100 protein-coding genes, 1 other RNA gene and 1 pseudogene (1 of these 102 running past the window's edge) are annotated in these 115,343 nt (G+C 64.4%); 49 read left to right on the top strand and 53 right to left on the bottom strand.

The genetic code is table 11. The annotated features are described in order from the left end of the window. The 6 genes from U5782_RS04530 to proC form a co-directional block, all read left to right on the top strand. Positions 1-1,219 carry the 3' portion of an FAD-binding oxidoreductase gene (locus U5782_RS04530; protein WP_322042635.1) on the top strand. It extends 206 nt beyond the left edge of the window, so the window shows 1,219 of its 1,425 coding nt (coding positions 207-1,425); its start codon lies beyond the left edge, outside the window; its stop codon occupies positions 1,217-1,219. A 45-nt stretch (positions 1,220-1,264) separates the two neighbouring features. Then, a complete protein-coding gene (locus U5782_RS04525; protein WP_322042634.1) occupies positions 1,265-2,782 on the top strand; it encodes an FAD-linked oxidase C-terminal domain-containing protein in 1,518 nt (505 codons plus the stop codon). Between the two features lie 215 nt (positions 2,783-2,997). Then, positions 2,998-4,086 carry a glycolate oxidase subunit GlcE gene (glcE, locus tag U5782_RS04520; RefSeq protein WP_322043067.1) on the top strand — a complete coding sequence of 363 codons (1,089 nt, stop codon included), beginning with the start codon at positions 2,998-3,000 and terminating at the stop codon, positions 4,084-4,086. Positions 4,087-4,104: 18 nt separating this feature from the next. Then, on the top strand, positions 4,105-5,334 hold the full coding sequence (glcF, locus tag U5782_RS04515) for a glycolate oxidase subunit GlcF (protein WP_322042633.1): 1,230 nt from the start codon (positions 4,105-4,107) through the stop codon (positions 5,332-5,334). 229 nt (positions 5,335-5,563) lie between these two features. Then, entirely contained in the window at positions 5,564-6,262 is a 699-nt protein-coding gene (locus U5782_RS04510; RefSeq protein ID WP_322043066.1) for a YggS family pyridoxal phosphate-dependent enzyme, read from the top strand. Positions 6,263-6,284: 22 nt separating this feature from the next. After that, a complete protein-coding gene (gene proC / locus U5782_RS04505) occupies positions 6,285-7,100 on the top strand; it encodes a pyrroline-5-carboxylate reductase (RefSeq protein ID WP_322042632.1) in 816 nt (271 codons plus the stop codon). A gap of 89 nt (positions 7,101-7,189) precedes the next feature. Here the strand turns inward: proC and ubiA are convergent, their stop codons facing one another. The 6 genes from ubiA to recG all read right to left on the bottom strand — a co-directional run bounded on the left by ubiA (position 7,190) and on the right by recG (position 14,402). Next, the gene (gene ubiA / locus U5782_RS04500) at positions 7,190-8,053 is read right to left on the bottom strand and encodes a 4-hydroxybenzoate octaprenyltransferase (protein WP_322042631.1); all 864 of its coding nucleotides are present in this window, start codon (positions 8,051-8,053) and stop codon (positions 7,190-7,192) included. Positions 8,054-8,197: 144 nt separating this feature from the next. Then, positions 8,198-8,686: a Dps family protein gene (locus U5782_RS04495; RefSeq protein ID WP_322042630.1), complete on the bottom strand. Its 489-nt coding sequence runs from the start codon at positions 8,684-8,686 to the stop codon at positions 8,198-8,200. Between the two features lie 172 nt (positions 8,687-8,858). After that, a complete protein-coding gene (locus tag U5782_RS04490; protein WP_322042629.1) occupies positions 8,859-9,035 on the bottom strand; it encodes a hypothetical protein in 177 nt (58 codons plus the stop codon). A 140-nt stretch (positions 9,036-9,175) separates the two neighbouring features. After that, the gene (locus U5782_RS04485; protein WP_322042628.1) at positions 9,176-10,624 is read right to left on the bottom strand and encodes a catalase; all 1,449 of its coding nucleotides are present in this window, start codon (positions 10,622-10,624) and stop codon (positions 9,176-9,178) included. Between the two features lie 376 nt (positions 10,625-11,000). Then, complete coding sequence (locus tag U5782_RS04480) at positions 11,001-11,960, bottom strand: hydrogen peroxide-inducible genes activator (protein ID WP_322042627.1); 960 nt, start codon at positions 11,958-11,960, stop codon at positions 11,001-11,003. A 183-nt stretch (positions 11,961-12,143) separates the two neighbouring features. After that, complete coding sequence (gene recG / locus U5782_RS04475) at positions 12,144-14,402, bottom strand: ATP-dependent DNA helicase RecG (RefSeq protein ID WP_415914249.1); 2,259 nt, start codon at positions 14,400-14,402, stop codon at positions 12,144-12,146. A 264-nt stretch (positions 14,403-14,666) separates the two neighbouring features. On the opposite strand from recG, the gene queA reads away from it, so the two are divergent. The 5 genes from queA to secF all read left to right on the top strand — a co-directional run bounded on the left by queA (position 14,667) and on the right by secF (position 20,833). Further along, positions 14,667-15,728 (top strand): tRNA preQ1(34) S-adenosylmethionine ribosyltransferase-isomerase QueA, encoded by a 1,062-nt coding sequence (gene queA / locus U5782_RS04470; RefSeq protein ID WP_322042625.1) that lies wholly within the window; start codon positions 14,667-14,669, stop codon positions 15,726-15,728. Between the two features lie 99 nt (positions 15,729-15,827). Further along, positions 15,828-17,027, top strand: a complete 1,200-nt coding sequence (gene tgt, locus U5782_RS04465; RefSeq protein ID WP_322042624.1) for a tRNA guanosine(34) transglycosylase Tgt — start codon at positions 15,828-15,830, stop codon at positions 17,025-17,027. 294 nt (positions 17,028-17,321) lie between these two features. After that, positions 17,322-17,651: a preprotein translocase subunit YajC gene (gene yajC / locus U5782_RS04460; protein ID WP_205981393.1), complete on the top strand. Its 330-nt coding sequence runs from the start codon at positions 17,322-17,324 to the stop codon at positions 17,649-17,651. A 167-nt stretch (positions 17,652-17,818) separates the two neighbouring features. Continuing rightward, entirely contained in the window at positions 17,819-19,867 is a 2,049-nt protein-coding gene (secD, locus tag U5782_RS04455) for a protein translocase subunit SecD (RefSeq protein ID WP_322042623.1), read from the top strand. Between the two features lie 15 nt (positions 19,868-19,882). Next, positions 19,883-20,833 carry a protein translocase subunit SecF gene (gene secF / locus U5782_RS04450; RefSeq protein WP_322042622.1) on the top strand — a complete coding sequence of 317 codons (951 nt, stop codon included), beginning with the start codon at positions 19,883-19,885 and terminating at the stop codon, positions 20,831-20,833. Positions 20,834-20,904: 71 nt separating this feature from the next. Here the strand turns inward: secF and U5782_RS04445 are convergent, their stop codons facing one another. Together U5782_RS04445 and U5782_RS04440 are read right to left on the bottom strand one after the other, a co-directional pair. Next, entirely contained in the window at positions 20,905-21,480 is a 576-nt protein-coding gene (locus tag U5782_RS04445) for a YceI family protein (RefSeq protein WP_322042621.1), read from the bottom strand. 102 nt (positions 21,481-21,582) lie between these two features. Next, on the bottom strand, positions 21,583-22,209 hold the full coding sequence (locus U5782_RS04440) for a YceI family protein (protein WP_322042620.1): 627 nt from the start codon (positions 22,207-22,209) through the stop codon (positions 21,583-21,585). A 435-nt stretch (positions 22,210-22,644) separates the two neighbouring features. Between U5782_RS04440 and U5782_RS04435 the strand changes: the two genes are divergently transcribed. The 8 genes from U5782_RS04435 to U5782_RS04400 all read left to right on the top strand — a co-directional run bounded on the left by U5782_RS04435 (position 22,645) and on the right by U5782_RS04400 (position 31,053). Next, positions 22,645-23,439, top strand: a complete 795-nt coding sequence (locus U5782_RS04435; protein ID WP_322042619.1) for a paraquat-inducible protein A — start codon at positions 22,645-22,647, stop codon at positions 23,437-23,439. Positions 23,440-23,476: 37 nt separating this feature from the next. Beyond that, complete coding sequence (locus U5782_RS04430) at positions 23,477-24,151, top strand: paraquat-inducible protein A (RefSeq protein ID WP_322042618.1); 675 nt, start codon at positions 23,477-23,479, stop codon at positions 24,149-24,151. After that, on the top strand, positions 24,144-25,793 hold the full coding sequence (locus U5782_RS04425) for an intermembrane transport protein PqiB (protein WP_322042617.1): 1,650 nt from the start codon (positions 24,144-24,146) through the stop codon (positions 25,791-25,793). The genes U5782_RS04430 and U5782_RS04425 overlap by 8 nt, the downstream gene beginning before the upstream one ends. Continuing rightward, the gene (locus U5782_RS04420) at positions 25,790-26,524 is read left to right on the top strand and encodes a PqiC family protein (RefSeq protein ID WP_322042616.1); all 735 of its coding nucleotides are present in this window, start codon (positions 25,790-25,792) and stop codon (positions 26,522-26,524) included. The genes U5782_RS04425 and U5782_RS04420 overlap by 4 nt, the downstream gene beginning before the upstream one ends. 186 nt (positions 26,525-26,710) lie before the next feature. Next, complete coding sequence (locus U5782_RS04415) at positions 26,711-28,876, top strand: site-specific recombinase (RefSeq protein ID WP_322042615.1); 2,166 nt, start codon at positions 26,711-26,713, stop codon at positions 28,874-28,876. 192 nt (positions 28,877-29,068) lie between these two features. Beyond that, positions 29,069-29,347: a type II toxin-antitoxin system RelE/ParE family toxin gene (locus U5782_RS04410; protein ID WP_322042614.1), complete on the top strand. Its 279-nt coding sequence runs from the start codon at positions 29,069-29,071 to the stop codon at positions 29,345-29,347. 11 nt (positions 29,348-29,358) lie between these two features. Next, positions 29,359-29,649, top strand: coding sequence for a HigA family addiction module antitoxin (locus U5782_RS04405; protein WP_322042613.1), 291 nt, complete (start codon positions 29,359-29,361; stop codon positions 29,647-29,649). Positions 29,650-29,742: 93 nt separating this feature from the next. Continuing rightward, entirely contained in the window at positions 29,743-31,053 is a 1,311-nt protein-coding gene (locus U5782_RS04400; protein WP_322042612.1) for a class I SAM-dependent RNA methyltransferase, read from the top strand. A 60-nt stretch (positions 31,054-31,113) separates the two neighbouring features. Here U5782_RS04400 and U5782_RS04395 read toward each other — a convergent pair whose 3' ends face one another. Next, complete coding sequence (locus U5782_RS04395; protein ID WP_322042611.1) at positions 31,114-31,908, bottom strand: glycosyltransferase family 2 protein; 795 nt, start codon at positions 31,906-31,908, stop codon at positions 31,114-31,116. Between the two features lie 277 nt (positions 31,909-32,185). On the opposite strand from U5782_RS04395, the gene U5782_RS04390 reads away from it, so the two are divergent. Continuing rightward, complete coding sequence (locus U5782_RS04390) at positions 32,186-32,611, top strand: VOC family protein (protein ID WP_415914248.1); 426 nt, start codon at positions 32,186-32,188, stop codon at positions 32,609-32,611. Positions 32,612-32,731: 120 nt separating this feature from the next. Next, complete coding sequence (locus U5782_RS04385; protein WP_322042610.1) at positions 32,732-33,418, top strand: YafY family protein; 687 nt, start codon at positions 32,732-32,734, stop codon at positions 33,416-33,418. Positions 33,419-33,494: 76 nt separating this feature from the next. On the opposite strand, the gene U5782_RS04380 is transcribed toward U5782_RS04385, so the two are convergent. The 3 genes from U5782_RS04380 to U5782_RS04370 are packed head-to-tail and all read right to left on the bottom strand — an operon-like array spanning position 33,495 to position 36,435. Further along, positions 33,495-34,949 (bottom strand): NAD(P)(+) transhydrogenase (Re/Si-specific) subunit beta, encoded by a 1,455-nt coding sequence (locus tag U5782_RS04380; protein WP_322042609.1) that lies wholly within the window; start codon positions 34,947-34,949, stop codon positions 33,495-33,497. Then, complete coding sequence (locus tag U5782_RS04375) at positions 34,950-35,270, bottom strand: NAD(P) transhydrogenase subunit alpha (protein ID WP_322042608.1); 321 nt, start codon at positions 35,268-35,270, stop codon at positions 34,950-34,952. 13 nt (positions 35,271-35,283) lie between these two features. Beyond that, positions 35,284-36,435, bottom strand: coding sequence for a Re/Si-specific NAD(P)(+) transhydrogenase subunit alpha (locus tag U5782_RS04370; protein WP_322042607.1), 1,152 nt, complete (start codon positions 36,433-36,435; stop codon positions 35,284-35,286). 317 nt (positions 36,436-36,752) lie between these two features. Between U5782_RS04370 and U5782_RS04365 the strand changes: the two genes are divergently transcribed. From U5782_RS04365 to U5782_RS04355, 3 genes are all read left to right on the top strand, one after another. Further along, complete coding sequence (locus tag U5782_RS04365) at positions 36,753-37,268, top strand: NUDIX hydrolase (RefSeq protein WP_322042606.1); 516 nt, start codon at positions 36,753-36,755, stop codon at positions 37,266-37,268. A 51-nt stretch (positions 37,269-37,319) separates the two neighbouring features. Continuing rightward, a complete protein-coding gene (gene mnmA, locus U5782_RS04360) occupies positions 37,320-38,543 on the top strand; it encodes a tRNA 2-thiouridine(34) synthase MnmA (RefSeq protein WP_322042605.1) in 1,224 nt (407 codons plus the stop codon). A 218-nt stretch (positions 38,544-38,761) separates the two neighbouring features. Further along, the gene (locus U5782_RS04355) at positions 38,762-40,369 is read left to right on the top strand and encodes an FMN-binding glutamate synthase family protein (RefSeq protein WP_322042604.1); all 1,608 of its coding nucleotides are present in this window, start codon (positions 38,762-38,764) and stop codon (positions 40,367-40,369) included. A gap of 136 nt (positions 40,370-40,505) precedes the next feature. On the opposite strand, the gene U5782_RS04350 is transcribed toward U5782_RS04355, so the two are convergent. After that, the gene (locus U5782_RS04350) at positions 40,506-41,117 is read right to left on the bottom strand and encodes a glutathione S-transferase (RefSeq protein ID WP_322042603.1); all 612 of its coding nucleotides are present in this window, start codon (positions 41,115-41,117) and stop codon (positions 40,506-40,508) included. Positions 41,118-41,331: 214 nt separating this feature from the next. Between U5782_RS04350 and U5782_RS04345 the strand changes: the two genes are divergently transcribed. From U5782_RS04345 to U5782_RS04305, 9 genes are all read left to right on the top strand, one after another. Beyond that, complete coding sequence (locus U5782_RS04345; RefSeq protein ID WP_322042602.1) at positions 41,332-42,786, top strand: aminopeptidase P N-terminal domain-containing protein; 1,455 nt, start codon at positions 41,332-41,334, stop codon at positions 42,784-42,786. A gap of 48 nt (positions 42,787-42,834) precedes the next feature. Beyond that, positions 42,835-44,130 (top strand): UbiH/UbiF/VisC/COQ6 family ubiquinone biosynthesis hydroxylase, encoded by a 1,296-nt coding sequence (locus U5782_RS04340; protein WP_322042601.1) that lies wholly within the window; start codon positions 42,835-42,837, stop codon positions 44,128-44,130. A gap of 189 nt (positions 44,131-44,319) precedes the next feature. After that, positions 44,320-45,384: a tRNA dihydrouridine synthase DusB gene (gene dusB, locus U5782_RS04335; protein ID WP_322042600.1), complete on the top strand. Its 1,065-nt coding sequence runs from the start codon at positions 44,320-44,322 to the stop codon at positions 45,382-45,384. Continuing rightward, entirely contained in the window at positions 45,381-45,614 is a 234-nt protein-coding gene (locus U5782_RS04330) for a Fis family transcriptional regulator (RefSeq protein WP_027816854.1), read from the top strand. The genes dusB and U5782_RS04330 overlap by 4 nt, the downstream gene beginning before the upstream one ends. Positions 45,615-45,687: 73 nt before the next feature. Next, positions 45,688-47,253 carry a bifunctional phosphoribosylaminoimidazolecarboxamide formyltransferase/IMP cyclohydrolase gene (gene purH / locus U5782_RS04325; RefSeq protein WP_322042599.1) on the top strand — a complete coding sequence of 522 codons (1,566 nt, stop codon included), beginning with the start codon at positions 45,688-45,690 and terminating at the stop codon, positions 47,251-47,253. Between the two features lie 154 nt (positions 47,254-47,407). After that, positions 47,408-47,950 (top strand): crossover junction endodeoxyribonuclease RuvC, encoded by a 543-nt coding sequence (ruvC, locus tag U5782_RS04320; protein WP_322042598.1) that lies wholly within the window; start codon positions 47,408-47,410, stop codon positions 47,948-47,950. Positions 47,951-48,025: 75 nt separating this feature from the next. Further along, positions 48,026-48,607, top strand: coding sequence for a Holliday junction branch migration protein RuvA (gene ruvA, locus U5782_RS04315; protein WP_322042597.1), 582 nt, complete (start codon positions 48,026-48,028; stop codon positions 48,605-48,607). A 189-nt stretch (positions 48,608-48,796) separates the two neighbouring features. After that, positions 48,797-49,882: a Holliday junction branch migration DNA helicase RuvB gene (ruvB, locus tag U5782_RS04310; RefSeq protein WP_322042596.1), complete on the top strand. Its 1,086-nt coding sequence runs from the start codon at positions 48,797-48,799 to the stop codon at positions 49,880-49,882. A 40-nt stretch (positions 49,883-49,922) separates the two neighbouring features. Next, positions 49,923-50,867, top strand: a complete 945-nt coding sequence (locus U5782_RS04305; protein ID WP_415914247.1) for an oxygenase MpaB family protein — start codon at positions 49,923-49,925, stop codon at positions 50,865-50,867. A 78-nt stretch (positions 50,868-50,945) separates the two neighbouring features. On the opposite strand, the gene U5782_RS04300 is transcribed toward U5782_RS04305, so the two are convergent. The 6 genes from U5782_RS04300 to U5782_RS04275 form a co-directional block, all read right to left on the bottom strand. Next, a complete protein-coding gene (locus U5782_RS04300) occupies positions 50,946-52,091 on the bottom strand; it encodes a branched-chain amino acid ABC transporter substrate-binding protein (protein ID WP_322042595.1) in 1,146 nt (381 codons plus the stop codon). 343 nt (positions 52,092-52,434) lie between these two features. Continuing rightward, the gene (locus U5782_RS04295) at positions 52,435-53,118 is read right to left on the bottom strand and encodes a histidine phosphatase family protein (RefSeq protein WP_322042594.1); all 684 of its coding nucleotides are present in this window, start codon (positions 53,116-53,118) and stop codon (positions 52,435-52,437) included. A 14-nt stretch (positions 53,119-53,132) separates the two neighbouring features. Further along, on the bottom strand, positions 53,133-53,603 hold the full coding sequence (dtd, locus tag U5782_RS04290) for a D-aminoacyl-tRNA deacylase (RefSeq protein WP_322042593.1): 471 nt from the start codon (positions 53,601-53,603) through the stop codon (positions 53,133-53,135). After that, positions 53,600-54,865, bottom strand: coding sequence for a tyrosine--tRNA ligase (gene tyrS / locus U5782_RS04285; protein WP_322042592.1), 1,266 nt, complete (start codon positions 54,863-54,865; stop codon positions 53,600-53,602). The genes dtd and tyrS overlap by 4 nt, the downstream gene beginning before the upstream one ends. 89 nt (positions 54,866-54,954) lie before the next feature. Then, positions 54,955-55,290 carry a HigA family addiction module antitoxin gene (locus tag U5782_RS04280; protein WP_322042591.1) on the bottom strand — a complete coding sequence of 112 codons (336 nt, stop codon included), beginning with the start codon at positions 55,288-55,290 and terminating at the stop codon, positions 54,955-54,957. A gap of 15 nt (positions 55,291-55,305) precedes the next feature. Beyond that, complete coding sequence (locus U5782_RS04275) at positions 55,306-55,584, bottom strand: type II toxin-antitoxin system RelE/ParE family toxin (protein WP_322042590.1); 279 nt, start codon at positions 55,582-55,584, stop codon at positions 55,306-55,308. Between the two features lie 281 nt (positions 55,585-55,865). Here U5782_RS04275 and U5782_RS04270 point away from each other — a divergent pair, with 281 nt between their 5' ends. Next, the gene (locus U5782_RS04270) at positions 55,866-57,023 is read left to right on the top strand and encodes an anhydro-N-acetylmuramic acid kinase (RefSeq protein ID WP_322042589.1); all 1,158 of its coding nucleotides are present in this window, start codon (positions 55,866-55,868) and stop codon (positions 57,021-57,023) included. A 66-nt stretch (positions 57,024-57,089) separates the two neighbouring features. Here U5782_RS04270 and erpA read toward each other — a convergent pair whose 3' ends face one another. From erpA to rplM, 3 genes are all read right to left on the bottom strand, one after another. Beyond that, complete coding sequence (erpA, locus tag U5782_RS04265) at positions 57,090-57,455, bottom strand: iron-sulfur cluster insertion protein ErpA (protein WP_322042588.1); 366 nt, start codon at positions 57,453-57,455, stop codon at positions 57,090-57,092. Between the two features lie 240 nt (positions 57,456-57,695). After that, positions 57,696-58,088 (bottom strand): 30S ribosomal protein S9, encoded by a 393-nt coding sequence (gene rpsI / locus U5782_RS04260; RefSeq protein ID WP_322042587.1) that lies wholly within the window; start codon positions 58,086-58,088, stop codon positions 57,696-57,698. 11 nt (positions 58,089-58,099) lie between these two features. Further along, complete coding sequence (rplM, locus tag U5782_RS04255) at positions 58,100-58,528, bottom strand: 50S ribosomal protein L13 (protein ID WP_027816869.1); 429 nt, start codon at positions 58,526-58,528, stop codon at positions 58,100-58,102. A gap of 660 nt (positions 58,529-59,188) precedes the next feature. On the opposite strand from rplM, the gene U5782_RS04250 reads away from it, so the two are divergent. Then, positions 59,189-59,611, top strand: a complete 423-nt coding sequence (locus tag U5782_RS04250; RefSeq protein WP_103702197.1) for an OsmC family protein — start codon at positions 59,189-59,191, stop codon at positions 59,609-59,611. Between the two features lie 82 nt (positions 59,612-59,693). Here U5782_RS04250 and rnpB read toward each other — a convergent pair. The 3 genes from rnpB to pyrC all read right to left on the bottom strand — a co-directional run bounded on the left by rnpB (position 59,694) and on the right by pyrC (position 62,181). Then, an RNA gene (rnpB, locus tag U5782_RS04245) (RNase P RNA component class A) lies at positions 59,694-60,104 on the bottom strand. Positions 60,105-60,190: 86 nt separating this feature from the next. Continuing rightward, positions 60,191-61,123, bottom strand: coding sequence for a DUF3025 domain-containing protein (locus U5782_RS04240; protein WP_415914258.1), 933 nt, complete (start codon positions 61,121-61,123; stop codon positions 60,191-60,193). Positions 61,124-61,125: 2 nt separating this feature from the next. Continuing rightward, a complete protein-coding gene (pyrC, locus tag U5782_RS04235; protein WP_322042586.1) occupies positions 61,126-62,181 on the bottom strand; it encodes a dihydroorotase in 1,056 nt (351 codons plus the stop codon). A gap of 274 nt (positions 62,182-62,455) precedes the next feature. On the opposite strand from pyrC, the gene U5782_RS04230 reads away from it, so the two are divergent. Continuing rightward, positions 62,456-63,373: a class II glutamine amidotransferase gene (locus tag U5782_RS04230; protein ID WP_322042585.1), complete on the top strand. Its 918-nt coding sequence runs from the start codon at positions 62,456-62,458 to the stop codon at positions 63,371-63,373. A gap of 116 nt (positions 63,374-63,489) precedes the next feature. Here U5782_RS04230 and U5782_RS04225 read toward each other — a convergent pair whose 3' ends face one another. The 7 genes from U5782_RS04225 to U5782_RS04195 all read right to left on the bottom strand — a co-directional run bounded on the left by U5782_RS04225 (position 63,490) and on the right by U5782_RS04195 (position 71,411). Continuing rightward, positions 63,490-64,215, bottom strand: coding sequence for an amino acid ABC transporter ATP-binding protein (locus U5782_RS04225; RefSeq protein WP_322042584.1), 726 nt, complete (start codon positions 64,213-64,215; stop codon positions 63,490-63,492). Further along, on the bottom strand, positions 64,212-64,889 hold the full coding sequence (gene gltK, locus U5782_RS04220) for a glutamate/aspartate ABC transporter permease GltK (protein ID WP_322042583.1): 678 nt from the start codon (positions 64,887-64,889) through the stop codon (positions 64,212-64,214). Before gltK ends, U5782_RS04225 begins: the two co-directional genes overlap by 4 nt. After that, a complete protein-coding gene (locus U5782_RS04215; RefSeq protein WP_322042582.1) occupies positions 64,889-65,629 on the bottom strand; it encodes an amino acid ABC transporter permease in 741 nt (246 codons plus the stop codon). Before U5782_RS04215 ends, gltK begins: the two co-directional genes overlap by 1 nt. An 80-nt stretch (positions 65,630-65,709) precedes the next feature. Beyond that, entirely contained in the window at positions 65,710-66,603 is an 894-nt protein-coding gene (locus U5782_RS04210) for a glutamate/aspartate ABC transporter substrate-binding protein (protein ID WP_322042581.1), read from the bottom strand. Positions 66,604-66,901: 298 nt separating this feature from the next. Continuing rightward, on the bottom strand, positions 66,902-68,200 hold the full coding sequence (locus U5782_RS04205; RefSeq protein ID WP_321879475.1) for a Glu/Leu/Phe/Val dehydrogenase: 1,299 nt from the start codon (positions 68,198-68,200) through the stop codon (positions 66,902-66,904). Between the two features lie 311 nt (positions 68,201-68,511). Then, entirely contained in the window at positions 68,512-69,462 is a 951-nt protein-coding gene (locus U5782_RS04200; protein WP_322042580.1) for a LysR family transcriptional regulator, read from the bottom strand. Positions 69,463-69,596: 134 nt separating this feature from the next. Next, positions 69,597-71,411 (bottom strand): tetratricopeptide repeat protein, encoded by a 1,815-nt coding sequence (locus tag U5782_RS04195; RefSeq protein ID WP_322042579.1) that lies wholly within the window; start codon positions 71,409-71,411, stop codon positions 69,597-69,599. Between the two features lie 223 nt (positions 71,412-71,634). Between U5782_RS04195 and purB the strand changes: the two genes are divergently transcribed. Beyond that, the gene (gene purB / locus U5782_RS04190) at positions 71,635-73,023 is read left to right on the top strand and encodes an adenylosuccinate lyase (protein WP_322042578.1); all 1,389 of its coding nucleotides are present in this window, start codon (positions 71,635-71,637) and stop codon (positions 73,021-73,023) included. A 106-nt stretch (positions 73,024-73,129) separates the two neighbouring features. Here purB and U5782_RS04185 read toward each other — a convergent pair whose 3' ends face one another. The 4 genes from U5782_RS04185 to edd form a co-directional block, all read right to left on the bottom strand. Beyond that, a complete protein-coding gene (locus U5782_RS04185) occupies positions 73,130-73,633 on the bottom strand; it encodes a gluconokinase (RefSeq protein WP_322042577.1) in 504 nt (167 codons plus the stop codon). 65 nt (positions 73,634-73,698) lie between these two features. Then, positions 73,699-75,060, bottom strand: coding sequence for a GntP family permease (locus U5782_RS04180; RefSeq protein WP_322042576.1), 1,362 nt, complete (start codon positions 75,058-75,060; stop codon positions 73,699-73,701). Between the two features lie 357 nt (positions 75,061-75,417). Next, the gene (eda, locus tag U5782_RS04175; protein WP_322042575.1) at positions 75,418-76,059 is read right to left on the bottom strand and encodes a bifunctional 4-hydroxy-2-oxoglutarate aldolase/2-dehydro-3-deoxy-phosphogluconate aldolase; all 642 of its coding nucleotides are present in this window, start codon (positions 76,057-76,059) and stop codon (positions 75,418-75,420) included. A gap of 23 nt (positions 76,060-76,082) precedes the next feature. Continuing rightward, positions 76,083-77,987 carry a phosphogluconate dehydratase gene (edd, locus tag U5782_RS04170; protein ID WP_322042574.1) on the bottom strand — a complete coding sequence of 635 codons (1,905 nt, stop codon included), beginning with the start codon at positions 77,985-77,987 and terminating at the stop codon, positions 76,083-76,085. A 276-nt stretch (positions 77,988-78,263) separates the two neighbouring features. On the opposite strand from edd, the gene U5782_RS04165 reads away from it, so the two are divergent. Beyond that, on the top strand, positions 78,264-79,121 hold the full coding sequence (locus U5782_RS04165; protein WP_322042573.1) for a MurR/RpiR family transcriptional regulator: 858 nt from the start codon (positions 78,264-78,266) through the stop codon (positions 79,119-79,121). Positions 79,122-79,306: 185 nt separating this feature from the next. Here U5782_RS04165 and U5782_RS04160 read toward each other — a convergent pair whose 3' ends face one another. Further along, positions 79,307-86,212, bottom strand: coding sequence for a YadA-like family protein (locus U5782_RS04160; RefSeq protein WP_322042572.1), 6,906 nt, complete (start codon positions 86,210-86,212; stop codon positions 79,307-79,309). A 742-nt stretch (positions 86,213-86,954) separates the two neighbouring features. Here U5782_RS04160 and U5782_RS04155 point away from each other — a divergent pair. Beyond that, the gene (locus U5782_RS04155; RefSeq protein WP_322042571.1) at positions 86,955-87,419 is read left to right on the top strand and encodes a nuclear transport factor 2 family protein; all 465 of its coding nucleotides are present in this window, start codon (positions 86,955-86,957) and stop codon (positions 87,417-87,419) included. Between the two features lie 72 nt (positions 87,420-87,491). On the opposite strand, the gene U5782_RS04150 is transcribed toward U5782_RS04155, so the two are convergent. The 9 genes from U5782_RS04150 to bamE form a co-directional block, all read right to left on the bottom strand. After that, positions 87,492-87,914: a CopD family protein gene (locus U5782_RS04150; RefSeq protein ID WP_322042570.1), complete on the bottom strand. Its 423-nt coding sequence runs from the start codon at positions 87,912-87,914 to the stop codon at positions 87,492-87,494. Positions 87,915-87,984: 70 nt separating this feature from the next. Beyond that, positions 87,985-89,256: a glutamate-5-semialdehyde dehydrogenase gene (locus U5782_RS04145; protein ID WP_322042569.1), complete on the bottom strand. Its 1,272-nt coding sequence runs from the start codon at positions 89,254-89,256 to the stop codon at positions 87,985-87,987. 258 nt (positions 89,257-89,514) lie between these two features. After that, positions 89,515-90,738: a DNA polymerase III subunit delta gene (holA, locus tag U5782_RS04140; protein ID WP_322042568.1), complete on the bottom strand. Its 1,224-nt coding sequence runs from the start codon at positions 90,736-90,738 to the stop codon at positions 89,515-89,517. 33 nt (positions 90,739-90,771) lie between these two features. Further along, a complete protein-coding gene (lptE, locus tag U5782_RS04135) occupies positions 90,772-91,323 on the bottom strand; it encodes an LPS assembly lipoprotein LptE (protein ID WP_322042567.1) in 552 nt (183 codons plus the stop codon). Positions 91,324-91,414: 91 nt separating this feature from the next. Then, positions 91,415-94,009, bottom strand: a complete 2,595-nt coding sequence (gene leuS / locus U5782_RS04130; protein ID WP_322042566.1) for a leucine--tRNA ligase — start codon at positions 94,007-94,009, stop codon at positions 91,415-91,417. A 264-nt stretch (positions 94,010-94,273) separates the two neighbouring features. Then, on the bottom strand, positions 94,274-94,708 hold the full coding sequence (locus U5782_RS04125) for a biopolymer transporter ExbD (protein ID WP_322042565.1): 435 nt from the start codon (positions 94,706-94,708) through the stop codon (positions 94,274-94,276). A 28-nt stretch (positions 94,709-94,736) separates the two neighbouring features. Then, positions 94,737-95,489 carry a MotA/TolQ/ExbB proton channel family protein gene (locus U5782_RS04120; RefSeq protein ID WP_322042564.1) on the bottom strand — a complete coding sequence of 251 codons (753 nt, stop codon included), beginning with the start codon at positions 95,487-95,489 and terminating at the stop codon, positions 94,737-94,739. 82 nt (positions 95,490-95,571) lie between these two features. Beyond that, on the bottom strand, positions 95,572-96,369 hold the full coding sequence (gene dapB / locus U5782_RS04115) for a 4-hydroxy-tetrahydrodipicolinate reductase (protein ID WP_322042563.1): 798 nt from the start codon (positions 96,367-96,369) through the stop codon (positions 95,572-95,574). Positions 96,370-96,611: 242 nt separating this feature from the next. Further along, complete coding sequence (gene bamE / locus U5782_RS04110) at positions 96,612-97,556, bottom strand: outer membrane protein assembly factor BamE (protein ID WP_322042562.1); 945 nt, start codon at positions 97,554-97,556, stop codon at positions 96,612-96,614. A gap of 136 nt (positions 97,557-97,692) precedes the next feature. Between bamE and fur the strand changes: the two genes are divergently transcribed. Continuing rightward, the gene (gene fur, locus U5782_RS04105) at positions 97,693-98,121 is read left to right on the top strand and encodes a ferric iron uptake transcriptional regulator (protein ID WP_027820983.1); all 429 of its coding nucleotides are present in this window, start codon (positions 97,693-97,695) and stop codon (positions 98,119-98,121) included. Between the two features lie 125 nt (positions 98,122-98,246). Here the strand turns inward: fur and gap are convergent, their stop codons facing one another. Both gap and tkt read right to left on the bottom strand, forming a co-directional pair. Then, positions 98,247-99,257 (bottom strand): type I glyceraldehyde-3-phosphate dehydrogenase, encoded by a 1,011-nt coding sequence (gap, locus tag U5782_RS04100; protein WP_322042561.1) that lies wholly within the window; start codon positions 99,255-99,257, stop codon positions 98,247-98,249. 155 nt (positions 99,258-99,412) lie between these two features. Beyond that, positions 99,413-101,455 carry a transketolase gene (tkt, locus tag U5782_RS04095; RefSeq protein WP_322042560.1) on the bottom strand — a complete coding sequence of 681 codons (2,043 nt, stop codon included), beginning with the start codon at positions 101,453-101,455 and terminating at the stop codon, positions 99,413-99,415. A gap of 375 nt (positions 101,456-101,830) precedes the next feature. On the opposite strand from tkt, the gene speE reads away from it, so the two are divergent. The 3 genes from speE (at position 101,831) to U5782_RS04080 (ending at position 103,992) form a co-directional block, all read left to right on the top strand. Then, positions 101,831-102,709: a polyamine aminopropyltransferase gene (gene speE, locus U5782_RS04090; protein WP_322042559.1), complete on the top strand. Its 879-nt coding sequence runs from the start codon at positions 101,831-101,833 to the stop codon at positions 102,707-102,709. A gap of 109 nt (positions 102,710-102,818) precedes the next feature. Then, positions 102,819-103,232: a VOC family protein gene (locus U5782_RS04085; RefSeq protein WP_322042558.1), complete on the top strand. Its 414-nt coding sequence runs from the start codon at positions 102,819-102,821 to the stop codon at positions 103,230-103,232. Positions 103,233-103,251: 19 nt separating this feature from the next. Next, positions 103,252-103,992 (top strand): 16S rRNA (uracil(1498)-N(3))-methyltransferase, encoded by a 741-nt coding sequence (locus U5782_RS04080; RefSeq protein WP_322042557.1) that lies wholly within the window; start codon positions 103,252-103,254, stop codon positions 103,990-103,992. Between the two features lie 140 nt (positions 103,993-104,132). Here the strand turns inward: U5782_RS04080 and U5782_RS04075 are convergent, their stop codons facing one another. From U5782_RS04075 to U5782_RS04065, 3 genes and pseudogenes are all read right to left on the bottom strand, one after another. Further along, the gene (locus U5782_RS04075; RefSeq protein ID WP_322042556.1) at positions 104,133-104,690 is read right to left on the bottom strand and encodes a barstar family protein; all 558 of its coding nucleotides are present in this window, start codon (positions 104,688-104,690) and stop codon (positions 104,133-104,135) included. Positions 104,691-104,706: 16 nt separating this feature from the next. Then, positions 104,707-104,976: pseudogene (locus tag U5782_RS04070) on the bottom strand (ribonuclease); the annotation flags it as partial. Positions 104,977-105,557: 581 nt separating this feature from the next. Continuing rightward, a complete protein-coding gene (locus tag U5782_RS04065) occupies positions 105,558-107,861 on the bottom strand; it encodes an NADP-dependent malic enzyme (protein ID WP_322042555.1) in 2,304 nt (767 codons plus the stop codon). 196 nt (positions 107,862-108,057) lie between these two features. On the opposite strand from U5782_RS04065, the gene thiL reads away from it, so the two are divergent. The 6 genes from thiL to U5782_RS04035 all read left to right on the top strand — a co-directional run bounded on the left by thiL (position 108,058) and on the right by U5782_RS04035 (position 112,731). Then, positions 108,058-109,047 (top strand): thiamine-phosphate kinase, encoded by a 990-nt coding sequence (gene thiL / locus U5782_RS04060; protein ID WP_322042554.1) that lies wholly within the window; start codon positions 108,058-108,060, stop codon positions 109,045-109,047. Then, positions 109,037-109,594: a phosphatidylglycerophosphatase A gene (locus U5782_RS04055; RefSeq protein WP_322042553.1), complete on the top strand. Its 558-nt coding sequence runs from the start codon at positions 109,037-109,039 to the stop codon at positions 109,592-109,594. The genes thiL and U5782_RS04055 overlap by 11 nt, the downstream gene beginning before the upstream one ends. 52 nt (positions 109,595-109,646) lie before the next feature. Further along, positions 109,647-110,147 carry a CinA family protein gene (locus tag U5782_RS04050; protein WP_322042552.1) on the top strand — a complete coding sequence of 167 codons (501 nt, stop codon included), beginning with the start codon at positions 109,647-109,649 and terminating at the stop codon, positions 110,145-110,147. Between the two features lie 35 nt (positions 110,148-110,182). Beyond that, positions 110,183-110,704 (top strand): cupin domain-containing protein, encoded by a 522-nt coding sequence (locus tag U5782_RS04045; RefSeq protein ID WP_322042551.1) that lies wholly within the window; start codon positions 110,183-110,185, stop codon positions 110,702-110,704. Between the two features lie 236 nt (positions 110,705-110,940). Then, complete coding sequence (locus tag U5782_RS04040) at positions 110,941-112,140, top strand: hypothetical protein (RefSeq protein WP_322042550.1); 1,200 nt, start codon at positions 110,941-110,943, stop codon at positions 112,138-112,140. Positions 112,141-112,395: 255 nt separating this feature from the next. Further along, positions 112,396-112,731 carry a hypothetical protein gene (locus tag U5782_RS04035; RefSeq protein WP_322042549.1) on the top strand — a complete coding sequence of 112 codons (336 nt, stop codon included), beginning with the start codon at positions 112,396-112,398 and terminating at the stop codon, positions 112,729-112,731. Positions 112,732-113,086: 355 nt separating this feature from the next. Here U5782_RS04035 and U5782_RS04030 read toward each other — a convergent pair whose 3' ends face one another. After that, positions 113,087-114,013: an OmpA family protein gene (locus U5782_RS04030; RefSeq protein ID WP_322042548.1), complete on the bottom strand. Its 927-nt coding sequence runs from the start codon at positions 114,011-114,013 to the stop codon at positions 113,087-113,089. Positions 114,014-114,065: 52 nt separating this feature from the next. Then, on the bottom strand, positions 114,066-115,343 hold a 1,278-nt coding region (locus U5782_RS04025), incomplete at its 5' end, for a YadA family autotransporter adhesin (RefSeq protein WP_322042547.1).

Genomic DNA, 115,343 nt, shown 5'->3' with positions numbered 1-115,343 from the left:
GATCGTCAAACTGTGCGCCCAATACGGCGTGCCGATCATCCCCTACGGCAACGGCTCTTCGCTCGAAGGCCATCTGCTGGCCGTACAGGGCGGCGTCTCGATCGACCTTTCGCAGATGAACCGCGTGCTCTCGATCAACGCCGAAGACCTCACCGTGACGGTCGAGCCGGGCATCTCGCGCAAGCAGTTGAACGAAGCGCTGCGCGACACGGGCCTCTTCTTCCCGATCGACCCAGGCGCGGACGCGAGTATCGGCGGCATGTCGGCGACGCGCGCCTCGGGCACCAACGCCGTGCGCTACGGCACGATGCGCGAGAACGTGCTGGGCCTCACTGCCGTGCTCGCGGACGGCCGCGTCATCAAGACTGGCACGCGTGCGCGCAAGTCGTCGGCCGGTTACGACCTCACGCGGCTCTTTGTGGGCTCCGAAGGCACGCTCGGCGTCATCACCGAAATCACGGTGCGGCTTTACCCGCAGCCTGAGGCGGTGTCGGCGGCAATCTGCGCATTCCCGTCGATGGCCGAAGCCGTGCGCAGCGTGATCGAAACGATCCAGATGGGCGTGCCGATCGCGCGCGTGGAGTTCATCGACGCGCTCGCGGTGCGTGCGATCAACAAGCACTCGAACCTGACGCTGCGCGAAAAACACACACTCTTCTTCGAATTCCACGGCACCGAAGCCGGCGTGGCCGAACAGGCGCAGCTCGTGCAGGAGATCGCGGCACAAAACGGCGGCGAGGGCTTCGAATGGGCCACGCGCCCCGAGGACCGCAGCCGTCTGTGGAACGCACGCCACAACGCCTACTTCGCGATGCTGCAATTGCGCCCCGGCTGCCGCGCCGTGACGACCGACGTGTGCGTCCCGATCTCGCGCCTCGCCGAATGCGTGGTGGAAACCGAGGCCGATCTCAAGGCGTCGCCGTTGCCGTGCCCGATCGTCGGCCACGTGGGCGACGGCAACTTCCACGTCGCGATCCTGATCGACCCCGACAAGCCCGAGGAAATCGACGAAGCCGAGCGCCTGAACCACCGCATCGTGCAGCGTGCGATCCGCATGGACGGCACCTGCACGGGCGAGCACGGCGTGGGCCTGCACAAGATGGACTTCCTGATCGAGGAGCACGGCGCGGACACCATCGACACCATGCGCGCCATCAAACACGCGCTCGATCCGCACAACCTGATGAACCCGGGCAAGATCTTCAGCTGGGCCGCCTGACTGGTGCATAACACGCTGCACGCGTAGTCCACACAAGGAGGAGACATGAACGCACCGGACGCGAAGCTGCCCGCGGCGACACCCGAGCTCACGCCCGAAGCCCTTGCCCAGCGTCAGCGCGAGGTCGTGCAGGCGCTGATGGCCGTGCTGCCCGCGCACTGCCTGCTGCATCGCGAGGAGGACACCGTCGCCTACGAGTGCGATGGCCTCGCCGCCTACCGGCGCCTGCCGCTCGCGGTTGCGCTGCCGGAGACGGAATCGCAGGTGCAGCGCATCGTGCAGATCTGCCGCCGTCTTGATGTGCCGGTCGTGCCGCGCGGCGCGGGCACGGGCCTGTCGGGCGGCGCCATGCCGATCCGCCACGGCATCGTGCTGTCGCTCGCGCGCTTTCGGCGCATTCTCGAAGTCGATCCCTACGCCCGCACGGCAACAGTCCAGCCCGGCGTGCGCAATCTCGCCGTCTCCGATGCCGCCGCGCCCTACGGTCTCTATTACGCGCCCGATCCGTCTTCGCAGATTGCCTGCACGATCGGCGGGAATGTGTCCGAGAATTCGGGCGGCGTGCATTGCCTCAAGTACGGCCTCACCGTGCATAACGTGCTGCGCGTGCGCGCAGTGACGATGGACGGCGAGATCGTCGAGTTCGGCTCGCTCGCGCCCGATGCGCCCGGCCTCGATCTGCTCGCGGTGATGATCGGCAGTGAGGGCATGTTCGCAATCGTCACCGAAGTCACCGTCAAGCTGATTCCGCGCCCGCAGACCGCGCAGGTCATCATGGCGAGCTTCGACGACGTCGTTAAAGGCGGCAACGCCGTCGCGGGCATCATCGCCTCGGGCATCATTCCGGCGGGTCTGGAGATGATGGACAAGCCGGCCACGCGCGCGGTCGAGGAGTTCGTCAACGCGGGCTACGACCTCGACGCCGCGGCGATCCTGTTGTGCGAAGCCGATGGCACGCCTGAGGAAGTCGCCGACGAAATCGCACGCACGACCGTCGTGCTACGCGAGCACGGCGCGACGCGCATCCAGATTTCGCGCACCGAGGAAGAGCGCCTGCGCTTCTGGTCCGGGCGCAAGAACGCGTTTCCCGCCGCGGGGCGCATTTCGCCCGACTACTACTGCATGGACGGCACGGTGCCGCGCCGCGCGATCGGCCCCTTGCTCGCGCGCATCCACGAGATGGAGAAGCAGTACGGGCTGCGCTGCATCAACGTGTTCCACGCGGGCGACGGCAACATGCACCCGCTGATTCTCTTCAACGGCAGCGACGCCGACGAATGGCGCCGCGCCGAGGCGTTCGGCTCCGACATCCTCGAAACCTGCGTCGAACTGGGCGGCACGGTCACGGGCGAGCATGGCGTGGGCATCGAGAAGATCAACTCGATGTGCGTGCAGTTTTCGCCCGAGGAGCGCGACGCGTTCCATGCCGTGAAGCACGCCTTCGATCCGGCCCGCCTGCTCAATCCCGACAAGGGCATTCCCACGCGCGCGCGCTGCGCCGAGTACGGACGCATGCACGTACGCGGCAATCTGCTGCCGCATCCCGAACTGCCGCGTTTCTAGTCGCGCCCTCGACCGACCGCTCCCCGGATCGCGCGTTGCGCCCTGCATTACGCGAGGCGTGGTCCGGGCGGTGCGCCGGGCCCGCCCGCTCCCGGCGCGCGCCGCCATGCGGGCCTGCCCCGGGTTGCCAGCCTCGGGCGCGTCAGTACAATCAGTCGAACCACAACGACAACCGCGGCAAACGCGACACACTCGACAAACGCGCCATGGGAAGCATGCAAGAGGACGACATCGTTGCGGACTGGTCCGAGCGTATCCGTGCCGCGAGCGCGGATGGGCGCCCGCTGCGCATACGCGGCGGCGGCACCAAGGACTGGTATGGCCAGGCGCTCGAAGGCGAAGTGCTCGACACGCGCGCGCATCGGGGCATCATCGCTTACGACCCAGCCGAGCTGGTCATCACGGCGCGCGCCGGCACGCCGCTGCTCGAAATCGAGCACGCGCTCGCCGCGCACGGCCAGATGCTGGCGTTCGAGCCGCCCCACTTTGGCCCGCAAGCCACCTTCGGCGGCTGCATTGCGGCGGGTATCGCCGGGCCGCGCCGGGCGAGCGCGGGCGCTGCGCGCGACTTCGTGCTGGGCGCCGTGATCATGAACGGGCGTGGCGAGGTCCTGCACTTCGGCGGGCAGGTCGTGAAAAATGTGGCGGGCTACGATGTGTCGCGCCTGCTGGCGGGCTCGCTCGGCACGCTCGGGCTGATGCTGGAACTGTCCGTGAAAGTGCTGCCGGTGCCGCAGGCGGAAACCACGCTGCGCTTCGACATGAACGGCACCGACGCAGTGCGCAAGCTCAACGAGTGGGGCGGCCGCCCGTTGCCGATCACGGCCAGCGCCTGGCGTAACGGCACGCTCGTCGTGCGTCTGGCGGGAGCGGAAGCGGGTGTGAAGGCCGCGCGCACGTCGCTGGGCGGCGAAGTGGTCGATGCCGTGGAAGCCGAGCGCTTCTGGGGCGGGTTGCGCGAACAGACCGATCCGTTCTTCGCCTCGATCGCGCCCGACGCCGCGCTCTGGCGCCTCGCCCTGCCCTCGATCGCGGAGCCGCTGCAACTGCCCGGCGCGCAACTGATGGAATGGGGCGGCGCGCAGCGCTGGTGGATCACCGAAACCGACGCGCAGACCGTGCGCATCACCGCCAAGCAGGCCGGCGGGCACGCCACCATGTTCCGCACGGGCCGCGGCTACGACCGCAGCGCGGGGGTGTTCACGCCGCTGCCCGCGCCGCTCATGAAGATCCATCGCGGCCTGAAAGCCGCGTTCGACCCGGCCCGCATCTTCAATCGCGGCCGCCTGTATTCCGACTTCTGACGAGACCTTCACGCGGCGATGCAGACGAACCTCGCGGACTTCATTCGCAACACTCCCGACGGCGACGAAGCCGACGCGATCCTGCGCAAATGCGTGCATTGCGGCTTTTGCACCGCGACCTGCCCGACTTACCAGTTGCTTGGCGACGAACTCGACGGGCCGCGCGGGCGCATTTATCTTATGAAACAGATGGTGGAAGGCGCGCCCGTGACAAAGAGCACGCTCACGCATCTGGATCGCTGCCTCACCTGCCGCAGTTGCGAGACCACGTGTCCTTCCGGCGTGCAGTACGGCCGCCTCGTGGAAATCGGCCGCAAGCACGCCGAGCAAATGGTGCCGCGCCCGTTGCGCCAGCGCCTCCTGCGCGGCTTCCTCGCGGGCTTCCTGCCGCGCCGCATGCTGTTCTCGCCGACCATGCGCATCGCGCAGCAGGTGCGCGTGCTGCTGCCGCGCCGCTTGCGCGACAAGGTGCCGGTGCGCCAGCGCCCGCTCGCCTGGCCCACGGCGAAGCACCCGCGCAAGATGCTGATGCTCGCTGGCTGCGTGCAGCCTTCGATGATGCCGAACATCAATACGGCCACGGCGCGCGTGCTCGACGCGCTCGGCATCGAAACGCTCGTCGCGCCGCAGGCGGGCTGCTGCGGGGCAATCCGCCTGCACATGGGCTATGCCGACGACGCGCTCGCCGACGTGCGCGCCAACATCGACGCCTGGTGGCCATACGTCGAGCAAGGCGCCGAAGCCATCGTGATGAACGCTTCGGGCTGTGGCGCGACGGTCAAGGAATACGCCCACCTGATGCGCAACGACCCGGCCTATGCCAGGAAGGCCCAGCGCATTACCGCGCTGACGCGCGATCTCTCCGAAATCCTGCCTGCATTCGAGGAACCGTTGCGGGCCGCTACGCGCCGTCGCGGCATCCATACCGTGGCGTATCACCCGCCGTGCACGTTGCAGCACGGGCAGCAACTGCGCGGCGGCGTGGAGAAAGTGCTGGGCGCGCTGGGTCTGGACGTGCGCCTGCCTGCCGACAGCCATCTGTGTTGCGGGTCCGCCGGCACTTATTCGATCACGCAGCCGCGCCTGTCCTACACGCTGCGCAACCAGAAGGTCGAGCGGCTCAAGGCGCTGGAGCCGCAACTGATCGTCTCGGCGAACATCGGCTGCATTGCGCATCTGCAAAGCGGCACGGTGCTGCCGGTCACACACTGGATCGAGCTGGTGGAGCATATGCTGGCGGCGAACTGATGACGGTGAATGGCGCGTGGATCGCGGCTGGACTCCCAGCGTATCGATTCGCCGCTAGCGCCAACAGTCGGCCATTCGGCATAGGACTTTTGGCGGATGCCGGGCGCCTCGCGCAGTCCGTATAATTGCCCTCGTTCGTTTTTTAGTGCGCCTAAACCCATGTGCGCGGCCGCGGGCAGGACAACGCAAAGTCACGCAACGTCACGCAACGCGACCGGCCAGAATGCCGATGACCGATCTCGCCTACCACCTCGAAGCCGTCCGCCAGCGTATCGCCAGCGCCGCCCGCAATGCAGGCCGCGCGCCGGAGTCCGTCGCGCTGCTCGCGGTCTCGAAGACCTTTCCAGCCGACGACGTGCGCGCCGCACACGCGGCAGGCCAGCGCGCGTTCGGCGAGAACTACGTGCAGGAAGCGGTGGACAAGATCGACACGCTCGCGGACCTGCGCGCGCATCTCGAATGGCATTTCATCGGGCCGCTGCAATCGAACAAGACACGCCCCGTGGCGGAGCGTTTCGACTGGGTGCATTCGGTCGACCGCCTGAAAATCGCGCAACGCCTGTCCGAACAGCGCCCGGCCGGCATGGCGCCGCTCAATCTCTGCCTGCAAGTGAACGTGAGCGGCGAAGATTCCAAGAGCGGCGTGGCACCCGAGGAAGCCGCGCAGATCGCCCATGCGATCGCCGCGCTCCCCAATGTGCGCCTGCGCGGACTGATGTCGATTCCCGAACCGGCGCAAACGCTCGACGCACAACGCGCGCCGCACCGCCAGCTGCGCGAACTGTTCGACGCACTGCGCGCCGACGGTCTGGCACTCGACACGCTCTCGATGGGCATGTCGGCGGATCTCGAAGCGGCCGTGCTCGAAGGCGCGACCCTCGTGCGCATCGGCACCGCGATTTTCGGCGCCCGCGATTACTCTCACTGATTCACTGACGCACTCCAACACCATGAAAATTGCCTTCATCGGCGGCGGCAACATGGCCGCTGCACTCATCGGCGGCCTCATCCGCAAGGGCGTGCCTGCCGCGAATCTGTACGCGATCGATCCGAACGAAGATGCCCGCAAGCGCACCGCCGACCAGTTCGGCGTGAACACGGGCGCGGGTGCGGACATCGCGCTCGCCGCGTACGACGCGGTGCTGATCGCCGTCAAGCCGCAGATCGCCAAGGCCGTCGCGGAAGGCCTCGCGCCGCACCTGGCCGCGCATCAGGTCGTCATCAGCATCATGGCCGGCATCCGCATCGAGGATCTGTCGCGCTGGCTGGGTGGCCACGCACGCGTCGTACGCACGATGCCCAACACGCCCGCGCTGATCGGCATGGGCGCGACGGGGCTGGTAGCGAGCGGCGGCGTGGATGCCGCGGGACGCGAACTCGCATCGAACGTGCTGGGCGCGGTCGGTCAGACGGTCTGGTTCGACGACGAAGGCAAGATCGACGCCGTAACGGCGATCTCGGGCAGCGGTCCGGCCTACGTGTTCTATTTCATCGAAGCGCTCGAAGAAGCCGCGCGTCAGCTCGGCATGGACGAGCAACAGGGCCGCGCGCTCGCCATCGCCACCTTCACGGGTGCGGCGCAACTGGCGCTGCAATCGGACGAGCCGCCCGCGGTGCTGCGCGAGCGCGTGACGTCCAAGGGCGGCACGACGGCGGCGGCGCTCGCCTCGTTCGACGCTTCGGGCATCAAGGACGCGATCGTGCGCGGCGCGCTTGCGGCCGACGCGCGTGCGAAGGAAATGGGCGCGGAGTTCGGCGCGCAATAAGCCGATAAACCTCGACGAATGTCCGGTTTGCGTGCATGAAAAAAGCGCCCCTCGGGGCGCTTTTTTATTGTCTGTCGCAGGCTCGAAGCTCACATACCCGACGCAGCGTAATGCGCGGCGATACCGACGAAAAGCGCACCGCCCAGCCAGTTGTTATGGCGGAACGCGGCGAAGCACGGCATGCGCTCGCGGTCCTTGATAAGCGTGTAGTGATAGATCGCACAGCCCACCGCCACCGCCCAGCCGAGCCAGTAAAGCACGCCGAACTGCTGCGTGACCCCCACCCAGACATAGACGCCCAGCGTGACGGCGTAGCAGATCATGATCGCGAGCACGTCGAAGCGGCCAAACGTGAGCGCCGAAGTGCGAATGCCGATCTTGATGTCGTCGTCGCGATCGACCATCGCGTACTCGGTGTCGTAGGCCACCGACCAGAACACGTTGGCGGCCAGCATGATCCACGCGAGCATCGGCACGTGGTCCTGAATAGCGGCAAACGCCATCGGAATGCCGAAGCCGAACGCGATGCCCAGATACGCCTGCGGAATCGCGAAGAAGCGCTTGGTGAACGGGTACGACGCCGCCACGAACAGCGCCACCACCGAAAGCTGTTTGGTGAGCGCATTCAGCGGCAGGATCAGCAGGAACGAGACGATGGCGAGGCCGGCGGCGATCGCCACCGCTTCCCAGGCGCGAATGCGCCCCGAGGTGATGGGACGCTCGGCCGTGCGTTTGACGTGACGGTCGAAGTCGCGATCCGCGTAGTCATTGATCGCGCAGCCCGCCGAGCGCATCAGCACCGTGCCGAGCGTGAAGATCACCAGCAGCGAGAGCGAGGGATGGCCGTTCGAGGCGATCCAGAGCGCGTTGAGCGTCGGCCACAGCAGCAGCAGGCTGCCGATCGGCTTGTCCATGCGGACGAGCCGCAGATAGAGCGGAAGTCGGGCGAACATAGGGGGCGGATGAAGCGGAAGACGCGATGGCGCTATTGTAGGCCAGGCTCGCGACAGGCCGCCGCCATCCTCGCCTGCGCCCTAAAACAAAAACCCGCTGGACCAGCCAGCGGGTTTTGCGTTGGATCGGCAATCCGAGCGCGCTCAGGCCAGCATCGAGCGCAGCATCCACGCCGTCTTTTCATGCATCTGCAAGCGCTGCGTGAGCAGGTCGGCGGTCGGTTCGTCGTTGGCGGCTTCGGTCGCCGGGAAGATCGCGCGCGCGGTGCGCACCACGGCTTCCTGGCCTTCCACCAGTTGGCGGATCATCTCTTCTGCCGGCGGCACGCCTTCGGCTTCCGGAATCGACGAGAGCTTCGCGAAATCGCGGTAGCTGCCCGGCGCGTGCACGCCCAGCGCGCGGATACGCTCGGCAATGGCGTCCACCGCCAGCGCCAGTTCGTTGTACTGCGTCTCGAACATCAGATGGAGCGTGTTGAACATCGGCCCCGTCACGTTCCAGTGAAAGTTGTGCGTCTTCAGATAAAGCGTGTACGTGTCCGCGAGCAGGCGCGAGAGACCGTCTGCGATCTTCTTGCGATCCTTGTCGCTGATGCCGATATTCACGTGCTGCACAGCCGGTTTTTTAGCCATGACGACTCCTTTTGTAGCGGTGTGAGACTACCCATCCGAGACGATGCGAGCTGCTCGATCGGGCGTCAGTTTATCTGATAAACGCCGGACGACCGGGTCATCCGGCCCCACAGTCCGACAGGCTGAAGCAGCGGGCGTTCCCGCCTGCGCCATCCGGCCGCGCGTGGGCGGCTCAATGGGCTATGAGATGCGCCATCGCTTGCGAGGCGATCGCCACCAGGCTGCTCGTCACGATCGCGAAACCCACGACGCGACGCACGAACTGGGTGCCTTCCGCGCGCGTGCGCGCCATCGTCGCGCCGCGGCCCGCGCCCACGGCCTTGAGTGTCATCGTCATCGTTCTGGTCATGATCGTGCTCCTTGTGCTCTCTATGCTGCTTTCGTTGCCTGAGTTGTCGATTGGGTAAGTGGTGCGGCGAGGCGCTTGTGGCACCTCGCCGCGGCTCCCTGGTTGTGCCTGGGCTTTTTACCGTTACTGCTGCTGCGGCGTTACTTTTGCGCTTGCGCGAGCGTCGCCATCGCCGCGATCACACCTTCGGCGTAGGCCGGATCGGCACGGCGGAAGTGCTCGATCTGGCGCTGCACGATCTCCGACGGCACGCCCGCGATATGCCCCGCGATGTTCGCGAAGAGACGCTCGCGCTGGCCGGCATCGAACAGACGGAACAACGCGCCCGGCTGGCTGTAGTAATCGTCGTCCTCGCGGTGATCGTAGTGATCGACCGCACCTGCCGCGAGCGCAGGCTCGCCCGCCTGCGGGCGCTGGGCGAAGTCGCCGAAGCGGCTCGGCTCGTAGTTCACGGTGCCGCCCAGATTGCCGTCGGTGCGCATCGCGCCGTCACGATGGAACGAGTGGACCGGACAGCGCGGCGCATTCACCGGAATCTGGTGATGGTTGATGCCGAGGCGATAGCGCTGCGTATCGCCGTACGAGAACAACCGCCCCTGCAACAGCCGATCCGGCGAGAAGCCGATACCCGGCACCACATTCGCGGGCGAGAACGCTGCCTGCTCGACCTCGGCGAAATAGTTCTGCGGGTTGCGGTTCAACTCGATCGTGCCCACGTCGATCAACGGGTAATCCTTGTGCGGCCAGACCTTCGTAATGTCGAACGGGTTGTACGGCACTTTTGCGGCGTCGGCCTCGGGCATCACCTGAACGCGGAAATGCCACTTCGGGAAGTTGCCCTGCTCGATCGAATCGAACAGATCGCGCTGCGCCGATTCGCGGTCCTGAGCAATCACTTGCGCCGCTTCTGCATCGGTATAGTTCTCCACGCCCTGCGCCGACTTGAAGTGGAACTTCACGTAGAAGCGCTCGTTGTTCGCGTTGATGAACGAGAACGTGTGCGAACCAAAGCCGTGCTGCTGACGATAGTTCTTCGGAATGCCGCGATCGCTCATGAGGATCGTCACCTGATGGAGCGATTCCGGATGGCGCGACCAGAAGTCCCACGCGGCCACGTTGCTGCGCATGTTGGTGCGCGGATCGCGTTTTTGCGTGTGGATGAAGTCCGGAAACTTGAGCGGATCGCGGATAAAGAACACCGGCGTGTTGTTGCCGACGACGTCCCAGTTGCCCTCTTCCGTATAGAACTTGATCGAGAAGCCGCGCACATCGCGCTCGGCATCGGCCGCACCGCGCTCGCCTGCCACGGTCGAAAAGCGCATGAAGAGCGGCGTTTCCTTGCCGACTTCGCCAAAGACCTGAGCCTTCGTGAAACGCGAAATATCGTGCGTGACCTTGAGCGTGCCGAACGCGCCCGAACCCTTGGCGTGCACGCGGCGCTCGGGAATCACTTCGCGGTCGAAGTGCGCGAGCTTTTCGAGGAGCCACACGTCTTGCAGCATGACGGGACCGCGCGGACCGGCGGTAAGCGAATTCTGGTTATCGACGACGGGTGCGCCTGCTGCCGAGGTGAGGGTACGGTCGGTCATCCTGGACTCCTGGGTTCTGTATGGATCTGCGAGGGGTGCGGTGCGTGGGCGCGCTTAGGCGGACAACGCGCGATCGACGAGCAGCGCGAACGCGACGCTGCGCAGGCTCGACGACAACGTCGATTGAGTCGCGGCGGCGGGCTGGGCGTGTGTGTTTTGCATCGCTTCCTCTCGTTGATCGTGGTGCTGATCGGTGGGTGTCGGTTGAGGAAGACTTTATCAATTGCTATCGAAGATCGTAATTTGATTTATTTAATCTATCTAATAGGCGAAGCTTATTAGGGCCGCAATATGGGAGAGAGATAGGGAGCAGGAAGCGGACGAACGCCGCATCGGAAAGACAAAGCGCCGCGCGAGAAGCGCGGCGCTGCAAGCATCAAGCCGCCTCGGCGGGCGCCTCGATCTTCTTCACGCCCGGCAGGTCGCAGGCGTGGATGGCGTCGACGATCGCCTCGATCGCCGGCATGCGCGTGAAGCTCTTGCGCCACGCCAGCACCACGCGGCGGTCGGGCACCGGCTCGTCGAACGGCACATAGGAGAGCAGGCCCGAATCGACGCCGCCCGCGTGCGGCTTCACCTCGGTCACCGACATGCGCGGCAGCACCGTGATGCCGACGCCGCTCGCCACCATATGACGGATGGTTTCCAGCGACGAACCTTCGAAGGTCTTCTGGATGCCGTCGGCGTTCTGCGAGAAGCGCATCAGTTCCGGGCACACGCCCAGCACGTGATCGCGGAAGCAATGGCCGCTACCGAGCAGCAGCATGGTTTCCTGCTTGAGATCGTCCGGGTCGATCTTGGCGCGCTCTTCCCAGGCATGGCCCGAGGGCAGCGCCACGACGAACGGTTCGTCGTAGAGCGGACGCAGCGTGAGGCCGGTTTCCGGGAACGGCAGCGCCATGATCGCGACGTCGATCTCGCCCTGCTTGAGCAGTTCGATGAGCTTGAGCGTGTAGTTCTCCTGCAGCATCAGCGGCATCTGCGGGACGCGTTTGATCATCTGCTTGACGAGCGTGGGCAGCAGGTACGGCCCGATCGTGTAGATCACGCCCAGGCGCAGCGGCCCGACCAGCGGATCCTTGCCCTGCTTGGCGATTTCCTTGATTGCGAGCGTCTGCTCGAGCACGCGCTGCGCCTGCGTGACGATCTGCTCGCCGATGGGCGTCACGCTCACTTCGCTCGTGCCGCGCTCGAAAATCTGCACGTTCAGTTCGTCTTCGAGTTTCTTGATGGCCACCGACAGCGTCGGCTGGCTCACGAAGCAGGCTTCGGCAGCCCGTCCGAAGTGGCGCTCGCGGGCAACCGCAACGATGTATTTCAATTCAGTGAGCGTCATTTCATTGGGGACCAATCAGAAAGGGTGAATCAATAGTTTGTACTTATACACCTATGGCGGAGATTCGCCAATAATCAACGCCCCTATGCGGGGCGCGATCATGAACTGGGTCAGACGGCGTGGCGGCGTACAGGTTCCGCGCGAGTTGCAACCAGCGGCGCAATAGATTGTTGATGCGCTGACCTACGCCTTCAGATACTGCTCGCGCGCCCCGAGCCAGCGGTTCAGGTGCTGCGTGACGACGAGCGGATATTCGTGCAGCAGGCGTTCGGCGGCTTCGCGCGCGGGCTCGATCAGCCAGGCGTCGTTTTCGAGGCTCGCGAAGCGCAGCATCGCCGCGCCCGACTGGCGCGCTCCCAGGAACTCGCCGGGACCGCGAATTTCGAGGTCGCGGCGCGCGATCTCGAAGCCATCGGTGGTCTCGCGCATCGTCTGCAAACGCTGACGTCCCGTGAGCGAGAGCGGCCCGGTGTAGAGCAGCAGGCACACCGACGCCGCCGTGCCGCGCCCCACTCGCCCGCGCAACTGGTGAAGCTGTGCGAGGCCGAAGCGCTCGGCGTGCTCGATCACCATCAGCGAGGCATTGGGCACGTCCACGCCCACTTCGATCACCGTGGTCGCCACCAGCAACTGCACTTCGTTGCGCGAGAACGCATCCATCACGGCGGCCTTATCCGCTGAAGCCAGCCGGCCATGCACGAGGCCCACCGACAGTTCTGGCAGCGCGGCCACCAGCGTTTCCCAGGTTTCCACCGCCGTTTGCAGTTGCAGCGTCTCGCTTTCCTCGATCAGCGGGCAGACCCAGTACACCTGGCGCCCCGTGAGCGCCGCCGCGCGCACCCGCGCGATCACTTCCTCGCGGCGCGCGTCGGAGACGAGCTTGGTGAGAATCGGCGTGCGGCCCGGCGGCAGTTCGTCGATGGTGGAGACTTCGAGGTCCGCGTAGTAGGTCATCGCGAGTGTGCGCGGGATCGGCGTCGCGGTCATCATCAACTGATGCGGCTGGAACTCGCGATGCGCCTCGTCCGGCGATCTCGCGTTCTGCGCCTTGGCGCGCAACGCGAGGCGCTGCTCGACGCCGAAACGATGCTGCTCGTCGACGATCACGAGGCCGAGGCGCGCGAATTCCACGGCGTCCTGAATGATGGCGTGCGTGCCGATCACGAGCTGCGCCGTGCCGAGCGCGGCCGCTTCAATTGCGGCGCGCTTTTCCTTCGCCTTCAGGCTGCCCGAGAGCCACGCCACCTGCACGCCGAGCGGTTCGAGCCAGCCGCGCAGCTTGCGCGCGTGCTGTTCCGCGAGGATTTCGGTGGGCGCCATGAGCGCGGCCTGATAACCGGCGTCGATCGCCTGCGCGGCCGCCAGTGCGGCCACGACGGTCTTGCCCGCGCCCACATCGCCTTGCAGCAGACGTTGCATCGGATGCGGCTTTTCGAGGTCCTGCGCGATCTCGCCCACCACGCGCTCCTGCGCATTGGTGAGCTTGAACGGCAACGCTTCGCGCAGCCGCGCGAGCAGTGTCTCCTCGCTCTTGCGGCCCGCGACATGACGCGCCATTGCGGGCGCGGCGCGCGTGCGGCGCTCCTCGTGCGCACGCTTGAGCGAAAGCTGTTGGGCGAGCAGTTCGTCGAACTTGATGCGCGTCCAGGCGGGGTGCGTGCCGTCGATGAGTTCGTGTTCGTCGGCGTCGATGGGTGGATGGTGCAGCGTCTTCACCGCGCTCATCAACGGCGGCAGATTGAGCGGGTCCATGAACTCGCGCGCGACCGGCTCCGGCAGCAGCTCCGGCAGATGCGCGCGCGACAGCGCGTTGTCGATGGCCTTGCGCAGATACGCCTGGCTCACGCCCGCCGTCGACGGATAGACCGGCGTGAGCGCCTGCGGCAGTGGCGCGTCGCCTTCGACGACCTTCACGGCCGGATGCACCATCTCCATGCCGAAAAACCCGCCCCGCACGTCGCCGCGCACGCGCAGACGCTTGCCCACCGCCATCTGCGTGACCTGCGAGCCGTAGAAGTTCAGAAAGCGCAGATGGAGTTCGTCGCCGTTGTGATCGCGCAGTTTCACGACCAGTTGACGTCGCGGGCGATAGGCGACTTCGTTGTCGAACACCACGCCTTCGGTCTGTTCGACGCCGCCCGGCAGCAACTCGCCGATGGGCGTGAGCGTGGTTTCGTCCTCGTAGCGCATCGGCAGATGCAGCACGAGGTCGATATCGCTTTTCAGGCCGAGCTTGGCCAGGCGGTCAGCGGTTTTGGTGAGCTTGGGTTTGTCGTTCGCTCCCGCTTTTTCTGCGGATTTCGCGGCGGTTTTCTTCGGCGCGGCACGCTTGCGCGGCGCGCTTGCGTCCGGCGTCTCGTCGCGTGCGCCGTCGCGCACCTCGTCGTCGGAGGCGCTCGCGGAATCGGGTTCGGACATCATTCGGCTAACGGACGAGGGCATGAGCAGCTTCGCAAGTACAATATCGGCTTTCCGGTAAGGCTCGGCGCATAGCCACAACCGCCTGCAATCGCAGGCCGCGTCGCTGCGCGTCCCCGCAATCATAGCGTTTCAACGCGCGCGGGCCGACAACGAGGCGCTTTTTGGGGCGCGAGCGCGCGGGTTGGCTCCCGCGCAGCGCGCCTGATTGTCGTCGCGCCTCCCTTACCGCCGCGCGCCGCCAGGTCGGCGCCTCACTGTTTCCGCCTCATTGCTTCATCAGGCCGTATGTTCAAGCTTTCCGATTTCGATTTCGATCTTCCCGAAGCGCTGATCGCGCAAACCGCTCTGCCCGAGCGCAGCGCGAGCCGGCTGCTGGAAGTCGACAACACGGTTCAGCCCGCGCGGCTGACCGACCGCACGTTCGCGGATCTGCCCGGCTGCATCGCGCCGGGCGATCTGCTCGTGTTCAACGATACCAAGGTCCTGAAGGCGCGCTTCTTCGGCCAGAAGGCCAGTGGCGGCAAGATCGAGGTGCTCGTCGAGCGCCTGACGGGCGCGCGCACGGCGCTCGCGCAGATTCGCGCGAGCAAGAGCCCCGGCCCCGGCACGGTGCTGCGTCTGGCCGACGCGTTCGAAGTCACCGTGGGCGAGCGCGTCGACCAGTTCTACACGCTGCATTTCCCCGACGACTGCCTCACGCTGATCGAGCAGTTCGGCCGCCTGCCGTTGCCGCCCTACATCACGCACGACGCCGATGCGAACGACGAAACGCGCTACCAGACCGTGTTCGCGCAGAACCCGGGCGCGGTCGCGGCGCCCACGGCCGGCCTGCACTTCGACGACGCCCTGCTCGCGAAGCTCGACGCGATGGGCGTCGAGCGCGCCACGCTCACGCTGCATGTGGGCGCGGGCACGTTCCAGCCGGTGCGCGTCGAGAACATCGCCGAGCACAAGATGCACAGCGAGTGGTATCAACTGCCGCAGTCTCTGGTCGACAAGATCGCCGCCACGCGTGCACGCGGTGGGCGCGTGATCGCCGTGGGCACGACTTCGATGCGCGCGCTCGAAGCCGCCGCGCGCGACGCCGCGAACGAGAACCGTCCGCTCGCGGCCACCCAGGCGGAAACCGATATTTTCATCACGCCGGGCTATACGTTCCGCGTGGTCGACCGGCTGGTCACGAACTTCCACTTGCCGAAGTCGACGCTGCTGATGCTGGTGTCGGCGTTCGCGGGCATCGAGACGATTCGCGCGGCCTACAAGCATGCGATCGAAGAGCGCTATCGCTTCTTCAGCTACGGCGACGCCATGCTGCTGACGAAAACCGCCGACGCGCTCAAGGCTTAAGCCCCTTACATTTTCAATGCCGCCGCGCGACGCAAATCCGCGCGGCGGCGTTTCACCATCTGCGCCGGACTGTTTTCCGGTAGCACAGGAGTCAATCGCATGACCGACGGTCAGCAAAACAACGCACGCGCCGAACATGGCGCTTATCTCGGCGAGCGCCCGCAAAACGGCCTCAAGTTCGAACTGCTCGGCACCGACGGGCTCGCCCGTCGCGGGCGCGTCACGCTCAATCACGGCGTGGTCGAAACGCCGATCTTCATGCCCGTGGGCACCTACGGCACCGTGAAGGCCACCCAGCCGCGCGAGCTGGAGGAAATGAAGGCGCAGATCATCCTCGGCAACACGTTCCACCTCTGGCTGCGCCCGGGACTGGAGACGATCGAGGCGCACGGCGGCCTGCACCGCTTCATGGGCTGGAACCGGCCGATTCTCACGGATTCGGGCGGCTTCCAGGTGTTCTCGCTCGGCGATCTGCGCAAGATCTCGGAAGACGGCGTGCGCTTCGCCTCGCCCGTGAACGGCGACAAGCTGTTCCTCTCGCCCGAAGTGTCGATGCAGATCCAGAAGGTGCTGAACTCGGACATCGTCATGCAGTTCGACGAATGCACGCCCTATGAGAGCAAGGGCGTCCCGACCACGCACAAGGAAGCCGCCGACTCCATGCGCATGTCGATGCGCTGGGCGCAGCGCTCGATCGACGAATTCAACCGCCTCGGCAATCCGAACGCGCTGTTCGGCATCGTCCAGGGCGGCATGTTCGAGGATCTGCGCGACGAATCGCTCGCCGGTCTGTCGCAGATGCCGTTCCACGGCTATGCGATCGGCGGGTTGTCGGTGGGCGAGCCGAAGGAAGACATGATGCGCGTGCTCGAACACATCGCGCCGAAGCTGCCGGCCGACAAGCCGCACTACCTGATGGGCGTGGGCACGCCGGAAGATCTGGTGGCGGGCGTAGCCGCGGGCGTGGACATGTTCGACTGCGTGATGCCCACACGCAATGCGCGCAACGGCTGGATTTTCACGCGCTTTGGCGACATCAAGATCCGCAACGCCACGCACAAGAACTCGCTGCGCCCGCTCGACGAGCAGTGCGGCTGCTACACCTGCCGCAACTTCACGCGCGGCTATCTGCATCACCTGCACCGCGTGGGCGAAATCCTCGGCGCGCAGCTCAACACCATCCACAATCTGCACTACTACCTGGAGTTGATGAGCGACATCCGCCAGGCGATCGAGACGAAGACCTTCACGGCCTTCCGTCAGCGTTTCGCCGAAAACCGCGCGCGCGGCGTGGATTGAGCGAACAAAGTGTGACGCGCGGGTGCGCGTCGGCAAGCTTTAGAACGTTTCCGATAGCGCCCCGCGCCAAAACCCGCCACACTTTACAATTACCTTTCGCGACGTCGGACCGCCAGACCCAGGGGACCGTCCAGACCTGCGCCGCCCACCCCGCGCAAGCGGGCAAAGCGGCTAACAGCTTGATCGGCAAGCCTATTTGGCGCCATCGTCGCGTTAGTTGCCGGTGGTAGAATAACCGGCTCGCTTTTTGATCGTATCTTTGATCGTACAGATCGTATAAACGGAGAGACCAACGTGTCGTTCATTTCCAATGCCTTCGCCCAAGGCTCCGCAGCTGGCGGCGCAGAATCGAGCCTGATGAGCTTCCTGCCGCTGATTCTGATGTTCGCCGTGCTGTACTTCATCATGATTCGTCCGCAGATGAAGCGCCAGAAGGAACACCGCAACATGCTCGCCGCCATGGCCAAGGGCGACGAAGTCATCATCAGCGGCGGTATCGTCGGCAAGGTCACCAAGGTTAGCGAAGCCTACGTTGGCGTCGAAATCTCCGACAGCACGGAAGTCACCGTGCAGAAGTCGTCGGTCACGACCATCCTGCCGAAGGGCACGATCAAGTCGCTGTAAGCGCGAGACGATCCATCACTTCAGGCCGCATCTAACCATGCAGCCTTGCGCGTCCGGCCCGGCCCCCTGATTGCACCCTGAGGCATCCCGCACAGGAAGGCACCAAGGCCTCGCCGGACGCGTTCGCATCGAGAGATGGCAACTCCCCTCCCCCGTTGGGCCAACCAATGAACCGTTATCCCCTCTGGAAATATGTCGTGATGGTCGTGGCGCTTGCCATCGGCCTCGTGTACACATTGCCCAATTTCTTCGGCGAAGCGCCCGCGGTCCAGGTGTCTAGCGGTAAAGCGACCGTGAAGCTCGACTCCGGCACGCTCGCCCAGGTCGAATCCGCAGTCGCCGCCGCCAACATCAAGGCAGACGACGTCACCTTCGACAACTCGTCGATGAACGCGAATATCCGCGTGCGTGTGGCCGACACCGACACCCAGCTGCGACTCAAGGACGCGCTGAACCACGCGCTGAACGCCGACCCGACCGATCCGCAATACATCGTCGCGCTGAACCTGCAGAGCGCCTCGCCGCGCTGGCTGACGGCACTGCACGCGCTGCCGATGTACCTCGGTCTGGACCTGCGCGGCGGCGTGCACTTCCTGCTCCAGGTGGACATGAATGGCGCGCTCAACAAGAAGCTCGACTCCGACGCTTCGGACGCCCGCTCGCTCCTGCGCGACAAGAACATCCGCGACGGCGGCGTGAACCGCGTCGGCCAGACGGTGGTGATCAATTTCGCCGACCCGGCTGTCGCCGACGCCGCACGCCAGACGCTCTCGGGCACGCGCGGCATCAGCGAACTCGTGTGGGCCACGCAGAACAATCCTGAAGGCGGCGTGCAACTGGTGGGCTCGTTCACGCCGGCGGTCAAGAAAGCCGTGCAGGACGCCGCGCTCAAGCAGAACATCCAGACGCTGCACAACCGCGTGAACGAACTGGGCGTGTCCGAGCCCGTGATCCAGCAGCAAGGCGACGACCGCATCGTGGTCGAACTGCCGGGCGTGCAGGACACCGCGAAGGCCAAGGACATCATCGGCCGCACGGCGACGCTCGAAGCGCGCCTCGCCGACCCGAACGGCCTGCACCCGAGCCCGGGCGACCCGGTGCCGCCGGGCGACGAGCTCTTCACGCAAGGCAACGCCGCACCGGTGCTGCTGCGCAAGCAGGTGATCTTCACCGGCGACCGCATCATCGACGCGTCGGCGGGCTTTGACGAACACCAGCGTCCGTCGGTCAACATCCGTCTCGACTCGGCGGGTGGCCGCGCGGTCGCGCAGGTCTCGCGCGACAACATCGGCAAGCCGATGGCGATGGTGCTGTTCGAGAAGGGCAAGGGCGAAGTGCTGACGGTGGCGACCATCCAGTCGGAACTGGGCGACCGCTTCCAGATCACGGGCCAGCCCACGCCGCAGGCCGCAACCGACCTCGCGCTGCTGCTGCGCGCCGGTTCGCTCGCAGCGCCCATGGACATCATCGAAGAACGCACGGTCGGACCGAGCCTCGGTGCGGACAACATCCGCAAGGGCTTCGACTCGGTGGTATTCGGCTTTGCCGCGATCGCCGTGTTCATGGTCTGCTACTACATGCTGTTCGGCGTGATCTCGATGATCGGTCTCTCGGTCAACCTGCTGCTGCTGGTGGCCGTGCTCTCGCTGATGCAGGCCACGCTGACGCTGCCGGGTATCGCCGCTATCGCGCTCGCGCTCGGTATGGCGATCGACGCGAACGTGCTGATCAACGAGCGCGTGCGTGAAGAACTGCGCAACGGCGCGCCGCCGCAACTGGCGATCCAGAACGGCTACGCGCACGCCTGGGCGACGATTCTCGACTCGAACGTGACCACGCTGATCGCCGGTCTCGCGCTGCTCGCCTTCGGCTCCGGCCCGGTGCGCGGCTTCGCGATCGTGCACTGTATCGGCATCCTGACCTCGATGTTCTCGGCCGTGTTCTTCTCGCGCGGTCTCGTGAACCTCTGGTACGGCGGCAAGAAGAAGCTCAAGTCGCTGGCGGTCGGTCAGGTCTGGCGTCCGGAACCGGAAACGGCAGGCGCGCCCGCGCTGGGCACCGACGATGCGGACACCGATACGGGCCGCGCGCTCGCTGCGAACGCCGTGAAGCGTCAGGCCGCGAAGGCCGGCGCCAAGGGTGCCGCGCGCGCGAAGCCGACGGTGCGCCGCCGGAACGACCCCAACAGCCCCGACAACACCGGTTCGTCCCGCTGATACGGAGACTAGAAAATGGAATTTTTCCGCATCCGCAAGGACATCCCGTTCATGAAGCACGCGTTGATCTTCAACGCGATCTCCTTCATTACGTTTATCGCGGCGGTGTTCTTCCTGTTCCACCGCGGCCTGCACCTGTCGATCGAGTTCACGGGCGGCACGGTCATCGAAGTGCAGTACCCGCAGGCGGTGCCGCTCGAACCCGTGCGTGATTCGCTCACGAAGATCGGTTACGGCGACGCCCAGGTGCAGAACTTCGGCACCTCGCGCGACGTGCTGATCCGCCTGCCGATCAAGAAGGACCTGTCGTCGGCGCAGCAGAGCGACCAGGTGATGAGCACGCTCAAGGCGGCCGAACCCCAGGTTCAGTTGCAGCGCGTGGAGTTCGTCGGCCCGCAGGTCGGCAAGGAACTCGCCACCGACGGGCTGCTCGCGCTGGCCTGCGTGGTGGCCGGCATCATCATCTATCTGTCGTTCCGCTTCGAGTGGAAATACGCCGTGGCCGGCGTGATCGCCAACCTGCACGACGTGGTGATCATTCTCGGCTTCTTCGCGTTCTTCCAGTGGGAGTTCTCGCTCTCCGTGCTCGCCGCGGTGCTGGCAGTGCTCGGCTATTCGGTCAACGAATCCGTGGTTATCTTCGACCGGATTCGCGAGACCTTCCGGCGCGAGCGCAAGATGAGCGTGACGGAAGTCATCAACCACGCGATCACGAGCACGATGTCGCGAACCATCATCACCCACGGCTGTACGGAAATGATGGTGCTGTCGATGTTCTTCTTCGGCGGCCCGACGTTGCACTACTTCGCACTGGCGCTGACCGTGGGTATTCTGTTCGGTATCTACTCGTCGGTGTTCGTGGCGGCTTCCCTCTCGATGTGGCTCGGCGTGAAGCGCGAGGACCTCATCAAGGACAAGAAGGAATCGCACGATCCGAACGACCCGAACGCAGGCGCCCAGGTTTAAACGCGCCTACGAATGAAAAAAGCCGGCTTGCGAGCCGGCTTTTTTTCGTCCTTCAGTTCTGGCAACCGGGCTTACTGCTTGATGCCTTCGGCCTGGATATGCAGCGTCGTCTTCATGCTGAAGCCGTATTTCTTGCCCATGTCCATGCCGAAGTCGTCGCGATCGAACTCGGCTTCGGCCTCCACGCCGCAGACCTCGCGCTTGAGCATCGGGTGCTGCATGCACTTGAACGACTCGATCTCGAGCTTCAGCGGCTTCGTCACGCCATGCAGCGTGAGCGTGCCGATCACCTCCTTCGGCTTGTCGCCATCGAAGACGATCTGCGTGCCCTTGTAGGTGGCTGTCGGATACTTCGTGACGTCGAAGAACTCGTCGCTTTGCAGATGTTTGTCGAGCTGCGCGTTGCCGGTCTGGACCGACGCCGGGTCGATACTCACGTCGACCGTACCCGTCTTCGCGGCACGGTCGAGCGTGACCGTGCCCGTGGTCTTCGTGAACTTGCCGCGCCAGACCGACAAGCCGCCCAGGTGGTCGGCCTCGAAACTCGGGAAGGTATGGCCCGGGTCGAGCTGATAGGTGTCGGCGGCCTGCGCCAGCGACGGAGTGAGCGACACGGCCAACGACACCGCGGCGGCCCCGGCGGTCATTGCGACTCTCAACACGAACTTGTTCAAGTACGCCTCCTTGCTTCGCTACGTGGTAGTGGGTGAAGAAACAGCGGTGACAAACACATCGCGCCGCCTCGCTCGCTAGCGGCGCGCGACGACAACGTGAAACTTGATCAGCACTTGGTCCGCGACCGTCGCGGTGTCCTTCCATTCGCCCGTGCCAATGCCGAACGCCAGTCGATGGATCGGCAGCGTGCCGTCGAAGGTCTGCGTCATACCTTGCTGCGTGAGCACGACGGGCACGGCAACGCGCTCCGTATGCCCCTTAATCGTCAGATTGCCGCTCACGCTGTACTGGTTCGGCCCGGTCGACGCGATCGAGGTCGAGACGAAGGTGGCCTGCGGCCAGGTCTTCGCGTCGAACCATTCGGGACCGCGCACCGAGTCGTTATAGGTCGAATCGCCGAGATCGTAGCTGCCGATGTCCACCGTCAGGCGCGCCGACCCCGCCGCGGGCTTCGCCGGATCGAAGTCGATACGCGCGTCGAACTTCGTGAAGCTGCCCTCCACCGCCACGTTCATTTGCCGCGATATCGCGACGACCGTGCTCTTGTCGGCGTCGAGCTGCGGCCCGGGCTGTCCGCCGGGTTGTCCCCCGGGTTGCGCGCATGCGCTGCCCGCACCCAGCAGCACGACGACCGTCAGCGCGGCCACGACGACACGCGAACCGTTGCGCTCGAAGCGCGCACGCCACCCTGATGCATCCATGTCCATCCCCGAGCCGGACGGTGAAATCCTCCGTTTGGCGCACCTGCCGCCCGCGCGGGTGCTCTGGAGGCGCGGCCGGCAAATCGGCCTCACACCCGCAAAGATAGCCGAACGGCCAGCAATGGGCGCGACTGCAAACATCTGGAGATACGCGCCGCGCGGATTTGCGTCAGCGCAGACTGGCTGCCGGGCTCGATGACGCGGGTGCGGCAAACGTGGCACACTCCACGCCCGTCGAGCAGCACAGGCCGGCAGCCGGGGCGCCCGGGCGGGCGCGCGGCTTGCTGGAACCGCCGCGCCCTGTACCCGACGAAGCAAAAGCGCGCCGCCAGCCGCCTTTGGTAACATGGCCGGCAAGGCTAGCGCCGCTTTGCTCTGCAGACGCGCGCCGCCGCTGCTCGTCCCCGTTCACGTCGATTTACGTCATCTGCCCACATGGCCCAGGACAATTTGATCGCGTGTCACGAATGCGACGCGCTGTACCGCAAGCCCCGCCTGCTCGGACGACAGTCCGCGCGTTGCTCGCGCTGCGGCGGCACGCTCTATCAGAGCAGTTCGGCGCAACTCGACCGCATCTGCGCGATGACCGTCGCTGCGCTCGTCACCTTCATCATCGCCCAGTCGTTTCCTATCATCGAGCTCGACGCCAATGGCATCCATTCGGAGTCGAGCCTGTTCGGCGCGCTCGTGGTGCTGTGGCACGAGGACATGGCGATCGTCGCGGTGATGGTCTTCTGCGCAACCACCCTTTTTCCGCTCACCGAGATGGTGGCGCTGCTCTACGTGCTCTTGCCCATCCGGCGCGGCTTCATTCCGCCAGGCTTCAATCAGGTGCTCCGCGCGATCCAGTTCGTGCGACCCTGGGGCATGCTCGAAGTCTTCATGCTGGGCGTACTCATCACGATCGTGAAGATGGTGAGCCTCGCGCGCGTGATCCCCGAGACGGCGTTGTTCGCATTCGCCGCGCTCACGCTGATGTTCACCGTGGTCGTGACGTTCGACTCGCGCACGCTCTGGGATATCGCCGACGCGCTGCGCGAAGGCGCGCGCCAGGCCCGTCGCCCGGGCCATGGCGGCGCGCCCGGATCGAGCCAACCGCACGGTCCCGATGTCGATCCGGAAGGCTTGCTCGATCCGGGCGTGCCGCCGACGCTGGGAGAACCCGAGATCCGCGATCCGTCCGCGCCGAAGCCGGGCGATCCGGACACGCCGGGCTGGACGCCGCGATGAAGTACTTGCCGAAAACCCCGCGTACCGAGGCATCCCGATGAAATACGTCACCGCCACCGACGCCGGCCTCATTTCCTGCCACGCCTGCGGCCATCTCCAGCCGCGCGCACGCGCGACGGCACGCCAGAGCGCACACCAGCGCTGTGCGCGCTGCGACTCGCCGCTGCATCTGCGCCACCCCGACAGCCTCGCGCGCACCTGGGCGCTGCTGATCGCGGCGGCGCTGCTCTACATCCCGGCGAACCTGCTCCCGGTCATGCACACGGCCTCGCTCGTCGGCGACGAAGACGACACCATCATGAGCGGCGTCGTCTACTTCTGGACCTCCGGCGACGCCCCGCTCGCGGTGATCGTGTTCATCGCCAGTATTCTCGTCCCCATGCTCAAGCTCACCGTCATCGCGCTGCTCTGCATCACCTCGCAGCGCCGCTCGACATGGCGGCCAGTGGAGCGCACCAAGCTCTTCCGGCTGGTCGAATTCATCGGCCGCTGGTCGATGCTGGACATCTTCGTTGTCACGCTGACCGTGGCGCTGGTACGCTTCCAGTCGCTTGCGGTGATTACGGCGGGGCCAGGCGCCATCGCGTTCGGCTCGGTTGTGATCCTGACGATGATGGCCTCGATGCAATTCGACCCGCGCCTCATCTGGGATCCGGTGGACGAAGACAAACAGCAACCCACGCAACACTCTCAGGATCGCCCTCATGAATAGTCCGAAAGGACCGAATCCGCCTTCAGGTGGCGCCAACAGCGGCGGCTCGCTTCCGCCCGACCTGCCCGAACCGGACATCGTCAAGCCCAAACGCTGGCTCCCCTCGCTCGTCTGGATCGTGCCGCTCGTCGCGGCGCTGATCGGCATCGGGCTCGTGGTGAAGTCGGTCGCCATGCGCGGCCCCACCATCACGATCAGCTTCATGACCGCCGAAGGGCTCGAGCCCGGCAAGACCAAGGTCAAGTACAAGGACGTCGATATCGGGTCGGTGCGCGCCATCAAGCTCTCGCCGAACCTCTCGCGCGTGCTCGTGACCGTCGAGCTCACCAAGGACGCCGAAAACTTCGCCAAGAAGGACAGCCGCTTCTGGGTGGTGCGTCCGCGCGTGGGTGCAAGCGGCGTCTCGGGTCTCGGCACGCTGCTCTCGGGCTCGTACATCGGCGCCGACGCCGGCCGCTCGGAAGAAACCGCCAGCGACTTCACCGGGCTGGAAACGCCGCCCGCCGTGACCATCGACGAGAAAGGCCATCGCTACACGCTGCATAGCGAAAACCTCGGCTCCATCGACATCGGCACGCCGATCTTCTATCGCCGCGTCCAGGTGGGCCAGGTGACGGGCTACTCGCTCGACAAGGACGGCACGGGCGTGACCGCGCAGGTATTCGTGAGCGCGCCCTACGACCAGTACGTGGGCACCAACACGCGCTGGTGGCACGCAAGCGGCGTGAACGTGCAGCTCGATTCGAGCGGCATCAAGATCAACACGCAGTCGCTCGCCACCGTCGTGGTGGGCGGCCTCGCCTTCCAGGCGCCGCCCGGCCGTGCGATGGGCCCGCAAGCGCCCGACAACGCCTCCTTCACGCTCGCGACCGACGAAAGCGAAGCGATGCGCGAGCCGGACGGCGCGCCGACACGCGTGGTGATGTACTTCAACCAGTCGCTGCGCGGCCTTTCTGTGGGCGCAACGGTGGACTTCCGCGGCATCGTGCTCGGCCAGGTCACCGACATCGGCATCGAGTACGACCCGAAGGAGCACAACTTCACCATGCCTGTGACGATGGACCTCTATCCGCTGCGACTGTCACGCCGCATTCGGGGCGAGGCGCCGGCGCCGCACACGCCGCAAAGCCAGGAGCTGATCAAGCGCCTCGTCGCACGCGGGCTGCGCGGCCAGTTGCGCACGGGCAACCTGATCACGGGCCAGCTCTATATCGCGCTTGACGTGTTCCCGAAGGCCGGCCCCGCGAAGGTCGATCTCGACCACGATCCGGTGGAACTGCCGACCGTGCCGAACTCGCTCGAGGAACTGCAACAGCAGGTCGCCGACATCACCAAGAAGCTCAATCAGATTCCGTTCGACAAGATCGGCAACAATCTGAACGACTCGCTCAAGAACGCGAACCAGCTGTTCGGCAAGGTCAACGACGAACTGCTGCCGCAGTTGCACGGCACGCTCGACGAAGCGCAGAAGACCTTCAGCGCCGCGCAGTCCACGCTGCAGCAGGATTCGCCGCTGCAGTCGGATGTGCATCAGGCCATGCAGGAACTCACGCGTACGCTGCAATCCCTCAACTCGCTCACGGATTACCTGGAGCGCCATCCCGAATCGCTGCTGCGCGGCAAATCAGGAGACAAGCCATGACGTTTCGCCGGCTCCCCCTGGGGATTCCCGCCGCCTTTGCGCTGCTCGCCTCGGCGCTCGCCCTCGCGGGCTGCGCCTCGCCGGGCAGTCGCTTCTACACGCTGAGCCCGACCGACGACGCGGCACGCACGGCCCCGGCCGCCACCGCGAACAACCCGGCGTGGCTCATCGAGCTCGCGCCGGTGGATGTGCCGCCGCAGGTCGCGAAGGCGCAACTCGTCGTGCAGACCGACGCCACGCAAGTGAAAGTGCTGGAGCAGGAGCGCTGGGCGTCGATGCCCGGCGACGAAATCCGCCGCGCACTCTCGGGCGACCTCACGCAGCAGTTGAACACCATCGACGTCTACGGCTCGCCGCATGCCGAAGGCGTGCCCGTGTATCGCGTGAGCGTGAACGTGCAGCGCTTCGAATCGTGGCCGGGTTCGCATGCGCTCATCGACGCCGTCTGGAGCGTGCGTGCGCTCGACTCGCAAACCGTCCTGACCTGCCGCAACGTGATCAACGAGCCCGTGGGCGAGGGCTATGACGCGCTCGTGGTCGGTCATCGACGTGCTGTGGCCGATCTCTCGCAGGCGATTTCGAGCGGCGTGCGGGCGCTCGCCGCCGCGCCGCAGGTGAGCGCACCGGCAACGACCAAGGGCGGCACGAAGTCCGTCGTGCGGATGAAGCCCGTTAGCAGCGTGACCTGCCCGCAGCTCATGCCTGCTGCTCCTGCTGCCTCGGCAGGCTGACGCTCAAAGCGCTCAGTCGACACGCCCTGGCGTTTCGATCTGAAGTCCGACGCGGCGCGCCATGCGCCGCGTCCCTTTCTCTCTCCTCCTTCTACTCACGCTAGCGCAAGTCCTGGCCCAATTCGAACGGCCCAAAGCGCATGCCCCGCGATAATGGCGGTTTGCCTCACTGCCTGACGCCTCTGTATGTTTCGTTCGATCAAGACGCTCTGGAAAAAATGGCGAGCCTCGCGCAGCGCGGGACAACAGCTCGACGCCCTGCTCGCCAGCGCCGATGCCGACGCACCCTACGCTGAACGCAGCGACTGGCTGATCGAGCTCGCGCACTGGATTCACCGGCGCGGCAAGCTCGACGCCGACGCCGCTCCCGCCGCCTCATCCGCCGCTGCACACGATGCACCGCTGCGCACGCCGCCCGAACATGTGCGCGTGCGCTATCTGTTGCACGTGCTCGACCGCAATCCGACATGGAAAGCGAATGTCGGCGCGATGGTGCGCGAGCTACTGCGCGACAGCGACAGCATCTCGCTGCTCTGCGACGCCGGCATGCCGGTGCACTCGGGCCTGTTCGGCGCCTTGATCGAGCGCGTGCAGGCGCAGTTGATCCCACCGGCGCCGAACCGCCGCGACCTTGCCGCACTGGTCACGCTGATGTTCCCGGCTGCTTACGATCCCGAGTGGATCTCGACCTTGCCCGTCGATCTGCTCGCGCGTTTGCAGGCGCTGATTGCCGAGCCTGTCGCCACGCCTGCGCACGCTGACGCAATCGACGCGGCGCAACCGTCGAGCGCCGATCCCGCGGCGACCCGCCTGCCGGGCGACTTCTCGCTCGACCTGCTCACGGCGTTGCACAACCTGACTTGCCAGATCAGCTCGACGGGCCTCTCGCCGACGGTTCGCAGCCGCCTGTCCAGCGACGACGCGCGCGTCGACATCGAAAAGCTGCCGTTCTTCCGTCTCACGCGCGCGCTGCTCGCGGTGGAGAACGCGCGCGACGCCGGCGAGCCCGCGCGTCTGCTACAGGAAGTGAGCTGGCTGCGCCTGCTGCTCGACGACTGCCGCCGGGCCACCGACGACGTCTTTGCGCACCTCTACCGCCACGGCGTGCGCGTGGACACGGTGTTTCAGGTCGAGCGCATGCGTATGCGCATCGTGCGCGCCGAGCGTCTGCTCGACGCCTGGATGGCCGCCGACGACGCCCCTACCCAGGCGCGTCTCGTCGCCGATCTCGTGCGTGCGAACCAGCGCAGCCAGAGCGTCGCGCACCTCGTGCGCAGCAACTTCGCGCTGCTCTCGCGCAAGGTCGTGGAGCTGTCCGCCGACACGGGCGAGCACTACATCGCACGCGATCGCACCGAATACCTCACGATGCTGCGCATGGCGGCGGGCGGTGGGCTCGTCACGGCGGTGACGGTGTACGTGAAGTTCGGCGTGACGGGCGCGCATCTGCCCTCGATGATCGAAGGACTGTTCGCGGGCATGAACTACGCCGTGAGCTTTCTCGTGATGCACTTCTGCCACTTCTCGCTCGCGACCAAGCAACCTGCGATGACCGCGCCCACGCTCGCACGCGAGCTCGACGGCACCAACGTTGCGGCGGGCCGCGCGCGCTTCGTCTCCTCGGTGGTGGCGCTGATCCGCACCCAGGCCGCCGCCGTACTTGGCAACGTGCTGCTGGTATTTCCGGCCTGCCTCGCGATCCAGCTCGTGTGCGGATGGCTGTTCCACGCCAACCTGATCTCGCCCGCGAAGGCCCACGCGACACTACAGTCGTTTTCGCTGCTCGGCCCGACGCCGTTCTACGCCGCGCTCACCGGCGTGCTGCTGTGGGCCTCGAGCCTCTTCGCCGGATGGGCCGACAACTGGTTCGTACTCCATCGCGTCGAAGATGCGCTTGCCTGGAACCGGCGCTTGCGCATGACGCTGGGCGCCTCGGGTGCGGCGCGTCTCGCACGCTTTTGCCGGGTCAATGCAGCGGGCGTGTGGGGCAATCTCGTGCTCGGCATGATGCTGGGTCTGGTGCCCGCGATCGTCTCGGCGGTGGCGTTCCACTTCGAGGTGCGGCACGTGACGCTTTCGGCGGGCTCGATCGGCGTGGCGCTGGGCGTGCTCGGCACGCGCACGCTCGGCAGCGGCGAACTCTGGTGGGCCGTGGCGGGCGTCGCCAGCATGGCGGTGCTCAACGTGACGGTGAGCTTCGCCCTCGCGCTACAGATGGCGCTGCGCTCGCGCGACCTGGGCCACCGCGACGTGCGCCCGCTCATGCGCGCATTCTGGCGTCGCGTGAGACGGCATCCGATGGATCTGGTCTGGCCGATCCGCCGCGCCCAGTTGCGTGAAGACAACGATTGAGCGGGTGGTTTCCTATGCCGGATGGCCAGCAATGCTGACTTTCTGATGCGGCCCAACTAGCACGCCGGACCTTGATGCGACGCTGAGGCACGCTCGCACTCCATGCATGGACGGAGCGCTCCTCAACCCTTCTGCACTTTGGCATGCGACTCCACCGCGCTTGCCTCGTGTAGTCACATAGGCTACAGTCGCATGATCAAAACCTTTCGGCACAAAGGTCTTGCATCGTTTTTTCTGGACGGCAACAAGGCAGGCATTCAGGCGCAACACGCAGCCAGGCTACGCATTTTGCTCACCGCGCTTGATGAAGCGCGTGGCCCGCAGGACATGAATGCGCCGTCCTGGCGCCTGCATGAGTTGCGCGGCGATCTGCGCGATCGCTGGGCCGTCTGGGTGAACGGCAACTGGCGTCTCACCTTCACGTTCGAAGGCGAGGACGCAATCCTCCTCGATTATCAGGACTACCACTAAAAAGGACAGGCATGAGCAGCAGAATGCACGACCCGGCGCACCCTGGCGAAGTCCTGCGCGAATGGATTCCGCAGGACATGACCGTGACCCAGGCCGCTAATGCGCTCCAGATCAACCGCGTGACGCTGTCGAATCTGCTGAACGGCAAGACCAGTGTGACGGCGAATATCGCGCTGCGCCTGTCCGCGTGGCTCGGCACGTCGGCAGACCTATGGCTCGGCATGCAGAACCAGTGGGATCTCTGGCAGGCCAGCCAGCAGCCTCGGCCGAAGATCAAGCCGCTGGTTCGGGAAGCGCTTTGAGGGCTGTCGGGATCCCCGGCACCACGCCCGCGCGGCCCCCCGCCCCAACCCGCGTACAATAGCGCCTTCCCCCGCAGCGTCACCTCTCTCCTCATGTCTTTCGATTTCTTTGCTCCCTGCCCGCGTGGCCTCGAAGCCGCGCTCGCCGCCGAACTGGCCGAAACCGCACAACGGCGTCTGCCGCCCGGTGCGCTCAAAGTCGGCGCCGAAGTCCCCGGCGGCGTGCATTTCAGCGGCAACTGGGCCGGCGGCATGGCCGCGAACCTGCATTCGCGCATTGCGAGCCGCGTGCTCCTGAAGCTTGCCCAGCGCCCTTACCGCGGCGAGCAGGACATCTACGCGCTCGCGCGCGAGCAGCAGTGGGAGAAGTGGTTCACGCCGAACGAGACGATTCGCATCGACATCACCGCGATCAAGTCGCCGCTGCGCAGCCTCGAATTCGCCACGCTGCGCGTGAAAGACGCGATCTGCGACCGCATGCGCGACAAGGCCGGCTCGCGCCCGAGCGTCGACACCGCCTATCCCGATGTGCGCATCTTCGCCTTCCTGACCGCGAACGACTGCACGCTCTATCTCGATACCTCGGGCGAGCCGCTCTTCAAGCGTGGCTGGCGTCTGGACAAGGGCGCGGCGCCGCTGCGCGAGAACCTCGCCGCCGGCATCCTGCGCCTGACGGGCTGGACGCCCGAGCAACCGCTTTACGACCCGATGTGCGGCTCCGGCACCTTCCTGGCGGAAGCCTGCCAGGCCGGGCTCGACATCGCGCCGGGTCTGTCGCGCAGTTTCGGCTTCGAGCGTCTGAAGCAGGCCGATACGGCCGCATGGCGCCACCTGAAGAGCGAAGCCAACACGGCGCGCAACACGTCGATGAGCCGTTTGAAGGACCTGCAGATTTTCGGTAGCGATATTTCGGACGTGATGCTGGAAAAGGCGCGCGCCAATTTCGCGCGCGCGGGCCTCGGCGATGTGCCGCTCAAGCAGCTCGACGCGCGCAACATGACTCCGCCCGCAGAAGGCAACGGCATTCTCGTGGCGAATCCGCCGTACGGCGAACGTATCGAAGTGCGCGGCCGTAACGCGCGCGGCGAGCTACGCGAGCGCGCTCCGCGTGACGACGACGGCTATGACGCACCCGACTCGTTCCGCCGCGTCCACACGGACGCGCCTGATGCCGAGTTCTTCCAGGCGATGGGCGATGCACTGAAGCAGCGCTTTACGGGCTGGCGTGCGTTCTTCCTGACGTCGGATCGCAAACTGCCGGGCCAGCTGCGTCTGCGCGAAGCCGCCAAGACGCCGCTCTTCAACGGCGCGCTCGAATGCCGCCTGTTCCGCTTCGACCTGATCGCGGGCAGCGTGCGCCAGCGTCCCGCCAAGGACGCATCGGGCGAGAGCCAGCCGGGCTAAGCCTCCTGTCGGGCCTTTAACGGGCCTTAACGGGCCTCTAGCAGGGCCGCCGCGCGCGCCTCAGACGCGCGCGGGCCCGACCTGCGCACCGCCCGCTTCGACGGGCAGCGGATAACCTTCGTAGTCCGGAAACAACTTCGGCAGCAGAAACATCGGCAGCGCGTAGCGCGAGAAACAGCGCGACGTCGAAGCCGGATGAATCAGATGCAGGCAGCTCGCCTGCGTATCCTCCGCAGCCAGCACCTTCCCACCCGACTCCACCACGCGCCGGATGAAGCTCTCGTCTTCGCCGAGATTGACGTCGTCATAGCGCGCCGTCTCGAACAGCGACTTGCGATACACGTAGGCGAAGCCATAAAACAGGATGAAATCCGCGCCGATCTGCATCTTCTCGTGGAACGTTACCGTGTTCACCGAGCGCCCACGCAGCTCATAGTGCAGGCCGACGCGCGCATTCAGATCCATGTAGCCGAGAAACTGCGTATGCGGCGCGTACATCCAGAACGTCGACAGCTTCATGAGCGCCGCATCGTTCTCGCGCAGCAGGCGCGTCATGCCTGAGAGGTAGTGGGCGGCGTAGTGATCGTCGTCGTCGAAGTGGGCGATGACGTCCGCACGCGACTGCTCCACCAGAAAGTTGCGTTTTGCCCCAATCGACATCGGTTCCTTCGACCAGTAGTAGCGCACGCGCGCGTCGCTGTGTGCGAGTTGCTGCATGAAGGCGCTGGGCTGCGGACTATCGTCCAGAACCAGCCACTCCCAGTCGATCTGTTGGCGCGCCACACAGCGCGCAATGGCGGGCAGAAACGCCTCGCGGTTCGCGGTGGGCGTGATGATGGAAACGTTTGGAGACATGGGTTCGGAGACAGGTGGCGCGCGCGCCGCGAGTGAGAGGGGAAGCGTCGATTACAACAGACTCACGCATGCGTCTCTCTCGAAAAAGTTCGAAAGCGCGACACGCACCGGGACACGAACACGAAGCCTCACAGCTACTGACAGGACGCTGTCAGCAGGACACCCGCACACTGCCTCTACCCCAAGCCGCACCGCATCGCGTCTGGGACCGGCGCCAAGGCCTCCCGCCAGCCGCCGCCATCGAACGTATCCGCCGTTGCCACCCAAGGAGCGCATCATGTCCACCGAAATGTCCGAACTGTCGCAGGTGTCCCAGGCGTCCGCCGTGTCCCGCGTCATCTCGTGGTTCGAAATCCCCGCACACGATCTCGACCGAGCGGCCCGGTTTTATGAATCCGCTCTCGATACGTCGCTGCAACGCGAAGTGGTCGGCGGCGTGCCGATGGCGATCTTCGGCCACACCGACGCGCAGACCGGCGGCTGCATCGTGTTCAATCCGCAGGACGCCAAGCCCGACCCGAAAGGCGTGCTGGTCTACCTGAACGCGCAGCCCTCGGTCACGGCCGCGCTCGATCGCGTCGAAAAGGCCGGCGGAAAGCGGCAGGGGCCGGCGCTGGAATTGCCGAACAACTACGGCTATATCGGCTTTTTCATCGATACCGAGGGCAATCGGGTCGGGCTGCACGCCGCCAAGCTCGGCTGATGCCGCATTCCAGCGCCACGGGCCGCCACGCGCCGTAGCCGGGCGCGCGGGCGGCGCTATCATCTGCGCTAGCAGCACGCTGACGCCTGCGCCCTCTTCCGACCTTCCTGCGGCTACACCATGACCCGTCGCGCCGACCGCCTGTTCCAGATCGCCGAACTGCTGCGCGGCCGCCGTCTCACAACGGCGCAGCAGCTTGCCGAGTGGCTCGCGGTCTCGCCGCGCACGGTGTATCGCGATGTGCGCGACCTGCAACTTTCGGGTGTGCCGATCGAAGGCGAAGCAGGGATCGGCTATCGCCTTGCGCGCACGGCCAGCCTGCCGCCGCTCACCTTCACCGCCGACGAACTCACCGCGCTGGCCGTAGGCGCGCGCATGGCCGAGTCCTGGGGCGGGGCCGCGCTCGCGGGCGGCGCACGTGGGGCGCTCGCAAAGATCGCCGCCGCCATGCCCGCCGAGAAGCGCGCCGTGCTCGAACGCATCGCCGTATTCGCGCCGTCGTATCACGTCGATCGCGCGTATTCGGAGAAGGTGGACGCGCTGCATCGCGCTGTCGATTCGCGGCTCGTGGTGCGCTTCGCGTATTGCGACCGCATCGGCGCGCACACCGCGCGGCGCGTCTGGCCGCTCGGGCTCGTCTATTGGGGCGCGCAGTGGACGGTCGGCGCATGGTGCGAAATGCGCGAAGGTTTTCGCAATTTCAACATCGCGCGCATGAACGACGTGGAAGTGCTCGAACCGTTTCCCGATGTGAGCGGGCGCAGGCTCGCCGACTATCTGCGCCATGTGAACGCGCCATCGAATTGATATTCCGGGCTACGAACGAAAAAGGCGCGCATCGCTGCGCGCCTTTCTGATTGAGTGAAGCAGTGGGCCGAATCGCTCACTCCACCGTCTTCACCATCTCTTCGATCACCTTCTTCGCGTCGCCGAACACCATCATGGTCTTGTCCATGTAGAAGAGTTCGTTATCGAGGCCCGCATAACCCGCCGCCATCGAACGTTTGTTGACGATGATGGTGCGCGCCTTGTACGCCTCGATGATCGGCATGCCCGCGATCGGCGACTTCGGATCGTTCTTCGCGGCCGGATTCACCACGTCGTTCGCGCCGAGCACCAGCACCACGTCGGTCTGGCCAAACTCGTTGTTGATGTCTTCCATCTCGAAGACCATGTCGTAGGGCACTTCGGCTTCGGCGAGCAGCACGTTCATGTGGCCCGGCATGCGGCCCGCGACCGGATGGATCGCATAACGCACGTCCACGCCCTTTTCGACGAGCTTGTCCGTGAGCTCCTTCAACGCATGCTGCGCGCGTGCGACGGCCAGACCGTAGCCCGGCACGATCACGACCGATTCGGCATTGCCGAGCATGAACGCGGCGTCGTCGGCGGAACCGGACTTCACCGGACGCTGCTCCTGCGCGCCGCCCGTCGCCGCCCCGCCCGCTTCCGCGCCGAAACCGCCCAGCAACACGTTGAAGAACGAGCGGTTCATCGCGTGGCACATGATGTACGAGAGGATCGCACCCGACGAACCCACCAGCGAGCCAGCGATGATCAGCATCGCGTTGTTCAGCGAGAAGCCGATGCCCGCCGCCGCCCACCCCGAATACGAGTTCAGCATCGACACGACCACGGGCATGTCCGCCCCGCCGATCGGGATGATGATGAGCACGCCCAGCGCGAACGCGATCAGCGTCATGATGATGAACGGCAGCCACGATTGCGTGATGAAGAACAGGATGCCGAAGCCGATCATGCCGATCGCGAGCATCAGGTTGATCAGATGCTGGCCTGCGTAGACCACGGGCGCGCCCTGGAACAAGCGGAACTTGTACTTGCCCGAGAGCTTGCCGAAGGCGATCACTGAGCCGCTGAAGGTAATTGCGCCCACGAAGGTGCCGATGAACAACTCGATGCGGTTGCCGTAAGGCAGGAAGCCCGGATACGGCGCATCTTCGGCCACGAGCCCGAACGCAGCAGGCTCCGACACCACCGCATACGCGATGCACACCGCCGCGAGACCGATCAGCGAGTGCATGGCCGCGACGAGTTCGGGCATCTTGGTCATCTCAACGCGCGCGGCCACAAAAGCGCCCAGCCCGCCGCCAACGATCAGCGCCGCGAACAGCAGCGTCAATCCCAGCCCCAGGTTCGAGCCGAACTGTGCGGACTCCTTCACGATCAGCGCAATCGTCGTGAGGATGGCGATGGCCATGCCCACCATCCCGAACAGATTGCCGGCGCGCGCGCTGCGCGGATTCGACAAACCCTTGAGCGCCTGAATGAAACAGACCGACGCCACCAGATAGAGCAGCGTAACGACGTTCATGCTCATTTACGCACCCTCCTTCGCTGCCAGCTTCTTCGGCTCTTTCTTGCGGAACATCTCCAGCATGCGCCGCGTGACGAGGAAGCCGCCGAACACGTTCACGGCCGCCAGCAGCACGGCGAGCGTGCCGAAGAACTTGCCCGCGAAGCCTACGGTCAGGCCGGTGGCCAGCATCGCGCCGACGATCACGATCGCCGAAATCGCATTGGTCACGGCCATGAGCGGCGTATGCAGCGCGGGCGTGACGTTCCAGACCACGTGATAGCCCACGTACACGGCCAGCACGAAGATGATCAGGTTGATGACGGTATGGTTGATCAGTTCCATTGCCGGTCTCCTCTCAGGTCTTGCGCGTGACGGCGCCGTCGCGGGCCAGCAGCGTGGCCGCGACGATATCGTCCGCGAGATCGATGTTAAGCGTGGCTTCCTTCGTGATGATGAGCTTGAGGAAGTCGAGCAGATTGCGCGCGTAGAGTGCGGACGCATCGGCGGCCACCATCGACGCGAGGTTCGTGTAGCCGCAGATTTGCACGCCGTGCTGCGTCACCACCTGGTCGGCGACGGTGAGCGGGCAGTTGCCGCCGCGCCGTCCCGTGGCTGGATCGGCAACGGGGCCGCGTCCAGCCGCGAGGTCGATCACGACGGAGCCCGGCTTCATGGCCTGCACGGTTTCGGCGGGCAGCAAGGTGGGCGCGTCGCGGCCCGGAATCAGCGCCGTCGAGATGACGATGTCGGCCTGGCGCGCGCGCTCGTGAACCAGCGCCGACTGGCGCGCGAGCCACGAAGGCGGCATCGGACGCGCATAGCCGCCCACGCCCACCGCGGCTTCGCGCTCCTCATCGGTTTCATAGGGCACATCGAGGAATTTCGCGCCGAGCGATTCGATCTGCTCTTTGACGGCCGGTCGCACATCGGAGGCTTCGATCACCGCGCCCAGCCGCTTGGCCGAGGCAATTGCCTGCAGGCCCGCCACGCCCGCGCCGAGGATCAGCACGCGCGCGGCTTTCACCGTGCCCGCGGCGGTCATCAGCATCGGCATGAAGCGCGGATAGAGGTTGGCGGCGACCAGCACCGCCTTGTAGCCGGCGATATTGGCCTGCGAGGACAGCACGTCGAGACTCTGCGCGCGCGTCGTGCGCGGCGCGGCTTCGAGCGCGAAGGCGGTCAGCCCCGCTTCGGCAAGCTTTTGCGCGTTGTCCGCATTGAAGGGGTCGAGCATGCCGACCAGCACCGCGCCGCGCTTCATGAACGCGAGTTCGCTGACGCTGGGCGATTGCACCTTGAGCACGAGGTCGGCGCCGAACGCGGCAGCCGCGTCGGCGATCTGCGCGCCGACGGCCGCATAGGCCTCGTCGGGAAAGCTGGCGCCGGTTCCGGCACCGGACTGGATCGTGACCGTGTGACCCTGCGCGACGTACTTCTTGACTGTCTCCGGTGTCGCAGCAACACGGTTTTCGTTCGCCCGGGTTTCCGCGGGCAATCCGATATGCATCGTTGTTTCCTCCTCGGCCTGCTTCTCTTTTTGATCTGGCTCGAATCGAGCGGAGTAAGGCCGACGAGGCTCGCCGGCTTCAATTGCTACGTTCGGGCTACGTTCTGACAACGTCCTGACAGCGGCAATGCAACGGCAAACGACGCACCACTTTAACCGAAAGGTGCGACGGCTTTGAAGCGTCATTTATCCCTTTTTGTGCACTGCACACAACACTTGCGGCCGTCCGACCGGACGGTTGGGAGGCGGCTGGGCCACGGTTAGGGCACGATCCGGCCCCGGGCAGCGTTGCGCGCGTCCCGGTAAAATACCGGCCCATGAACGAAGAAACCTGGGCACCCCACGTCACGGTCGCCGCCGTGATCGAGCGCGACGGGCGTTTTCTCCTCGTCGAGGAGCACACCCCGGCCGGCTTGCGCCTGAACCAGCCCGCCGGGCACCTGGAAGCCGGCGAAACGCTCGTCGAAGCCGCCGTGCGCGAGACGCTCGAAGAAAGCGCCTATGCGTTCACGCCCGAGGCGCTGGTCGGCATGTACATGACGCACTTCGGCAAACCGGGCGAGTCCGGCACGACGTATCTGCGCTTCACGTACTGCGGCAGCGTCGCGGCGCACGCGCAGGATCGCGCGCTCGATCCCGATATCGTCCGCACGCTGTGGATGAGCGCGGACGAGTTGCGCGCCGCGAGCGAGCGCCATCGCACGCCGCTCGTGATGCAGTGCGTGGACGATTACCTCGCGGGCAAGCGCGTGCCGCTCGATTTCGTGCACACGCATGCGGTGGGGCCGAAGGTCACACCAGTGGTCGCCCCCCAGACAGGCAGCAAGGGCTAAGAGAGCCCCAACCAGGCAGCACAAATAAGCAGCACAACCAGGCAGCAAAAGATGAGCAAACGTAGAGTCGTAGTAGGCATGTCGGGCGGCGTGGATTCGTCGGTCACCGCGTGGCTGCTCAAGGAGCAGGGGTTCGACGTCGTCGGTCTCTTCATGAAGAACTGGGAAGACGATGACGACGGCGAGTACTGCTCGACGCGCCAGGACTGGATCGACGTGGTGTCGGTCGCGGATCTGATCGGCATCGACGTCGAAGCGGTGAACTTCGCCGCCGAGTACAAGGACCGCGTGTTCGCGGAATTCCTGCGCGAGTATTCCGCGGGCCGCACGCCAAACCCGGACGTGCTCTGCAACGCCGAGATCAAGTTCAAGGCCTTCCTCGACCATGCGATGTCGCTGGGCGCGGAAACCATCGCCACGGGCCATTACGCGCGCGTGCGCCAGAACGAAGTCAGCGGCCGTTTCGAACTGCTCAAAGCGCTCGACCACACGAAGGATCAGTCGTACTTCCTGCATCGCCTGAACCAGGCGCAGTTGTCGAAGACGATGTTCCCGCTCGGCGAAATCCCGAAGACGAAGGTGCGTGAGATCGCCGAACAGATCGGCTTGCCGAATGCAAAGAAAAAGGATTCGACCGGCATCTGCTTCATCGGCGAGCGCCCGTTCCGCGACTTCCTGAACCGCTATCTGCCGACTAAACCCGGCCCGATGATGACGCCCGACGGCAAGGTCGTGGGCGAGCACATCGGCCTCGCGTTTTATACGTTCGGGCAGCGCAAAGGCATTGGTCTGGGCGGCAGCAAGGACGGCAGCGGCGATCCGTGGTTCGTCGCGGGCAAGAACATCGAGACCAATACGCTCTATGTCGTGCAGGGCCACGATCACCCGTGGCTGCTTGGGCACGAACTGCGCGCAGGCAATGTGAGCTGGGTCGCGGGTGAGCCGCCTGCCGATGGCCATCGCTGCGGCGCAAAAACGCGCTATCGCCAGGCCGACGCAGCCTGCTCGTTCAAGGCAACGCCCGAACACGGCGAAGGCCAGTTCGCGCTGCATTTCCCCGACGCGCAATGGGCCGTCACGCCCGGCCAGTCGGCAGTGCTCTATGACGGCGACGTATGCCTGGGCGGCGGCATCATCGAAGCCGTGACGACGCTCGAACCCCACGTGCCGGCCGTGCCGCCGCCCGTCGTGCCGAAGAAGAAGCGCTCCCCGCGCAAGAAGTCGCCGCAGTTCGCCGCCAACAAGGTCGCGCCGGCAACCGAAAGACAAGCGTAAGCTCGCACGCGCGGCGCGTTCTGCGCCGCGCAAACTCCCCTTCTCTGCTGATTTCTTCGCTGCCCTTGCGCGGCGTCGATCCGTCCCTGCCCGCTTCCCGGCCAGTTTCACAAACTTGCGGCATCATTCGGGCACGCCAGCGCCTTACCCCGCGCGGCGCGTTCGCGCGGCCCTGACCGGAGTGCGCGCGGCAAATCAAGAGAACGAGGAGTCCCCCCATGTTTTCCCGACGTTACCTCGCCATGTGGTGCGCGGTGCTGCTGCTTGCGGCCTGCGTCATTGCAGCGGCATTCCATCATCTGTCGTGGTTCTGCGCCGTCGTGCCTGCGCTCATCGTTGCGCTCGGCATCTACGACATGACCCAGTTGCGCCACGCCATCCTGCGCAATTACCCGCTCTGGGGCCATCTGCGTTTCCTGTTCGAGTTCGTGCGGCCTGAAATCCGCCAGTACTTCGTCGAAGACGACACCGACGAAAAACCCTTCTCGCTCGTACAGCGCAGCGTGGTGTACCAGCGCTCGAAGAACGTCGTCGACAGCCGCCCCTACGGCACCGAGCTCGACGTGAAGGCCGTCGGCCACGAATGGATCAGCCATTCGCTCGCGCCCACCAGGCTCAACGGCAGTGACTTCCGCGTGCTGGTCGGCGCAAGCCGCGCCCAGCCCTACTCGATGTCGATCTTCAACGTCTCGGCGATGAGCTTCGGCGCGCTGTCGGCCAATGCGATCCGCGCGCTCAATCTGGGCGCGAAGAAAGGCGGCTTCGCGCACGACACCGGCGAAGGCTCGATGTCGAAGTATCACCGCGAGCATGGCGGCGACATCATCTGGGAAATCGCCTCGGGTTACTTCGGCTGCCGCAACGACGACGGCACGTTCAGCGCCGAGAAATTCCAGCGTCTCGCCAACGAGCCGCAGGTGAAGATGATCGAGGTGAAGCTCTCGCAAGGCGCGAAGCCGGGCCACGGCGGCATGCTGCTCGCGGCCAAGGTCACGCCGGAGATCGCGGAAACGCGCGGTATTCCGATGGGTCAGGACTGCGTGTCGCCCGCACGCCATTCGGAGTTTTCCACGCCGCGCGGCCTGCTCGAATTCGTCGAGCGCCTGCGCAAGCTGTCGGGCGGCAAGCCCACCGGCTTCAAGCTGTGTATCGGCCATCCGTGGGAGTTCTTCGGCATCGCCAAGGCCATGCTGGAAACCGGCATCCTGCCCGACTTCATCGTGGTCGATGGTGCGGAAGGCGGCACGGGCGCAGCGCCCATCGAGTTCACCGATCACATCGGCACGCCGTTGCAAGAAGGTCTGCTGCTCGTGCACAACACGCTCGTCGGCATTGGCCTGCGCGACAAGGTCAAGATCGGCGCGAGCGGCAAGATCATCACCGCTTTCGATATCGCCAAAACGATGGCGATCGGCGCTGACTGGGTCAACTCGGCGCGCGGCTTCATGTTCGCCGTGGGCTGCATCCAGGCGCAGAAGTGCCATTCGGATCGCTGCCCCACCGGCGTCGCGACGCAAGACCCGGTGCGCCAGCGCGCGCTCGACGTGCCCGACAAGGGCGAACGCGTCTACAACTTCCATCGCAACACACTGCATGCGTTGCAGGAAATCATTCAGGCCGCGGGCCTCGACAGCCCCGCCGATCTGCGCGCGCATCACATCGTGCGCCGCGTTTCCTCGTACGAAGTGAAGCTGATGTCGGAGTTGCTCAAGTATCTGAAGCCGGGCGATCTGCTGGAAGCGCGTTATCGCTATCAGCTTTACGAGAAATGGTGGCCGGTGGCGCGCAGCGATTCGTTTGCGCCTGAAGTCGAGAAAATCGTCTGATGTTTTAATGTTGGTTGCGCGCGCAACTTAAATGAATTGCGCGCGTATTTTTCATCGTCATCGTTTGAATATCGAAGACGAAAAAAAAGCGCGCATTGCTCTGCGCGCTTTTTTTATACCTGCACGGTATTCAGCGTTATGCCTGCGGCACCGTATCCGCGAACGACGCGCGCTGCATGAGCTTCTCGAAGTGCTTCGCGAGATTCGGATGCGGCTCGCGCCAGTCGAGTTGCGGCTGACGGAAGTCGAGATAGCCGAGCGCACAACCCACCGCGATATCGGCGAGCGTGTAGCGGTTGCCCGCACACCACGCGTTGCCCGCGAGGCCCTTGGCCATCGCCTTCAGACCTTCGTGGATCTTGCGGTTCTGCCGCTCGATCCACGCTTCGGAGCGCTGCTCGGGCGTACGTTGCGTGTCTTCCGTGCGGATCAGCACGGCAGCGTCGAGCATGCCGTCGGCGAGCGCTTCCCAGCACCGCACTTCCACGCGCTCGCGTCCGCCTTGCGGAATCAGCTTGCCGACCGGCGAGAGCATGTCCACGTATTCGCAGATCACGCGCGAGTCGAATACGGCTTCGCCATCCTCCATCACGAGACACGGCACCTTGCCGAGCGGGTTGAAATCGTGGATTGCCGTTTCAGCGCCCCACACGTTTTCAAGCACCAGCTTGTATTCGATTTTCTTTTCGGCGAGCATGATCCGCGCCTTGCGGACATACGGGCTGCCGAGCGAACCGATAAGTTTCATCGCACCTGCCTTTTCTGGAATCCGGCCGAAGTATACGTTGGAATTGACATATTCTGACGAGTCGTCCGCTGTATCGCGTGAATTCACGCGGCGGCGCTGTCGGCTCAATGCAACAACAACCTTGTCGCAACCGCCCTTGCGCCCGGCATACGGGGCTTGTCGAAGCGGCGTGCGGCGCCGGGCATCGCGCACAGTCAGGCGCTACAATCGCACGATGGACACGACCCTTACGGAAAGCGCCTCGGCCGCTTCGCGCGCCGCTGCCGATGCGCCGCACGGCCCCGATGGCGGCGCCGCGCTTTATCGCGCGCGACGCGAACGCGTGCTCGCCGCGCTGCGCGCGCAAGGCGGCGGCGTGGCGCTGGTGCCCACGGCGCCCGAAGTCATGCGCAATCGCGACGCCGACTATCCCTATCGGCACGACAGCTATTTCTACTATCTCACCGGCTTCACCGAGCCCGAGGCATTGCTCGTGCTCGACGCGAATGCCGACGAGAATCAGCCGGCCCAGATTCTGTTCTGCCGCGCGAAGAACGTCGAACGCGAAACGTGGGAAGGCTTCCGTTTCGGTCCCGATGGCGCGCGCGAAGCGTTCGGTTTCGACGCCGCGTTTGCCATCGACGATGTCGATACCCAGGTGCCGCGCCTGATCGCCAATCGTCCGGCGCTGCACTATGCACTCGCGGCGTCCGAGCGTTTCGACGCGCAGGTGCGCGGCTGGATCGACACGGTGCGTGCTCAAGGGCGCAGCGGCATCACCGCACCGGCGGCTGCCTGTGACCTTCTGCCGCTGCTCGACGATATGCGCCTCATCAAGGACGCGCATGAGCTGGATACGATGCGCCGCGCCGCGAAAATCTCGGCGCTTGCGCATGTGCGCGCGATGCAGGCGTGCCGCCCCGGCATGCGCGAGTACGAAATCGAGGCCGAGCTGCTCTACACGTTCCGCAAGCACGGCGCGCAAGCGCCCGCCTACGGTTCGATCGTCGCGGCTGGCGCGAACGCGTGCGTGCTGCACTACCCGGCGGGCAACGCCGTGGCGCGCGAGGGCGACCTGATCCTGATCGACGCCGCGTGCGAGCTGAATGGCTACGCATCGGACATCACGCGCACCTTCCCCGCCAGCGGACGTTTCACCCCTGCCCAGCGCGAGATCTACGACATCGTGCTCGCCGCGCAGCAGGCGGCGGTCGATGCCACGCGCGCGGGCGTGAACTTCGAAGCGCCGCACGACGCGGCGGTGCGCGTGCTTGCGCAAGGGCTGCTCGATACGGGCATCCTCGACCGCCAGCGCTACGCCAGCGTGGACGACGTGATCGCCGAGCGCGCCTATGCGCGCTTCTATATGCATCGCACGGGGCATTGGCTCGGCATGGATGTGCACGATGTGGGCGATTACCGCGAGCGCGACGCCCAGGCCGCTGCCGGCACGCACGGTGACGCACCGCCGCCGTGGCGCACGCTGCGCGCGGGCATGACGCTCACGATCGAGCCGGGCCTCTACATCCGCGCCGCCGAAGACGTGCCCGAGCGCTACTGGGACATCGGCATCCGTATCGAAGACGACGCCATCGTCACCGAGACCGGCTGCGAACTCATCACGCGCGGCGTGCCCGTGAACGCCGACGAAATCGAAGCGCTGATGCAGGAAGCGCAGCGCGGCGCATAAGCGCTTTTCGACCACAACAAGCCAACGACCCGAGCCGAACGCAGCAACATGAACGCAGTCAACCCAGCCAGCGAAACCGACCATAAGTCGGGCGCGCCCGCCCCTTTCGACCATGACGTCATCATCGTCGGTGCGGGGCCGGTCGGGCTCGCGCTCGCGGGCTGGCTCGCACGGCGTAGCGCGACGTCGTCGCTGTCGGTCGCGCTGATCGATGCGCGCGAGCCCGAGGATAGCGCGGGCGACCCGCGCGCCATCGCTGTCTCGCAGGGCAGCCGCACGCTGCTGCAGGCACTCGCGTGGCCTCAGGACGCGACTTCGATCGAACGCATCCACGTCTCGCAGCGCGGTCACTTCGGCCGCACGCTGATCGATCGCAACGATTACGATCTGCCCGCGCTGGGCTATGTCGCGCGCTACGGTGCGATCGTGCAGTCGCTTGCGCAGGCCGTGCGCCGCACCGGCGTGCACTGGCTGCATCACACGCATGCCCAGGAACCCGTGGTCGAGCACGACGGCGTGACGCTTCGCATCGAAAGCGCGGGCGTGGCGCGCACGTTGCGCGCGCGCATTCTCGTGAACGCGGAAGGCGGGTTGTATCGCGTGCAGGCTCCGAGCGCCGATACGCAGCAACAAGAACAAAACGAAGCGGAGCGCGGCCCGGCTGAAGCCGCAACGCAGCCGGCACCCGCACAAAAGCGCACACGCGATTACGGCCAGACGGCGCTCGTCGGCGTGGTCAGCGTTTCGGCACCTCAGGCGCATGTCGCGTGGGAGCGCTTCACGGACGAAGGTCCGATCGCGCTGCTGCCGATGGGCGGCCCGCGCGACGCCGATTACGCGCTCGTGTGGTGCTCGGCCCCGGTCGAAGCGGCGCGCCGCGCTGCGCTGTCCGATGCCGACTTCCTCGCCGAACTCGGCGCGGCCTTTGGCGCGCGCATGGGCCGCTTCACGCAGATTCAGGGGCGCGCGGCCTTTCCGCTCGGCCTGAATGCGCTCGATGCGCTGGTGTCCGGCCACGGCCGCATCGCCGCCGTGGGCAACGCGGCACAAACGCTGCATCCGGTGGCGGGTCAGGGGCTGAATCTCGGTCTGCGCGACGCGCACGCACTGGCCGATTCCCTCGCACAACATGGCGCGACGCCGCTCGCGCTCGCCGAATTCGCGGGCCGGCGCGCCGTCGACCGGGGCGTGACGATCGGCGCGACGGATACGCTCGCGCGTCTGTTCACGGTGGATTTCCCCGCGCTCGCGACGCTGCGCGGACTGGCGCTGACGGCGCTCGAATTCGTGCCGCCGGTGAAGGCGGCGCTCGCGAGGCAGATGATGTTCGGGCAGCGGAATTGATAAGGGTCGAAGTCGTTTTACGACACCGAAACTGAGCAGCCCCGCCAAACCACACCAGGGTCCGCGATCCAAGCCCTCCCATCTCGTTAACGCTAAAATACGCGTTTCCCCAATTCGAGTTGCAGCCGCGCCAACGCCTTCGGCTTTCGTCGAAGTCCGCCGGGCGCGCTGCCGCTTTTGTCGCGCATCATGTTCACAATCGGCCGTCACACCCTGCGCAATAACCTGTTCGTCGCCCCTATGGCGGGCGTCACGGACCGGCCTTTCCGCCAGTTGTGCAAGCGTCTGGGCGCGGGTTACGCCGTGTCGGAGATGGTCGCGTCCAACGCGCAGCTCTGGAAAAGCGAAAAGACCATGCGCCGCGCCAATCACGCAGGCGAGGTCGAGCCGATTTCCGTGCAGATCGCGGGCGCCGACCCGGAAATGATGGCCGAAGCGGCGCGGTATAACGTCGCAAACGGCGCGCAGATCATCGACATCAATATGGGCTGCCCGGCCAAAAAGGTCTGCAACGTGGCCGCCGGTTCTGCACTGCTGCAGAACGAGCCGCTCGTTGCGCGCATCGTCGGGGCCGTCGTGAATGCCGTCGGTGTGGGGCCAGATGCCGTGCCCGTCACGCTGAAGATCCGCACCGGCTGGGACCGCGACCACAAGAACGCGCTCACCATCGCGCGCATCGCCGAAGAAAGCGGCATTTCGATGCTGACCGTGCACGGCCGCACGCGCGCGGACCTCTATCACGGCGATGCCGAGTACGAAACGATTGCCGCGGTGAAAGCCGCCGCGCGTATTCCGGTGGTCGCCAACGGCGATATCACGAAGCCGCAGAAGGCCCAGCACGTGCTCGCCGTCACGGGCGCGGACGCCATCATGATCGGCCGCGCGGCGCAGGGGCGTCCGTGGCTGTTCCGCGAAATCGAGCATTACCTCGCTACCGGCGAACTGTTGCCGTCGCCGCGCGTGGATGAGATCCAGATGATCATGAATGAGCATCTGGAGGACCACTACGCGTTTTATGGCGAGTTTACGGGTGTGCGTACTGCACGCAAGCATATCGGCTGGTACACTCGCGGCCTTTGCGGCGCCAACGCGTTCCGGCATCGCATGAACACGCTGGACACCACACGCGAACAACTCGCCGCCGTCAATCAGTTCTTCGACGAGCAGAAGGCCGTTTCCGAGCGCCTCGTCTACGAAGACGATGAGAACGGCGCACAAGGCGAGCGCGAACCTACCGATCGACTGGCAGCATGAGCAAGCACAATATCGAACAATCCGTCCGCGATAGCCTGGGAGTCTATTTCCAGGATCTCGACGGCAGCAATCCGCACGACGTCTATGAAATGGTGATGGCGTGCGTCGAAAAACCGATGCTCGAGGTGGTGCTCGAGCAGGCCGGCGGCAATCAGTCGCTGGCCGCCGAGTACCTCGGCATCAACCGCAATACGCTGCGCAAGAAGCTCCAGCAGCACGGCCTGCTGTAACGGCCGTCGCGGCCCGCCGCACATCTGGACTTCCCGCGCTCCTTCCTCGATCTCCCGGCAACTCTCCCCCATCATGATCAAGCAAGCGCTCATCTCCGTTTCCGACAAGTCAGGCATCGTTGACTTCGCGAAATCGCTGTCGGATCTCGGCGTCAAGATCCTCTCGACCGGCGGCACCGCGAAACTGCTCGCGGACGCGGGCCTCCCCGTTACCGAAGTGGCCGACTACACCGGCTTCCCGGAAATGCTCGATGGGCGCGTGAAGACGCTGCACCCGAAGGTTCACGGCGGCATTCTTGCGCGCCGCGATCTGCCGGAACACATGGCAGCGCTCGAAAAGCACGACATCCCGACGATCGACCTGCTGGTCGTGAACCTCTACCCGTTCGTTCAGACGATCTCGAAGGAAGAGTGCTCGCTGGAAGACGCGATCGAGAACATCGACATCGGCGGCCCGACGATGCTGCGCTCGGCGGCGAAGAACCATCGTGACGTGACGGTCGTGGTCGACCCGACCGACTACGCGAAGGTGCTCGAAGAGATGCGCGCGAACGGCAACAACGTGGGCTACGCGACGAACTTCCGTCTGGCGACCAAGGTGTTCGCGCACACCGCGCAGTACGACGGCGCGATCACGAACTACCTGACGAGCCTGACCGAAGCGCTGGAGCACAAGACGCGCAACGCATTCCCGGCCACGCTGAACCTCGCGTTCGACAAGGTCCAGGACCTGCGTTACGGCGAAAACCCGCACCAGAGCGCTGCGTTCTACCGCGATCTGGCCTCGCCCGCTGGCGCGCTCGCGAACTACAAGCAGATCCAGGGCAAGGAACTCTCGTACAACAACATCGCTGACTCCGATGCAGCGTGGGAATGCGTCAAGACCTTCGACGTGCCGGCCTGCGTGATCGTCAAGCATGCGAACCCGTGCGGCGTGGCAGTTGGCGCCGACGCGCTCGAAGCGTACTCGAAGGCGTTCCAGACCGACCCGACGTCGGCGTTCGGCGGCATCATCGCCTTCAACCGCGAAGTCGACGAAGCCGCGGCACAAGCCGTCTCGAAGCAGTTCGTCGAAGTGCTGATCGCTCCGTCGTTCTCGGCTGCGGCCAAGGCGGTGTTCGCCGCGAAGCAGAACGTGCGTCTGCTCGAAATCGCCTTGGGTGAAGGCCACAACGCATTCGATCTGAAGCGCGTGGGCGGTGGCCTGCTGGTGCAATCGCTCGACTCGAAGAACGTGCAGCCGCACGAACTGCGCGTCGTGACGAAGCGTCACCCGACGCCGAAGGAAATGGACGATCTGCTGTTCGCATGGCGCGTTGCGAAGTTCGTGAAGTCGAACGCCATCGTGTTCTGCGCAGACGGCATGACGATGGGCGTGGGCGCGGGCCAGATGAGCCGTGTGGACTCGGCGCGCATCGCCAGCATCAAGGCGGAAAACGCGGGCCTCAAGCTCGCGGGTTCGGCCGTGGCGTCGGATGCGTTCTTCCCGTTCCGTGACGGTCTGGACGTGGTGGTCAATGCAGGCGCGACCTGCGTGATCCAGCCGGGCGGCTCGATGCGCGACGACGAAGTGATCGCCGCCGCCGACGAGCACAACATCGCCATGGTGATGACGGGCATCCGCCACTTCCGTCACTGATCGGTGCTTAAGCTTTCGAAAAAGCCCGCTGGACGTGCAGTCCAGCGGGCTTTTTCTTTGCGCTCCGGCTGCGCCCCTATTAGACCTCGCTGGCTCGCGACAAACGCACCGTTCGTTGTACCATCCTGGACATACCCCGTTTTCCCCGTATTTCATGAGAATTCTTGGCATCGACCCCGGCTTGCGCGTGACCGGTTTTGGCGTGATCGAGCGTCACGGCCATCAGCTGACGTATGTCGCAAGCGGCGTCATCCGCACCGCCGATGCCGATCTGCCCACGCGCCTGGGCACCATCTTCGAGGGCGTGTCCACGCTGGTGCGTCAGCATGCGCCCGATCAGGCGGCGATCGAAAAGGTCTTCGTCAACGTCAATCCGCAATCGACGCTGCTGCTCGGCCAGGCGCGCGGCGCAGCCATCTGCGGCCTGGTGTCGGGCGGCGTGCCAGTCGCCGAATACACCGCGCTACAGCTCAAGCAGGCCGTGGTGGGTTACGGCCGCGCGACCAAGGAGCAGATGCAGCAGATGGTCGTGCGCCTCCTGTGCCTCACCGGCATGCCCGGCACCGACGCCGCCGACGCGCTCGGCATGGCGATCTGCCACGCGCATAGCGGCGATACGCTCGCGACCCTGGGCGGTCTTGCGCCCGCGCTCGCGAAGAAGGGCGTGCGCGTACGGCGCGGTCGCCTTATCGGGTGATTGGCCAGACGGCCGACTCCTCGCGCTTGACGCGCTCCGCTACACTCTCCGCTTTCTCCTATCACTGAACCCGCCATGATCGGTCGCATTGCCGGCGTATTGCTGGAAAAGAACCCGCCGCACCTGCTCATCGACTGCAACGGCATCGGCTACGAAGTCGATGTGCCGATGAGCACGTTCTACAACCTGCCCGGCAACGGCGAACGCGTCGTCCTGCTCACGCAGATGATTGTGCGCGAGGACGCGCATCTGCTGTTCGGTTTCGCCACGGTGGAAGAACGCGCAACGTTTCGCGAGTTGCTCAAGATCACCGGCATCGGCGCGCGCATGGCGCTGGCCATCCTGTCGGGCATGAGCGTGCACGATCTTTCGCAGGCCATTACGTTGCAGGATTCGGCACGGCTCACGCGCGTGCCCGGCATCGGCAAGAAGACGGCCGAGCGTTTGCTGCTCGAACTCAAGGGCAAGCTCGGCGCGGATCTGGGCGCGATGGCCGCGGCCGCGTCGCCCTCCGATCACGCGAACGACATCCTCAACGCCCTCCTCGCGCTCGGCTATTCCGAGAAGGAAGGCCTCGCCGCGATCAAGAACGTGCCGGCTGGCGCGGGCGTCTCCGATGGCATCAAGGCTGCGCTGAAGGTGCTGTCGAAGGCCTGATTCACGTGCGTCAAGTGCGCGCGTCGCACGCGCGCTTTTGGGCACGCTTGAGGCGCACTTGTGGCGCGTGCAGTGCTTCTGGGCCTTGGCTGGCTGTTAGTTGCACGCTTGGTCACACATTGGCGGCAAGGGCTGCCAGAGGCCAGAAACCCGGCGATCAGCGTGCAAGGCGCGCGGTACAATTGCTGGATGATCGAAACCGACAAACTCGCCGCGAATCGCGCATCGGGCGCTGGCGCCGACCGCGTGATTGCCCCCACGCCCGCCTCGCATGGCGAAGAGGCGTTCGAGCGCGCGCTGCGCCCGCGTCAGCTTGACGAATACGTCGGCCAGGAAAAGGTGCGCGGCCAGCTCGAGATCTTCATCGAAGCCGCCAAACGCCGCTCCGAGCCGCTCGACCACGTGCTGCTGTTCGGGCCGCCGGGTCTCGGCAAGACCACGCTCGCGCACATCATCGCGCGCGAAATGGGGGTCAGCCTGCGTCAGACCTCGGGCCCCGTGCTCGAACGCGCGGGCGACCTCGCCGCGCTGCTCACCAATCTCGAAGCCAACGATGTGCTGTTCATCGACGAAATTCACCGGCTCTCGCCGGTCGTCGAGGAAATCCTGTATCCGGCGCTCGAGGACTATCAGATCGACATCATGATCGGCGAAGGGCCCGCTGCGCGCAGCGTGAAGCTCGATTTGCAGCCGTTCACGCTGGTCGGTGCGACCACGCGCGCGGGCATGCTCACGAACCCGCTGCGCGACCGCTTCGGCATCGTCTCGCGTCTGGAGTTCTATAACGCAGGTGAGCTCTCGCGCATCGTGCAGCGCTCCGCCGCGCTGCTGGGCGCGCAGATCGACCCCCACGGCGCGCTCGAAATCGCCCGCCGTTCGCGCGGCACGCCGCGTATCGCCAACCGCCTGCTGCGCCGCGTGCGCGACTACGCCGAAGTGAAGGCCGACGGCAACATCACCGCCCAGGTAGCCGATGCCGCGCTGCGCATGCTCGACGTCGATCCCGTGGGCTTCGACCTGATGGACCGCAAGCTGCTCGAAGCGATCCTGCACAAGTTCGACGGCGGCCCGGTGGGCGTCGACAATCTCGCCGCCGCGATCGGCGAGGAACGCGACACGATCGAAGACGTGCTGGAGCCGTATCTGATCCAGCAAGGCTTCCTGCAACGCACCCCGCGCGGGCGCGTGGCCACGCAGATGACCTATCGCCACTTCGGCCTGACCGTTCCCGACGACGCCTCGACTGGCGGCGACTGGGATCCGAATCAGGCGTAAGCCGGTCCAGGCCGACACGCGCAGCGCGAGCAAATCGACGATGTCCGATCACGCAGGCCGCCGCCACGACGCTCCCGAGCCCAAGGGGTTCGTCGGCCAGTTCGCGCAGCGCCTGCGCATGGCGCTCGCCGAGAGCGTCACGCATCTCACCACGGGCAGCGGCCCCAAACTCGATTATTCGAATCCGCCCGGCGACCCGGGCCTCTTCGGCCCCGACTCGATCTGCTGGAAAGTGCACGCCGATTTCGCCGGCATGATGGCGGGCGGCATCAGCGCGCTGCTGTTGCAGGCGCTGCATCCGCTTGCACTCGCGGGCGTGTGGGATCACTCGACCTTCCGCGCCGACATCCTCGGCCGCCTGCGCCGCACCGCGACCTTCATCGCGGGCACCACTTACGGCAGCCGCGCCGACGCGCTCAAGCTCATCGAGCGTGTGAAAGCCATCCACGAGGGCGTGACGGGCACGGCGCCCGACGGCCGCCCCTATCGTGCGAGCGATCCCGCGCTGCTCACCTGGGTTCATGTGGCCGAAGTGTCGAGTTTCCTCGGCGCGTATTTGCGCTACGTAAATCCGGCACTGCCGGGCGAGTTGCAGGATCAGTACTACGCCGAGGTCGCGTTGATCGCCCAATTGCTCGGCGCGACCGACGTGCCGCGTTCTCGCGCCGAAATCGCCGCTTATCTAAACGCGATGCAGCCTGAACTGGTCGCCAGCGAGCGCACACGCGAAGTCGTACGCGTGCTGATGGAAGCGCCCGCACCGCGTCCTGCGATGCGCCCCGCTGGCGCGCTGATGCGCCAGGCGGGCATCGACCTGTTACCGCCGTTCGCGCAGGCGATGCTCGGCTTCGACCGCTTCACGCTCGCGCGCCGCACATTGGTCCAGCCGGGCATGCGCGCGGTCGCGCCGGTGCTGCGCTGGGCGCTGGTGAACGGGGTTTCGAAGCGGGCGCGCCGACGCGCGTCGACTCCGCCCACGACCTGACCGGGCTTCTGCACAAGCGATAAAAAAAAGCCAGTCGCTCGCGCGCACTGGCCGTTCCATTTGCAGCGTCCGAGGACGTTACATCTTCACCACGTCGAGCAGCGACTTCTTGCCCGCCTTGTAGTTGTAGAGCGAGATCACGCCATGCTTGAGGTCGCCCTTCGAATCGAACACGGTCTCGCCAATCACACCCTTGTAGTCGGTGCTCGGGATCTCCGCGAGGACCTTCGCGTGGTCGGTCGAGTTCGCGCGCTTCATCGCATCGACGACGATGTACACCGCGTCATAGGTGAACGGCGCATCGAATTCGATCGCATGGCCAAAGCGCTTCTGGTACTTGGCCGAGAACACCGCGCCGCCGTCCATGCGCTCGAGCGCCATGCCAGCCTGCGAGCAGACGATGTTGTCCGACGCCGTGCCCGCGAGCTGCGCGAGGCTTTCCGTACACACTCCGTCGCCTGCCAGCACCTTCGCGCGCAGGCCGAGTTGCTTGGCTTGCTTGGCGAACGGGCCGCCCGTGGCGTCCATGCCGCCGTACATGATCGCGTCGGGGTTTTCGCCCTTGATCTTGGTGAGAATTGCGCGGAAATCGACGGCCTTGTCGTTGGTCGCGTCGTGCGAGACGACCTTCAGGCCGAGCGATTTCGCGGTCTTCTCGAATTCGTTCGCGAGGCCCTGGCCGTAGGCGGTCGAGTCGTCGACCACGGCGACCGTCTTCACGTTCAGCGCCTTCGCCGCATAGTTCGCGAGCGCCGGGCCTTGCTGGGCATCGGTCGCCACGACGCGGTAGGTGGTCTTGAAGTTCTGCTGCGTGTACGACGGATTGGTCGACGAGGGCGAGATCTGCACGATGCCCGCATCGCTATAGATCTTCGAAGCCGGGATCGACGCGCCCGAGTTCAGATGGCCGATCACCGCGACGACCTTATCGTCGACGAGCTTCTGTGCGACCTGGGTGGCCTGGCGCGGGTCGGCGGCATCGTCCTGGGCGTCCAGCACGAGCGTGACCTTCTGGCCGCCGATCGTGAGGCCCTTCGCGTTGATCTCCTCGACAGCAAGACGCGCGCCGTTTTCGTTGTCCTTGCCGAGGTGGGCCGAACCGCCCGTGAGCGGGCCGACATGACCGATCTTGACGACCTGGTCAGCGGATGCATTGGCGCACATCGCACCGAACGCCAACACGGCGGCGCTCACCGGCAACAGCTTGTGAAGCTTGAACGTCATTGAAAATCTCCTGCAATTTGTTCTGGAAACTGCTTTTCATAGGCAACCCAGGCTTCACCGCACCGCCAGCATGGGGTGCGCGCGCGTTCCTCTTCAACACGCGGCCGGCGCCCGCACGCGTCGAGAATCGCTGCGAGGCCCCACCGACGCGGCAAAGCGCAAAGGTCGGACAAATGGTAGCAGGCGCAACTGCTTTACGGTTGGCTGTCGGCGTGCGAACAACGCAGCGTCAAAAAGCGGCGGGAAGGAGACTTGACGCGCGCGCCGGCCCGTCATGCGGGCACGGCGCGCGGGAGTAGAAGAGAGAAAGCGAAGCGGTATGCGACGTGCTATCGCTGAGCGTTCAGCGGCCCGGTTCGGGTGTGCGCTTGAGGCCGTCGTCGGCGCTGGTAGAGGGTAGATGCGAAACATCGCCCCAGGCGACCACGCGCGCTTTCGTGACCGAACTATCGCGCTCGAAATCGACCGTGTTCACGCTCGTGTTGAGCAACGGCCACGCGCGCGGCGCTTCGAGTCCGATGCTGTTCGCAAAGCGATAGATGCAGTCGAGCACGCCGCCGTGCGCCACGCACGCGATGCGCCCTCCGGGATGCTTCGCGAGGATGGGTTCCAGCGCGTGCAGCACGCGATGATAGAGCTCGCGCTGCGACTCGCCCTCGGGCGGCGCGAAACCGGGGTCGCGCGTTTGCCAGTGCGCGTATTCGTCGGGAAAACGCTCGGCGATTTCGTCGCTGTCATGGCCCTGGAACGCACCGTAATTGCGCTCGCGCAAACCTTCGGTGAGCTGGGTCGCAAGGCCAAGCGCCTGCGCGATGGGCTGCGCTGTTTGTTGCGCGCGCAACAGGTCGCTCGACCAGATCGCATCGAGCCGCGCACCCTCGCTCACTTCGCGAGCGATACACGCACCCAGTCGCTGCGCCTGTTCAATGCCGCTCGTCGCAAGCGGAATGTCGATGTGCCCCTGGATGCGCTTGATGCGGTTCCAGTCGGTTTCGCCGTGGCGGATGAAGAGAATTTGCGTCGTCATGGATCACGCTTGCATCAGTTAGGCACTTGCAGCCAGAACGTGACCGGCCCGTCGTTGACGAGCGACACCTGCATGTCGGCGCCGAATTCGCCGGTCTCGACCGTGGGATGCTTCGCGCGTGCGGCAGCGACAAAATAATCGAACAGACGCCGCCCTTCGTCAGGCGGCGCGGCCGGCGTGAAGCTCGGGCGCAGACCGCTGTTAGTATCCGCGGCGAGCGTGAACTGCGACACCAGCAGCAGACCACCCGGCGCGCCATTGCCGTCGATGTTCTGCACCGGCAGGTTCATCTTGCCCGCCGCGTCGCTGAACACCCGATAGCCGAGTAGCTTGGCGAGCAGTTTGTCCGCGTTTGCCTCGGTATCGCCACGCTCCGCGCAGACGAGCGCGAGCAGCCCCTGGCCGATCGCACCCGTCACGCGTTCAGCGTTGCCGTCCTTCACGCGCACGTCGGCGCGCAGCACACGCTGGATCAGCGCGATCATGCGGTGAGCGTGACGCGCGCGAAGCGACGCTTGCCAACCTGCACGATGAACTCGCCCGCTTCGATCTTCAGGCCCTTGTCGGACACGGTGGCGCCGTCGATCTTCACGCCGCCCTGCTCGATGTTGCGCAGCGCTTCGCTGGTCGACGGCACGAGGCCCGCCTGCTTGAGCAACTGGCCGATCGCGAGCGGCGCGCCCGCGAGCGTGACGGCGGGAATATCGTCGGGCACGCCGCCCTTGGCGCGGTGGTTGAAGTCTTCGAGCGCGCGCTCGGCGTCGCCTTGCGAGTGGAAGCGCGCAACGATTTCCTGCGCGAGCAGCACCTTGAAGTCGCGCGGATTGCGGCCCGCTTCGATTTCGCGCTTGAAGCCTTCGATGTCCGCCATCGGACGGAACGAGAGCAGCGTGAAGTAACGCCACATCAGCGTGTCCGAAATGGACATGAGCTTGCCGAACATGTCGTTGGGCTTTTCGCTGATGCCGATGTAGTTGTTCTTCGACTTCGACATCTTCTCGACGCCGTCCAGACCTTCGAGCAGCGGCATCGTCAGAATGCACTGCTGTTCCTGGCCGTACTGCTTTTGCAGTTCGCGGCCGACGAGCAGGTTGAACTTCTGGTCCGTGCCGCCGAGTTCCAGGTCCGAATTGAGCGCGACCGAGTCGTAACCCTGCATCAGCGGGTAGAGGAACTCGTGGATCGAGATGGGCACGCCGCCCTGGAAGCGCTTGGTGAAGTCCTCGCGCTCCAGAATGCGCGCGACCGTGTAGCGCGACGCGAGCTTGATCATGCCGTCGGCGCCGAGCGGCATCGACCATTCGCTGTTGTAGCGAATCTCGGTCTTCTCGCGGTCGAGCACGAGCGCGGCCTGCTCGAAGTAGGTCTTGGCGTTCGATTCGATCTGCTCGCGCGTGAGCGGCGGACGCGTGGCGTTACGGCCCGACGGGTCGCCGATCAGCGAGGTGAAGTCGCCAATCAGGAAGATCACGTTGTGCCCGAGATCCTGCAGCTGACGCATCTTGTTGAGCACGACCGTGTGACCGATGTGGATGTCGGGCGCAGTCGGATCGAGGCCGAGCTTGATGCGCAGCGGCTTGCCGGTGGCGGCGCTACGGGCGAGCTTTTGCTGGAATTCTTCTTCGATCAGCAGTTCGTCGACGCCACGCTTCGTGACGGCGAGCGCGTGACGGACTTCGTCGGTGACCGGAAAGGCGTCTTTGGCGCCGTTGTTGGCGCCACTGTTGGATGCGGAGTCGGTGCTCATGCTTCGATCGGTTCTGTCGTTAAGTCTGGAGTCTAGACCTCGATTTTACGTGATTCGGCACGTTGGGCCGAGGTTTGGGCGAGTTGGGCTCAGGAGTGCACTACGGGTTCGACGGGTTTGACGTGTGGCAGGCCTTTCGAGCGTACCTGCCAGATATCGTAAGCGGCCTGCTGCGCGAGCCAGAGATCGGCGCGGCCGCCGTTTTCGGCGCCGAGCCACTGCTCCAGACGCAGCGCCATTTCCGGCGAAATGCCGGCCCGCCCGTTGAGCACGCGTGAGAGCGCCACGCGCGTGACGCCCAGTTGTGCCGCGGCCTCGGTCACCGTCAGCCCGAGTCCGGGGAGGATGTCTTCGCGCAGCGTCTCGCCCGGATGCGGCGGATTGTGCATGCGGATCGTGTCCTTGAGGGTTTTCGTGTCCTTCATCGTGCTCGCACCTGTTCAGTGGTAGTCGTGGTAATCGACGAGCTCTGCATGCCCGCGCTCGAACGTAAATGTGAGCCGCCAATTACCGCTCACGCTGACCGCGTGATGGCCGCACAGACCGCCATCCAGCGAATGGCAACGCCAGCCCGGTACATTCATGTCTTGCGGCGCCTGCGCCTCGTCAAGCCGCGCCAGTTGACGTTTCAAGCGCGGTACGTGATCGGGCCGCACGCCCGCCTTGTTGCCTGTGAAGAAGAAGTCCCGCAGGCCTTTGTGCTTCCACGACTTGATCATGGTTCCCCAGACAGTGCGAATTGAAGAAGGCACGCAGAGCATCCAGGGTCATGTATAGCGTATAGCCTCACTATACAAATCGACGCTTTTGAGGTCAACCAAAGGCATTTCACCGACTGATCCTGATCAAACGCCGCGTGCCGCCCTGCTCGCGAGCAATGGTCATGAGCGTCCCATTTCACGCGGCGCGCCACAACTAGCCTTTCGGCTTACGCCGAATGGCTATTGCCCCGATAATCACCGTCGGAATCTCTTCCTCGCATTCACGAAAGGAGCACAACGTGGCGCCACGCGACGCACAGAAAGTTGAGAGCGCACACCCGGGCGACGGCGTGTATTTCGGTCTGATGTCCGGTACCAGCATGGACGGTGTCGACGGCGTTGCCGTGCGTTTCGCGCACGGTCAGCGGCCTGTCGTGCTGGCCGAGGCCTTCGTTGGCTTCGCACAAGGCTTGCGCGAAGCGCTCTTCTCGCTGCAACAACCCGGTGAGAACGAGATCGAACGGGCCTGCCTCGCGGGCAATGCGCTCGCGGCGCGCTATGCGGTCTGCTGCCACGAACTGCTGCGCGCAGGCAATCTGTCCGCCGACCAGGTGCGCGCGATAGGTGCGCACGGGCAGACCATCCGCCATCGGCCCGAAAAAGGCTTCACGGTCCAGATCCAGAATCCCGCGCTGCTCGCCGAACTCGCGCACATCGATGTAATCGCCGATTTCCGCAGCCGCGACGTCGCCTCGGGCGGCCAGGGCGCCCCGCTCGTGCCGGCCTTTCACGCGACCTTGTTCGGCTCGCAGGAGGAGACGCGTGTCGTCTGCAATCTGGGCGGCATCAGCAATATCACGGTCCTCAGTTCGACGGGCGCGGTGCGTGGTTTCGACTGCGGCCCAGCCAATGCGCTGCTCGACCTCTGGGCAGAGCGCCATCTGGGCAAGCCCTACGATGAGAATGGCCAGTTCGCAGCAAGCGGCAATCTGCATCAGCCGCTCCTGAACGCACTGCTCGACGAACCGTTTTTCGAACAGCAACCGCCCAAGAGCACGGGGCGCGATCTGTTCAATGCACAGTGGCTCGATGAAAAACTGAAGGGCTTCGAATCGCTCACGCCTGCGGACGTGCAAGCCACGCTCGTCGCACTTACGGCCGTGAGTGTCGCGCGGGAGATCGAGCGTCACGCGGGAGACTGCCGCGCGGTGTACGTGTGCGGCGGCGGCGCGCGCAATCCCACGCTGATGGAAGCGCTGCAGAAGGCGCTGGAGACGGGTGGCGTGGCCGGCGTGCCGGTCATGACGACCGAGGCGCTAGGCGTGCCACCGCAGCAAGTGGAGCCGCTCGCCTTCGCCTGGCTGGCGATGCGCTGCACGGCGCGCGAACCCGGCAATCTGCCCGCTGTCACGGGCGCGGCGGGCGAACGGGTGCTGGGCGCGATTTATCCGCGTTGATTGCGGTCGGCGGACGAAGAAAAAACGGGGCCGAAGCCCCGTTTTTTATGCTGCTTGCCGGTTCGATCAGACCGAGAACGACGAGCCGCAACCGCAGGTGGTCGAGGCGTTCGGGTTCTTGATGACGAACTGCGCGCCGTTCAGATCGTCCTTGTAGTCGATCTCTGCGCCGACGAGGTACTGATAGCTCATCGAGTCGATCAGCAACTGGACGCCGTGCTTGTCCATCACGGTATCGTCTTCGTTGATCGTCTCGTCGAACGTGAATCCGTACTGGAAGCCCGAGCAGCCGCCGCCTTGCACGAACACGCGCAGCTTCAGCTCCGGGTTGCCTTCCTCGTCGATCAGTTGCTTGACCTTGTCAGCCGCTGCGTCGGTAAAAACGAAGGGACCGGGCATTTCAGTCACGGGGGTCTCGGTGACAGCGTTCATTCGAACTCTCCAAATAAGCTTCTAGCCGCTATTGTAGGGCTGTTCCTGAGATCGTGCTTAAGCCCAGGAAATCAAGGGTTTTTCGCCACTTTCCTGATCCACATCTCAAATATGCGGATCCCATACGCGGCGCCTTCCCATAAACGAAAAAACCGCCTGACGCATTCCTGCGCGAGGCGGTTTTTGCAGCAGCCATGCGCCTCCGCGAGGAGCGCATGGACCACAAAGCGTAATACGAGATTAACGCTTCGAGAACTGCTTGCGGCGACGTGCCTTGTGGAAACCGACCTTCTTACGTTCCACTTCACGTGCGTCACGCGTAACGAAGCCAGCCTTCGACAGTTCCGGCTTCAGCGTTGCGTCGTAGTCCATCAGCGCGCGCGTGATGCCGTGGCGAACTGCGCCGGCCTGGCCGGTTTCGCCACCGCCCGTCACGTTCACCTTGATGTCGAACGTCGCGCCGTGGTTCGTGAGTTCCAGCGGTTGACGCACGATCATCAGCGACGTTTCGCGCGAGAAGTAGTCGGCGATGGGCTTACCGTTGACGATGATGTCGCCCTTGCCCGACTTGATGAAGACACGAGCGACTGCGCTCTTGCGGCGGCCCGTACCGTAATTCCAGTTACCGATCATGTGGGCTCCCCTTAGATCTCGAGCGCCTGCGGCTGTTGAGCCGAGTGCGGATGCGTTGCGTCTGCGTAGACCTTGAGCTTCTTGATCATCGCGTAGCCCAGCGGGCCCTTCGGCAGCATGCCCTTAACAGCCTTCTCGAGCGCGCGGCCCGGGAAGCGTTCTTGCATCTTGCCAAACGTCGTTTCGTAGATACCGCCCGGGTAGCCCGAGTGACGGTAGTACTTCTTGTCGGTGGTCTTGTTGCCCGTGACCTTCAGCTTGCCGGCGTTGATGATGATGATGAAATCACCAGTGTCGACGTGCGGGGTGAACTCAGGCTTGTGTTTGCCGCGAAGACGGCGTGCCACTTCGCTGGCGACACGGCCGAGAACCTTATCCGTCGCGTCAATCACGTACCATTCGCGCTGCACTTCATGTGCCTTGGCGGAAAAAGTCTTCATGATCGATCCAAAAAATATCTGTGCCCTGATTCGGTCCTGCTTGTGTGATGACGCTCGTTGGCGCCGGCGCAGGCTCTCCCTGGTCCGGGTTTCCGCACAGTCGCAGTGAGCGATTGCGTGAACAACCCAGTTTTCCCGCGGGCATGGTGCGGGAAACCTTGGATTATAAAGGGAAATTCAGGGGGGCGTCAAAATTTCTGCGAGTGGCACGCGCGGCGGCGTAAAACGCACAGACGAAAAAAAGCCCAAGCGCGTTTGCTCGGGCTTAATCCACTCTTTGGAGGAGGGTGGAGGAGACATGCTGAGGTGTCGTGAAGCACGACAACCAATGAGATGAATTATACGGATCGACCTTGTGCGACGCAAGAGAATTTGCATCGTGAAAGACGAAATCATAATGTGAAATTCAAAAATAAACCAAGACGCACAGAATTTCATATAAAAATCAGGCAGATACACAATCAGCCTCGACAAGCGCCGCGTCGCCTCTAGAGCAAAAGCCCTAATTGCGCGACGAAAACCACCCTTGCGCCCAGACTGTCGCGTCGCAACATTCAAGCGAAGCGTATGGTTCGCATGCGCCATGTCCGCCCGGACATACCAGTAGGACGCGGGCTACAATGCCGGCTGAATCGAGATAATTTGCGCAGGGGCAAACGCATGGAATGCAAAGTGAGCTGGATGGGTCAGGATGGCATGGCATTCGCAGCCGAAACGGGCAGCGGCCATCTCGTCAACATGGACGGCGCCCCGGAAGGCGGCGGCCACAACCTGGCGCCGCGTCCGATGGAAATGGTGCTGCTCGGCACCGGCGGCTGCACGGCCTATGACGTGGTGCTGATCCTGAAGAAGAGCCGTCAGGAAGTGAGCGGCTGCAACGTGACGCTCAAGGCCGAACGCGCCAGCGAAGACCCCAAGGTCTTCACGAAGATCCACTTCCACTTCACCGTGACGGGCAAGAACCTGAACCCGGCGACGGTCGAGCGCGCAATCAACCTGTCGCACGACAAGTACTGCTCGGCGTCGATCATGATCGGCAAGACGGCTGAGATCACGCACACGTTCGAGATCGTCGCGGCGTAAGGCAGCGGCACTCAAGCCAGCGAGAAAAGAAAAAGCCGGCGCGGTTCTTGAAGAACCGCGCCGGCTTTTTACATGAATGAGGCTGCAAAGCAGGCCGATAAGCCGGATTCTGTGCACACGCCGCGTCCGAAGACACGCCGCGCGTGGCAGCCATTCCTCTAGGCGCGCCATTGCTGACGCGCTCAAGCTTCCTACCCGCAGACGGAATGGGGGCCCCATCCTGCATCCCGAAGATGCGCGCCTGCCTACTTGGAATTGCTCCGGGTGGAGGTTACCGTGCCGTCTACGTCACCGCAGACGCGGTGCGCTCTTACCGCACCGTTTCACCCTTACCTGATCCCGACCGAAATCGGGCCATCGGCGGTCTGTTCTCTGTTGCCCTGTTCCGCGTGTCGCCACGGATGGCCGTTAGCCATCACCCTGCCCTGTGGAGTCCGGACTTTCCTCGCCCCCTCGACCGAAATCTCGGGGCCGCGACTGCCTGGCCTGCTTTGCGAGGCGCGATCTTAGCACGCCCGACCGGGTCGCGCCCACGTCGCCCCTCGCTGCCGCAAGCGAAAATGCGCGCCAGAACAGACGTTAGCGATGGCGTCGACCGGGGCGAAACACCGTCGTGTCGTCGTAGAACGCCGGGGCGGCGTTGGCCTGCCACCAGCCCGGAATACCCAGCACCGGCAGTGGCGAGAAACTGCGACCGCTCAGGTCCCCATCGGCTGCGAGCGCTGTGCTCACTGCCTCGTCCAGCCAGGCGTTGCGCTGCGTACGCGGCCACGCGAAGTATTCCTGCGGAACGTCGACTACCCACGCATGCGCCGTACAAGCCGCATAGGGCGCGATCAACTTTTCGAGCAGCGCATGGCCGAATACGCGCACTTCGCAGCGCGCCGTGCCTTGCGTTTGTCCCAACGCGACTTCCCATTGCGAGCGCTTCGCGACAAACAGTTCACGCCAGTCGAAGCCCCGTAGCGCCTGCGTGAGCGCGGGGTCGGCACTCGCGAACAACACCGCGTTTTCATCGAAGAGCGTGAGCGCGTCGCGCACGCCGCCGCGCGTCGGGCCCACGCCCAGCACGTCGATCGCGTCCGCCTGGCGCGCGTTCAGCGTCGCCTTGATCCGCGGGAACGCGAACCAGTGCAGCGCATTGAAGAAGTCGTGGAGGTTATGGCGCGTGGGCACACCGCCCGTTGCGCAGATATGCCCTTCGTAGGACGCGCCCTCGGGCAAATCGTCTTGCGCGATAAAGTGCAGCGGCTGGCCGCGGCCCGTACGATGGCCAGCCTCGCGCGCATCGGCATTCAGTTCTTCCAGATAGCGCGCGTAACCCGCGAGCGCAGCCTGCTGCCAGCGACGCCCGCGCGCTTCGTGCTGGGCGAACCAGGGGTGCGCCCAGTCGATATCGACGAAACTGCCTTCTGGCAGACTCCGGCGCGGCGCCTTCTGCGGCTTCGATGCGCTCGCATCGATCGCTTCGCCCGACGCTACGCCGGGCGTCGACACGCCGGGCGTCGCCACGCTCAAACCAGCTTCCAGCCGATCGTCTCACCGCCACGCAGCGGCACGACAGGCACGTCGCCCGCCAGGATCTCCGCCGGCAGTGTCCAGTCCTCGCGACGCAGCGTGACCGTCTCGGCGCTACGCGGCAGGCCGTAGAAGTCCGCGCCATAGAAGCTCGCGAAACCTTCGAGCTTGTCGAGCGCGCCCGCGTTGTCGAACGCTTCGGCATAAAGCTCGAGTGCGTGCAGCGCCGTGTAGCAGCCCGCGCAACCGCAGGCATGCTCCTTCAGGCCCTTCGCGTGCGGCGCACTGTCGGTGCCGAGGAAGAAGCGCGCATCGCCCGAAGTCGCCGCCTCCACCAGCGCCACGCGGTGCGTCTCGCGCTTGAGAACCGGCAGGCAGTAGTAATGCGGACGGATGCCGCCCTGGAAGATCGCGTTGCGGTTGTACAGCAAGTGATGCGCCGTGATGGTCGCGCCCAGCAGGCCGGGCGCTGCGCTATCGGCGCGGATGTAATCGACGGCGTCCTTGGTCGTGATGTGCTCGAACACCACCTTGAGCGCCGGGAAATCGCGGCGCAGCGGCGTCATCACGCGGTCGATGAAGACCTTCTCGCGATCGAACAGGTCGATGTCGGCGCTCGTGACTTCGCCGTGCACGAGCAAGGGCATGCCCACTTCCTGCATCGCTTCCAGCGCCTTCGCACACTTGCGGATGTCGGTCACACCCGCGTCCGAGTTGGTAGTCGCGCCCGCCGGATACAGCTTCACGCCGTGCACGAAACCGCTCGCCTTCGCGCGGCGGATTTCCTCGGCCGGCGTGTTGTCGGTCAGATACAGCGTCATCAGCGGCTCGAACTTCACGCCGGCCGGCAGCGCCGCGAGGATGCGCTCGCGGTAGGCGGCGGCCATTTCGGTCGTCGTGACCGGCGGCTTGAGGTTCGGCATGATGATCGCGCGGCCGAACTGGCGCGCCGTATGCGGCAGCACGGCGGCGAGCATCTCGCCGTCGCGCACGTGCAGGTGCCAGTCGTCGGGACGGGCGAGCGTGAGAGTCGTGGGGGTGGGAGCGTTCATGGCTAGTCTGATACGTGATGCGCGGTGGGATCGACTTCAAGCAACAGCGGGGACGAACAGCGGGACAATCAGGCGGGCGTCGCGCGCACACGACAGCCGCGTTGCCGCCAGCCCGGCGCGAACGCTTTGCCGGGGCGCTTTCGCGCAGAGCGGGAAAGCATCCGACAAATTTCGTATTGGCGCGCCGCAGCCCGGTGATATGCTTGGAAAATCATCATTGTACCGGGTCACAAGCCCCGCTTCGCCCGTAGTACCACAGCATCAGATACGCGCCATGTGCCAACTTCTCGGAATGAACTGCGCCGCGCCGACGGACGTCACGTTCTCCTTCACAGGATTCGCGGCGCGCGGCGGCGCCACTGACCACCACGCCGACGGCTGGGGCATCGCTTTCTTCGAGGACAAGGCTTGCCGCCTGTTCATCGATAACGAAGCATCGGCCCGCTCGCCCATCGCGGAGATGGTCAAGCGCTACCCGATCAAGTCGCGCAACACCATCGCGCATATCCGCAAGGCCACCCAGGGTAGCTGCTCGCTGGAAAACAGCCATCCGTTCCAGCGCGAACTCTGGGGCCGCCACTGGATCTTCGCGCACAACGGCGATCTGCAGGATTTCAATCCGGTGCTGTCGGACATCTATCAGCCGGTCGGCAACACCGACAGCGAACGCGCGTTCTGCGTGCTGCTGCAAGGTTTGCGCAAGGCGTTTCCGGGTTCGCAGCCGCCGCTCGACGAGTTGTTCGCCACGCTGGAATCGCTCACGCGCGAGATCACGCAGTTCGGCGTGTTCAACTTCCTGATGTCGAACGGACAGGCGCTGTTCGCGCACTGCTCGACCCATCTGCACTATCTGGTGCGCCGCTGGCCGTTCTCGACCGCGCATCTGGTGGACGCCGACGTCTCGATCGACTTCGCGAAGTACACCACGCCCGAAGACCGCGTAGCCGTGATCGCCACGGCCCCGCTCACCGACAACGAAGTCTGGACCCGCTTCGCCCCCGGCGATCTGCTGATGTTCCAGCACGGCGAGGTGATCGCGCAGACCCGCGTGCCGGTGCCGCAAAAGGTGCTCGACAAGCTGAAGAACCCGTCGACGGACGCATCCGCCAGCGCCTCGCGCGTTGCGCCGTGCGCGCAGCCGGGCGAAGTCGATCCGGAAGCCGTCGCAGCCTTGCAGACCTGGGGCGAATAAACGGGGCAAACAATCGCTTCTACTGCTGAAAACAAAAAGCCGCGCAAGCCCGATGGGCTGCGCGGCTTTTTCGTTGCGCGCGCCGCGTTTTGAGAACGGCGGCGCTCGCAACGAGATCAGTGCAGGATCTTCGCGAGGAAATCCTTCGCGCGATCCGACTTCGGATTGGCGAAGAAGTCTTCCTTGCGGTCGTCTTCGACAATGGCGCCCTGGTCCATGAAGATCACGCGGTGCGCGACCTTCTTCGCGAAGCCCATTTCGTGCGTCACGCACATCATGGTCATGCCTTCCTGGGCCAGTTCCACCATCACGTCGAGCACTTCGTTGATCATCTCGGGGTCGAGCGCCGACGTGGGTTCGTCGAACAACATCGCGACCGGGTCCATCGACAGCGCGCGCGCGATCGCCACGCGTTGCTGCTGACCACCCGACAGTTGCCCCGGAAATTTATCGGCGTGCGCGCGCAGGCCCACGCGGTCGAGCAGTTTCAGGCCCTTCTGCGTGGCTTCGTCCTTGCCGCGGCCGAGCACCTTGATCTGCGCGAGCGTGAGATTTTCGGTGATCGACAGATGCGGGAACAGTTCGAAGTGCTGGAACACCATGCCCACCTTCGCGCGCAGCTTCGAAAGATTAGTGCGCTTGTCGCCCACCGACTGGCCGTTCACGAGGATCTCGCCCTGCTGGAACGGCTCGAGTCCGTTGACGGTCTTGATGAGCGTGGACTTGCCCGAGCCCGACGGCCCGCACACCACCACCACTTCACCCTTCTTCACTTCCGTCGTGCAGTCGGTCAGCACCTGGAACTGGCCGTACCACTTCGAAACGTTCTTAATTGAAATCATCTTGCGACCTTTTTCTGAAGTCCTTTCACAAGGCTCGACGCGATCACGCAGATCACGAAATAGCATGCGCCCGCGAACAGTACCATCTCGACCATCGTTCCGTCACGATCGCCAACGTTGGCGGCAGTGCGGAAGAAGTCGGCGAGACTGATCACGTAGACGAGCGACGTATCCTGAAAGAGCACGATGGCCTGCGTGAGCAACAGCGGCACCATCGCGCGAAACGCCTGCGGTAGCACCACGTAGCGCATGGCCTGGCCGTAGCGCATGCCGAGCGCGAACGAGGCGTTCACCTGCCCGCGCGGCACCGCCTGAATCCCCGCGCGAATGATCTCCGAATAATACGCGGCCTCGAACAACGAGAACGCGATCATGGCGGAGGCCAGGCGAATGTCGATGTCGGGCGACAGACCCAGCAGATTCTGCAGCACCTGCGGCACGATCAGGAAGAACCACAGCAGGACCATCACGAGCGGGATCGAGCGGAATACCGTCACGTAGCCCTTCGAGAACCATTCGAGCGGCTTCACGCCCGACAGCCGCATGAGCGCGAGCAGCGTGCCCCACAGAATCCCCACGACGATCGCGCAGGCCGTGATCTTGAAGGTGACGATGGCGCCGGTCCACAAAGTAGGCAGCGCGCCCGGAATACCGCTCCAGTCGAAATGATGCATCACTTGCCTCCGATATAGCCGGGCAACCGGGACTTCGCTTCGACCCAGCGCATCAACGTCATGACGATCAGATTGATCAGCACGTAGGCGAGCGTGACCGCAATGAACGACTCATAGGTTTGCGCCGTGTAGTCAACGAGCTGGCGCGCCTGCGCGGACAGATCGAGCAGGCCGATGGTGGACGCCACCGCCGAGTTCTTGAAGATATTCAGGAATTCGGACGTGAGCGGCGGCACGATGATGCGATACGCCACCGGCAGGAGTACGTAGCGATACGTCTGCCACTGCGTGAAGCCCATCGCGAGACCGGCGGCGCGCTGACCGCGCGGCAGCGCATTGATGCCCGAGCGCACCTGCTCGCACACGCGCGCGGCAGTGAAGAGGCCCAGACAGATCACCGATGCCGAAAAGAACTGCACACCTGGCGGCAACTGCTTGAACGCATTGCCAAGCGACGGCGGCACGAGCTCCGGCAGTACGAAGTACCAGATGAAGAACTGCGCAATGAGCGGGATATTGCGAAAGATCGCCACGTAGACCGTGCCGACGCCCGCGAGAAAACGATTCGGCACAGTGCGCAGCACGCCGAAGAACGAACCGACGATGAGCGCGATCACCCACGCGCACAGCGACACCGATACCGTCACCCAAAGGCCCGAAATGAGCCAGCCGAGATAGGTGGTGGGTTCGCCCGTCGAGACCGGGCTGAGCAGAATGCCCCAGTTCCAGTGATAGGACATGAAGAGACTCCAACAAAAAGAACGGAAGAAGCCTGGCTTCTTCCGTTCTGTTTTACACGCTGTTCAGGCGAGAGCCGGAATCAGTCGATAGCCTTGTCGTTCGGGCTCTTGTAGAGCGCCTTCATGTCGTCGCTTTCCGGGAAGTTCAGGTTGAGACCCTTCGGCGGAATCGGCGATTCGAACCACTTCTTGTAGATCGCGTCGGCTTCGCCCGAGGTCTCGACCTTGGCGATGGCGTCGTCGGCGACCTTCTTGAACTCGGGGTCGTTCTTGCGCAGCATGCAGCCGTACGCTTCACGTGATTGCGCCGTGCCCACGATCACGAAATCGCCCGGATTGTTCGACTTCGCGCGCTCGCCCGCGAGCAGCGCATCGTCCATCATGAACGCCACCGCGCGGCCCGTGGAGAGCGTCATGAACGACTCGCCGTGGTCCTTCGCGCTGATGATGTTCATGCCCATGTTCTTGTCCTGGTTCATCTTGCGCAGCAGACGTTCCGAGGTGGTGCCCGCCGTCGTCACGACGGTCTTGCCCTTGAGGTCGGCGAAATCCTTGATGCCCGAATCCTTCTTCGTCATGAGGCGCGTGCCGATCACGAAGATCGTGTTCGTGAAGGCGGCCTGTTGCTGACGCTCGGCGTTGTTGGTCGTCGAGCCGCATTCGATGTCGATCGTGCCGTTCTGCACGAGCGGAATGCGGTTTTGCGACGTGATCGGGACCATCTTGACCTTCAGGTTAGGCATATTCAGCTTTTGCTTCACCCCTTCGACGATCTTCATCGCAAAGTCTTGCGAGTAGCCGATCACATTCTGCTTGTCGTCGTAGTACGAAAACGGAATCGACGACTCGCGGTGGCCCAGCGAAATGACGCCCGTGTCCTTGATTTTTTTCAGCGTCCCGGAGTCCTGCGCGTGTGCACCGGCGGCGACCAGACCGAGGGTGGCGAGAACAAGCGCGGCCTTTTTGATTTTCATCTGTGATCTCCTTCTTGGCATGGATCGAGGGCAGTGTAGCAAAGTAATTTTATTGAAAGAATAAAGGCGGACCCTGGCGTTGTTTGCGCGCACGGCAAGCTTGCACGGCGCATCGCGGAGCGCACTTACTTATTCATTTTCATACGTTTTTTCAAGGCCCAAATGCAAAAACGGGCGGTCCCTTGTGGGGACCGCCCGTCTGTCATCAGCACTTAACCGATGACGCAATTTTTACCGCTTCTCTACCGCTCCCGCGCAAGCATCTTGCATGCCGCGCGCCGCGCTTCGATCAGCGCGATCAGGGGTACAGACCGCGCATTTCGCGCGCCATCAGGATGCGCTTACATGCCACGATGAACGCCGCAGTACGCATCGAGACACCTTGCTCGCTCGACACTTGCCAGACCGCCGTGAACGCTTCGCGCATCACGCGCTCGAGACGCTCGTTGATTTCGCCTTCGGTCCAGAAGAAGCTCGAGAAGTCCTGCACCCACTCGAAGTACGAAACGGTCACACCACCCGCGTTCGCCACCACGTCCGGAATCACGAGGATGCCCTTGTCGTGGAGGATGTCGTCGGCGGCCGTCGTGGTCGGGCCGTTTGCGCCTTCGACGATGATCTTCGTGCGGATCTTGCCCGCGTTCTTTTCCGTAATCTGGTTTTCCAGCGCAGCCGGAATCAGGATGTCGGTTTCGATCGTCCAGAATTCGTCGTTGCTCAGCATGTCGGCGCCGGCGAAGCCTGCCACGCCCCCCGTCTTCGCAACGTGTTCGAGCAGTGCGTCAGCGTCGATACCGGTCGACTTGTAGAGCGAACCCGTGTGGTCCTGCACCGCGACCAGCTTCGAGCCTGCTTCCTGGAACAGACGCGCAGCGATGCCGCCGACGTTACCGAAGCCCTGCACGGCGATGCGTGCGCCTTCGATCGACATACCCTTGCGGCGCGCCGCTTCGCAACCGACGACGAACACGCCGCGGCCCGTGGCTTCGCGACGGCCGAGCGAGCCGCCCAGCGAGATCGGCTTGCCGGTCACGACGCCAGTGGACGTCTGGCCCTGGTTCATGGAGTAGGTATCCATCATCCACGCCATGATCTGCTCGTTCGTGTTGACGTCCGGAGCAGGAATATCGGTGTTCGGTCCGATGATGATGCCGATTTCGCTGGTGTAGCGGCGCGTCAGGCGCTCGAGTTCACCACGCGAGAGCGTGCGCGGATCGACGCGGATACCGCCCTTAGCGCCGCCGTACGGCACGTTCACGGCAGCGTTCTTCACCGACATCCATGCGGACAGCGCCATCACTTCGGACAGCGTAACGTCCTGGTGATAACGCACGCCGCCCTTGCCGGGACCGCGCGACACGTTGTGCTGCACGCGATAGCCTTCGAAGTGCGCGACGGTGCCGTTATCGAGTTCGATCGGGCAGTCCACGATCAGGATGCGCTTCGGACGCTTGAGGGTTTCGAGCCAGCGCGACAGCGAGCCGAGGTACGGCGCGACGCGGTCAACCTGGCGAAGGTAGTTGCCCCACGGGCCGAGCGCGTCGGCGTGAAGGTAGGAAGGAACCGAAGACACTGCAGACTGCGATTGGGAAGACATGAACGCTCCAAGCGATCGAACAAGTGGTGCAATTGTCAGAAAACGCCCACACGAAGGCCAATGCCGTTTGATCATCACGTTATGCATTTGGTGCATAACGTGAAGAAAATCGAAAAAGCGTGTCGCGTTCAGTCTTGCGAGTTGCCTTATGTTGCGGGCGTAGACGGGCATGAAGCCGTCTGTTCGTTCGCACGGCAACCATTGTTACGACGCACGCAAAACAGCAATGCGCAATCGGCACGGCTGCTCGCGCAACCCTGCTTCGTGTTCGTCGATCGGTCTGGTTATGGGGCGTTCGAACGCGAGCCGCCCTACCTGCGTGCGATTTCCTCGCTCACCGCATCCCACAGCGCGCGCACGAGCGCCTCGCGGGCATCGTCGCCCTGGGCGGCGAGTTTGTCGCGATAGAGGCGAATCTCCATATCGAGCGTGAACTGGCCCTCTGGCGCGCCGCGCGTGCCGCGGTCGAGCCGGATCAGCTTGCCCTGGGCGACAGCCTCCTCCACCGCGCTGTGCGGCAGGAAGGCGATGCCATGCCCGGTTTGCGTCATCGCCTTGAGGCCTTCAGCCATGTCGGTTTCGTAGACGCGGTCCAGATAGAGCCGCGTCGGCGCATTCGCGACGATCACCTCGGTCATCCGGCCGAGGTACGCGTTCGGCGTGTACGAGAGGTAAGGCGTGGGCGCGTCGGGCGTGCCGGGCAAGGTGTAGCGCGCGCGGCCCGCGCGCTGCGGCGCCGAATACGGGCTGATCGATTCGATGCCGAGCGTGAGCGTGTCGTAGCGCGCCGGATCGAGCGTCACCGGATGGCTCGGGTGGTGATAGCCCATCACCAGATCGCAACCGCCTTCGACTAGCGACAGCACGGCGTCATGCACATTGAGCGCGCGCAGGCGCGTGTGGATGCGGCCGAGTTTCGCTTCGATGCGCTGAAGCCAGCGCGGAAAGTAGGTCAGCGAGAGCGTGTGCGGCACCGCGAACTCGATGGTGGCCTCAGGCGTGGCCGTGTGGCCGCGCAGCAGCGTGCGCGCCTCGTGGAACTGCGAGAGCATCGCGAGCGCCTGCTCGTAGAACACCTGCCCCGCCGATGTCAGCCGGGTGGGATAAACCGAACGATCGATCAATTCCGTGCCGAGCCAGGCTTCGAGCGCCTGGATACGGCGCGAGAAGGCCGGCTGTGTGACGTGGCGCAGCTCGGCGGAGCGGCTGAAACTATGCGTTTCCGCGAGCGAAACGAAGTCTTCGAGCCATTTGAGTTCCATGCGGGACGAGGGAATGGATGAGAAGTCCGCATTCTAGGCCCGCGCGCGCCCGCCTGGCGCAGGTGCAGTGGATTTCTGGCGACCAGCGTGTTTCCGGGCACATTGCGGCGCTTGCCCTTGCCCGGGCGTCTGCCCTATCTGGCCGGCTCGCTCAAGGCCTGCTGCAACGCCGCCAGCACGCCGCTCCAGTCGCCGAGCGTGGTCTGCCGGAACACCCGCGCCGATGGATACCAGACCGAATCGTCGCGCTCCATCCCCCAGCGCCAGTCGGGCTGCGCCGCGAGCAGCACCCAGACCGGCTTGCCCAGCGCCCCCGCCAGATGCGCGACCGAGGTATCGACGGTAATGACGAGGTCGAGATTCTCGATCAGCGCGGCCGTGCAGGCGAAATCGTGCAGTTCCTCGCCGATCGCGTGCAGGGGCCAGCGGCCCGCCACATCGGCCAGTTGCGCGGCGCCCGGTCCCTTCTGGATCGCGAACCAGGCATTGCCGCCGAGTACGGCGAGCGGCTGCAAGGTCGTGAGCGGCACCGAGCGAAACGCGTCGAAGTGATGGCGCGGATTGCCTGCCCACACAAGGCCGATGCGACGCTTCGTACTCGCATCCCCGACAGCGTCGCCGCCCGCCAGCGAAACCAGGCGCTTGCGCCATTTCGCCGTCTGCGCCGGATCCGCCTTCATGTAGGGCGTGGCGGCGTAGATTGGCTGACCCGGAAATTTCAGCGGCAGGCTCATCACGTCGCACCAAAAGTCGTAATCGGCGGCGATGGCTTCGTCGTCCGGCGCGGCGTCGAACACGCGCGTGACGCCCGGCACCGTCGCGGCCAGCGACGCCAGTTCCGGCGCGACCCAGGCGTCGACTCGCGCGCCCATCGCCGCCATCGGCCCAGCGTAACGCACGAACTGGATCTGGTCGCCCACACCCTGCTCGCGTGCGATCAACAAGCGCTTGCCGGCCAGCGGCTCGCCTTGCCATTCGGCGCAGGGCAGCTTGCGATAATTGGGCTTGCCGAACGAGGTGGTCTTGCGGTTTTCGAACAACGGCCAGCCCTCGTCGTACTCACCACGCCGCAACAGCAACATGCCGAGCTGGAATTGCGATTCGGGCAAGCCGGGGTTAAGTGCCAGCGCCTCGCGATAGTGGTGTTCAGCTTCGTCGTAGCGGGCGAGCGCCGTATAGGCGAACGCGAGATTGTTCACCGCGCCCGCAGCGTCGGGCTTGAGCGAGGCGGCACGCTGATAGTGCGGAATCGCCTCCTCGTAGCGGTGCATGGCGTCGTAGACATAGCCCAGCTCGAAATGCGCACTCGCGTTATTCGGTTCGCGCGCCACCACCGGCTCGAAGCAAGCCGCAGCCTGCGCGTGCTCGCGCGCGGCGCGCAGCAACCTGCCGAGATGCATGAGCGTCGGTGTGTCGTTGGCGCCGAGAGCGCGCGCCTCGCGAAATTGCGCCATAGCCTCCTCGGCGCGGCCCACGCTTTCAAGCACGCGCCCCAGATTGAACGCGAATTGCCCAGACTGCGGCTCCAAAACGCGCGCGCGGCGGTAGTGCTGTTCCGCCCCAGCGAAATCGGCCAGCTCCATCAGCGCGTTGGCCAGATTGTTGTGCGCGTTCGCGAAATCGGGGGCCTGCTCAATCGCCTTGCGCTGAAACGCAGCCGCGCCAGCGTGATCGCTCAGGCGTGCAGCCGCGACACCGCGGTTGCTCAGACATTCGGCGTCGCGCGGCGCGAGCGCGAGCGCGCGGTCCATGAGCGCCGCCGCGCCGGCAAAGTCGCCGCGGCTCATGGCGAGCACGCCCAGATAGTGCAACGCCGCAGCACAGCCGGGGTCGCGTGCGAGCGCGCGTTCGTAACATGCCTGCGCGGCATCGAGCTGCCCCGCGCGATGCTCGGCAAGCCCCGCCTCGACAAGCATGGCGGGCGCAGTGGAGACGGATTCCTGGTTCATGGAGACGTAGAGAAGAAGCAGCGCATGCTGCCGACCTCGCTAAGGTAGCGCCGTCTCAAATGCCGCGTCCGTCGGAGGAATTCGAAAATCGCCTTGCCGGAGCCCGGCGCGTGCGCGAGAGCGCCCCCCCGGATTGCCGCCCGGCCCCTGACAGCGTGGTGATAAAATACCAGGCTCCCCCCGGTTCCTTTCTGATCGTAACGTCAGCCGTTACGTCCCCATCATGTCCGACACTCGTCCCGATACCCTCTTCGCGCTCAACGCGCTCTCCCCGCTCGATGGCCGCTACGCCTCGAAAACCGAAGCCCTGCGTGAGTGGCTCTCGGAAGCCGCCTTCATGCGCAACCGCGTGACCGTGGAAATCCATTGGCTGATCGCGCTCTCGCAAGCCGGCTTCGCGGAAGTGCCGCGCTTCTCGGAAGCGTCGGAGCAGTTCCTGCTCAAGCTCGCCGAGAACTTCACGGCGCACGACGCCGCGCGCATCAAGGACATCGAGCGCGTGACGAATCACGACGTGAAGGCCGTCGAGTACTGGCTCAAGGAATCGGTGAAGGGCCAGCCGGAGCTGGAGCGCGCAAGCGAATTCATCCACTTCGCCTGCACGTCGGAAGACATCAACAACACGTCGCATGGCCTGATGATCGCCGGCGCGCGCGAGCACGTGATCGTGCCGGCGCTGCGCTCGGTGTATGAGCGTCTCGTGAAGCTCGCGCACACGCACGCCGAACAGCCGATGCTCTCGCGCACGCACGGCCAGCCCGCCAGCCCGACCACGCTCGGCAAGGAAATCGCCAACGTCGCCGCGCGTCTCGCGCGCGCGATCCAGCGTATCGAGAAGGTCGAACTGCTCGGCAAGATGAACGGCGCGGTCGGCAACTTCAACGCGCATCTGTCGGCCTATCCGGAATTCGACTGGGAAGCGTTCTCGAAGGAAGTCGTCGAGCAGCGCCTCAAGCTCGTGTTCAATCCGTACACGATCCAGATCGAGCCGCACGACTACATGGCAGAACTGTTCGACGCCATCGCGCGCGCGAACACGATCCTGCTCGACCTCGATCGCGACGTGTGGGGCTACATCTCGCTCGGCTACTTCAAGCAGAAGACCAAGGCCGGCGAAATCGGCTCGTCGACCATGCCGCACAAGGTCAACCCGATCGACTTCGAAAACTCGGAAGGCAACCTCGGCCTCGCGAACGCCACGCTGCGCCACCTCGCCGACAAGCTGCCGGTCTCGCGCTGGCAGCGCGACCTCACCGACTCGACGGTGCTGCGCAATATCGGCGTTGCGCTCGGCTACTCGCTGCTCTCGTACGACGCGCTGATCCGCGGTCTGGACAAGCTCGAAGTGAATCCGCAGCGTCTGGACGAAGACCTCGACGCTACGTGGGAAGTGCTGGCCGAACCGGTGCAGACCGTCATGCGCCGCTACGGCATCGAAAACCCGTACGAGCAACTGAAGGAACTCACGCGCGGCAAGGGCATCACGCGCGAAGCGCTGCAGACCTTCGTCACGGGCCTCGCGATTCCCGAAGACGCGAAGCAGCGTCTGCTCGAGATGACGCCTGCGTCGTACGTCGGCAAGGCGATCGAACTGGCCAAGCGCATCGCGTAAGCGGTGCCGTCCCTGGCGCGCCGCCGAAAAGGCGCGCCACGGTCTGAAAGCAAAAAGCCCCGGTTTCATCCGGGGCTTTTTTATGCCTGGCGATACGATCGGGCGATCAGCCTGCGCGACGCGTTTCCAGTTGGCGCAGGACGTCGTCGACGATCTGCTCGGGCGTGAGTTCGATGCTCACCACGATCGCTTCGTCTGCGCCCGGCTCTTCGAGCGTGTCAAGCTGGCTTTGCAGCAGCGACGGATCGAAGAAGTGGCCCGTGCGGGTTGCGAGACGATCGTGCAACACCTCGAACGACCCTTTCAGATAGACGAAGCACACATCATGGTCGCCGCCGCGCAGGATATCGCGGTACGAACGCTTGAGCGACGAGCACGTGAACACGGCCGTTTCATCCGCGCGCTGCTTTTGCTCGATGGCCTCGCGGATCGTGCGCAGCCAGGGCCAGCGGTCATCGTCGGTGAGCGGAATGCCGTCGTGCATCTTCTTCTTGTTGGCTTCGCTGTGGAAAGCGTCGCCGTCGGTGAAATCGCACTTCAGGCGCTCCGCCAGCATCTCGCCGATACGCGTCTTGCCGGCGCCCGAGACGCCCATTGCAATCAGAATCATGTACAGCTCCTTCAACCGGCGGCGTGCAGCATAAGCTGCTCTGCCGCCTAAAACACAATTACCCGTTACACCACTGCCGAAAGCGCGAACGTCAGCCCGAGGCCCAGCAGCGAAATGATGGTCTCCAGCAGCGACCAGGTCTTGAACGTCTGACCCACGGTCATGCCGAAATATTCCTTGATCAGCCAGAATCCGCCGTCGTTGACGTGCGAGAAGATCAGCGAGCCCGAGCCCGTGGCCAGCACGAGCAATTCCGGCTGCACGGTCACACCCGCCGCCTGGGCGATCGGCGCGACGATGCCGCAGGCCGTGGTCATCGCCACCGTCGCCGAACCCGTCGCGAGACGGATCAGCGCGGCCACCAGCCAGCCCAGCAGCAACGGCGACAGATGCGCCGTCTGCGCCAGTTCGACGATCTGCTTCGACACGCCGCTATCCATCAGCACGCGGCCAAAACCCCCGCCCGCACCCACGATCAGCGTAATGCCGGCGATCGGCGCAAGGCAGTCGCCGCAGAACTTCTGGATCTGCTCGCGATTGAAGCCACGCGACGCACCAAAGGTCCAGAAGCTTACCAGCACGGCAATCAGCAGCGCGACGTCAGACGTACCGACGAAGTGCAACAGATTGTTCGGCAGCGTCTTGGGCGTGAAGACCAGATCGGCCCACGAGCCGACCAGCATCAGGATCACCGGCAACAGGATCGTGAAGAGCGTGATGCCGAAGCTCGGCAATTCGCTATCCGGCTTCGGATCGGCCTTGCTCACGAACTGCGCGGACAGCGGATTGTTTTCCGGCAGCTTGATGTGGCGATGAATAAAGAGCGCGAACAGCGGGCCGGCGACGATCGCAGTCGGAATGCCGACGATCAGGCCATAGGCAATGGTCTTGCCAATATCGGCGTGATACGCCTGCACGGCGAGCAGCGCGGCCGGGTGCGGCGGAATCAGGCCGTGCACGACGGACAGACCCGCCACCATCGGCAGGCCAATCAGCAGCAGCGACTTGCCCGTGCGTTTGGCGACGTTGAACGCGATCGGAATCAGCAGCACGAAGCCCACTTCGAAGAACACCGGCAAGCCGACGATCACGGCGACGCACATCATCGCCCAGTGAATGTTCTTCTCGCCGAACCACTTTATCAGCGTGGTGGCGATGCGCTCGGCGCCGCCCGACTCGGCCATCATCTTGCCGAGCATCGTGCCCAGACCCACCACGATCGCGATGTGGCCAAGCGTGTTGCCGTTGCCGGTCTCGAACGACTTGACGATCTGATCCATCGGCATGCCGACGGCGAGGCCGAGCAGCAGCGAAACGATGATCAGGACGAGAAACGGAAAAACCTTCAAACGCGTGATCATGAAGATCAACGCAGCAATCGCGACGAGCGCGTAAATCAGCAGCGAGCTGCCGTGGGCCACTCCCATGAGGCTCCTCTCCAGGTAGTTGTTCATACCCCTTAAGCGGCCGCGCGGCGATGCTCGCTGCGCTCCATGCGAAAGGGGCCGGCCGTCGCCGGGCCGAGATTGTAGAGGTTATAACGACTTTCGGCGTTGTCTGCTCGAAAGACGAGCGAGCCGCGCAGGCCTCGCGCCCAGTGGGCGCAGCCTGCGCGGCTCGTGGATGCATGGCGGTGCAAACGGATCAATTCCGCGCGACTATCGCACTGTTACCAGTCAGTTAGTTGCCTTTAGCATCGTGTTCGTAAGGTATCGAAGGCAGTCGGTGCGGACGTTTAATTCGGGGCGCGAACGCTCCTCCATACAACGCGTCGCACACAATGCTCAGCGCACCGGACGCGACAGCTCGCTAGCCGCGCGGGCGAGGCGCGTCACTTCGGCCCAATCCTGGTTGGCGAGCGCCGCTTTCGGCGTGAGCCACGAACCGCCGACGCAGACCACGTTCGGCAGCGCGAGGAAGTTCGTCGCGGTTTCGGCGCTGATGCCGCCCGTCGGGCAGAACTTGAGCGTCGGGAACGGACCGTGGAACGCTTGCAGCATGTTCAGGCCGCCCGCGGGTACGGCCGGGAAGAACTTGACGATCTCATAGCCGAGTTCCATCGCCACGATGATGTCGGTCGGCGTCATGACGCCGGGCAGCAGCGGCAGGCCCGCATCGAGCGAAGCCTGATGAATCTCGCGCGTCAGCCCCGGCGAGACGCCGAACTGGGCACCCGCCTTCTTCGCGAGCGCGCAGTGCTCGGGCTTCGTGATCGTGCCCACACCGACGACGATATCCGGCGCGATCTGCGCCGCGCGCTCGATCGCTTCGAGACCCGCCGCCGTGCGCAGCGTGATCTCCAGCACCTTCACGCCGCCCGCGTGCAGCGCGCGCGACACGTGCTCGCCTTGCTCGGACGTCTCGAATGCCAGCACCGGAATCACCGGGCCGAGGCGGACAATGTCGGCCACCGTGTTTGTTGTCATGTTCAGGCTCCTTGATGATGAATTCAGTTCGTCGCGTGGGCTGCGGGGCTGACAGTCGCGCTTGCGGTCGAAGCCGCGCCTGCATTCGCGCTCACCTCGCCGACCAGCGGGCCAAACACCGACGCGCCCAGCTCCGCGGGCGCCGCGGCGGCGCGGAACACGCCGAACAGTTCGCGGCCAAAGCCCACTTCGTTGCTTTCCTGATGCGCGGGCAGTGCGACCGGACGCGCGCTCCATTCGGCGTCATCCACCTCGACATCGAGCACACCCGCCACCGCGTCGATCACGATCGTATCGCCATTGCGCACCTTGCCGATCGGACCGTGCAGCAGCGTTTCCGGCGACACGTGGATCACGGCGGGCACCTTGCCCGACGCGCCCGACATCCGGCCATCGGTCACGAGTGCGACGTGGAAACCCTTGTCCTGCAACACGCCGAGCAGCGGCGTGAGGCGGTGCAGTTCCGGCATGCCGTTGGCGCGCGCACCCTGGAAGCGCACGACGGCCACGAAATCGCGTTCGAGTTCGCCGCGATCGAATGCTTCCTGCACGGCTTCCTGCGAATCGAACACGATCGCCGGCGCACGCACAGTACGGTGATTAGGCGCGACCGCCGAAATCTTGATCACGCCGCGACCGAGACGTCCCTGCATCAGGCGCAGACCGCCATCCGGCTGGAACGGCTCGGCGAGCGGACGCAACACAGCCGCATCGGCACTCTTCTCAACGGCCGGCACCCACGTGAGCTTGCCGTCGAGCAGCTTGGGTTCCTCGGCGTAGTGGCGCAGACCATCGCCCGCCACGGTCTTGACGTCTTCGTGCAGCAGGCCGCCATCGAGCAGCTCGCGCACGAGGAAGGCGATGCCGCCCGCCGCGTGGAAGTGATTCACGTCGGCCTTGCCGTTCGGGTAGACGCGCGCGAGCAGCGGGACCGACGCCGAGAGTTCGTCGAAATCGTTCCAGTCGATCAGGATGCCGGCCGCGCGGGCCATCGCCACGAGGTGCAAGGTGTGATTGGTCGAACCGCCCGTCGCCATCAAGGCGACGATGCCGTTGATCACCGCCTTCTCGTCGACCACGTGGCCGATCGGCGTGTAGTTACCGCGCTCGACCGTCAGTTCGAGCACGCGGCGCGCAGCCGCGGCGGTGAGCTCGTCGCGCAGCGGCGTATGCGGATGGATGAAAGCCGAGCCCGGCAGATGCAGGCCCATGACTTCCATCAACATCTGGTTGCTGTTGGCCGTGCCGTAGAACGTGCAGGTGCCGTGGCCGTGGTACGCAGCGGCTTCGGATTCGAGCAGCGCTTCGCGGCCGCACTGGCCGGTCGCGAACTGCTGGCGCACCTTCGCCTTGTCGTCGTTCGAAATGCCTGTGGTCATCGGACCGGCGGGCACGAAGATAGTCGGCAGATGGCCGAACTGGAGTGCGCCGATCACGAGACCCGGCACGATCTTGTCGCACACGCCCAGGCACAGGGCCGCGTCGAACATATTGTGCGTGAGCGCGACGGCCGTGCTCATCGCGATCACCTCGCGCGAGAACAGCGACAGCTCCATCCCGGCGTTGCCCTGGGTAATGCCGTCGCACATCGCCGGCACGCCGCCCGCGAATTGCGCGACGCCACCGCCTTCGCGGGCCGCCTTCTTGATGATCTCCGGGAAATCCTTGTAGGGCGCGTGCGCCGAGAGCATCTCGTTATAGGACGAGACGATGCCGATGTTCGGTTCGCGGATCGCCTTGATGGCGAACTTGTCGCGCCCTTCGAGACCGGCGAAACCGTGCGCGAGATTGGCGCAGGAGAGCGCGCCGCGCGCCGGGAATCGGTCCTGAGCCGCAGCGATGCGCGCGAGATAGGCCTCGCGGGTCGGCTTGCTGCGTTCGATCACGCGCTGCGTGACCTTCATCAACTGCGAATTGGGGGAAACCATCGAATCTCCTTCCTTTTTTTCTCGCGGGGACGCTCGGGGACACATCACGCGGTCCAGTCAGCGATGGCGCGATGTTAGTAGAAAAACTACACACCCGCAATCCCGGTTTTGCCCTGGTGCGGAATGCTGCATCCGCTGAAAAATCCTTTGTTTGCCGTACCATCACGCTATCAGACAAAACTCAGATTGCATTGCGAGAGCGATTCTTGTAGTTTTTGTACATCTACATCCATCCGCTATAGTCCACGGATCTTTCAGCATAGTGCGAGTTTCCAGATGCTGCTGTCCCAGGTGAAAGCCATTCGCGAGCAATTGCGCCCATCCGAGCGCAAGCTCGCCGATTACATCGTCGAAGCGCCGCGCGAACTCCTCGACCTCTCGATGACCGAGGTCGCCCAGCGCGCCGGCGTGAGCCAGCCAACGATCGCGCGCTTCTGCCATGCGCTCGGGTTCTCGGGTTTTCGCGAGTTCAAGATCCGACTTGCGCAGGCCGTGGCCAGCGATCTGCCGACTGAACTGCCCGCCGTCTATCGGGATGTGCGCCCCGACGAACCCGTGCCCGGCGTCGCGGCCAAAGTGCTCGATCGCACCATCGGCGCGCTCGTGCAGGTGCGCAACAATCTCTCCACCGACGCGCTGGGTGCCGCCATCGCCCTGCTCGCGAAGGCAGCGCGCATCGAGTTCTATGGGGCGGGTGGTTCGGGCATCGCAGCACAGGACATGCAACACAAGTTCTTCCGGCTAGGCATGCCGAGTGTCGCCTACTCCGATCCGCACACCTTCCTGATGTCCGCAGCACTCCTCGGGCCCGGCGATGTGGTGGTCGCCATCTCGAATACCGGGCGCACGCGTGACGTAGTGGACGCCGCGCGTACCGCGCTCGATCGTGGCGCGAAGGTAATCGCGATCACACATGGCACCTCACCGCTCGCGCGCCTCGCGAGCGTGGGCCTGCACGCCAATGTCGATGAAGACACCGACGTTTTCTCGCCGATGACCTCGCGCACTTCGCATCTCGCGATCGGCGACATACTGGCTGTGGGGGTGGCGCTGCAACGCGGCCCTGAGCTTGCCGAAAAGCTCGCCAACGCCAAGGACATCATCGCGCGACGCAGACTCGATCCGCATGGCTGACTTGCCGCATTGCGCGTTGCGTTGCGTTGCGTGGTGTCGTTGAGTTACATCGTCGAATGATCACGCAATAAAAAAATCGGACTCCCGAGGGAGTCCGATTTTGCGCTCAAACCATAGAGAAGAACGCAGAGTAAGAAAGACCAGAAAGAAGCGGCCAGACTGCGCCGCTTTCCGCCATCAGGCGCTTACCACTGGTAGGACATACCGCCGCCCCATGTGGCGCCGCCGCTCGCGCTGTAGCCGGCCCCCATCTTCACCTTCATGTTTTGGGTGATGCGTGCAGACACGCCCAACGCCGTGGCCTGATAGCCCTGGAAGTTGGCCGTACCGACACCCACTGCGATGGTCTTGCCCTGATCGACGTCCGGGATCATGGTGAGCGCCGTAGCCGCCGCGACGCCGCTGTAGGCGTTACGCGCCACCGTGTTCATGCCGTTCTGGAGCGAATTCATCCCGCTCTGGAGCTGACCCATGTTCACGGCGTCGGTTGCGTTGACTCCGTTCGCCACGTTGGTGATGCGGCGTTCGCTGCCTTGCGAGCCCACGGACACGGTGTTGTCCTGGTCCGCCACCGAGTTCGCACCCAGCGCAACCGAGTTGTTGCCCGTAGCCGAAGCCTTGTCGCCGATCGCCGTCGAACTCGCGCCCGAAGCGACCGCACCACCACCCGCCGCGATCGAGTTCGTGCCCGTGGCGGAAGCTGCACCGTTTGACGTGTTGGTCGCCAGGTACTCCGAACCGGTGACGTTAATGTTCTGAATAGCCTGGCTCAGGTTCGAAACCTGCGTGTTCGTCGCATACAGCTGCCCACCCGTCACGGCGTCCGTGCTGGATGCCGTGAGGTCGGCGTCCTGCAGGTTGGTCAGCTTGACTGCCGCTGCCGTGCTCGAACCACCCAACGTGATCTGGTCATGTGCCGACGAGTCGTACTGAACTGCGTTGGCCACCGAGCCCGCGATGGTGGTCACCGTGTTCTCGATGTTCGTCACGCGGCCGTCAATATTGGTGAGCGCACCACCGACGCTGTTGTAGGTGTTACCGCCGATGTTGTATATCGGCGCCGAGATCGTGCCGTCAGCGGTAACCGTCGATCCGCCACCCAGCGAACTAGCCGTGCTCGACGCGAGGTTGTACAACTGCGTACCGTTGACCGCGTCAGTGCTGCTTGTCGAAACGCTGCCCGCCTTGACGTTGTGCAGCGCTACCGGCGTGCTCGAACCGACGCCACCGAGCGTGATGGAACCCTTCGACGAGTCATCGTACGCAACGAACGCGTTCGTCACATTACCCGAGCTGTCGACAATCGCCCCCATCGCCTGGAGCTGCGCGACGTTCACGGCATCATTGCCCTCCGAGCCGTTCGCGACGTTGTGCAGTGCGACCGGCGTGGACGAGCCCACACCACCCAGCGTGATCGACGACTTCGACGTGTCGTCATATGAAACGAAGGCGTTCAGCACATTGCCCGACGTATCGACGTTCAAGCCTGCGGCCTTCAACTGCGCTACGTTGACGGCATCCAGATCCTGCGAGCCGGCCCCGACGTTGTGCAGCAGCACACCGTTAGTCGTACCCGAGCCACCGAACGTGACGGAACCCTTCGTGGCGTCGTCGTATGCGACGAATGCGTTCGTCACATTGCCCGAAGTGTCGACGCGCGCGCCCATCGCCTCGAGCTGCGCGAGGTTCACGGCGTCGCTCGCCTGCGTGGCGTTCGCGAGGTTCGTCAGCTGGACTGGTCCGTTGGTGCCATTGACACCGCCCAGCGTGATCTTGTTGTGTGCCGACGAATCGTACATCACTGCGTCCACAGAACCACCGCCGGCATAGGCTACAACCGCATCAAACGCCGTCCCTACGTCGTAGTACGAGTGCCCGTCCACGAGATAGGTGGGCGCCGTAATCGAGCCATCCTGATTGACAGACGATTTACCACCCAACGCTGCCGCCGTGCTGGAAGCCAGACCATAGAGCTGCGAGCCGTTCACTGCGTCGTAGCTCGTGGCGCCCACCGCACCTGCCGCAACGTTGCGCAGCGTCACCGCAGCGCCTGTACCACCGAACGTTACGGAGGCGTGCGCCGACGAGTCGTACATCACCGCGTCCGCCACCTTGCCATACAGGTTCGTCACGTCACCCTCGAAGTTGGTGACTGCACCCGCAAGGTTCGATACGGTCTGGTTCGTGGCAAACAGCTGCCCACCATTTACCGCGTCAGTGCTAGACGCATTACTGATATCGCCCGCAGCAACGTTCGTCAGCAACGTCCGCACGGTTGCGCTGGAACCGCCCAGCGTCAACTTATCGTGTGCCGACGTGTCGTACTTCACCCCGTCCACGGAACCCGTAGCCACTTTGCTGTCGATGGCCACCAAGGCAGAACCCACATCCGAGAACGTGCCGCTGTCACCAAGATCGTAGCTCGGCGCACTGATCGAGCCGTCCGGATTGACCTTCGACTTGCCGCCAAGCGCTGTAGCCGTCGAATTCGCCAGACCGTAAAGCTGCGAGCCGTTCACTGCATCGAAGCTCGTTGCGCTTACCGCACCTGCCGCCACGTTGCGCAGCGTCACCGCCGCGCCGCTACCACCGAAGGTCACCGAGGTGTGTGCCGACGAGTCATACATCACCGCATCCGCTACCTTGCCATACAGGTTCGTCACGTCACCCGCGAAATTGGTGACTGCGCCGGCAAGGTTCGATACGGTCTGGTTCGTGGCGAACAGCTGTCCACCATTCACCGCGTCAGTGCTCGACACGTTACTGATATCGCCCGCAGCAACGTTCTTCAGCTTGACCTGGGCCTTACTGCCCAGCGTCACGGAGTCTTGCGCCGACGAGTCATAATGCACCGCATTCGGATCGTCTCCGGCACCACCAGGTTTGGCATCGATGGCCGCCAGCGCCGAGCCAACGTCGGTGAATGAACCACCAGCCACGGCATAGGCCGGCGCGGCGATCGAACCGTCGGCGTTCACGCTCGCGCCACCGCCCAGTGCGTTCGTCACCCCCGTGAGCTGCGACACGTTTACCGCGTCCGTCGAGCCCTGACCCGCGCCCACGTTCACGATACGGCGCGCGTTGACCTGGCTCTGCACCGTGGTCGTCGTGCCGTCAGCGTTCACCATATAACGCGTGGCCCCATCGCTACCCACGGATACGGTGTTCGCTTGATCCGCAATCGAGCCTGCGCCCAGCGCCACCGTGTCGTTCGCGATTGCCCGCGACTGCACGCCAAGTGCCACGCCACCCGCACCGTCGGTCTCGGCATTCGAGCCGATTGCAATACCGGCGGCAGCGCTCGAACTCACACGTGCAATATCAGTCGGGCTGGCCGAACCGCTGGCGTTTGTCGCCCCCCGCACCAGCATGTAGTAGTTATACATGGCGTACGGGTCGCCACTGGTGTTCGCAAGGTTCACGCCCGACCCCGACGAAGCGCCCAGCAGACCGTTCGATTTGAGCGCTGAAGGCGAAAGAAATCCGGAGCCGGCGGGAAGCTGCGACCTGGTAATGTCGTACACCTGACCAACGTTCACGGCATCGGTATCCAGAATACCGCTTGCGACGTTACTGATAACAGTACCAGCGGGCAACGGATCGCTACGATCGCCATTGCGGAAGTAAGCGCTATTACCGGTACCCGGATCGAGTGTAATGGTCGGCGAGCCCGAGGCGATCGAGCCGGCATCATACGTCACCGCCTTATTCTGCACGGCGCCCTTCGAATCGAGCTGGAAGCCTGCTGAATTCAACTGACTCACGTTGACGGCATCGCCCGGTCCGATACCACTCGCCACGTTGTGCAGCGCCACCGCGGCGCCCGTTCCGCCCAGCGTCACAGAGGCGTGTGCCGACGAGTCGTACGACACTGCATCTGCAACCTTGCCGTACAGGTTCGTCACATCACCCCCGAAGTTGGTGACTGCGGCGGATAGATTCGATACGTTCTGGTTTGTCGCAAACAGCTGCCCACCATTCACCGCGTCGGTGCTCGACACGGTGCTGATGTCCCCGGCGGCAACATTCGTCAGCAACGTCTGCGTTGTCGCCCCGACTCCGCTAAGCGATACCTTGTCGTGAGCCGTGGAATCATATGTCACAGCGTCGCTAGAGAGCCTGGAGATCTGGCCGTCCAAGGCCGTCAAGGCGCCAGAAACATTGGAGTACGTGCCGGCCGCCACGGCATAGGCCGGCGCGGCGATCGAACCGTCGGCGTTCACGCTCGCGCCACCGCCCAGTGCGTTCGTCACCCCCGTGAGCTGCGACACGTTTACCGCGTCCGTCGAGCCCTGACCCGCGCCCACGTTCACGATACGGCGCGCGTTGACCTGGCTCTGCACCGTGGTCGTCGTGCCGTCAGCGTTCACCATATAACGCGTGGCCCCATCGCTACCCACGGATACGGTGTTCGCTTGATCCGCAATCGAGCCTGCGCCCAGCGCCACCGTGTCGTTTGCGATTGCCCGCGACTGCACGCCAAGTGCCACGCCACCCGCACCGTCGGTCTCGGCATTCGAGCCGATTGCGATACCGGCGGCAGCGCTCGAACTCACACGTGCAATATCAGTCGGGCTGGCCGAACCGCTGGCGTTTGTCGCCCCCCGCACCAGCATGTAGTAGTTATACATAGCGTACGGGTCGCCACTGGTGTTCGCAAGGTTCACGCCCGACCCCGACGAAGCGCCCAGCAGACCGTTCGACCGGAGCAACGGTTTCTGCTGAACCGCCATGTCGAAGCCACCATTGCCACCGCCGATCAAGGATTGGGCAATGTCCTTCACCTGGCCGACACTTGCCGCGTCCGTATCCTGGATGCCATTAGCCACATTGCTGATGACTGTTCCCTTCGGCAAGTAGCCTTGCGCGCGGTCGCCATTCACGAAATAGGCGCTGTCGCCTTGCCCCGGGTCGAGCACGATCTGTGGACTCGCCGTGCCGATCGTATTCGGTGTGTAGAGCACAGCAGGATTGTTAACGCTACCGTCCGCAGCAATATTGAACCCACCCATCTCGTGATGAGCCGGATCTGTGGATACAGACTGAGCCCCCCAACCCGCAGTGGTCAACGTGTTGTTGATGGTCGTGGTCGCCTGGTAGAGCTGCGAGCCGTTGATCGCGTCGGTGCTGGTGGGCGACAGCGCCCCCGGCGCAACGTTGGAGATGGTCGTACCACCATCTCCTGCGAGCGTCATGGTTTTCCATGTGTCGTCGTCATAGCTCACCGGGTCAGTGATCGAGCCCTTGATGCCCGCCAGTGCCTGATTCGTCGCATAAAGCTGCGAGCCGTTCACCGCATCGGTACTCTGCGCGCTCAACTGGCCCGTTGCGACATTGGTGAGTTGACGCTCTGCGCCCGCTGAGCCCACGCTCACGACTCCAACGGGGTTCGTGCCAGCGAACTGATAGGTCGTACCCTTAAGAACAACTGATACAGGCGAATCAGCGGTACCCGTAACCGCGTTGTTACCCAACGCCACAGAATTCGGCGTCGTTGCCTGTGCGTTGTAACCAAGCGCCGTTGCGTTGGCAGCGGTCGCCTCTGCGTGGCCTCCAACCGCGGTTGCGCCCGCCGCCGTCGCTTGCGACCATGAACCCAACGCAGTGGCAAACGTGCCGCCGCCGGCAGCCTTCGACGAAGCGCCTAACGCCGTATCGCCAAGACCTGTAGTCGACGCCGCGTTGCCGATTGCTGCGGAGTAGTCGCCGCTCGCTGCTGCAGTCGGCCCCATGCCGATCGCATTGGTACCGGAAGCCACGGCCTGCGGGCCGATCGCGGTACTGTCCGCTCCTGTCGCTGCCGAATCGGGCAACGTAGAGTTCACGTGCAAATACTTGATTCCGTCGCCGTTCACGACGCTATACAGTTGCGCACCGTTCACCGCGTCCGTACTCGACGCGCCCAGCGTCCCTGCGGCAACGTTATGCAAGGCTACCGGCTCGCTTGCGCCCGTGCCACCCAGCGTCACTGAGTCGTGCGTCGACGAATCGTACTTAACCGCATCAGCGACGTTGACGGACAGGCCCGAGAGTGCCTGATTCGTCGCATACAGTTGCGAGCCATTCAATCCATCGGTGCTGCTGGCCGTCACGCGGCCCGCAGCCACGTTCGTGATCTGACGCTCGGAACCCGCCGCGCCGACGCTCACCACACCCACCGGTTGCGCGCCAGCATAGCTATAGGTGTTGCCGCCGATTGTGTCACCCGCAGCCGGTGTCGCCAGACCGGTCACCGAGCCATTGCCCAGTGCGACCGAATTGTCAGTCTTGGCAATCGCCCCAGCACCCAATGCGAGTGCGTTGCCACCTGTTGCGCTTGCCGTCATGCCCAAGGCCACTGCGTTCGTATTCGACGCAAGTGCATAGTCACCTATGGCAATAGACCGGACGGCCGTCGCATAGGCGTGTGGGCCCGTCGCAATTGCGGCATGCTCAGAGGCGGTCGCCTGGTAACCAATCGCAACGGCATCTCCGTTGGCAGCGGAGGTATCGCCAGTTACGGTGCTGACTGCCCCCATGCCCAGCGCAACGCCACCCCAGTCGCGTGCGACTGCGCTGCTGCCTATGGCCGTCGCTCCTGCACCCGTAGCGCTTGCGTAGTCACCCAGCGCTGTAGCGTATGAGTTCGACGACAGACTATGCCCGCCCAGTGCCGTCGAGCCGTTCGCACCGTACGCGCTCGCGGTATTGCCGATCGCCATGGCGTCCACGCCGGTCGCGTACGTCTTGCTGCCAATGCCAATGTCATTGGCCCCGTTCACATTGACGCCTACGCCGACACCGATTGAGTAAGAGCCAACCGTCGTGCTGTAGCTACCGAGCACGTAGCCGTTGACGGCATACGTCTGGAAGCCAATCGAAACGCCGTCACCCCCATTTAACGGTCCGAGCTTCCCACCGCCGGCCGCGAGTTGCGCGTGTGCCTCCATCGACGCCCCGAGTGCCGCTACCGCAACGGCCGCCGTCATCGTGGCCGAGACAACGGCACCGGCCTTCTTCGACGAGGATTTTGCACGCCCCTTCGCGTTCTCCTGCACCGCCACCCACGTCCCCGTGGCTTCGTTCCAGACTGATCTATATGTCTTGTTCATTCTTGCTTACCCTGATGAGAGACGGAATTTCCGGGCCGCGTATGTACGCGAATCAGCACGCACGGCACCCAGATTCACTGCGCAATCCGGCTGAAATATTCGGCACGGAAAACTCGATTGCCTTAGTCAGACCAATCACTTTCTCAAGTCGAGAAAAATTGAAATTCCGCTATTCAGATTTCAAATTTCGCGAACACGATTAATCAGTCGAATTGCGACAACATGGGCGACTCTATTGGCTAGCAAAAACGCACAACATAAGAAAAATCCCAATCAAAAGGCACAACAAGAGTTAAGACAAATCGCGATCCAATGTATAAAATATATTCATGAGATAATTCTCAATTAAATAGAATAAAAATAAGAAATTCAGACGAGAACAGCACCTGACATTCAATTAATCAAATAAATTTAACTCCCCCGCTGATCGATTTCCTCCGATTTTTGTCGCACGCTCACCCATGCCTTCCGTCGACACTGGAATCCTCATTGACACCAGTCGCACCCGACGCATAACCACCGTTTTGAGATTTGTCCTATGTCACATACACCGACAGATCAATAGACTTCATCTGTCGGGAAACGCTGACTCAAGTGATCAACTCCATCACTCCACGAAAGGCCTATCGCACGCCGCGCAGGCGTTGCACCTCATCCGGCTCGCGCCGGCCGTGCCCACGCCGTTTCCCATCTCGAACGCAAGCGACGCCCAGCGGCTCGCAGTCTCACTCAGGGAAACGCCATGAAACGCACACTCATCCTCTTCGCCACCGGCTTGCTAATGGCAACCGGCCTCGCCCACGCCTTGACACCGGGCATCGCAACGGGCGTCACGCCCATTTCCGACACACTCCAGGTCCAACTGCTCGAGCATCAGTGGACGCAAGCCGCCGTCGCCGCGGATCGACCGGTACTCAACGATCTGCTCGACGATAAGTTCTTCGAAGTATTTCCGGGCGACATCCGCCGCGACAAGCGAGATTTGCTCGCCGCCGTCGCGATGCCGACAGGCGGCTCGCAGGTGTTAGAGGACGTGCGTGTACAGGTGCTCGACAACGTCGCCGTGGCAACAGGTATCAACCGTTACACCCCGGCAACGGGTTACAAGGCGATCGAGTATCGCTTCACCGATGTGTTCGTGAAGCGCGAAGATGGCTGGCGCGTAGCGGCGTCGCGCATGCGCAGAAAGGAAACGGGCAGCATCTGAGCCGCCGTGTCGCGTACGACCGGGGTCAGGCTGCCCGCCGAAGGGGAAATGCGATAGTCGGGAGCGCGGCCGTCAGAAAGGCTTAATGACAGCCAGCGCCACAGCCGCCAGCATGCCGAGCACCGGCAGTTCGTTGAACATGCGATACCACTTGTCGGAGCGGCGGTTCTCGCCGCGCTCGAACGTTCGCAGCAACCGGCCACAGTAGGCGTGATAGGCAATCAGCAGCACGACCACGCCGACCTTCGCGTGAATCCAGCCCTGCCCGCGCCCGATGCCCACCACGAGCCACAGCCACAGCCCGCACAGCAGCGCGGGCACGGCGATCATCGTCATGAAGCGATAAAGCTTGCGCGCCATGATGAGCAGCCGCTTGACGGCCGCGGGTTCGGTTTCCATCGCGAGATTCACGAAGATACGCGGCAGATAGAACAGACCCGCGAACCACGAAGCGATCAGCACGATGTGAAACGTCTTGACCCAGAGCATCGACATTTTTTCTTCTTGAGAGCGATTGAGCGGCGCGGCTCGCGCGTATGGCCACGCGCCGCCGCACCGGAACGTCTTATTGACGGCCTTCGCCGTGGCCCAGCACCACGTACTTGAGCGAGGTCAGGCCTTCGAGTCCCACCGGGCCACGCGCGTGCAGCTTGTCGTTCGAGATGCCGATTTCGGCGCCCAGGCCGAATTCGAAGCCGTCGGCAAAGCGCGTCGAAGCGTTGACCATCACGCTCGCCGAATCCACTTCGCGCAGGAAGCGCATCGCGCGGTCATGGTCTTCGGTGACGATGGCGTCCGTATGGTGCGAGCCATAGTGGTTGATGTGATCGACGGCCTGATCGAGGTGGTCCACCACCTTGACCGCCAGCACGGGCGCGAGGTATTCGGTGCGCCAGTCTTCTTCGGTGGCGTCCACCAGCGGGCCGACGCCCGCGTCCGCGAGAATCGAGCGCGCGGCGGCGTCCACGCGCAGCTCCACGTCCTTGTCGCGATAGAGGCGGCCAAGCGGCGGCAGCACGTCATGGGCAATGCCGCGGGCAACCAGCAGCGTTTCCATCGTGTTGCAGGTGCCGTAGCGATGCGTCTTGGCGTTGTCGCACACGTTCAGCGCCTTGGCGAGATCCGCGCGGTCGTCCACATACACGTGGCAGATGCCGTCGAGGTGCTTGATCATCGGCACGCGGGCTTCGGCGATCAGGCGCTCGATCAGGCTCTTGCCGCCGCGCGGCACGATCACGTCGACCGATTCCGTCATGGTGATGAGCTTGCCCACCGCCGCGCGGTCGGCGGTTTCCACCACCTGCACCGCATCCTGCGGCAGCCCTGCCGCCTTCAAACCTTCGCCGATCAGCTTCGCCAGCGCCGTGTTGCATTCGAGCGCTTCGGAGCCGCCGCGCAGGATCGTCGCGTTGCCTGACTTCAGGCACAGCGCCGCCGCGTCGATGGTCACGTTCGGCCGCGACTCGTAGATGATGCCGATCACGCCGAGCGGCACGCGCATCTGGCCCACCTGGATGCCGCTCGGGCGGAACTTCAGGTTGCTGATCTCGCCGATCGGGTCGGCCAGCGCCGCGACCTGACGCAGGCCTTCCACCATCGTCTTGAGCGCCTTGTCCGAGAGCGTGAGGCGGTCGATGAATGCGGCATCGTGGCCCTTTTCCTGCGCGCGGGCGAGATCGCGCGCGTTCGCCTCTTTCAGCTGCTGCGTTTCGCGCTCGATGGCCTGCGCCACCGCTTCGAGCGCGGCGTTCTTCGAAGCCGTCGTGGCCCGTGCCATCGCGCGCGATGCCTTGCGGGCGCGGCGGCCGAGGTCGGTCATGTACTGGTCGATATCCATGGTCTCTGTCGTGATGCAGCGCACCCGGCGCGCGGCTTGTTCAGCCTGGCAAGGCGGCCTGGTTCAGCTCGGTTCAGGTTAGGTCGATTTTAAGGCCAGCGGGCCGGCTTTGCTGGGCGCGGCCTGGCGCATGGGGCGCGGTGCGCACAGCGGATGGCGCGATCGTGTCGCCGGTTGCCATGCTCTGCGCCTTCTTGCCCGGACGGAAGCAGGTGCCGTGGCGTAAGTCCGGCTAAAGCGTCGAACGGGATGTCGACGTTAGCCAGGCCTGCGCCCCGGCCCTGCGGGGCGCGGTCGTGCCGCCGCGGCAGCAGCAGCGGCAGCCGCTGCCGGGCTCGCGGCTGGACGCCCCGGAGCACCGGGTTGCGCACGCCCCGGCGCAGCGTCGGCGCGCGCGCCCGTAGCCGTACGTGCCGGCGCACCGCCATCGCGTGGCGCGGCCACGGTCATCGCAAGTTCGAATAGTCCCGCCCAGGCGTCGGGCGGCAACGCATTGCGCCAGTCGCCGCGCGCCTGCCCCGACAGGCCTTTGACTTGCCGATCCAGGCGTGCCGCCAGTGTGAGCCCACGTTCGAGCGTTGCCTCGGTCAGGCGCGAAAGCGCGGGCCCGATCAACCGTTCGCGCGGCCCCCACACCCGGTTCTCGCGCAGCAGCACGGCAAGCGGCTTGCCCGCCGCCACGCCGCGCTTGATGCGCAGCAGCGTGCGGACTTCTTCGACGACGGCCCACAACACCAGCACCGCTGCCTCGCCCTCGCCTTCCAGGCCGTCGAGCATGCGCGTGAGGCGGCCGACGTCGCCGGTCAGCATTGCTTCGTTGAGCTTGAAAACGTCGTAACGCGCCACGTTGAGCACGGCGTCGTGAATCTGCTCGATGCTCAGAACGCCTTGCGGATACAAGAGCCCGAGCTTCTGGATCTCCTGATGCGCGGCGAGCAGATTGCCCTCCACGCGCTCAGCGACAAATTGCAGCGCGCGCCGTCCGTCCTCGCCAGGCGCCACGCGCTGGCCCTGCTGCGCGAGGCGCTGGCCGATCCAGTTCGGCAGCGCGGTGCGCTCGACCGGATCGATCTTGATCGCCACGCCCCGCTCCGCCAGCGCCGTGAACCACGCGGACTTCTGCGTGGCCGCATCGAGACGCGGCAGCGTGATGAGCGTGAGCACGTCGGGATTGCCCGACGCCGCGAGCGTCTTCAGCGCGTCGGCGCCTTCCTTGCCGGGCTTGCCCGACGGAATGCGCAACTCCACCAGTTGGCGATCGCCGAACAGCGACATCGACTGGCTCGCGCCAAGCAGCGCGCTCCAGTCGAAGCCGCGCTCGACCGTGAACACGGAGCGGTCGGTAAAGCCCGCCGCACGCGCGCTCGCGCGGATACGGTCGCACGCCTCCTGGGCGAGCAGATGCTCGTCGCCGTAGACGACGTACAGGCCGGCCATCCCTTTGGCGAGATGCGCCTCGAGTGCGTCCAGTCGCAGTTGCATGGCGTGCGCTTTAAAAGAAAGTCGAGCCGTGCATCAAAGCGGCGGCGGCGGCAACGGCGCGCGCGGCGCGACGCCCGGCACGACCTGATCCGGCGTGGGATGCAGCGTCTTGAGGACCGCCAGACGGCGCGTGAGCTGATCGACGGCGTCGTTCTGCATGTCGGTGAACAGCAGATTGGCTTCGCTCACCTTTGCGGTCGAGTACTGGTCGCTATAGGTCATCGCGCGGTTCAGCGCGATCGTGCCCGGCTGGATCAGTTGCGAACCGTCCGCGGCCGAAAGCCAGTAGTTCAGCGAGTAGTTGACCTGATATTCCTCGACTTCGCCAAGCGAGCTCAAGGTAAGCGTGCTGAAGCCGCGCGACTCGGACACGTGCAGCACGGCGTCGGCGTTCGCGGTGGACTCGACCACCACCGAATCGCTGCCACCCTCGAGCATGCGGGTGAGGCGCGCGCTCACGGGCGCCGGCGCACCGACAATGGCGAGCCGCTTGAACGCGTAGTTCTGCTCCCCACGCAGCTGGAAGCCGCACGCCGAAAGCATCAGCGTGCTGCTGGCCAGTAACAGAAACGATCTGCGAATCACATGGACTCCCTGGTTCGCGACAGATTCGGAACGGCGGTGCGGCGTACCCCGGAGGACCACGCCGCGCCGCCCGTACAACACAAAGTCTGGATCAGACCACGACGTTCACGAGGCGGCCCGGCACGACGATGATCTTCTTCGGCGCGCGGCCTTCCGCGAACTTGACGTACATCTCGTGGGCGAGCGCAGCGGCTTCGATCACATCCTTCGGTGCGTCCTTGGCGACCGTCACGGCGCCGCGCACCTTGCCATTCACCTGCAGCACGAGTTCGATCTCGGCTTGCTCCAGCGCCTTTTCGTCGACCTTCGGCCACGGTGCGTCGAGCAGCGTGCCGTATTCGTCGGCGTAACCGAGCTCCTTCCAGAGTTCGAACGTGAGGTGCGGCACGACCGGGTACAGCACGCGCAGCAGCACGCCGAAGGTCTCGCGCTTCACGCCCGCGCCCGCTTCCTTCGCGCCGTCGATGGCGTTGAGCATTTTCATCGCTGCCGACACGACGGTGTTGTACTGCAAACGCTGATAGTCGAAGTCGGCCTGCTTGAGCACGCCATAGACTTCGCGGCGCAGCGTCTTTTCGACGTCCGTGACCGTGGCGGCGTCGAACGACGCACGCGACTTGATCGCTTCCGCGTTCGCATAGCCGAACGACCAGACGCGGCGCAGGAAGCGGCTCGCGCCTTCCACACCCGCACCCGACCATTCGAGCTGTTGCTCGGGCGGCGCCGCGAACATCGTGAACAGACGCGCCGTATCCGCGCCGTAGAGGTCGATCAGCACCTGCGGGTCGACGCCGTTGTTCTTCGACTTCGACATCTTTTCGACGCCGCCGAGCACCACGGACTGGCCATCGCTGTTGAGCGTGGCGCCGACCGGGCGGCCCTTGTCGTCGTGCGAAACGGTGACGTCGGCCGGGTTGTACCAGGTCTTCTTGCCCGACGCGTCTTCACGGTAGAAGGTTTCGTTGAGCACCATGCCCTGCGTGAGCAGGTTCTTCGCGGGCTCGCCAAACTTCACGAGGCCGAGATCGCGCGAAACCTTCGCCCAGAAACGCGAGTACAAGAGGTGAAGAATCGCGTGCTCGATGCCGCCGATGTACTGGTCCATCGGCATCCAGTAGTCGGTGCGCTCGTCGACCATGTTCACGGCGTCCGGCGCGGCGTAGCGGTAGAAGTACCACGACGAGTCGACGAAGGTGTCCATCGTGTCGGTTTCGCGCTTCGCGTCGGCGCCGCAGGTCGGGCACTTGCAGTTCAGGAACGCTTCCGACTTCGCGAGCGGGTTGCCCGTGCCGTCCGGCACGAGGTCTTCCGGCAGCACGACCGGCAGGTCTTTCTCGGGCACCGGCACGTCGCCGCAGCTCGGGCAGTGGATGATCGGGATCGGCGTGCCCCAGTAGCGCTGGCGCGAGATGCCCCAGTCGCGCAGACGCCACGTGACCTGCTTGTCGCCGAAGTCTTGCGCCTTCAGGTCCGCCGCGACGGCGTCGACCGCCGCCGTGTAGCTCAGGCCATCGTACTTGCCGCTGTTGACGGTGACGGCGCGTTCCTTGTCGCCGTACCACTCCTGCCAGCCGTCGAGCGAGTAGGTTTCGCCTTCCACGGCGATCACCTGCTTGATCGGCAGGTCGTACTTCTTCGCGAACGCGAAGTCGCGCTCGTCATGGCCCGGCACGCCCATCACGGCGCCTTCGCCATAGCTCATCAGCACGTAGTTGCCGATCCACACCGGCACCTGCTCGCCCGTGACCGGGTGCGTGACCGTGAAGCCCGTGGGGACGCCCTTCTTTTCCATCGTCGCGACGTCGGCTTCCGCCACGCCGCCGCGCTTGCATTCGTCGATGAACGGCAGCAGTTCCGGCTTGTCCTGTGCGAGACGCGTGGCGAGCGGGTGCTCGGCCGCGATCGCGCAGAAGGTCACGCCCATGATCGTGTCGGCGCGCGTGGTGAACACGCGCAGCAGCTTCTTCTCGCCGTCCAGCTCGTACGGGAAACCGAAGTTCACGCCGAAGCTCTTGCCGATCCAGTTCTGCTGCATGATCTTGACGCGCTCGGGCCAGCCGAGGCCGTCGAGGTCGTTCAGCAGTTCATCGGCGTACTGCGTGATGCGCAGGTAGTACATCGGGATTTCGCGCTTTTCCACCAGCGCGCCCGAGCGCCAGCCGCGCCCGTCGATCACCTGCTCGTTGGCGAGCACGGTCTGATCGACCGGGTCCCAGTTCACCGTGCCGGTCTTCTTGTACGCGATGCCCTTTTCGAGCATCTTCAGGAAGAACCACTGGTTCCACTTGTAGTAGTCGGGCTTGCAGGTGGCGATTTCGCGCGACCAGTCGATCGCGAGACCCATCGACTGCATCTGGCCCTTCATGTACTCGATGTTGTCGTACGTCCACTTGGCCGGCGGCACGTTGTTGGCCATCGCCGCGTTTTCGGCCGGCATGCCGAACGCGTCCCAGCCCATCGGCATGAGCGTGTTGTAGCCGTTCATGCGCAGATAGCGGTACATCACGTCGTTGATCGTGTAGTTCCGCACGTGGCCCATGTGCAGCTTGCCCGACGGATACGGCAGCATCGAGACGCAGTAGAACTTGGGCTTGTCGGCCTTTTCGGCCGTCCGGTAAGCGTCGCTGGCGCGCCAATCGCCTTGCGCGGCGGATTCGACGTCGGTGGGAACGTATTTTTCGAGCATGGTGTGGATGGGAAAACGCGGATTCGGCTGATTCGGGCCTGCGGTGCCGTGCGCTCGCCGCGCTGTTGCGGCTGATGGCGTCCGGCGCACCGGGCCGGCCGCCGCGATTCTCTGGCGATCGTCGGGCGCGACGCGGGCAGGGCCCCGTTTTTACAGGGAAACGCTGATTATACCGTTGACTTGGCCGCGCCTTCCGGTGGCTTTTCGAATGGCGGAATTACGGCGGCGCTGCACGCGTTCGGCAGCGCACGCCTCGCCTCGGCTTCAGTGCTGCCCGGGCGGCGGCGGCTCGGTCACGAAACCGATGCGCGCGAGTCCGGCGGCCTGTGCCGCCCCCATCACCTGGGCGATGACGTCGTAGCGCGTCTCGCGCGCGGCGCGCAGTTGCAGTTCGGGCTGCTGCGCCTCGGGCTGCTTGCCTGCGTCGGTAAAGCGCTTGCGCAGTTCGTCGAGCGAAATCGGCTGGGCGTTCCAGTACAGCTTGCCCGCGCCGTCGATGGAGAGCGTGACGGTTTGCGGCGTCTGCTGCACGGCTTCGGCGGCGACCTTGGGCAGATCGAGCCGGATTGCGTGCGTAAACAGCGGCGCCGTGATGATGAAGATGACCAGCAGCACGAGCATGACGTCGATCAGTGGCGTCATGTTGATATCGGCCATCGGTGCCGAATCGCGCTTCTTTTCGAGTCCGCCGAATGCCATGTGCGCCACTCCTCGCGTGCGGGCCGCTTTAGAGAGAGCCGGCGCGAGCCGGGTCGCGCGAGGCGCCCTCGCGGGAGCCGTCCTCGCGGGGGCCACCGTCGCGGCGCGGGGCGGCGGTTTCAGGCGCGCAGGCCCACGCGTGCAGATCGTGTGCGAAGCCGTCGAGATCGTCGCCGATCTGGCGCACGAGACGGCCGAGGATGTTGTAGGCCAGCACAGCCGGAATCGCGACCACCAGACCGAACGCGGTCATGATGAGCGCCTCGCCCACCGGCCCGGCGACGTTTTCGATCATCGCCTGACCGCTCGCGGCGATACTGCCGAGCGCGTGATAGATGCCCCAGACCGTGCCGAGCAAGCCGACAAACGGGGCCGTGCTGCCCACCGAAGCCAGCAGCACCTGGCCGAATTCAAGCCTGCGTTGCGAGCCCTGAAGCGCGCCGCGCAAAGCGCGCAGCACCCGTTCGCTGCGGTCCACGCGCGCGAGCAACGCACCGGCGGTATCGGTTTCGGTGACGGAGAGCGCCGCCTGGGCAAGCGGCAGGAACACCCGCTCGCGGTCGATCGCGCGCATCGCGCTTACGCCGTCCGCCAGCGAATGCGCCTGCCAGAAACGCGCAAGGGCGCGCGGGCCCTGGCGCTTGGCGCGCACGAGCACCCAGGTCTTGACGATCAGGAAACACCAGCTCGCGATCGACATGGCCAGTAGCACCCATGCAACCGCGTGCGTGACGGCATCGCTCGTCTGAAGATAGTGGATGACTCCGTTGCTCGCTGTCATCTGACCTCGCGTGTTGACGTCGCGGCGCGCACCGCGTGAATGACCCAGCGTGGCGAGTTGGCCATGCCGGGCCCGGGCGTGCTCAGCTCAGGCCGAGCACGTCCTGCATATCGTACAGGCCGCTTGCCTTGTCCTGCAGGAACAGCGCCGCACGCACGCTGCCTTGTGCGTACGACAGGCGGCTCGACGACTTGTGCGTGATCTCGATACGCTCGCCGATGCCGGCGAACAGCACCGTATGGTCGCCAACGATATCGCCGCCACGGATCGCCGAAAAACCGATCGTCGACGGATCGCGCTCGCCGGTCACGCCTTCGCGGCCGTACACGGCGCATTCGTCGAGATTGCGTCCGAGCGCGCCCGCCACCGCCTCGCCCATCGCCAGCGCCGTGCCCGACGGGGCGTCGACCTTGTGGCGGTGGTGCGCCTCGATGATCTCGATGTCGTAGCCCTTGTCGAAGAACTGCGCTGCGTATTGCAGCAGCTTGAGCGTGACGTTCACGCCCACGCTCATGTTGGCCGCAAACACGACGCCCACCTTTTGTGCGGCGGCGCCAAGCTGCGCCTTCTGCTGCGCGTCGAAGCCCGTGGTGCCGATCACCATCTTCACGCCGTGGCGCTGCGCGGCTTCGAGGTGCACGAGCGTGCCTTCGGGGCGCGTGAAGTCGATCAGGCAGTCGCTCTGCGCGAAGACCTGCTCGATGTCGTCGGTGATGCGCACGCCGGTGTCCTTGCCGAGAAACGCGCCCGCATCCTGGCCAATGGCGGCCGAGCCCTTGCGCACGAGGGCGCCCGAGAGCGTGACGTCAGGCGAATTGAGGACGGTTTCGATGAGCATGCGGCCCATGCGGCCCGACGCTCCGGCGATTGCGATTTTCATGACAGTTCCTGCGAAGGTGAGACCGGCGGCGCTATCCGCGCGTCACGTCCGTCAGACGGGCGTTTTCGAGATAGATGCTGCCAAGGATAGACACTATTGGAGACTACAAACGAACGCGGCGGCCCGAAGCCGCCGAGAGAAGGCCTGGCGCTGCTCGCCAGGCCCGGCAGGATTGATCCGCGCCGACCAGAACAAAGCCCGCACTGGCGCTTCATTACAGGTCGGATGCGATCGTTAGCCTGTCAGTTGCTCGTTGCCGCGGCGCCCGAAGCGGCCGACGAGCTGGCCGGCACCTGAGGCGGCGCGGTGAGCGGCGAATTGCGCGACGGCGGCAGCGCGTTGGCGCTGGAGTCGCCGGTGCCTTGCGCGCCCGCGGTCGGACCGACCGGATTCGGCTGCGGCACGCCCTGGATCTGCGGCGGAGGCGAACGGTGCAGCTGCACCTGCGCGGGCATCGTGCCCACGTTCGGCGGCAGCGCCGACGAGGTGGGCGTGCCGGCACGCACCGAAGGCGTCAGGCCCGAGGGCGTCTGAACGGCTTCCGTGGCGCGGTTGGCAGCAGCCGCCGCCTGCGCGTTCGGGTCTTGCGGCAGTTGCGCGGTGGCAGCGCCGAGCTCCGACGACGGCGTACGGGCCGTATCCGGAACGGTCGGGCCGCCCGGATTGACGACGCTCGCCTGGGCGGCCGAAGCCGCCGAAGCGCCCGAAGCCGCTGCGGCCGCAACTGCCGCCTTGTACTTCTTGCCCTGCTTGTCGCCGTCGATTTCGGCGAGCAGCTCGAGGTTGGACGGCAGATCTTCGCCGCCCGACCAGCTGGACACGCGGTCGCCGTCGAACATCACGACGAAGTCGCGCTGTTGGACCACCGCGGTCGAGCCGCGCTTGAAGTAGAAGACGTAGTCCCAACGGTTCGCGTGGAACATGTCCGTGAGGAGCGGCGTGCCGAGCAGTTGCTTGACCTCGGCGCGCGACATGCCCACGTGCATCTGCGCTGCGGCTTCCGCCGAAACGAAGTTGCCCTGAACAATCGTGATCCGATAAGGCGTAATGCTCTGCGCGACGCGCTGCGTCAGGCTGTCGTAAGTGGAACAACCGGCGAGCGCCGCGAACGTGGCCGCAGCCAACAGGGTGCACGCCAGGCGGCCGCCTTGCTTGCGCCGGCCGATCATAGTGAATTCTGGAATCATTTCCCTCACCGTGCGGGCTTTTCGCTAAGCCGCGCGTGTTCTGTAGAAGTTCGTTCGAAGTTCTGCCGAAGATGCCCGGAACGGCAAAAACGCATTAACATAAGAACCCAGCATTGTACTCCAGGGACTTATCGTCATGACCAATCCAACCGATCTCAAGAACATCGGCCTGAAGGCGACTCTGCCGCGCCTCAAGATCCTGGAGATTTTTCAGCACAGCCCGGTGCGTCACCTCACCGCCGAAGACGTGTATCGCAACCTGCTGAACGAGGAGCTGGACATCGGCCTCGCCACGGTTTACCGGGTACTCACGCAGTTCGAGCAGGCTGGCCTGCTCACCCGTAGCAACTTCGAGTCGGGCAAGGCAGTCTTCGAACTCAACGAAGGCAGCCACCACGATCACCTCGTGTGCCTCGATTGCGGTCTGGTCGAGGAATTCTTCGACCCCGAAATCGAAAAGCGCCAGCAGATGATCGCCAACGAGCGCGGTTTCAAGCTTCAGGAACACGCGCTTGCGCTGTACGGCGCCTGCACGAAGGACAACTGTCCGCATCGCAAGCACTAGTCTGCACGCGGCACGCCCGAACGACCCCGTGTCGGAAGGCGATGAAAGAAAAATCCCCACAAGAAAAAACCGCCCCTCGGGGCGGTTTTTTCGTACTTCGAGCTAATGCAGCTTAACTCGACAGCTTACTTCGCGTTCGCGAAGGCAACCGCCGTGTCCAGCATGCGGTTCGAGAAGCCCCACTCGTTGTCGTACCAGCTCGACACCTTGACCAGACGGCCCGAGACCTTGGTCAGCGTAGCGTCGAACGTCGACGATGCCGGATTGTGGTTGAAGTCGATCGAAACCAGCGGTGCTTCGTTGTAGCCCAGGATGCCCTTGAGCGCGCCTTCCGAAGCTTCCTTCATGATCGCGTTGACTTCTTCAACCGTCGTGTCGCGCTTGGCGATGAACGACAGGTCGACGATCGACACGTTGATGGTCGGGACGCGGATTGCGTAGCCGTCCAGCTTGCCGTTCAGTTCCGGCAGCACGAGGCCCACAGCCGATGCAGCACCCGTCTTCGTCGGGATCTGGCTGTGCGTGGCCGAGCGCGCGCGGCGCAGGTCTTCGTGGTACACGTCCGTCAGAACCTGGTCGTTCGTGTAAGCGTGGATCGTCGTCATCAGACCCGTTTCGAGGCCGATCTTGTCGTTCAGCGGCTTGACGAGCGGTGCCAGGCAGTTGGTCGTGCACGATGCGTTCGAGATGACCGTGTCCGTAGCCTTCAGCACGTTGTGGTTCACGCCGTAGACGATGGTCGCGTCGACGTCCTTACCACCCGGCGCCGAGATGATGACCTTCTTCGCGCCACCCTTCAGGTGGGCGCTGGCCTTTTCCTTGGTCGTGAAGAAGCCCGTGCACTCGAACACGATGTCCACGCCCAGCTCGCCCCACGGCAGTTCTGCCGGGTTGCGGTTGGCCAGCACGCGGATACGGTCGCCGTTGACAACGAGGTAGTCGCCGTCCACCGACACTTCGCCGGGGAACTTGCCGTGCGCCGTGTCGTACTGCGTCAGGTGCGCGTTGGTCTTCGCGTCACCGAGGTCGTTGATCGCAACGATCTCGATGTCGTGCTTCTTGCCGTTCTCGTAGAGCGCGCGAAGCGTGTTACGGCCGATGCGGCCGTAGCCGTTGATTGCGACGCGAATCGTCATGGTTTATCTCCTGATGGTAAAAAATTCTGATACGGCGCCGTGCCTCGCCGCCTTCCGGCAGATCGCGGCCGCTCGTGGCGGCGCGCAGACGTGCGGGATGCTGGACGTACACGGCAAACGGGCCCGCCAGAAGGCGAGCCCGTGTGAAGCAATGCTTAGTTGTCGAGCGCGGCCTTGGCCGTCGCGACGACGTTTTCGACCGTGAAGCCGAAGTGCTTGAACAGCACGCCCGCCGGAGCCGATTCGCCGAACGTGTCGATGCCGACCACGCCGCCGTCGAGACCGACGTACTTGTGCCAGAAGTCGGACTGCGCCGCTTCGATCGCCACGCGGCGAACGCCCTTGGGCAGCACGCGCTCCTTGTACTCGGCGTCCTGGCGGTCGAACGCGTTGGTCGACGGCATGGACACCACGCGGGCGCCAATGCCTTCGCGTTGCAGCGCTTCGACGGCCTTCACGGCCAGTTCGACTTCCGAACCCGTCGCGATCAGGATGATCTTGCGGCTCGGGATATCGTCGTTCCAGTCCTTGAGGACGTAGCCGCCCTTGGCGATGTTGGCGATCTGCGCGTCCGTGCGCTCGTTGAACGCCAGGTTCTGACGGCTGAAAATCAGCGACGACGGGCCGTGATGCGTGATCGACTCCGTCCAGGCCACCGCGGTTTCAACCGTGTCGGCCGGACGCCACACCGTCATGTTCGGGATCAGGCGCAGGCTCGGCACCTGTTCGATCGACTGGTGGGTCGGGCCGTCTTCGCCCAGACCGATCGAGTCGTGCGTGAACACGAAGATCGACGGGCACTTCATCAGCGCGGCGACGCGCAGGGCGTTGCGGCTGTAATCCGAGAACGTCAGGAAGGTGCCGCCGAACGCCTTGTAGCCGCCGTGCAGCGTGAGGCCGTTGAGCGCGGCGCTCATGCCGAATTCACGCACGCCGTAGTTGATGTGGTTGCCCCACTCGATGCCAGCCTCGCCTGCCTTGGCGGCGCGCACGGGCTTCGAGGCCTTCCAGTTGGTCAGGTTCGAGCCGGTCAGGTCGGCCGAGCCGCCCAGCAGTTCCGGCAGCGCGGCGGCGAGGCCTTCGATGGCCTGCTGCGACGCCTTGCGCGTGGCGACGGTTTCCTTGCGGGCATCCGCGCCGGCGATGATTTCAGCCGCCTTCTGCGCCCAGTCGGCGGGCAGCTGGCCAGCCATACGGCGCGTGAATTCATCGGCTTGTTGCGGGTACTTCGATTTGTAGGCGGCGAACGCTTCGTTCCATTCGCCTTCGAGCTTCGCGCCCGTGGCCTTCGAATCCCAGTCTGCGTAGACTTCCTGCGGCACGACGAAGGGCTCCCACTTCCAGCCCGATGCCTCGCGCCACTTGGCGATTTCTTCCGCACCCAGCGGCGCGCCGTGCACGTCGTGGCCGCCTGCCTTGGTCGGCGCACCGTGACCGATCTGCGTCTTGCAGCAGATCAGCGTGGGCTTGTCCGATGCCTTGGCCTTGGCGATGGCTGCGTCGACTGCGTCGACGTCATGGCCGTTCACGCCCGGGATCACGTTCCAGCCGTAGGCTTCGAAGCGCTTCGGGGTGTCGTCGTGGAACCAGTTCACGACGTCGCCGTCGATCGAGATGCCGTTGTCGTCGTACAGCGCGATCAGCTTGTTCAGCTTGAGCGTGCCGGCGAGCGAGCAGGCTTCGTGCGAGATGCCTTCCATCAGGCAGCCGTCGCCGACGAACACATAGGTGTGGTGGTCGACGATCTTCGCGTCGGCCTTGTTGAACTCGGCGGCGAGCAGCGCTTCAGCCAGCGCCATACCGACGGCGTTCGCCAGACCCTGGCCGAGCGGGCCGGTGGTGGTCTCGACGCCCGGCGTGATGCCGTATTCCGGGTGGCCCGGCGTCTTCGAGTGCATCTGGCGGAAGTTCTTCAGCTCGCCGATCGGCAGGTCGTAGCCGGTCAGATGCAGCAACGAGTACAGCAGCATCGAGCCGTGGCCGTTCGACAGCACGAAGCGGTCGCGGTCGTTCCAGTGCGGGTTCGTCGGGTTGTGGCGCAGATGGCGCGCCCACAGTGCAACGGCGATCTCGGCCATGCCCATAGGCATGCCGGGGTGGCCGGAGTTCGCTTGCTGAACGGCGTCGATGGACAGCGCGCGGATTGCGTTGGCCATCAACGTGGTGGTCGCGGGGGAGGCGGAGGACGAGGTCGTCATGTCGAGTCCGGAGGAACGAGTGCAAAAAGCGGCGTGGGCGCCCGTTCAAGGACAGGCGCGCACCGCAGCGAACGGTTCCGGAAGCTCCGCGAACGCCCGGTCCGGCGCGCGATGCGGCGCCAGGAAGACGCGAAACGGCCAGAGCAAACGGACAGGGCTGCAAAGGGCGATATTCTAGCAGATGATGGGGCTTTTCCCTGGCTCGCGGGCCTGGCCCGCGTGGGAAAAGGCCGATGGCGGGCAAGCGCCCGCGGCGCGCGGGGAGCCATCCGTATAATGCGGTTATTGCCCTGATTTCTGCGTGAATCGCCCCTGGCCGCGCCTGCGAGCGCCGTGCCCGGCGCGCCGCCCGCCACAGCCACGCCCGAAACCATCGTGTCCGCCCCGCTTCTCTTCCAACCTTGCGCCGACGCCGTCTACGGCTTTCCGGGCGCGCGCCTGCTCGCCAGCGCCAATTCGGCGTGGCAACACATCGAGATCTGGGATACGCCGCAGCTCGGCTGTCTGTTCGCGCTGGACGGCCGTCCGATGACCTCGGCGGGCGACGAATTCATCTATCACGAGTGCATGACGCACGTGGCCGCGCTCACCCACCCCGCGCCGCGCGCGGCGCTCGTGCTGGGCGGCGGCGATGGCGGCGCGGCGCGCCAGTTGCTGCGTCATCCCGGCATCGAGCGCATCGTCGTGGCCGAACTCGACGCCGACGTCGTGCGCCTGACGGGCGACTACCTGCCGGAAGTGCGCGGCGGCGCGTTCGACGATCCGCGCGTGGAGCTGGTGATCGGCGACGCGGCGGATTTCGTCGCACGCGCGCAGACGGGCCAGGAGAAAGCGCCGTTCGATCTGGTCGTGTTCGATCTGACCCCGCCTGACTCTCCTGCTGCCGGACTGTACACACCGCAGTTCTACGCCGCGCTCAAGCGCGTCATGAGCGCCGATGCCCTCGTCTCGCTGCACCTCGGTTCGCCGCTGCATCACCCGGCGCGTGTCGGCACGCTGCTCGACGGCTTGCGCGCCGCGTTTGCCGTCGTGCGTCCGATGGGTGCGTGGGTGCCGCTCTACGGCTCGTTCTGGCTGATGGCCGTGGCGAGCGACCGGCTCGACCCCGCCGCGCAGGCCGAAGCCGTGCTGACCGCTCGCGCGCGCGAACGCCGGCTCGAAGGCCTGCGCTTTTACGACACGCGTCTGCATGCGACACTTCTCGCTGCGCCGCGAATGTTCCGCGATAAATTAGGTGAATTCCTACAGCTTTAGGATGCGCAACATTGCAGAATCCACGGGTTCGTTACATTTTTTTGCGTGCCTGGCGACCCGGATCTGCTGAGTCCCCCATCCTTCCCGTAACCCGACTCTGGAGAGCCCGATGACTCCACCCCGCCCCGCAGGCGTGCCGTGGCTGACGCCGTATCTCACGGTGCGCGATGCGCGCGCCGCGATCGCTTTTTTCGAGGCGGCCTTCGGCTTTGCGGTGCGCGACAGTCTGGAGGACGACGGTGCGGTGATGCACGTGGAGATGACCTATCACGATCAGTTGATCGTGATGTTCGCGCCGGAGGGCGCTTTCGGTTCGACGGCCCGCACGCCGAAGAGCGCGGACGCGATCGCCCCCCAGTCCTTTTATCTTTACGTCGACGATGTCGACGCGGTATATGCGCGGGCGCTGGCCGCCGGCGCGAAATCGTTGAGCGAGCCGCAGGACCAGTTCTGGGGTGACCGTTTCGCTCAGGTCGAAGACCTCGACGGTTACCGCTGGGCGCTTGCACGCCATCTGTCATGAAGCAATGAGAACCTGTCTTATGCCCCGTTTTTTCGTCGGCAACTCCCTGCAGTCCGGCGACGTCTTCACCCTCCCCGACGAAGTCACGCGACACGTCCAGGTGCTGCGCCTGCAGCCCGGCGACACCGTTGTGCTGTTCAACGGCATGGGTGGTGAATTCAGCGCCGAAATCATCTCGATGGAGCGCCGCGACACCCAGGTGCGCGTCGGCCCCTTCCGCGACATCGAAACCGAACCGCCTTACCGGCTCACGCTCGCACAGGGCATCGCCGGCAGCGACAAGATGGACTGGCTGATCGAAAAGGCCGTCGAACTGGGCGCGACGAGTTTCGTCCCGCTCACCACCTCGCGCAGCGTGGTGCGGCTTTCAGGCGATCGCGCGGTGCGCCGCCAGGCGCATTGGCAACGTATCGTCCAGGCCTCATGCGAGCAGTGCGGGCGCAACCGCATGCCCGAAGTCGCGTCTACACGCGAAATCGGCACCTGGCTTGGCTCGCTGCCCAAGATCCCCGGCGACGGCGAGTTGCGCGTGCTGCTGTCGCCGCGCGCAAACGTGTCGTTCTCGACTTTGCCGCAGACCCCGCCGCTTGGCGAAATTACGGTGCTGGTCGGCCCTGAAGGCGGCTTTTCGTCGCCTGAGGAAGCGGCCGCGCTCGACCACGGTTTCATTGCTGTGGGGCTCGGGCCGCGCGTGCTGCGCACCGAAACGGCTGGCATCGCGGTGCTGGCCGCGCTGGCCGCGCGCTGGGGCGGCTGGTAATCCACCGGACCATACCGTGAAGGCTGTCGACGGGTAAAAATGACAAGGCCCGCCGGTCGTGACAACCGGCGGGCCTGCGTATTTCTGTCGCACGAATGCGACGCTATCGGACTTGCTCTGACTACCGCGCGCCGAACCGCTCAGGCGAACGAATAAAAGACCCGGAACGGCACCTTGCGCTCGGCCCAGTACTCCGAAGCTTCGCGGAACACATCGAGCAGCGTCTCACGGCCGTCCTTGTCGAACTTCTGTGCGATCGGCAGACCTTCGAGCACAACCACGAAGCCGGGTTGCTCGCCGGCCTTCTGCACCAGATCGGTCAGGCAGTCGTACAAACCATCGTAGTTCTTGCCGAAATGCTTCGGAAACAGAAACGATGTCGCGATGGTTTCGAGCACCTCCTGCTTGGTCTGCGCATTCGCGCACCAGGCATAGAGAAAGTGCTCCTCCAGCCGCTGCGCCTCGTCGGCGAGATCCTGGACGCGGAACGCGCGGATCGACTGGACGATATTCGGCCTGACGGTCGAAAAAAGGCTCATGGCCTCCTCGTTCGATGAATGCGCCTCGTCCGCGCGCGCAGCTTCGCGCTGCTGATCATCATGCTTCATCTGCATGACGCGCTGGAACAGGTTGCCCTCGCCGGACGCGAACAGATCGCTCGCGACCTGGGGGTCGTGCGCGTAAGTGTTATCGCTCATGCCGCTCTTCCCGGTGTCATTCAACAATTCGCCTGAAACTGGCGTAGTGGTCGTCGGTGTAATAGCAATTATCGGTACGCCTGAGCGGTCCGCCGCAGACGATGCGCCGGGCGCCCCGATTGCGCGCCGCGGGCGTCGGCACCGTGTACTCGTGATAGTAGCCACGCCGATGTTTGGGCAACTGCCGCTCATAATTGCCGAACACGACGCCATCTTTCTCAAACGGGTAAGGTCCGCCTTCGCCGATCAGACCGAGCGTATCAACCGCTTCGCGCGGCAATTCGCCCACGTTCACGGTTCCCAGCGACGCTGCGTCATCGTCTGGCGCATGCGTGCGCGCCACGCCGAATGGCGAAACCGCGAGTGCCGCCGCGAGAAAAACGCCCGATGCGAAGTAACGTAGACGCTGCCGGATACGTTTGGACCGCTGGCGAGAAAGACTGCCGGAACAAGACCTTACGAGTGGTGTACAGCAGGATGCATACCCCGCCCGCGCGGCCGGCTCGCCCGTCGCTTCCGTGATCGTTTCGTCAGGCAGTCCTATCTGTACCATCTACGGATTCCCGGTTACCGGATCACGCGTTCGACGACCATGAAAGGTGTAAGGGTATCGCTAATAGTCCCCGGAAGCAATCTTGGCCAGGCAGGGGCAAAGGGGGATTGATCGCGAACAAGCCGCAATCCGGTAATTTTTACAACGACAGAAACGGCTGAAAAGCGCGCCTCGAAGACACCCGCCGACCACGTTCAGGCTAGCCATTGGCGGGTTGGGAGAGAGACCGGCGGCTGAGCAAACGATGCCGCCGGTACGAGCGTTGAATCATCCTGAAAGACGTCCTTCAGACGCCGCGCAGCGCCTTGACGTACTTAACGCGTTGCGTTCACATCCGCGACCAGCAGCGCCGTCATGTTGACGATACGGCGCACCGTCGCCGATGCCGTCAGCACATGCACCGGCTTGGCCGCGCCGAGCAGGATCGGCCCGATGGCGATGTTGTTGCCCGCCGCGGTCTTCAGCAGGTTGTACGAAATATTCGCGGCGTCGATATTCGGCATCACGAGCAGGTTCGCTTCGCCTTCCAGCGTCGATTCCGGCAGGATCTCGCGGCGCAGATTCGGATCGAGCGCAACGTCGCCGTGCATTTCGCCATCGACCTGCAGGTCCGGTGCGCGCTCCTGGAGAATCTCCAGCAGATCGCGCATCTTCTGCGCCGACGGCGCATTGCTCGAACCGAAGTTCGAATGCGAGCACAGCGCGATCTTCGGCTCGATGCCGAAGCGGCGCACTTCCTCGGCGGCCATGATCGTGATTTCGGCGAGTTGCTCGGGCGTCGGATCGACGTTCACGTGCGTATCGACGATGAAAATCTGACGGTTCGGCAGTACCAGCGCGTTCATCGCCGCGTAGACGTTGCGCCCTTCCTTCTTGCCGATCACCTGGTCGATGAAGTGCAGATGGCGATGCGTCGTGCTGACCGTGCCGCAGATCATGCCATCGGCCTCGCCGCGCTCCACCAGCATCGCGCCGATCAGCGTGGTGCGGCGGCGCATTTCGAGCTTCGCCATTTGCGCCGTGATGCCCTTGCGCGCCATCAGCTTCGCGTAGCTCTTCCAGAAGTCGCGATAGCGCTCATCGTGGTCGGTGTTGACGACCGAGTAATCCTGGCCCGCGACCAGACGCAGGCCGTAGCGCGCCATGCGCTCCTCGATCACGGCCGGGCGGCCGATCAGGATCGGCTTGGCCAGCTTCTCGTCGACGACGATCTGCACCGCGCGCAGGATGCGCTCTTCCTCACCCTCGGCGAACACGATGCGCTTCTTCTCCGGCTCCACGGCGCGCGCGAGCTGGAAGATCGGCTTCATGGTCGTGCCGCTGTGGTAGACGAACTGCTGGAGATGCTGCTCGTAGGCGTCCATGTCTTCGATCGGACGCGTAGCGACGCCCGCATCCATCGCCGCCTTGGCGACGGCCGGCGCGATCTTGACGATCAGGCGCGGGTCGAAGGGCTTCGGAATCAGGTATTCCGGGCCGAATTGCAGATCCTGGATGCCGTAGGCCGTGGCCACGACATCGCTCTGCTCCTGACGCGCCAGCTCCGCGATCGCGTTCACAGCAGCGATTTCCATTTCGCGCGTGATCGTGGTGGCGCCCACGTCGAGCGCGCCGCGGAAGATGAACGGGAAGCACAGGACGTTGTTGACCTGGTTCGGATAGTCCGTGCGGCCGGTGGCCAGCACCGCGTCCGGACGCACTTCCAGCGCGAGTTCCGGCAGGATTTCCGGCGTCGGGTTGGCGAGCGCGAGGATCAGCGGCTTCGGCGCCATCTGCTTGACCATGTCCTGCTTGAGCACGCCGCCCGCGGAAAGGCCCAGGAAAATGTCGGCGCCTTCGATCACTTCGGCGAGCGTGCGCGCGTCGGTTTCGCGGGCGAAACGCTCCTTGTCCGGGTCCATCAACTCGGTGCGGCCCTTGTAGACTACGCCCGCGAGGTCCGTCACATAGATGTTTTCGAGCGGCAGGCCCAGATCCACCAGCAGGTCCAGACACGCCAGCGCCGCCGCACCCGCGCCCGACGCCACCAGCTTCACTTCCTTGATGTCCTTGCCGACGACCTTCAGGCCGTTGGAAAATGCCGCCGCCACGACGATGGCCGTGCCGTGCTGGTCGTCGTGGAAGACCGGAATCTTCATGCGCTTGCGCGCTTCACGTTCGACGATGAAGCACTCGGGCGCCTTGATGTCTTCCAGGTTGATGCCGCCGAAGGTGGGTTCGAGCGCCGCGATCACGTCCACGAGCTTGTGCGGGTCCGTCTCGTTCAGCTCGATATCGAACACGTCGATGCCGGCGAACTTCTTGAACAGCACCGCCTTGCCTTCCATGACCGGCTTCGAGGCGAGCGGGCCGATGTTGCCGAGGCCCAGCACCGCCGTGCCGTTCGAGACGACACCGACGAGATTGCTGCGCGCCGTGAAGCGCGCGGCGTTCAGCGGATTCTCGACGATCGCCTCGCAGGCGAACGCAACGCCCGGCGAGTACGCGAGCGACAGGTCGCGCTGGTTGATCATCTGCTTGGTCGGCGCGATCGCGATCTTCCCGGGCGTGGGGAACTCGTGATAGTCGAGGGCGGCTTCGCGCAGCTTGTTCGTAGCGGAATTCGAGGAATTCGACATGGGAGGCAGGTCGTGAGTGCGGATTAGAATGACAAGTTCGAACGCCTTGGCGCCCGCGGGTTTGCCGATTGTAGCGCCATTCCCCAGCCGTATTCCTTTCAGTTCGGGTGCAAGTGCCGCGACCGGATTGCGGGGAACATCGCGCCGGCACGACACGAACCGCAGCACCCGAATCCACCGTCACCGACCTTTCGTCATGCTTTCCGAGTTCTCCCTGATCGATCGATACTTCGCGCAACGCGCCCGAACGAACACGCGCCGCGCCGCGCTCGGCATCGGCGACGACTGCGCGCTGCTCGCGCCCGCCGCCGGCGAGGTGCTGGCCATCTCCACGGACATGCTGGTGGAAGGCCGCCACTTCTTCCCGGATATCGATCCTCACGCACTCGGTCACAAGGCGCTCGCCGTCAATCTGTCGGATCTTGCCGCGATGGGCGCCGCGCCACTGGGCTTCACGCTCGCGTTCGCTTTGCCCCGGCCGACGGAAGACTGGCTCGCGGCGTTCAGCGCAGGCATGTTCGAGCTGGCCGACCGCTTCGACTGCGAACTGATCGGCGGCGACACCACGGCAGGCCCGCTCAACCTCTGCCTGACCGTCTTCGGCTCGGTGCGGCAGGATGTCGCACTTCGACGCGATGCCGCCCAGCCCGGCGACGACATCTGGGTCTCCGGCACGCCCGGCGACGCACGCGCGGGCCTTGGCGTGCTGCGCGGCGAATGGCAGGTGAGCGAGGCGGACGCCACGCAGTTTCGCCGCGCGCTCGAATACCCCGAGCCGCGCGTGGCGCTCGGGCTGGCGCTGCGCGGCGTCGCGCGCGCGGCGCTCGACATTTCCGACGGCCTCGCCGGCGACCTGCGCCACATTCTGGAACGTTCGAACCTCGCCGCGGCGATCGACGTGGACGCCCTGCCGGTCTCACCCGCGCTCGCCCGCCTGCCTCGCGAAGTGCAACTGCAATGCGCGCTTGCAGGCGGCGACGACTACGAGCTGTGCTTCACGGCCGCACCGGCCCAGCGAGAAGCCGTTGAGGCGGCTGCGCAACAGGCGGGTGTGCGTGTCACACGCATCGGTAAAATAACTGCCCTGACATCGCCCGGCGCCGCACCCGCGATCGCCTGGCACGACGCCGCGGGCACGCCGCTCAACCTGACGTTGCAAGGTTTCGATCACTTCCATGCAGACTGATCCCACGCCCTCGCCCGCCGACGAACTCGCGACGGCCGGGCGGCCGGAATCCGAGCGGCGCGGCCCGCGCCGCGCCGACCCGTCCTTCATGCTCTCGCATCCGCTTCACTTCATCTCGCTCGGCTTTGGTTCGGGACTCTCGCGCCTCGCGCCCGGCACCGCCGGCACGCTCTTCGCGTGGGCGGCGTACGAAGTGCTCAACCGCTACCTGACGGTCACCGCCTGGGGGTTGCTGATCATCGGGGGCTTCTTTGCGGGCATCTGGATCACGGCCTTTACGGCGAAGAAGATGCGCATGGAAGATCCATCGGCCATCGTGTGGGACGAGATCGTCGCGTTCTGGCTCGTGCTGCTGATGATCACGCCGGTCGATTTCGTGGGCCGGCTCTGGGCCTTCGTGATCTTCCGCTTCTTCGACATGGTGAAGCCGCCGCCCATCCGCTATTTCGACCGGCGCTTCAAGGGCGGTCTGGGCATCATGCTCGACGATATGGTCGCCGCGTTTTTCACCCTGCTCGTCATCGCGCTCTGGCGCATGTCCGTTTAAGAGACGGTTCGCCCACTCACACTCAACACGCCCCGCCTCCGGAACCCGCGCCATGTCCACCGATTCCGTCGTCCATCAACTCGCCATCCGCGCGGGCAACAAGCTGCGCGACGCGCGCCTCACGCTCGCCACCGCCGAGTCCTGCACCGGCGGCATGGTCGCCACCGCCGTCACCGATATTTCCGGCAGCAGCGGCTGGTTCGAGCGCGGCTTCGTCACCTATTCGAACCAGGCGAAAACCGAGATGATCGGCGTGCCCGCCGAGATGATCGAGAAGCACGGCGCCGTGAGCGAACCGGTCGCGCGCGCGATGGCCGAAGGCGCGCTACGCAACAGCCGCGCGCAAGTTTCGCTCGCCATTACCGGCATCGCGGGTCCTGGCGGCGGCACGCCGGAAAAACCGGTCGGCATGGTGTCGTTCGGCTGGAGCAACCGGCTGCACACGAGCGTGGAAACGCTGGTGTTCAAGGGCGACCGCGAACAGATCCGCGTGCAGGCCGCCGCGCACGCGTTGCGCGGGCTGATCGCCTTGATCGACGAACAGGAACGCTAACGGCTAATACCAGGCTCACCACGAAGGCGCACGCCATGACAAGCGCGAATGCCGAAGTCGAAGCATTGATCCGCCGCTTCGGGCTCGAACCGCATCCCGAAGGCGGCTACTACCGCGAAACCTACCGGGCCGACCAGCTCGTGCGCCGCGACGGCGCCCCCGACACCGACGGCACACGCACCGCCTCGACCGCCATCTACTTTCTGCTCGCCGACGGCGCGTATTCCGCCTGGCACCGCATCCGCTCCGACGAGCTCTGGCACTTCTACGCGGGCTCGCCCATCGAGATCCACTCGATCGACGAGCGCGGCGTGCTCTCCACGTGCAAGCTCGGCCATGCGCTCGACCATCCCGACACTGTGTTTCAGGCGGTGGTGCCTGCGGGCCACTGGTTCGCGGCGCGCTGCTGCGATCCGTCCACGTATGCGCTAGTCGGCTGCACGGTCGCGCCGGGTTTCGAATTCAGTGAGTTCGAGATCGCGGATGCCGAAAAGCTGGCGGAGAAGTTTCCACTTCATCGCGCGATCATCGAGCGGTTGGGGAATCCGCGATCGTGAAGAAAGGTTGAGCAACGCCGAGCACCTCGAAAAGCCGCAGGCAACTGCTGCGGCTTTCGCCTGATGTTCGGTCTCTTGCTGATGGGGCATCGGATCTTCGCAGTTGCGTTGAATTTGCAGAATTAATATTCAATACTCCGAAAAGCTCTGCCTCAGACTAGCGATCGACAAATGACGATTGCAAAGGTCTTCACCTATCAGTCTGCTTGTTAAGGATTTTCTTCATCGAGACGACAATGCGCAATTTCGACGCGTCCTGCGATCAGGTTCATGCGCTGTGCAACAGCAAGGAGATCGCACAGGCATTGGAACTCACTCGTCAACTGGCGAGTCAGCCATCCACAGTCAGCGACTTCGTCAAGCTCGGTTACTGCCAGTCGCGCCTCGGCTTGTTCAACGAAGCCGAGTCCTCGCTGAACATCGCGTTGCGACACTTGCCAGGCACGCATCACTCCGCGTTTGTCGTGGGCAACGAGCTGGTGGCAGTGAAATACAGCCTCGGCAAAGTCGAGGAAGGCGTGGCGCTTGAGAAGCAGCTCTATGGCAGGCAGCACTTTCGGCTTCCCGCGCCCGACCCGGCCAATGTGCCCGAGGAAATCAATCTCAGGATCAGGGAAAAGCTACTGGAAGACGGTCAGTCCGTAGCGGGCAAGAGTGTGTTCGTGATGCCTATCGGGGGGATCGGCGACACGCTTCAGCAGTATCGCCATATCGAACATCTCATTGCAGAAGGCGCGAGTGCGGTTTTCATCAACCCGCGCGAAGCAACGCGCGAGCTGATTCTCAACAGCCGGCTTCCCGTCAACGTGGCTCACGCGACAATCGGCGATCTTGCCCGCCATGATTTCGTGGCGCTCGGCAACATACTGGCGCTGCGTTATCGGAATACCCCTTCACAAGGAGGCTATCTCAAGCCGATCAAGCCGCACTCCGGGGCGACCCAGTTGCCTGCGGTATCTGGAAAGCGAAAAATAGGCCTTGTGTGGCGCAGCACGAACGCAACTTGGCCCAATTGCCGCCTGGAACCGTTTCGATCAACGGAGCTGGGCACGCTCAAGCCACTCCTTGTCAACGACGACGTGCAGTTCTATTCCTTGCAGTTCGGCGGCTACACGCCGGCTGAGCAAGCAATACTCAGCCGTCATCGCATCCTCGATCTCTCACCTGTCATTCACAGCTGCGCCGATCTCGCTGCGATCATGGTGCAACTGGACAAGGTGATCTCCATCTGTTCGGCACCCGCTCACCTGGCGGGCGCGCTGGACGTTCCGGTATGGACCATGCTCTCGCGCATCGCGGATTGGCGATGGGGAACAACCGGCCAGACGGCTACATCCCTCTACCCTTCAATGCGCCTGATTCGTCAGACCGAACTCGATAATTGGGAACCCGTCATTGCCGAGATGGCTAGCCGGCTGGAACGCGGCGAACACTAATCCTGGCGCGCGCCCGGACCGACACTGCCGAATTCAGCGCCGACCTTTCGAAGAAATTCTATTTGGGCCGCCGTCGCGAATCATTACCCTCGATTGATGCCCGTGCAGTGACGCCATTCGACGACACGTCGAATGAAATCCCAAACACGGATTGGGTATGCGGTTAATACATCAACCCGTAGTGAAGGTCGGCCATGCAACATGGCCGGCGACATCGCGCGCCTCTCAAATTCAATCTATTTTTAGGCAGCAATCGTGAAAAAACCTCTTCTCGCCGTCTTGCTCGCAATCTGCGTATCGAGCGCGATGGCATGTGAGTCGTACGGCACTCAAGGAAAAATCAGCGACGACGGACAGGAAATTATCGAGCGGACACCGATCCCGCTCGTGGAACAAGCCCGCAGGTACGGTAGCTATGCTCAAGCTGAAGAATCTATCGAGAACAACCGGTTGGCCGTCATCAACTCAAGCCACATTTCCGCATCGGTCAAGCAACAGATCGACAGCGATCTGACCCGGAACCGGGAACAACTTAAGTGCTGGGCGCAGGCTTGCTCAAACAACGCGAGCAGTCCGGCCTGTCTGCTCTGAGATCGGACAAATCGTTCGCCAGCCGGTATTTGCCGCTGGCTGCATCGATTTTCCCGTCGTATCAGGAAATCGTAACGCGAGCCTGTAAAAGGCTCACTCGCCACCAGGCGTCGACGAATACGCCGAATGCACGCGGACATCGTCGATTGCCAGCGCTTTGATTGCGTGCGCTTTGCCAGCAAGCAGACCGTCACGCGCATACTCAACAGCGTGCCTGCGCAGAAGTACCCTAAGTGCTCGTTGACGAGGCAAAAAAACGGCGTGCCTGTAAGACACGCCGCCCAAACCTCGCCATGATGGCCGCTCGACTCGCGGCCTCTTGCACGCTCCCTTCAGCGCGTTCTAACTTACTGCACTATTTCGTGGTGATCTCCACGCGCCGGTTCGGCGCGAGGCACGCGACGACATCGGCGGTCGGCCGGCTACCCGGACAGGATTTGACCGGATTAGCGGCCCCCATGCCCTTCAGATCGACTCGACCAGCCACTACGCCACGCTGCTTGAGCCCCTGTGCAACCGCTTGCGCACGCCGCTTCGAGAGGTCGAAGTTGTGCGCGTCAGAACCAAAACGGTCCGTGTAGCCGGTGATTCCCAGCACCTGAACGTTTCGCTTCGATTCCGTGATCGCCTGCGCGAGCAGATCGAGCTGACGCACGCCTTGCGCAGTCACCACGGCACTGTCGAAGTTGAATACCGCATCGGCAGACAGCGCGAGAGGCGGTTCGCCCTTCTGCACAGGCGGCGGCGCGACCGGCGGCGGCACACAGCGCGCAAGCTCTGCGTTGACCTGTTGCGCAAGCTTCTGCGCATTCGCGATCGCATCCCAGCCGTGTACCCAGCGCGTGCCGACCGTTTCTTCCTGTTCCTTCCAGGCTTCGTCGGTCAGCGCCGCCAGACGCCCCGCGTCCTCGCCGCGACACGGTGAAACCGTAGCGCGTTGATTGACGGTTTCGATCTCCAGCAGCGCCGCACGCCAGTTATCGCGCGTCGGTACATACTTCGCATGGTAAATCGGCTGGAACGGCACGCTGCCGTCCACGAAATGCCGCGCGTTGTTATAGGCCTTCGTACCCGCATCGTTGAACACGTTCGAGGCAAGCGCCACGTGACTGTCCTGACGCACGGCGATGTCGAGCCAACCTTCGGCCAGACCCCGCTGGTACGGATCCGCGACGTGTTGCGCGGCCGTGCGCAGTGCCTGCACATCGCTCTGCGGAGCAGGCGTCGAACACGCACTCGCGAGCGCCGCAACGAGCGCGGCGCATAGCAATGTTTTTTTCATGTAGTTCTCCGTGCCCGCCGCGGTTGCCCGCGGCGGGCTTGAGTCACGTCGATCAGAAACCGATCGTCGCGCCAACCGATGCACCGGTGCTGCCACCGCTACCGGTCGAGCGGGCCACGTGAGCATTCAGCAGCACGCGATCCGACACGTACCAGTTCGCACCAAGTGCCAGAGCGCTTTGGCCGCCGTACGTACCGGCCGCGACGGCCATCTGGAAGTTGCCTTCCGCACGTGCGTTCGGGATCAGCGAAGAAGAAGCCATCGCCGTTGCGCCCAACGCGTTCATCTGGTTACGAACAACGCCGATCTGCTGGTTCGTGTAGGCGTTGGACTGCTGCGTAGCCTGCTGAACGGCGTTACCCGCTGCGTTGTTGACCGCCGAGTTCATCTGGTCGAGGTTGACCGCATCGGTGCCTTGCGTGCCCGCCGCGACATTGGTGATCTGACGTTCACTGCCCGCCGAACCCACCGACACCGTGTTGACACGATCCGCCACCGAGCCTGCGCCCAACGCCACCGAGTTGTCTGCCGAGGCCGTCGAGTTCGCACCGATTGCCACTGCACGATTGCCGGTCGAGTTGGAGTTCAGCCCCATCGCGGTCGAGCTTTCGCCGGTCGCATTCGAGTTCGCACCGAATGCCGAAGCGTTGTTGCCGCTCGCCACCGAGCTCGCGCCGATCGCCGTTGCCAGATTGCCGCTCGCGTTTGCGTTGGCGCCGCCCGCCGTAGCGTGCTGCCCCGTTGCGCTAGCTGCCTCGGTATTGCGGTCGCCTTGCGCCGTGAACATCGGGTCAACCGCGTTCTGGGCGATGTTGGTGACATCCGCGATTGCTGCGTTCATCTGCCCAACGTTCACCGCATCCGAGTCGGCCGTGCCGGCCGCAACGTTGTGGATCGCGACAGCCGTGGTCGAGCCCGAGCCGCCCAGCGTGATCGAGTCATGTGCCGACGAATCGTACGAGACTGCATTGGCCAGCTGGCCGTTGATGTTCGTGATGTCGCCTGCGATGTTCGTGAGCGCATCACCGGTGTTGTTGAACGTCTTACCGTTAACAACGTACGTCGGGTTCGAGATCGAACCGTCAGCATTCACCGTCGAACCGCCGCCCATCGCGTTTGCCGTCGAGTTGGCCAGGTTGTACAGCTGCGAGCCGTTCACCGCTTCCACGCTCGACGCGTTCACCGCACCGTTTGCGACACCCGTCAACGTACGCGCCGTGCCCGTGTTGTTCGTGAAGTCCACGATCGTACCGCCCGATCCTGCCGCCACCGTCACCGTGCTCGTCGGGGTGGCTTGCTGCACCAGACCGATCGTGCCGTTGTTGATGTT

It is taken from the genome of Paraburkholderia sp. J67, assembly GCF_905220265.1.
In the GTDB taxonomy this organism is placed as follows: domain Bacteria; phylum Pseudomonadota; class Gammaproteobacteria; order Burkholderiales; family Burkholderiaceae; genus Paraburkholderia.
Note: the sequence above shows the minus strand (reverse complement) of the source record. Positions and strands in the feature narration are given on the sequence as shown.

Coding starts and splice junctions, on each gene's coding strand:
- U5782_RS04525 (WP_322042634.1), top strand. CDS start 1,265: ATGAACGCACCGGACGCGAAGCTGCCCGCGGCGACACCCGAGCTCACG.
- glcE (WP_322043067.1), top strand. CDS start 2,998: ATGCAAGAGGACGACATCGTTGCGGACTGGTCCGAGCGTATCCGTGCC.
- glcF (WP_322042633.1), top strand. CDS start 4,105: ATGCAGACGAACCTCGCGGACTTCATTCGCAACACTCCCGACGGCGAC.
- U5782_RS04510 (WP_322043066.1), top strand. CDS start 5,564: ATGACCGATCTCGCCTACCACCTCGAAGCCGTCCGCCAGCGTATCGCC.
- proC (WP_322042632.1), top strand. CDS start 6,285: ATGAAAATTGCCTTCATCGGCGGCGGCAACATGGCCGCTGCACTCATC.
- ubiA (WP_322042631.1), bottom strand. CDS start 8,053: ATGTTCGCCCGACTTCCGCTCTATCTGCGGCTCGTCCGCATGGACAAG.
- U5782_RS04495 (WP_322042630.1), bottom strand. CDS start 8,686: ATGGCTAAAAAACCGGCTGTGCAGCACGTGAATATCGGCATCAGCGAC.
- U5782_RS04490 (WP_322042629.1), bottom strand. CDS start 9,035: ATGACCAGAACGATGACGATGACACTCAAGGCCGTGGGCGCGGGCCGC.
- U5782_RS04485 (WP_322042628.1), bottom strand. CDS start 10,624: ATGACCGACCGTACCCTCACCTCGGCAGCAGGCGCACCCGTCGTCGAT.
- U5782_RS04480 (WP_322042627.1), bottom strand. CDS start 11,960: ATGACGCTCACTGAATTGAAATACATCGTTGCGGTTGCCCGCGAGCGC.
- recG (WP_415914249.1), bottom strand. CDS start 14,402: ATGCCCTCGTCCGTTAGCCGAATGATGTCCGAACCCGATTCCGCGAGC.
- queA (WP_322042625.1), top strand. CDS start 14,667: ATGTTCAAGCTTTCCGATTTCGATTTCGATCTTCCCGAAGCGCTGATC.
- tgt (WP_322042624.1), top strand. CDS start 15,828: ATGACCGACGGTCAGCAAAACAACGCACGCGCCGAACATGGCGCTTAT.
- secD (WP_322042623.1), top strand. CDS start 17,819: ATGAACCGTTATCCCCTCTGGAAATATGTCGTGATGGTCGTGGCGCTT.
- secF (WP_322042622.1), top strand. CDS start 19,883: ATGGAATTTTTCCGCATCCGCAAGGACATCCCGTTCATGAAGCACGCG.
- U5782_RS04445 (WP_322042621.1), bottom strand. CDS start 21,480: ATGACCGCCGGGGCCGCCGCGGTGTCGTTGGCCGTGTCGCTCACTCCG.
- U5782_RS04440 (WP_322042620.1), bottom strand. CDS start 22,209: ATGGATGCATCAGGGTGGCGTGCGCGCTTCGAGCGCAACGGTTCGCGT.
- U5782_RS04435 (WP_322042619.1), top strand. CDS start 22,645: ATGGCCCAGGACAATTTGATCGCGTGTCACGAATGCGACGCGCTGTAC.
- U5782_RS04430 (WP_322042618.1), top strand. CDS start 23,477: ATGAAATACGTCACCGCCACCGACGCCGGCCTCATTTCCTGCCACGCC.
- U5782_RS04425 (WP_322042617.1), top strand. CDS start 24,144: ATGAATAGTCCGAAAGGACCGAATCCGCCTTCAGGTGGCGCCAACAGC.
- U5782_RS04420 (WP_322042616.1), top strand. CDS start 25,790: ATGACGTTTCGCCGGCTCCCCCTGGGGATTCCCGCCGCCTTTGCGCTG.
- U5782_RS04415 (WP_322042615.1), top strand. CDS start 26,711: ATGTTTCGTTCGATCAAGACGCTCTGGAAAAAATGGCGAGCCTCGCGC.
- U5782_RS04410 (WP_322042614.1), top strand. CDS start 29,069: ATGATCAAAACCTTTCGGCACAAAGGTCTTGCATCGTTTTTTCTGGAC.
- U5782_RS04405 (WP_322042613.1), top strand. CDS start 29,359: ATGAGCAGCAGAATGCACGACCCGGCGCACCCTGGCGAAGTCCTGCGC.
- U5782_RS04400 (WP_322042612.1), top strand. CDS start 29,743: ATGTCTTTCGATTTCTTTGCTCCCTGCCCGCGTGGCCTCGAAGCCGCG.
- U5782_RS04395 (WP_322042611.1), bottom strand. CDS start 31,908: ATGTCTCCAAACGTTTCCATCATCACGCCCACCGCGAACCGCGAGGCG.
- U5782_RS04390 (WP_415914248.1), top strand. CDS start 32,186: ATGTCCACCGAAATGTCCGAACTGTCGCAGGTGTCCCAGGCGTCCGCC.
- U5782_RS04385 (WP_322042610.1), top strand. CDS start 32,732: ATGACCCGTCGCGCCGACCGCCTGTTCCAGATCGCCGAACTGCTGCGC.
- U5782_RS04380 (WP_322042609.1), bottom strand. CDS start 34,949: ATGAGCATGAACGTCGTTACGCTGCTCTATCTGGTGGCGTCGGTCTGT.
- U5782_RS04375 (WP_322042608.1), bottom strand. CDS start 35,270: ATGGAACTGATCAACCATACCGTCATCAACCTGATCATCTTCGTGCTG.
- U5782_RS04370 (WP_322042607.1), bottom strand. CDS start 36,435: ATGCATATCGGATTGCCCGCGGAAACCCGGGCGAACGAAAACCGTGTT.
- U5782_RS04365 (WP_322042606.1), top strand. CDS start 36,753: ATGAACGAAGAAACCTGGGCACCCCACGTCACGGTCGCCGCCGTGATC.
- mnmA (WP_322042605.1), top strand. CDS start 37,320: ATGAGCAAACGTAGAGTCGTAGTAGGCATGTCGGGCGGCGTGGATTCG.
- U5782_RS04355 (WP_322042604.1), top strand. CDS start 38,762: ATGTTTTCCCGACGTTACCTCGCCATGTGGTGCGCGGTGCTGCTGCTT.
- U5782_RS04350 (WP_322042603.1), bottom strand. CDS start 41,117: ATGAAACTTATCGGTTCGCTCGGCAGCCCGTATGTCCGCAAGGCGCGG.
- U5782_RS04345 (WP_322042602.1), top strand. CDS start 41,332: ATGGACACGACCCTTACGGAAAGCGCCTCGGCCGCTTCGCGCGCCGCT.
- U5782_RS04340 (WP_322042601.1), top strand. CDS start 42,835: ATGAACGCAGTCAACCCAGCCAGCGAAACCGACCATAAGTCGGGCGCG.
- dusB (WP_322042600.1), top strand. CDS start 44,320: ATGTTCACAATCGGCCGTCACACCCTGCGCAATAACCTGTTCGTCGCC.
- U5782_RS04330 (WP_027816854.1), top strand. CDS start 45,381: ATGAGCAAGCACAATATCGAACAATCCGTCCGCGATAGCCTGGGAGTC.
- purH (WP_322042599.1), top strand. CDS start 45,688: ATGATCAAGCAAGCGCTCATCTCCGTTTCCGACAAGTCAGGCATCGTT.
- ruvC (WP_322042598.1), top strand. CDS start 47,408: ATGAGAATTCTTGGCATCGACCCCGGCTTGCGCGTGACCGGTTTTGGC.
- ruvA (WP_322042597.1), top strand. CDS start 48,026: ATGATCGGTCGCATTGCCGGCGTATTGCTGGAAAAGAACCCGCCGCAC.
- ruvB (WP_322042596.1), top strand. CDS start 48,797: ATGATCGAAACCGACAAACTCGCCGCGAATCGCGCATCGGGCGCTGGC.
- U5782_RS04305 (WP_415914247.1), top strand. CDS start 49,923: ATGTCCGATCACGCAGGCCGCCGCCACGACGCTCCCGAGCCCAAGGGG.
- U5782_RS04300 (WP_322042595.1), bottom strand. CDS start 52,091: ATGACGTTCAAGCTTCACAAGCTGTTGCCGGTGAGCGCCGCCGTGTTG.
- U5782_RS04295 (WP_322042594.1), bottom strand. CDS start 53,118: ATGACGACGCAAATTCTCTTCATCCGCCACGGCGAAACCGACTGGAAC.
- dtd (WP_322042593.1), bottom strand. CDS start 53,603: ATGATCGCGCTGATCCAGCGTGTGCTGCGCGCCGACGTGCGCGTGAAG.
- tyrS (WP_322042592.1), bottom strand. CDS start 54,865: ATGAGCACCGACTCCGCATCCAACAGTGGCGCCAACAACGGCGCCAAA.
- U5782_RS04280 (WP_322042591.1), bottom strand. CDS start 55,290: ATGAAGGACACGAAAACCCTCAAGGACACGATCCGCATGCACAATCCG.
- U5782_RS04275 (WP_322042590.1), bottom strand. CDS start 55,584: ATGATCAAGTCGTGGAAGCACAAAGGCCTGCGGGACTTCTTCTTCACA.
- erpA (WP_322042588.1), bottom strand. CDS start 57,455: ATGAACGCTGTCACCGAGACCCCCGTGACTGAAATGCCCGGTCCCTTC.
- rpsI (WP_322042587.1), bottom strand. CDS start 58,088: ATGATCGGTAACTGGAATTACGGTACGGGCCGCCGCAAGAGCGCAGTC.
- rplM (WP_027816869.1), bottom strand. CDS start 58,528: ATGAAGACTTTTTCCGCCAAGGCACATGAAGTGCAGCGCGAATGGTAC.
- U5782_RS04250 (WP_103702197.1), top strand. CDS start 59,189: ATGGAATGCAAAGTGAGCTGGATGGGTCAGGATGGCATGGCATTCGCA.
- pyrC (WP_322042586.1), bottom strand. CDS start 62,181: ATGAACGCTCCCACCCCCACGACTCTCACGCTCGCCCGTCCCGACGAC.
- U5782_RS04230 (WP_322042585.1), top strand. CDS start 62,456: ATGTGCCAACTTCTCGGAATGAACTGCGCCGCGCCGACGGACGTCACG.
- U5782_RS04225 (WP_322042584.1), bottom strand. CDS start 64,215: ATGATTTCAATTAAGAACGTTTCGAAGTGGTACGGCCAGTTCCAGGTG.
- gltK (WP_322042583.1), bottom strand. CDS start 64,889: ATGCATCATTTCGACTGGAGCGGTATTCCGGGCGCGCTGCCTACTTTG.
- U5782_RS04215 (WP_322042582.1), bottom strand. CDS start 65,629: ATGTCCTATCACTGGAACTGGGGCATTCTGCTCAGCCCGGTCTCGACG.
- U5782_RS04210 (WP_322042581.1), bottom strand. CDS start 66,603: ATGAAAATCAAAAAGGCCGCGCTTGTTCTCGCCACCCTCGGTCTGGTC.
- U5782_RS04205 (WP_321879475.1), bottom strand. CDS start 68,200: ATGTCTTCCCAATCGCAGTCTGCAGTGTCTTCGGTTCCTTCCTACCTT.
- U5782_RS04200 (WP_322042580.1), bottom strand. CDS start 69,462: ATGGAACTCAAATGGCTCGAAGACTTCGTTTCGCTCGCGGAAACGCAT.
- U5782_RS04195 (WP_322042579.1), bottom strand. CDS start 71,411: ATGAACCAGGAATCCGTCTCCACTGCGCCCGCCATGCTTGTCGAGGCG.
- purB (WP_322042578.1), top strand. CDS start 71,635: ATGTCCGACACTCGTCCCGATACCCTCTTCGCGCTCAACGCGCTCTCC.
- U5782_RS04185 (WP_322042577.1), bottom strand. CDS start 73,633: ATGATTCTGATTGCAATGGGCGTCTCGGGCGCCGGCAAGACGCGTATC.
- U5782_RS04180 (WP_322042576.1), bottom strand. CDS start 75,060: ATGGGAGTGGCCCACGGCAGCTCGCTGCTGATTTACGCGCTCGTCGCG.
- eda (WP_322042575.1), bottom strand. CDS start 76,059: ATGACAACAAACACGGTGGCCGACATTGTCCGCCTCGGCCCGGTGATT.
- edd (WP_322042574.1), bottom strand. CDS start 77,987: ATGGTTTCCCCCAATTCGCAGTTGATGAAGGTCACGCAGCGCGTGATC.
- U5782_RS04165 (WP_322042573.1), top strand. CDS start 78,264: ATGCTGCTGTCCCAGGTGAAAGCCATTCGCGAGCAATTGCGCCCATCC.
- U5782_RS04160 (WP_322042572.1), bottom strand. CDS start 86,212: ATGAACAAGACATATAGATCAGTCTGGAACGAAGCCACGGGGACGTGG.
- U5782_RS04155 (WP_322042571.1), top strand. CDS start 86,955: ATGAAACGCACACTCATCCTCTTCGCCACCGGCTTGCTAATGGCAACC.
- U5782_RS04150 (WP_322042570.1), bottom strand. CDS start 87,914: ATGTCGATGCTCTGGGTCAAGACGTTTCACATCGTGCTGATCGCTTCG.
- U5782_RS04145 (WP_322042569.1), bottom strand. CDS start 89,256: ATGGATATCGACCAGTACATGACCGACCTCGGCCGCCGCGCCCGCAAG.
- holA (WP_322042568.1), bottom strand. CDS start 90,738: ATGCAACTGCGACTGGACGCACTCGAGGCGCATCTCGCCAAAGGGATG.
- leuS (WP_322042566.1), bottom strand. CDS start 94,009: ATGCTCGAAAAATACGTTCCCACCGACGTCGAATCCGCCGCGCAAGGC.
- U5782_RS04125 (WP_322042565.1), bottom strand. CDS start 94,708: ATGGCATTCGGCGGACTCGAAAAGAAGCGCGATTCGGCACCGATGGCC.
- U5782_RS04120 (WP_322042564.1), bottom strand. CDS start 95,489: ATGACAGCGAGCAACGGAGTCATCCACTATCTTCAGACGAGCGATGCC.
- dapB (WP_322042563.1), bottom strand. CDS start 96,369: ATGAAAATCGCAATCGCCGGAGCGTCGGGCCGCATGGGCCGCATGCTC.
- bamE (WP_322042562.1), bottom strand. CDS start 97,556: ATGATTCCAGAATTCACTATGATCGGCCGGCGCAAGCAAGGCGGCCGC.
- fur (WP_027820983.1), top strand. CDS start 97,693: ATGACCAATCCAACCGATCTCAAGAACATCGGCCTGAAGGCGACTCTG.
- gap (WP_322042561.1), bottom strand. CDS start 99,257: ATGACGATTCGCGTCGCAATCAACGGCTACGGCCGCATCGGCCGTAAC.
- tkt (WP_322042560.1), bottom strand. CDS start 101,455: ATGACGACCTCGTCCTCCGCCTCCCCCGCGACCACCACGTTGATGGCC.
- U5782_RS04085 (WP_322042558.1), top strand. CDS start 102,819: ATGACTCCACCCCGCCCCGCAGGCGTGCCGTGGCTGACGCCGTATCTC.
- U5782_RS04080 (WP_322042557.1), top strand. CDS start 103,252: ATGCCCCGTTTTTTCGTCGGCAACTCCCTGCAGTCCGGCGACGTCTTC.
- U5782_RS04075 (WP_322042556.1), bottom strand. CDS start 104,690: ATGAGCGATAACACTTACGCGCACGACCCCCAGGTCGCGAGCGATCTG.
- U5782_RS04065 (WP_322042555.1), bottom strand. CDS start 107,861: ATGTCGAATTCCTCGAATTCCGCTACGAACAAGCTGCGCGAAGCCGCC.
- thiL (WP_322042554.1), top strand. CDS start 108,058: ATGCTTTCCGAGTTCTCCCTGATCGATCGATACTTCGCGCAACGCGCC.
- U5782_RS04055 (WP_322042553.1), top strand. CDS start 109,037: ATGCAGACTGATCCCACGCCCTCGCCCGCCGACGAACTCGCGACGGCC.
- U5782_RS04050 (WP_322042552.1), top strand. CDS start 109,647: ATGTCCACCGATTCCGTCGTCCATCAACTCGCCATCCGCGCGGGCAAC.
- U5782_RS04045 (WP_322042551.1), top strand. CDS start 110,183: ATGACAAGCGCGAATGCCGAAGTCGAAGCATTGATCCGCCGCTTCGGG.
- U5782_RS04040 (WP_322042550.1), top strand. CDS start 110,941: ATGCGCAATTTCGACGCGTCCTGCGATCAGGTTCATGCGCTGTGCAAC.
- U5782_RS04030 (WP_322042548.1), bottom strand. CDS start 114,013: ATGAAAAAAACATTGCTATGCGCCGCGCTCGTTGCGGCGCTCGCGAGT.